The organism is Aeromonas sp. DNP9 (assembly GCF_001728955.1).
In the GTDB taxonomy this organism is placed as follows: domain Bacteria; phylum Pseudomonadota; class Gammaproteobacteria; order Enterobacterales; family Aeromonadaceae; genus Aeromonas; species Aeromonas veronii.
The window spans coordinates 1-115343 of the sequence record NZ_LYSQ01000010.1 but is presented as its reverse complement, the minus strand read 5'-3'; the positions used below and the strand labels follow the sequence as shown (position 1 = coordinate 115343).

Annotated in this window: 107 protein-coding genes and 2 pseudogenes (1 of these 109 running past the window's edge); 62 read left to right on the top strand and 47 right to left on the bottom strand. The window is 59.1% G+C overall.

Annotation, left to right across the window (positions count from 1 at the left end; genetic code table 11):
- A protein-coding gene (locus A9G06_RS08795) for a DUF535 family protein (protein ID WP_069554966.1) crosses the window boundary here: on the top strand, positions 1-324 show its 3' end. 570 nt of this gene lie to the left of the window's left edge; only the last 324 of its 894 coding nucleotides appear in the window; the start codon falls outside the window, past its left edge; the stop codon is at positions 322-324.
- 69 nt (positions 325-393) lie between these two features.
- On the opposite strand, the gene A9G06_RS08790 is transcribed toward A9G06_RS08795, so the two are convergent.
- From A9G06_RS08790 to A9G06_RS08755, 8 genes are all read right to left on the bottom strand, one after another.
- Positions 394-1320 carry a L,D-transpeptidase family protein gene (locus A9G06_RS08790; RefSeq protein ID WP_069554965.1) on the bottom strand — a complete coding sequence of 309 codons (927 nt, stop codon included), beginning with the start codon at positions 1318-1320 and terminating at the stop codon, positions 394-396.
- 187 nt (positions 1321-1507) lie between these two features.
- A complete protein-coding gene (locus A9G06_RS08785) occupies positions 1508-2749 on the bottom strand; it encodes a mechanosensitive ion channel domain-containing protein (RefSeq protein WP_069554964.1) in 1242 nt (413 codons plus the stop codon).
- Between the two features lie 143 nt (positions 2750-2892).
- Positions 2893-4092, bottom strand: a complete 1200-nt coding sequence (locus tag A9G06_RS08780) for an acetate kinase (RefSeq protein WP_069554963.1) — start codon at positions 4090-4092, stop codon at positions 2893-2895.
- Between the two features lie 221 nt (positions 4093-4313).
- Positions 4314-4784, bottom strand: coding sequence for a YhcH/YjgK/YiaL family protein (locus tag A9G06_RS08775; protein WP_069554962.1), 471 nt, complete (start codon positions 4782-4784; stop codon positions 4314-4316).
- Between the two features lie 314 nt (positions 4785-5098).
- Entirely contained in the window at positions 5099-6205 is a 1107-nt protein-coding gene (locus A9G06_RS08770) for a 1-acyl-sn-glycerol-3-phosphate acyltransferase (protein WP_069554961.1), read from the bottom strand.
- Between the two features lie 130 nt (positions 6206-6335).
- Positions 6336-7034 carry an aspartate/glutamate racemase family protein gene (locus A9G06_RS08765; RefSeq protein WP_069554960.1) on the bottom strand — a complete coding sequence of 233 codons (699 nt, stop codon included), beginning with the start codon at positions 7032-7034 and terminating at the stop codon, positions 6336-6338.
- Positions 7035-7160: 126 nt separating this feature from the next.
- Positions 7161-7751, bottom strand: coding sequence for a LysE family translocator (locus A9G06_RS08760; RefSeq protein ID WP_005335534.1), 591 nt, complete (start codon positions 7749-7751; stop codon positions 7161-7163).
- 124 nt (positions 7752-7875) lie between these two features.
- A complete protein-coding gene (locus tag A9G06_RS08755) occupies positions 7876-8472 on the bottom strand; it encodes a LysE family translocator (protein WP_069554959.1) in 597 nt (198 codons plus the stop codon).
- Positions 8473-8588: 116 nt separating this feature from the next.
- Here A9G06_RS08755 and A9G06_RS08750 point away from each other — a divergent pair, with 116 nt between their 5' ends.
- The 3 genes from A9G06_RS08750 (at position 8589) to A9G06_RS08740 (ending at position 12317) form a co-directional block, all read left to right on the top strand.
- Positions 8589-9965, top strand: coding sequence for a PLP-dependent aminotransferase family protein (locus A9G06_RS08750; protein WP_069554958.1), 1377 nt, complete (start codon positions 8589-8591; stop codon positions 9963-9965).
- Positions 9966-10019: 54 nt separating this feature from the next.
- Positions 10020-10487 (top strand): hypothetical protein, encoded by a 468-nt coding sequence (locus tag A9G06_RS08745; RefSeq protein ID WP_069554957.1) that lies wholly within the window; start codon positions 10020-10022, stop codon positions 10485-10487.
- A gap of 168 nt (positions 10488-10655) precedes the next feature.
- On the top strand, positions 10656-12317 hold the full coding sequence (locus tag A9G06_RS08740; protein WP_069554956.1) for a hypothetical protein: 1662 nt from the start codon (positions 10656-10658) through the stop codon (positions 12315-12317).
- Positions 12318-12434: 117 nt separating this feature from the next.
- Here the strand turns inward: A9G06_RS08740 and A9G06_RS08735 are convergent, their stop codons facing one another.
- Positions 12435-12848 carry a CBS domain-containing protein gene (locus A9G06_RS08735; RefSeq protein WP_058056643.1) on the bottom strand — a complete coding sequence of 138 codons (414 nt, stop codon included), beginning with the start codon at positions 12846-12848 and terminating at the stop codon, positions 12435-12437.
- Between the two features lie 154 nt (positions 12849-13002).
- Between A9G06_RS08735 and A9G06_RS08730 the strand changes: the two genes are divergently transcribed.
- The 6 genes and pseudogenes from A9G06_RS08730 to A9G06_RS22265 all read left to right on the top strand — a co-directional run.
- Complete coding sequence (locus tag A9G06_RS08730) at positions 13003-14913, top strand: ABC transporter ATP-binding protein (RefSeq protein WP_069554955.1); 1911 nt, start codon at positions 13003-13005, stop codon at positions 14911-14913.
- A complete protein-coding gene (locus A9G06_RS08725; RefSeq protein WP_069554954.1) occupies positions 14906-15367 on the top strand; it encodes a DUF2390 domain-containing protein in 462 nt (153 codons plus the stop codon). The genes A9G06_RS08730 and A9G06_RS08725 overlap by 8 nt, the downstream gene beginning before the upstream one ends.
- The gene (locus A9G06_RS08720; protein ID WP_069554953.1) at positions 15361-16215 is read left to right on the top strand and encodes a 23S rRNA (adenine(2030)-N(6))-methyltransferase RlmJ; all 855 of its coding nucleotides are present in this window, start codon (positions 15361-15363) and stop codon (positions 16213-16215) included. The genes A9G06_RS08725 and A9G06_RS08720 overlap by 7 nt, the downstream gene beginning before the upstream one ends.
- Before the next feature lie 734 nt (positions 16216-16949).
- Positions 16950-18053 carry an MBL fold metallo-hydrolase gene (locus tag A9G06_RS08715; RefSeq protein ID WP_069554952.1) on the top strand — a complete coding sequence of 368 codons (1104 nt, stop codon included), beginning with the start codon at positions 16950-16952 and terminating at the stop codon, positions 18051-18053.
- A 163-nt stretch (positions 18054-18216) separates the two neighbouring features.
- Positions 18217-18768 (top strand): hypothetical protein, encoded by a 552-nt coding sequence (locus A9G06_RS08710; RefSeq protein ID WP_069554951.1) that lies wholly within the window; start codon positions 18217-18219, stop codon positions 18766-18768.
- Between the two features lie 90 nt (positions 18769-18858).
- Positions 18859-18999, top strand: a pseudogene (locus A9G06_RS22265) (hypothetical protein); the annotation flags it as partial.
- Positions 19000-19102: 103 nt separating this feature from the next.
- Here A9G06_RS22265 and A9G06_RS08705 read toward each other — a convergent pair.
- Positions 19103-19309 (bottom strand): hypothetical protein, encoded by a 207-nt coding sequence (locus A9G06_RS08705; protein ID WP_042656489.1) that lies wholly within the window; start codon positions 19307-19309, stop codon positions 19103-19105.
- Positions 19310-19500: 191 nt separating this feature from the next.
- Here A9G06_RS08705 and A9G06_RS08700 point away from each other — a divergent pair, with 191 nt between their 5' ends.
- Positions 19501-19866: a DUF2061 domain-containing protein gene (locus A9G06_RS08700; RefSeq protein WP_069554950.1), complete on the top strand. Its 366-nt coding sequence runs from the start codon at positions 19501-19503 to the stop codon at positions 19864-19866.
- Between the two features lie 131 nt (positions 19867-19997).
- On the opposite strand, the gene A9G06_RS08695 is transcribed toward A9G06_RS08700, so the two are convergent.
- The gene (locus A9G06_RS08695) at positions 19998-20378 is read right to left on the bottom strand and encodes a hypothetical protein (protein WP_069554949.1); all 381 of its coding nucleotides are present in this window, start codon (positions 20376-20378) and stop codon (positions 19998-20000) included.
- 293 nt (positions 20379-20671) lie between these two features.
- Between A9G06_RS08695 and A9G06_RS08685 the strand changes: the two genes are divergently transcribed.
- The gene (locus A9G06_RS08685; protein ID WP_069554947.1) at positions 20672-21268 is read left to right on the top strand and encodes an MliC family protein; all 597 of its coding nucleotides are present in this window, start codon (positions 20672-20674) and stop codon (positions 21266-21268) included.
- 38 nt (positions 21269-21306) lie between these two features.
- On the opposite strand, the gene A9G06_RS08680 is transcribed toward A9G06_RS08685, so the two are convergent.
- Positions 21307-22482, bottom strand: coding sequence for an aspartyl protease family protein (locus A9G06_RS08680; RefSeq protein ID WP_069554946.1), 1176 nt, complete (start codon positions 22480-22482; stop codon positions 21307-21309).
- Between the two features lie 454 nt (positions 22483-22936).
- Between A9G06_RS08680 and A9G06_RS21445 the strand changes: the two genes are divergently transcribed.
- The 3 genes from A9G06_RS21445 to A9G06_RS08670 all read left to right on the top strand — a co-directional run bounded on the left by A9G06_RS21445 (position 22937) and on the right by A9G06_RS08670 (position 25961).
- Entirely contained in the window at positions 22937-23953 is a 1017-nt protein-coding gene (locus A9G06_RS21445; protein ID WP_216093216.1) for a hypothetical protein, read from the top strand.
- Positions 23954-24089: 136 nt separating this feature from the next.
- Positions 24090-24863: an HNH endonuclease signature motif containing protein gene (locus tag A9G06_RS21440; RefSeq protein WP_083243756.1), complete on the top strand. Its 774-nt coding sequence runs from the start codon at positions 24090-24092 to the stop codon at positions 24861-24863.
- 276 nt (positions 24864-25139) lie between these two features.
- The gene (locus A9G06_RS08670) at positions 25140-25961 is read left to right on the top strand and encodes an alpha/beta hydrolase (RefSeq protein ID WP_069554944.1); all 822 of its coding nucleotides are present in this window, start codon (positions 25140-25142) and stop codon (positions 25959-25961) included.
- A gap of 62 nt (positions 25962-26023) precedes the next feature.
- Here the strand turns inward: A9G06_RS08670 and eno are convergent, their stop codons facing one another.
- The 5 genes from eno to rlmD form a co-directional block, all read right to left on the bottom strand.
- Entirely contained in the window at positions 26024-27325 is a 1302-nt protein-coding gene (gene eno, locus A9G06_RS08665; RefSeq protein ID WP_005335583.1) for a phosphopyruvate hydratase, read from the bottom strand.
- An 89-nt stretch (positions 27326-27414) separates the two neighbouring features.
- Positions 27415-29052: a glutamine hydrolyzing CTP synthase gene (gene pyrG, locus A9G06_RS08660; protein ID WP_005335584.1), complete on the bottom strand. Its 1638-nt coding sequence runs from the start codon at positions 29050-29052 to the stop codon at positions 27415-27417.
- A gap of 141 nt (positions 29053-29193) precedes the next feature.
- Positions 29194-29991, bottom strand: a complete 798-nt coding sequence (gene mazG / locus A9G06_RS08655) for a nucleoside triphosphate pyrophosphohydrolase (RefSeq protein ID WP_069554943.1) — start codon at positions 29989-29991, stop codon at positions 29194-29196.
- Positions 29992-30065: 74 nt separating this feature from the next.
- Positions 30066-32279, bottom strand: coding sequence for a GTP diphosphokinase (relA, locus tag A9G06_RS08650; RefSeq protein WP_005335588.1), 2214 nt, complete (start codon positions 32277-32279; stop codon positions 30066-30068).
- Positions 32280-32510: 231 nt separating this feature from the next.
- A complete protein-coding gene (rlmD, locus tag A9G06_RS08645; RefSeq protein ID WP_069554942.1) occupies positions 32511-33833 on the bottom strand; it encodes a 23S rRNA (uracil(1939)-C(5))-methyltransferase RlmD in 1323 nt (440 codons plus the stop codon).
- Between the two features lie 153 nt (positions 33834-33986).
- Between rlmD and barA the strand changes: the two genes are divergently transcribed.
- From barA to galE, 7 genes are all read left to right on the top strand, one after another.
- Entirely contained in the window at positions 33987-36704 is a 2718-nt protein-coding gene (barA, locus tag A9G06_RS08640; protein WP_069554941.1) for a two-component sensor histidine kinase BarA, read from the top strand.
- 88 nt (positions 36705-36792) lie between these two features.
- Positions 36793-37272 carry a DUF1456 family protein gene (locus A9G06_RS08635; protein WP_005335594.1) on the top strand — a complete coding sequence of 160 codons (480 nt, stop codon included), beginning with the start codon at positions 36793-36795 and terminating at the stop codon, positions 37270-37272.
- A gap of 34 nt (positions 37273-37306) precedes the next feature.
- The gene (locus tag A9G06_RS08630) at positions 37307-38194 is read left to right on the top strand and encodes an N-acetylmuramoyl-L-alanine amidase (RefSeq protein WP_069554940.1); all 888 of its coding nucleotides are present in this window, start codon (positions 37307-37309) and stop codon (positions 38192-38194) included.
- Between the two features lie 155 nt (positions 38195-38349).
- Complete coding sequence (locus A9G06_RS08625; RefSeq protein WP_005362843.1) at positions 38350-38817, top strand: Dps family protein; 468 nt, start codon at positions 38350-38352, stop codon at positions 38815-38817.
- Between the two features lie 287 nt (positions 38818-39104).
- A complete protein-coding gene (gene hcp, locus A9G06_RS08620; protein ID WP_069554939.1) occupies positions 39105-40754 on the top strand; it encodes a hydroxylamine reductase in 1650 nt (549 codons plus the stop codon).
- 111 nt (positions 40755-40865) lie between these two features.
- Positions 40866-41855, top strand: a complete 990-nt coding sequence (locus A9G06_RS08615) for a hybrid-cluster NAD(P)-dependent oxidoreductase (protein ID WP_069554938.1) — start codon at positions 40866-40868, stop codon at positions 41853-41855.
- Between the two features lie 94 nt (positions 41856-41949).
- Complete coding sequence (gene galE / locus A9G06_RS08610; RefSeq protein ID WP_005335608.1) at positions 41950-42963, top strand: UDP-glucose 4-epimerase GalE; 1014 nt, start codon at positions 41950-41952, stop codon at positions 42961-42963.
- A gap of 70 nt (positions 42964-43033) precedes the next feature.
- Here the strand turns inward: galE and A9G06_RS08605 are convergent, their stop codons facing one another.
- On the bottom strand, positions 43034-43735 hold the full coding sequence (locus tag A9G06_RS08605; RefSeq protein WP_069554937.1) for a phosphatase PAP2 family protein: 702 nt from the start codon (positions 43733-43735) through the stop codon (positions 43034-43036).
- Between the two features lie 258 nt (positions 43736-43993).
- Between A9G06_RS08605 and mpl the strand changes: the two genes are divergently transcribed.
- Together mpl and A9G06_RS08595 are read left to right on the top strand one after the other, a co-directional pair.
- Complete coding sequence (gene mpl, locus A9G06_RS08600) at positions 43994-45364, top strand: UDP-N-acetylmuramate:L-alanyl-gamma-D-glutamyl-meso-diaminopimelate ligase (RefSeq protein WP_069554936.1); 1371 nt, start codon at positions 43994-43996, stop codon at positions 45362-45364.
- The gene (locus tag A9G06_RS08595; protein ID WP_069554935.1) at positions 45361-45972 is read left to right on the top strand and encodes a flavin prenyltransferase UbiX; all 612 of its coding nucleotides are present in this window, start codon (positions 45361-45363) and stop codon (positions 45970-45972) included. Before mpl ends, A9G06_RS08595 begins: the two co-directional genes overlap by 4 nt.
- Before the next feature lie 71 nt (positions 45973-46043).
- Here the strand turns inward: A9G06_RS08595 and A9G06_RS08590 are convergent, their stop codons facing one another.
- On the bottom strand, positions 46044-46658 hold the full coding sequence (locus A9G06_RS08590) for a TetR/AcrR family transcriptional regulator (RefSeq protein ID WP_069554934.1): 615 nt from the start codon (positions 46656-46658) through the stop codon (positions 46044-46046).
- 201 nt (positions 46659-46859) lie between these two features.
- Here A9G06_RS08590 and hpt point away from each other — a divergent pair, with 201 nt between their 5' ends.
- From hpt to A9G06_RS08575, 3 genes are all read left to right on the top strand, one after another.
- Positions 46860-47390: a hypoxanthine phosphoribosyltransferase gene (gene hpt / locus A9G06_RS08585; RefSeq protein ID WP_005335618.1), complete on the top strand. Its 531-nt coding sequence runs from the start codon at positions 46860-46862 to the stop codon at positions 47388-47390.
- A gap of 111 nt (positions 47391-47501) precedes the next feature.
- A complete protein-coding gene (locus tag A9G06_RS08580) occupies positions 47502-48419 on the top strand; it encodes an ABC transporter ATP-binding protein (protein WP_069554933.1) in 918 nt (305 codons plus the stop codon).
- Positions 48416-49189 carry an ABC transporter permease gene (locus A9G06_RS08575; RefSeq protein WP_069554932.1) on the top strand — a complete coding sequence of 258 codons (774 nt, stop codon included), beginning with the start codon at positions 48416-48418 and terminating at the stop codon, positions 49187-49189. Before A9G06_RS08580 ends, A9G06_RS08575 begins: the two co-directional genes overlap by 4 nt.
- A gap of 59 nt (positions 49190-49248) precedes the next feature.
- Here A9G06_RS08575 and A9G06_RS08570 read toward each other — a convergent pair whose 3' ends face one another.
- Both A9G06_RS08570 and A9G06_RS22410 read right to left on the bottom strand, forming a co-directional pair.
- Positions 49249-50637 (bottom strand): hypothetical protein, encoded by a 1389-nt coding sequence (locus tag A9G06_RS08570; RefSeq protein WP_253182319.1) that lies wholly within the window; start codon positions 50635-50637, stop codon positions 49249-49251.
- 33 nt (positions 50638-50670) lie between these two features.
- The gene (locus A9G06_RS22410) at positions 50671-51351 is read right to left on the bottom strand and encodes a hypothetical protein (protein ID WP_253182318.1); all 681 of its coding nucleotides are present in this window, start codon (positions 51349-51351) and stop codon (positions 50671-50673) included.
- A gap of 299 nt (positions 51352-51650) precedes the next feature.
- Between A9G06_RS22410 and A9G06_RS08565 the strand changes: the two genes are divergently transcribed.
- The 3 genes from A9G06_RS08565 to A9G06_RS08555 all read left to right on the top strand — a co-directional run bounded on the left by A9G06_RS08565 (position 51651) and on the right by A9G06_RS08555 (position 53075).
- Positions 51651-52004, top strand: a complete 354-nt coding sequence (locus A9G06_RS08565; protein ID WP_225315405.1) for a hypothetical protein — start codon at positions 51651-51653, stop codon at positions 52002-52004.
- Positions 52005-52123: 119 nt separating this feature from the next.
- Positions 52124-52543: a MauE/DoxX family redox-associated membrane protein gene (locus tag A9G06_RS08560; RefSeq protein ID WP_069554930.1), complete on the top strand. Its 420-nt coding sequence runs from the start codon at positions 52124-52126 to the stop codon at positions 52541-52543.
- Positions 52544-52547: 4 nt separating this feature from the next.
- Positions 52548-53075, top strand: a complete 528-nt coding sequence (locus tag A9G06_RS08555) for a rhodanese-like domain-containing protein (RefSeq protein ID WP_069554929.1) — start codon at positions 52548-52550, stop codon at positions 53073-53075.
- Between the two features lie 81 nt (positions 53076-53156).
- Here the strand turns inward: A9G06_RS08555 and A9G06_RS08550 are convergent, their stop codons facing one another.
- The 9 genes from A9G06_RS08550 to thpR form a co-directional block, all read right to left on the bottom strand.
- Positions 53157-54521: a cation:dicarboxylase symporter family transporter gene (locus A9G06_RS08550; protein WP_069554928.1), complete on the bottom strand. Its 1365-nt coding sequence runs from the start codon at positions 54519-54521 to the stop codon at positions 53157-53159.
- 144 nt (positions 54522-54665) lie between these two features.
- Positions 54666-55520, bottom strand: coding sequence for a pantoate--beta-alanine ligase (panC, locus tag A9G06_RS08545; RefSeq protein WP_069554927.1), 855 nt, complete (start codon positions 55518-55520; stop codon positions 54666-54668).
- Positions 55521-55721: 201 nt separating this feature from the next.
- Positions 55722-56516: a 3-methyl-2-oxobutanoate hydroxymethyltransferase gene (gene panB / locus A9G06_RS08540; RefSeq protein WP_005335640.1), complete on the bottom strand. Its 795-nt coding sequence runs from the start codon at positions 56514-56516 to the stop codon at positions 55722-55724.
- Positions 56513-57022 carry a 2-amino-4-hydroxy-6-hydroxymethyldihydropteridine diphosphokinase gene (gene folK / locus A9G06_RS08535; RefSeq protein ID WP_005354659.1) on the bottom strand — a complete coding sequence of 170 codons (510 nt, stop codon included), beginning with the start codon at positions 57020-57022 and terminating at the stop codon, positions 56513-56515. Before folK ends, panB begins: the two co-directional genes overlap by 4 nt.
- A gap of 11 nt (positions 57023-57033) precedes the next feature.
- Complete coding sequence (gene pcnB / locus A9G06_RS08530; RefSeq protein ID WP_069554926.1) at positions 57034-58500, bottom strand: polynucleotide adenylyltransferase PcnB; 1467 nt, start codon at positions 58498-58500, stop codon at positions 57034-57036.
- A 166-nt stretch (positions 58501-58666) separates the two neighbouring features.
- Positions 58667-59575 (bottom strand): tRNA glutamyl-Q(34) synthetase GluQRS, encoded by a 909-nt coding sequence (gene gluQRS / locus A9G06_RS08525; protein WP_069554925.1) that lies wholly within the window; start codon positions 59573-59575, stop codon positions 58667-58669.
- Between the two features lie 111 nt (positions 59576-59686).
- Positions 59687-60136, bottom strand: a complete 450-nt coding sequence (gene dksA / locus A9G06_RS08520) for an RNA polymerase-binding protein DksA (protein WP_005335644.1) — start codon at positions 60134-60136, stop codon at positions 59687-59689.
- 119 nt (positions 60137-60255) lie between these two features.
- Positions 60256-60999 (bottom strand): DNA/RNA nuclease SfsA, encoded by a 744-nt coding sequence (gene sfsA / locus A9G06_RS08515; RefSeq protein ID WP_069554924.1) that lies wholly within the window; start codon positions 60997-60999, stop codon positions 60256-60258.
- Positions 60996-61538 (bottom strand): RNA 2',3'-cyclic phosphodiesterase, encoded by a 543-nt coding sequence (gene thpR / locus A9G06_RS08510; RefSeq protein ID WP_069554923.1) that lies wholly within the window; start codon positions 61536-61538, stop codon positions 60996-60998. Before thpR ends, sfsA begins: the two co-directional genes overlap by 4 nt.
- Positions 61539-61716: 178 nt before the next feature.
- Here thpR and hrpB point away from each other — a divergent pair, with 178 nt between their 5' ends.
- The 3 genes from hrpB (at position 61717) to A9G06_RS08495 (ending at position 67016) form a co-directional block, all read left to right on the top strand.
- Positions 61717-64164, top strand: coding sequence for an ATP-dependent helicase HrpB (gene hrpB / locus A9G06_RS08505; protein WP_069554922.1), 2448 nt, complete (start codon positions 61717-61719; stop codon positions 64162-64164).
- Between the two features lie 73 nt (positions 64165-64237).
- A complete protein-coding gene (gene mrcB / locus A9G06_RS08500) occupies positions 64238-66556 on the top strand; it encodes a penicillin-binding protein 1B (RefSeq protein WP_069554921.1) in 2319 nt (772 codons plus the stop codon).
- A gap of 58 nt (positions 66557-66614) precedes the next feature.
- The gene (locus A9G06_RS08495; RefSeq protein WP_069554920.1) at positions 66615-67016 is read left to right on the top strand and encodes a VOC family protein; all 402 of its coding nucleotides are present in this window, start codon (positions 66615-66617) and stop codon (positions 67014-67016) included.
- Between the two features lie 78 nt (positions 67017-67094).
- On the opposite strand, the gene A9G06_RS08490 is transcribed toward A9G06_RS08495, so the two are convergent.
- Positions 67095-67415 (bottom strand): SMR family transporter, encoded by a 321-nt coding sequence (locus A9G06_RS08490; RefSeq protein WP_005335659.1) that lies wholly within the window; start codon positions 67413-67415, stop codon positions 67095-67097.
- Positions 67412-67798, bottom strand: coding sequence for an SMR family transporter (locus tag A9G06_RS08485; protein WP_005335660.1), 387 nt, complete (start codon positions 67796-67798; stop codon positions 67412-67414). Before A9G06_RS08485 ends, A9G06_RS08490 begins: the two co-directional genes overlap by 4 nt.
- Before the next feature lie 158 nt (positions 67799-67956).
- On the opposite strand from A9G06_RS08485, the gene A9G06_RS08480 reads away from it, so the two are divergent.
- The 3 genes from A9G06_RS08480 (at position 67957) to ppa (ending at position 71275) form a co-directional block, all read left to right on the top strand.
- Positions 67957-68838: a LysR family transcriptional regulator gene (locus A9G06_RS08480; RefSeq protein ID WP_069554919.1), complete on the top strand. Its 882-nt coding sequence runs from the start codon at positions 67957-67959 to the stop codon at positions 68836-68838.
- A gap of 109 nt (positions 68839-68947) precedes the next feature.
- The gene (locus A9G06_RS08475) at positions 68948-70528 is read left to right on the top strand and encodes a DUF3369 domain-containing protein (protein WP_069554918.1); all 1581 of its coding nucleotides are present in this window, start codon (positions 68948-68950) and stop codon (positions 70526-70528) included.
- A 216-nt stretch (positions 70529-70744) separates the two neighbouring features.
- On the top strand, positions 70745-71275 hold the full coding sequence (ppa, locus tag A9G06_RS08470) for an inorganic diphosphatase (protein WP_005335667.1): 531 nt from the start codon (positions 70745-70747) through the stop codon (positions 71273-71275).
- A gap of 26 nt (positions 71276-71301) precedes the next feature.
- On the opposite strand, the gene A9G06_RS08465 is transcribed toward ppa, so the two are convergent.
- Positions 71302-71649 carry a hypothetical protein gene (locus tag A9G06_RS08465; protein ID WP_069554917.1) on the bottom strand — a complete coding sequence of 116 codons (348 nt, stop codon included), beginning with the start codon at positions 71647-71649 and terminating at the stop codon, positions 71302-71304.
- A gap of 139 nt (positions 71650-71788) precedes the next feature.
- On the opposite strand from A9G06_RS08465, the gene A9G06_RS08460 reads away from it, so the two are divergent.
- From A9G06_RS08460 to A9G06_RS21905, 12 genes are all read left to right on the top strand, one after another.
- Positions 71789-72679, top strand: a complete 891-nt coding sequence (locus tag A9G06_RS08460; protein ID WP_069554916.1) for a hypothetical protein — start codon at positions 71789-71791, stop codon at positions 72677-72679.
- 220 nt (positions 72680-72899) lie between these two features.
- Complete coding sequence (locus tag A9G06_RS08455) at positions 72900-73442, top strand: YtfJ family protein (protein WP_069554915.1); 543 nt, start codon at positions 72900-72902, stop codon at positions 73440-73442.
- A gap of 44 nt (positions 73443-73486) precedes the next feature.
- A complete protein-coding gene (locus A9G06_RS08450) occupies positions 73487-73786 on the top strand; it encodes a DUF2607 family protein (protein ID WP_069554914.1) in 300 nt (99 codons plus the stop codon).
- A gap of 32 nt (positions 73787-73818) precedes the next feature.
- Positions 73819-74433, top strand: coding sequence for a DUF2796 domain-containing protein (locus A9G06_RS08445; protein WP_069554913.1), 615 nt, complete (start codon positions 73819-73821; stop codon positions 74431-74433).
- Positions 74434-74437: 4 nt separating this feature from the next.
- Positions 74438-75127 (top strand): ABC transporter ATP-binding protein, encoded by a 690-nt coding sequence (locus A9G06_RS08440; RefSeq protein ID WP_069554912.1) that lies wholly within the window; start codon positions 74438-74440, stop codon positions 75125-75127.
- Positions 75121-76368: an ABC transporter permease gene (locus A9G06_RS08435; RefSeq protein WP_042052401.1), complete on the top strand. Its 1248-nt coding sequence runs from the start codon at positions 75121-75123 to the stop codon at positions 76366-76368. The genes A9G06_RS08440 and A9G06_RS08435 overlap by 7 nt, the downstream gene beginning before the upstream one ends.
- Positions 76369-76399: 31 nt before the next feature.
- A complete protein-coding gene (locus A9G06_RS08430; protein ID WP_026034852.1) occupies positions 76400-76873 on the top strand; it encodes a DUF3299 domain-containing protein in 474 nt (157 codons plus the stop codon).
- Between the two features lie 104 nt (positions 76874-76977).
- Complete coding sequence (locus tag A9G06_RS08425; RefSeq protein WP_047439578.1) at positions 76978-77838, top strand: TIGR03899 family protein; 861 nt, start codon at positions 76978-76980, stop codon at positions 77836-77838.
- A 276-nt stretch (positions 77839-78114) separates the two neighbouring features.
- Positions 78115-79752 carry a PAS domain-containing methyl-accepting chemotaxis protein gene (locus tag A9G06_RS08420; RefSeq protein WP_069554911.1) on the top strand — a complete coding sequence of 546 codons (1638 nt, stop codon included), beginning with the start codon at positions 78115-78117 and terminating at the stop codon, positions 79750-79752.
- A 607-nt stretch (positions 79753-80359) separates the two neighbouring features.
- Positions 80360-80992 carry a hypothetical protein gene (locus A9G06_RS21915; RefSeq protein ID WP_139126195.1) on the top strand — a complete coding sequence of 211 codons (633 nt, stop codon included), beginning with the start codon at positions 80360-80362 and terminating at the stop codon, positions 80990-80992.
- Positions 80993-80995: 3 nt separating this feature from the next.
- A complete protein-coding gene (locus tag A9G06_RS21435; RefSeq protein ID WP_171903384.1) occupies positions 80996-81703 on the top strand; it encodes a PIN domain-containing protein in 708 nt (235 codons plus the stop codon).
- A 146-nt stretch (positions 81704-81849) separates the two neighbouring features.
- Positions 81850-82098, top strand: coding sequence for a hypothetical protein (locus A9G06_RS21905; protein WP_139126194.1), 249 nt, complete (start codon positions 81850-81852; stop codon positions 82096-82098).
- Between the two features lie 459 nt (positions 82099-82557).
- Here the strand turns inward: A9G06_RS21905 and cysC are convergent, their stop codons facing one another.
- The 5 genes from cysC to cysG all read right to left on the bottom strand — a co-directional run bounded on the left by cysC (position 82558) and on the right by cysG (position 89067).
- Complete coding sequence (gene cysC, locus A9G06_RS08415) at positions 82558-83148, bottom strand: adenylyl-sulfate kinase (RefSeq protein WP_069554910.1); 591 nt, start codon at positions 83146-83148, stop codon at positions 82558-82560.
- A 248-nt stretch (positions 83149-83396) separates the two neighbouring features.
- Positions 83397-85121, bottom strand: a complete 1725-nt coding sequence (locus tag A9G06_RS08410; protein ID WP_069554909.1) for an SLC13 family permease — start codon at positions 85119-85121, stop codon at positions 83397-83399.
- Between the two features lie 4 nt (positions 85122-85125).
- Positions 85126-86553, bottom strand: coding sequence for a sulfate adenylyltransferase subunit CysN (gene cysN, locus A9G06_RS08405; protein ID WP_069554908.1), 1428 nt, complete (start codon positions 86551-86553; stop codon positions 85126-85128).
- A gap of 12 nt (positions 86554-86565) precedes the next feature.
- A complete protein-coding gene (gene cysD, locus A9G06_RS08400) occupies positions 86566-87534 on the bottom strand; it encodes a sulfate adenylyltransferase subunit CysD (RefSeq protein WP_069554907.1) in 969 nt (322 codons plus the stop codon).
- Positions 87535-87630: 96 nt separating this feature from the next.
- The gene (gene cysG, locus A9G06_RS08395) at positions 87631-89067 is read right to left on the bottom strand and encodes a siroheme synthase CysG (RefSeq protein WP_069554906.1); all 1437 of its coding nucleotides are present in this window, start codon (positions 89065-89067) and stop codon (positions 87631-87633) included.
- 197 nt (positions 89068-89264) lie between these two features.
- Between cysG and A9G06_RS08390 the strand changes: the two genes are divergently transcribed.
- Positions 89265-90188 carry an SPFH domain-containing protein gene (locus A9G06_RS08390; protein ID WP_040068262.1) on the top strand — a complete coding sequence of 308 codons (924 nt, stop codon included), beginning with the start codon at positions 89265-89267 and terminating at the stop codon, positions 90186-90188.
- Positions 90185-90640 (top strand): NfeD family protein, encoded by a 456-nt coding sequence (locus tag A9G06_RS08385; RefSeq protein WP_064339428.1) that lies wholly within the window; start codon positions 90185-90187, stop codon positions 90638-90640. Before A9G06_RS08390 ends, A9G06_RS08385 begins: the two co-directional genes overlap by 4 nt.
- Before the next feature lie 69 nt (positions 90641-90709).
- Here A9G06_RS08385 and A9G06_RS08380 read toward each other — a convergent pair whose 3' ends face one another.
- Positions 90710-92815 carry a methyl-accepting chemotaxis protein gene (locus A9G06_RS08380; protein WP_069554905.1) on the bottom strand — a complete coding sequence of 702 codons (2106 nt, stop codon included), beginning with the start codon at positions 92813-92815 and terminating at the stop codon, positions 90710-90712.
- A 140-nt stretch (positions 92816-92955) separates the two neighbouring features.
- Here A9G06_RS08380 and nadA point away from each other — a divergent pair, with 140 nt between their 5' ends.
- Positions 92956-94029, top strand: a complete 1074-nt coding sequence (nadA, locus tag A9G06_RS08375) for a quinolinate synthase NadA (protein ID WP_005335706.1) — start codon at positions 92956-92958, stop codon at positions 94027-94029.
- A 70-nt stretch (positions 94030-94099) separates the two neighbouring features.
- Here nadA and A9G06_RS08370 read toward each other — a convergent pair whose 3' ends face one another.
- On the bottom strand, positions 94100-94966 hold the full coding sequence (locus A9G06_RS08370; RefSeq protein ID WP_069554904.1) for a D-hexose-6-phosphate mutarotase: 867 nt from the start codon (positions 94964-94966) through the stop codon (positions 94100-94102).
- Between the two features lie 86 nt (positions 94967-95052).
- Entirely contained in the window at positions 95053-96048 is a 996-nt protein-coding gene (gene gap, locus A9G06_RS08365; RefSeq protein WP_005335708.1) for a type I glyceraldehyde-3-phosphate dehydrogenase, read from the bottom strand.
- A gap of 347 nt (positions 96049-96395) precedes the next feature.
- Between gap and malQ the strand changes: the two genes are divergently transcribed.
- The 4 genes from malQ (at position 96396) to msrB (ending at position 103456) form a co-directional block, all read left to right on the top strand.
- Entirely contained in the window at positions 96396-98585 is a 2190-nt protein-coding gene (malQ, locus tag A9G06_RS08360) for a 4-alpha-glucanotransferase (protein WP_069554903.1), read from the top strand.
- A gap of 82 nt (positions 98586-98667) precedes the next feature.
- Positions 98668-100845 (top strand): 1,4-alpha-glucan branching protein GlgB, encoded by a 2178-nt coding sequence (glgB, locus tag A9G06_RS08355; RefSeq protein ID WP_069554902.1) that lies wholly within the window; start codon positions 98668-98670, stop codon positions 100843-100845.
- Positions 100845-103001: a glycogen debranching protein GlgX gene (gene glgX / locus A9G06_RS08350; protein ID WP_069554901.1), complete on the top strand. Its 2157-nt coding sequence runs from the start codon at positions 100845-100847 to the stop codon at positions 102999-103001. Before glgB ends, glgX begins: the two co-directional genes overlap by 1 nt.
- 68 nt (positions 103002-103069) lie before the next feature.
- Positions 103070-103456: a peptide-methionine (R)-S-oxide reductase MsrB gene (gene msrB, locus A9G06_RS08345; RefSeq protein WP_069554900.1), complete on the top strand. Its 387-nt coding sequence runs from the start codon at positions 103070-103072 to the stop codon at positions 103454-103456.
- Positions 103457-103529: 73 nt separating this feature from the next.
- On the opposite strand, the gene chrA is transcribed toward msrB, so the two are convergent.
- Positions 103530-104681 carry a chromate efflux transporter gene (gene chrA, locus A9G06_RS08340; RefSeq protein ID WP_139126197.1) on the bottom strand — a complete coding sequence of 384 codons (1152 nt, stop codon included), beginning with the start codon at positions 104679-104681 and terminating at the stop codon, positions 103530-103532.
- A gap of 73 nt (positions 104682-104754) precedes the next feature.
- Entirely contained in the window at positions 104755-105210 is a 456-nt protein-coding gene (locus A9G06_RS08335) for an NUDIX hydrolase (RefSeq protein ID WP_069554898.1), read from the bottom strand.
- A 206-nt stretch (positions 105211-105416) separates the two neighbouring features.
- On the opposite strand from A9G06_RS08335, the gene A9G06_RS08330 reads away from it, so the two are divergent.
- Together A9G06_RS08330 and A9G06_RS08325 are read left to right on the top strand one after the other, a co-directional pair.
- Positions 105417-105644 (top strand): hypothetical protein, encoded by a 228-nt coding sequence (locus A9G06_RS08330; protein ID WP_069554897.1) that lies wholly within the window; start codon positions 105417-105419, stop codon positions 105642-105644.
- A gap of 145 nt (positions 105645-105789) precedes the next feature.
- Entirely contained in the window at positions 105790-106107 is a 318-nt protein-coding gene (locus A9G06_RS08325; RefSeq protein WP_069554896.1) for a hypothetical protein, read from the top strand.
- 131 nt (positions 106108-106238) lie between these two features.
- Here the strand turns inward: A9G06_RS08325 and A9G06_RS08320 are convergent, their stop codons facing one another.
- Together A9G06_RS08320 and A9G06_RS08315 are read right to left on the bottom strand one after the other, a co-directional pair.
- Entirely contained in the window at positions 106239-106715 is a 477-nt protein-coding gene (locus A9G06_RS08320; protein WP_005304871.1) for an Lrp/AsnC family transcriptional regulator, read from the bottom strand.
- A gap of 311 nt (positions 106716-107026) precedes the next feature.
- Positions 107027-107650, bottom strand: a complete 624-nt coding sequence (locus tag A9G06_RS08315) for a metalloregulator ArsR/SmtB family transcription factor (RefSeq protein ID WP_069554895.1) — start codon at positions 107648-107650, stop codon at positions 107027-107029.
- A gap of 106 nt (positions 107651-107756) precedes the next feature.
- On the opposite strand from A9G06_RS08315, the pseudogene A9G06_RS08310 reads away from it, so the two are divergent.
- Together A9G06_RS08310 and A9G06_RS08305 are read left to right on the top strand one after the other, a co-directional pair.
- A pseudogene (locus tag A9G06_RS08310) lies at positions 107757-108410 on the top strand (MFS transporter); the annotation flags it as partial.
- A 125-nt stretch (positions 108411-108535) separates the two neighbouring features.
- A complete protein-coding gene (locus tag A9G06_RS08305; RefSeq protein WP_069554894.1) occupies positions 108536-109354 on the top strand; it encodes a Cof-type HAD-IIB family hydrolase in 819 nt (272 codons plus the stop codon).
- Positions 109355-109405: 51 nt separating this feature from the next.
- Here the strand turns inward: A9G06_RS08305 and A9G06_RS08300 are convergent, their stop codons facing one another.
- Entirely contained in the window at positions 109406-109969 is a 564-nt protein-coding gene (locus A9G06_RS08300; RefSeq protein ID WP_069554893.1) for a DUF2799 domain-containing protein, read from the bottom strand.
- 207 nt (positions 109970-110176) lie between these two features.
- Here A9G06_RS08300 and A9G06_RS08295 point away from each other — a divergent pair, with 207 nt between their 5' ends.
- Positions 110177-111016: a 2OG-Fe(II) oxygenase family protein gene (locus A9G06_RS08295; protein WP_069554892.1), complete on the top strand. Its 840-nt coding sequence runs from the start codon at positions 110177-110179 to the stop codon at positions 111014-111016.
- A 211-nt stretch (positions 111017-111227) separates the two neighbouring features.
- Positions 111228-112541 carry a sodium-dependent transporter gene (locus A9G06_RS08290; RefSeq protein ID WP_069554891.1) on the top strand — a complete coding sequence of 438 codons (1314 nt, stop codon included), beginning with the start codon at positions 111228-111230 and terminating at the stop codon, positions 112539-112541.
- Positions 112542-112544: 3 nt separating this feature from the next.
- On the opposite strand, the gene A9G06_RS08285 is transcribed toward A9G06_RS08290, so the two are convergent.
- Complete coding sequence (locus A9G06_RS08285; RefSeq protein WP_069554890.1) at positions 112545-113264, bottom strand: ABC transporter substrate-binding protein; 720 nt, start codon at positions 113262-113264, stop codon at positions 112545-112547.
- A gap of 431 nt (positions 113265-113695) precedes the next feature.
- Between A9G06_RS08285 and A9G06_RS08280 the strand changes: the two genes are divergently transcribed.
- The gene (locus tag A9G06_RS08280) at positions 113696-115009 is read left to right on the top strand and encodes a sodium-dependent transporter (protein WP_069554889.1); all 1314 of its coding nucleotides are present in this window, start codon (positions 113696-113698) and stop codon (positions 115007-115009) included.
- The last annotated feature ends 334 nt before the right edge of the window (positions 115010-115343 follow it).

The window sequence follows — 115343 nt, the reverse complement described above, 5'->3', positions numbered from 1 at the left end:
CTGCGCCCCATGTCCCTGCTGGTCTATATGGCCGCCGAGCTGGCCCGGGGGCTGGCGTGCAAGAGCCTGCTCGGGATCCGCACCCAAAGCCACGTCTATCAGAGCAGCAAGCGCACCGCCGATCGGGTCAAGTTCGACCTCGACGGCTTGTGGCGGGAGCATCAGGGTTGCGTGCAGGATGAACTCTGGATGAGCCTGCCGCTGGAGGTGCCCCGCAAGACGCTGGAGGAGATCCCCTCCCGCAAGCGGGCCAGCTACAAGGCGCGCTATCAGCTGCTCGATCAGCTTGGCAGCGAGCTGCAGGCAAATCTGCTGCAAAGCTGAGTCAGCCTAGCAGAAACAAAAAGGGCGAACAGCATGCTGTTCGCCCTTTGTCATGACGGGGATTTGCCGTTAGCGGTTGATCGCCATCGGCATGCCGTTGCGCTGCTCCAGCGCCTGCTTCACCAACTGGGAGTCGCTGTCGGCGTGGGCAATGAAGCGGGTCACCGCCGGGGTCATCGGCAGCGGTGCCGGCAGCTTGGAGTTGAACTCCTCTTCGCTGCGCGACAGCGGCTGATGCACTTCCAGATAGCGGACACCGTTGGGCTCGAGAAAGGCCTTGATCGGCTGGTTGACGAACTGGACGCGAGTACCGACCGGTACCTGCTTGAACAGGTAGGCGATGTCGTCGTTGCGCAGACGCACACAGCCGTGGCTCACCCGCAGGCCGATGCCGAAGTTGGCGTTGGTACCGTGGATGGCGTACATCTTTCCGATGTAGAGGGCAAACAGACCCATGGGGTTGTCTGGGCCGGCCGGCCATACCGCAGGCAGGCTCTCGCCACGGGCGGCATATTCGGCATGCATCTTGGCGGTCGGGGTCCAGGTCGGGCCCGCTTTCTTGCGCTGCACGCTGGTCACCCAGTTTTCCGGGGTGTCGGTGCCGAGCTGGCCGATGCCGATGGGCAGCACTTCCACCACTTTTTTACCCTTGGGGTAGTAGTAGAGCCGCATCTCGGCCACGTTCAGCACGATCCCTTCACGAGGGGCATCCGGCAGGATCAGTTGCTGGGGGATCACCAGCTTCTCGCCGGTCTGTACCAGCAGGGGATCCGCATCGGGGTTGGCTTCGGTCATGTTGGTCAGCCCCAGCTGGAATTTGGCCGCAATGGCCTCCAGCGGCTGGCCGTTCTCTTCGGCCGGAACCACGTATTCCAGATTTTCCCCTACCAGACGGCTGTTCGCCGCAGGCAGAGCATATTCAACAGCGAAAACCGGCGCAGCGGTCAGCAGCAGGCTGTAGCAGAGTGTTGCCACACTATTGCGAAGGAGCTTCATAACTTTCCCATGATGATGACTTGAAGTGACGTCTCTGGGCTGGCAGCTGATCAAGAGGGGATCAGGGGCGCGAAGAGAAGGCCGCCATTTTTCTCCTCTGCACGGTAAATTTCAACTGACAAGTGGCGACGGGTCGATGATTAATATGCGGTTTTTTCCGCGTCCTCGACCCGCCCCATTTCCCTGTTTATCCCCGTTGCCAGGCACGCATATCGTAACCTGTGGGAGATTGATGCAACCGCAGATGAAATTGCTCAATGATGGCGAATATATGGTCGAAAATATCGGCCTGGATCCCTTCGTAATCGGCCCATGCGGTAGTCGCGGTGAAGCAGTAAATTTCCAGCGGTAAACCGTCTGACGTGGGTGCCAGCTGGCGCACCATCAGGGTCATGTCTTTGCGAATGCCGGGGTGGGCACGCAGGTAAGCATCCAGATAGGCGCGCAGGGTGCCGAGGTTGGTGAGGTGACGACCGTTGATGGGACAGCTCAGGGCATCGCTCAGCTGCTGGTTGTAAGCGCTCAGCTCCTGCTCCTTGCGGCTCAGATAGGGAGCCAGCAGTTGGGCCTGCTTGAGCTGCAACTGCTCCTCGGCCCTCAGAAAACGCACGCTGGTCATGTCGATATTGACGCTGCGCTTGATGCGGCGGCCGCCCGACTCGGTCATCCCCTGCCAGTTCTTGAAAGAGTCGGAGATCAGGGCATAGGTGGGAATGGTGGTGATGGTCTTGTCCCAGTTCGACACCTTGACCGTGGTGAGACCGATGTCGGTCACCTCGCCATCGGCACCGTACTTGTCCATCTGCAGCCAGTCGCCGACGCTCAGCATACGGTTGGCGGAGAGCTGGATCCCCGCCACCAGTCCGAGGATGGGGTCCTTGAACACCAGCATCAGCACTGCGGTCATGGCGCCCAGACCACTGAACAGGAACAGCGGCGACTTGCCGAGCAGCAGGGCGATCATCAGGATGCCCACCAGAATGCTGCCTACCAGCTTGGCCCCCTGGAAGATGCCGCGCAGGGGCAAATCCCGGCCAAGGCGGGTGTAACGGCTCACCGACAACAGGCAGTCGAGCAGGGCGAAGAAGGCCAGCAACAGGAACAGCAAAATCCAGAGCTGGGCCACCATTTCGATAAGCTTGAGGCTATCCGATTGACGGGGCAGCCAGATCTCCGCCTGACCGAGCAGCACGGCCCCCTGCAAAACGAAGGCGAGCCGGTTGAAGAGGCGCTGTTGCAGCTGGGGCGGCAGCCACACCTGCTTGGCCTTGCCGAGGATCCCCACCAGCCGGACCAGCAACACCCGGTGCAGCGCCATGTGCAGCAGCAACGAGGTGATGACGATAAAGCCCAGCGCGATCACCAGCGCCATCATGCTGGTCACTTCCACCCCAAGGCCCGACAACCAGTTAAAAAACGCCTCTTTCATTGCTCTCTCCCGAACCGGGCAGCCCGCTGGCTGCAAAAACAGTGGTGGTCAGGGTACCGCTCCCCTCCCCCATGTCAAATCGGCGTACGCCAGAAATGACAACGCCCGGCACAGGCCGGGCGTTGTTTCAGAGCAAGGCTGACTTAGCAGACCAGGCTCAGGGCATCGCGAGCGATGACCAACTCTTCGTTGGTCGGGATCACCATGGCGCAACGGCTGTCGGCGGTGGTGATACGACCTTCGCCACCCAGTACCGCGACGTTGTTGGCCTCTTTGTCCACCTTGAAGCCGAACAGCGCCAGACGGTTCAGCACCATCTCGCGCACCATGGCGGCGTTCTCACCGATACCACCGGTGAAGACCACGGCGTCCAGACGACCGTCCATCGCAGCGGCATAGGCGCCGACATACTTGGCCACACGGTAGGTGAAGACATCCAGCGCACGCTTGGCACCGGCGTCGGTGGCGTAGTTGGTGGTGACGTAGCGGCAATCGCTGCTCGCTTCGGTCATCCCCAACAGACCGGACTCACGGGTCAGGGTGTGGTTGATCTGCTCAACGCTGTAACCGAGCTGGTCGTGCATAAAGAAGACCACGGCCGGATCGATATCACCGGAGCGGGTACCCATCGCCAGACCTTCCAGCGGAGTCAGACCCATGGAGGTGTCAACGGATTCGCCGTTCTTGATGGCGCAGACAGAGGCACCGTTACCCAGGTGGCAGTTGATGATGTTCAGCTCATTCAACGGCTTGCCCAGCTCTTTTGCCGCTTCTTCCGCGATGTAGCGGTGAGAAGTACCGTGGGCACCGTAACGACGGATGCCGTGTTCGCGGTAGAGCTTGTGCGGCAGCGCATAGAGGTAGGCCTCTTGCGGCAGGGTCTGGTGGAAGGCTGTGTCGAAGACGGCCACGTTCTTCTCGGACAGCTGCGGGAACACTTTCAGCGCGGCGCGAATACCGATGAGGTGCGCCGGGTTGTGCAGCGGGGCGAACGGAATGGCGGCTTCGATACCGGCGATCACGCCGTCATCGATACGCACGGAGCGGGAGAACTGCTCGCCACCGTGTACGATACGGTGACCGATGGCCACCAGTTGCTCGGCAAGAGTCGGATCCTGCGGCAGGATGTGACCCACGATATGGTCGAGGGCCTCCTGGTGAGCGGCACCCGCTCCCAGCATGGCTTCGCCCTTGACCCCGTGGAGTTTCCATTTGATACGTGCATCATCCAGATTGAAGCATTCGGCCAGGCCGGACAGCATGTCCTCACCTGTTTCGGCGTCCATTACGGCAAATTTCAGGGAAGAGCTACCGCAGTTAAGGATCAATACCAACTTGCTCATTTTCTACATCTTCCTGTGCTTCGGCTTTATGCCGACAGTGTCGTGTCATCCAAAAGAGGATGGGATTCCCCTGCCGGGGGCTTATGGTCGCAGGAGGGTGCGTCCAATTTTTCAATTCTTGCTCTTGAAAGAGTCATCGCAACTTGTGGTGCGTATCACTGGTTTCAATGCTTGCGAGTCTCAACGCATCAGCTGCGCAGGGCTCGCCTCAATGGGAGTGCTCAGGCAATAGCCAGCAGATCCTTGTGTACCTTGACCACCAGCTTCTTCACCTTGGCGGGCTGATTGAAGGTACAGAGCGGGCGGTGCAGCTCGCCCGGCCAGAAGATGGCGAAATCGCCAGGTTGCAGCGCCAGATAGCTGGTCTGCTCGTCATCGACAAACCAGAGGTCGGGATGGGGATGGTCGGCGCCGTCGCTCACGTAGTCGTGGGGGCCCACACCTATCCACTCGTCACCGCGCAGCAGCAACTGGATATCGAGATACTGCTGATGGAATTCGCCACGGCGATCCGCGGCTGGCTCGGTCAGATCCTCGCTCACCAGACAGAACAGGTTGAGGCCATCGATCTCGGTCTTGCCGAGCGGAGCGTCACCCCAGTGAGCCACGCTCTTCACCACCTCGGCCATGATGCTGGCCAGCGGGGCGGGCAGCGGCGTCCGCTGCAGGGTGTTCAGGCTACCGGTGATCATGGCGTCTGTTTCCTGTTAGGTATATCTGGGCGGCATCTTTGCCAGCCAATGAAAAAGGACCTGTGACAGGTCCTTCAATAATGCCGTCTGCAATCCGTGCAAACCGGTTTAGAGCTTTTGCTCATGTTCAGCTATATGGGCACTGTTACACACTCGTCAGTACCTTGCCAAGAGACATAATCCCATTTTCATAGTGATCGTACCAGCTGAAACCATATTATTCACCACCCTTTCCCCCTCGACTTTGACCAGACGCAAAAACGGGCGCATCAGCGCCCGTTTTTTTCGCAAAACCGTTTAGCTACCGGTTTCATTCAAGCCTTTTGGGCATTTTCCACCGGTTTGGCGTACATGGCCCGCCAGATCGCCTTGTGCTCTTCCGGCACCTCTGACTGACGGGTCAGGAAGGCTGCCTGCTCGATGGTATTGGCCTTGCCGGAAACATCGGCCGCCAGATAGTTACTGGGGAATAGGTGGTAACTGCTCCAGATCGCCTTGTCGATCAGCGCGGCCAGTTCGTCCGGATCGCTGAAGCCCTCGGTGATCGGCGCGCCGAAGGAGACGTGTACCCGCCCCTTCATGCCGACGATACCGGCGACGATACTCTCGATATCCTCGAACTCGCCCTTCTCGTAGCTGCCGTTGACCGATTTCTCGTAGAGCTCGCGCGCCTTCGCCTTGTCGGTAGGGTCCAGCTCGTAGCTGATGCTGACCGGCACGATATTGAGGCTGCGCATGTAGTCGACGAAGTCGATCTTCTGCTTCTTGCCGTCGACGTAGAACATCTTGAGGATGGCGGGATCTGTCTTGTCATCACCATTCTTGGCGCGCCCTTCCTTCTGGGCGATCCAGATGGAGTGACCTTCGTGGACCGAGCTGCCAATATAGGCAGACAGCTCGCCGAGCGCCTTCATCATCTCTCGCGGCCCCTTGGCGGAGCGTTTGACGATAAAGCTCTTGTTGAGCTTCATCAGCTCGGTGGCACAGGGTTTGCGCAGCAGGTTGTCACCGATGGCGATGCGCACGGTATCGAAACCGTGGGTGTGCAGCCCCCAGTTGACGAACGCCGGATCCATAGCGATGTCTCTGTGGTTGGAGACAAACAGATAGCCCTGCTCTTTCTTCAGATGCTCGATCCCGGAGAAGGTCACCCCCTTGGTGGAGGTGGCGATCATGCGGGACATGTACCGGGTGACCCCCATCTGGACCTGATGCACTGTGGTCACTTTTGACCATTTGCGGCGCAGGAACAGGCGGATCAGCGGGCGAATGGCCCAGCCCAGCCAGCTCATCAGGGAACCGAAACGATACTTGGCGATGGCGCCGATAAATTCATCATCCTGGATCAGCCGTTCGATGGCTGCCGGCACTTCTTCATCGCGGTAGGGGCGAATATCCGCGAATCTATCTACTTCAGTCACAATGTCAGCCTTGCATGCTAGGAAACCGCAGCCAACCCGCGTTGGCCGGGGAAAATTCAGGGCGCAATTTTACACGCTTTTATGGCAAGGGGTATGAGACAAGCATGAATAGTGAGATCTGACCAGTTTATTAATCGGATGCCAGTGCCAGCGCGACCGCCGCTTCGGCATGGATGGCAGTGGTGTCGTAGAGCGGCACCGCCGCCCGGGCATCCCCCACCAGCAGGGCAATCTCGGTGCAGCCAAGGATCACCGCCTCGGCACCCGCGGCCGCCAGCCCCTCGATAATGGCCAGATACTCGGCCCGCGATGATTCACGGATCTCCCCCAGACAGAGCTCGTCATAGATGATCCTGTGTGCCCGCTCCCGCCCGGCCTCATCGGGCACCAGTACATCCAGCCCGAACTTCTCCTGCAGGCGCCCCTTGTAAAAATCCTGCTCCATGGTGAAGCGGGTGCCGAGCAGGCCGACCCGGGTTATCCCGTCCGCCTGCAATTTGGCTGCGGTGGCATCGGCGATATGGAGCAGCGGGATATCGATGGCGGCCTCAATCTCGGGCGCCACCTTGTGCATGGTGTTGGTGCCGATCAGCAAGAAATCGGCGCCGCCATCCTGCAGTTTGCGCGCCTCGGCCGCCAACAGGCGGGCAGTGGCGGGCCAGTCACCGGCATGCTGCAGCCGCTCGATAACGGCAAAATCAACGCTATTGAGCAGCACCCGCGCCGAGTGCAAGCCGCCGAGCTTGGCCCGCACCCCGCGGTTGAGCGCCTGATAGTAACTGACGGTAGACTCCCAGCTCATGCCACCCAGCAGACCGATACATTTCATAGGAACTCCTTTCATCCCAAGGGAGGGCAGAACCACGCTACCTTGCAGGCAAGGTCACGCGGGCGAGATAAAAAAGGCCCCGCAGGGCCAACAAGACAGCCGGTAAAGGCCCGGGTCAACCCCGGGCTAAATCCAGATCATCCCGACACAGGCGGCCGTCGCCAGCCCCATGCCGAGGTTGAAACGCCGCCAGCCCCGGGCAGTGCGAATGATTTGCCGCACCTGGGCACCAAACAACACCCAGAACGCCCCGGTGTAAAGGCCGGTAATAAAGAAGATCACCAACACCCAGAGCGCAGAGGGCCAGTAAGCCTCCCCCGCCAGAGTGAAACCGCTGATGGCAGAGAGCGCCATCATCCATGCCTTGGGATTAAGCAGTTGCAGCATGGCCCCCTGATGAGCGGGAATGAGTGGACGGTTGCCCTCGGCCGGGCCGCTGGCGGTCGCCACCTTCCACGCCAGCCAGAGCAGATAGGCCGAACCGATAAGCTTGAGGCCATCGTGCAGCAGCGGCACCTTCTCGAACACCACGCCAAGCCCCAGCGCGGTGGCGAGGATCATCAGATTGATCCCCCCCACCACCCCCACCAGCAGGGGAATCGTGCGGCGAAACCCCTGTGCCGCCCCGGCGCTGGTGAGCAACATATTGTTGGGCCCCGGCGTGCCGCAGGTAACCAGAGCAAACCCCGCCAGGGGCAGTAACCAGTTCAGATCCATCTCAACCTCTTGTCGATGCAACGCGCCCGTTATGGGGAAAGCCTTCTAATATGCAGAGCCAACCCCGTGGCGACAAGTCAGAAATGTCTCTTTCTCGGCCCCTCGCCCATCAGCGCAGCACGACTCAATACCAGAGCATCACCACGCAGAGCGCCGTCAGCAGACCGAGGGATCCGTTGAGCCGCCGCCAGCCCCGATCCGAGCTGATCCAGTTGCTCAACTGATGACCGAACAGCACCCAGACAAAGCAGACCGGCAGCGCTACCAGCACAAACACTGTCATCACCGCCAGCTGACTCGGCCAGTAACTGGCTCCGGGCAGGCTGAACAGACTGATGGCAGAGATACCCATCATCCACGCCTTGGGATTGAGGAACTGAAAGCCCAGCCCCTCCAGCATGGTTAGCGGACGGGCGCTCCGGGCCGGATCCCCCGGCGCCCCGGCCACCGCGATACGCCAGGCGAGCCACAGCAGATACAGGCTGCCGAAGATCTGCAAACCGAGGCGCAACAAGGGCCAGCGCTCGAACAGCGGATAGAGCCCCAGCGCCAGCACCAGTTGCAACACCGGCTGCCCCAACCCTACCCCAAGCAGATGTGGCAGGGTGCGGCGCACCCCGAAGTTGGCGCCGGAGGCCGTCAGCATCAGGTTGTTGGGCCCCGGCGTACCGCAGGTGAGTACGGCAAAACCGAACAGGGTGACATACCACTCCATCGTCATATTGTGACTCCTTATCCGCCACATTGTATCGATACAATGTGTGCTATTTGATTGTTATCAGGTTGAAATTCACGCTATATTGACAACAAATTTGGATCAATGGATTTATTGTCACCATGACAATCTGGGCACCCGACCTTGCAGCCTTCGATGGCCCCCTCTACCTCAAGTTGGTCAAAGCGATCGAACAGGGGATCGCGAATGGCGAGCTGCCACCGCAGACCCGATTGCCCACCCACCGATCCCTGGCGGATCGTCTGGGTGTCACTGTAGGCACAGTCACCCGCGCCTACAGCGAGGCGGAGCGGCGCGGCCTGCTGGCCGCCCGGGTGGGTCACGGCACCTGGGTCAAGGGAGCGAACACGGATCCCGCCAATGAGTGGGTGATCCGCCAGGAGGAGGGGCACCGCATCGAGCTGTGGCAAAACCTGCCGGTGCAGCTGGATCGGGCGGCCATCATTCGCCCCATGTTGGGGGAAGTGGCGGACGGGGATCTCAACGCCCTGCTCGGCTACGACCAGGAGGCGGGACGACCGGATCAGCGCCAGCAGTTCGTCAACTGGTTGGCGGAGCAAGGGGTGGCCTGCAGTGAGGATCGCCTGCTGTTCAGCCACGGCGCCCAGCACGGCATCATGCTGGCGCTGCTGGCGACCGGCTGCGTGGGGGAAACCATCCTGTGCGAGGGGCTGAGCTACCCCGGTATGCTGGGCAATGCCCGCCAGCTGAAAAATCAGGTGGTGGGGCTCGCGATGGACGAGGAGGGGCTGCTGCCCGAGGCGCTGGACGCAGCCTGCCGCACCCGCCGGGCCAAGCTGCTCTACCTCACCCCGACCCTGCAAAACCCCACCACCGCCATCATGAGTCTGGCGCGGCGGGAGGCCATCGTCGCCATCGCCCATCGCCACGACCTGCTGATCATCGAGGATGACGTCAACGGCCTGCTGCCCCAGCAACCGGTGATCCCTCTGGTCAATCTGGCGCCGGAGCGGGTCATCTATCTGGGTAGTCTGGCCAAGATCGCCTGCGGCGGCCTGCGGGTGGGCTTCGTGCTGACGCCCCCCACCCTGCGCAGCGCCTTCGCCCAGAGCATGCGGCTGTCGAGCTGGATGGTGAGCCCGCTGCTGATCGAGCTCGCCTGCAAAATGGTCAGTCAGCGCCAGATCATGCCGCTGGTCGAGCAGCAGCGAGAGATCCTAAAGCGCCGTGGTGAACTGCTGCGCCACCTGCTGCCCGCCGCCCGCTGGCAGCCGGGCAGCATGCACGCCTGGCTACCGCTGCCTGAGCCCTGGCGCAGCCAGCAGTTTGCTGCCGCCGCCGACGCCCTTGACGTTGGCGTGGCGAGCGGGGAACACTTCGCCGCCGGTCAGTTTGCCGCTCCGCAAGGGGTGCGTCTGAGCCTGAGCCAACCCGCCACCGACGCCCGGGTCGGCGAAGGGCTGGCCCGTCTGGCCCAACTGCTGCAGGGGACGCCCCCCAGCAATCCCCTGCTATAGTCAGGGCCAGCCGACCTGACCTTCACGCTTCATCGTCATTGCCAAGGAGATGCCGTGCCCCCCATCAGAGCCGCCCTGCTGTTTGCCACCCTGTTGCTGGGCGGCTGCGCCTCGTCAACGACCCACCAGCAGCTGGGGGCCGCTATCAATGGACTGGAAGGGGAGTTGCAACGACTGGAAGAGGAGCTGGCGGCGATGAACGGCCTGCACTATCAAAAGGCGATCGATGCGCCGCTCAGTTTGCGCCGCGCACTCGGGGCACCGCAGCCCACCCCAGAGGGGCTGGTGCCGGTGGCCAGCAAGCTGGAGGATGGGCCAATCCTGCGCTATCAATATCGTCTGCCTGCAGGGATGGCGAGTCTGCCCCAGGACAACCTCTGCCAGCGCTACGAGTTCGAGCTGCGCCATCTGGGCCGCCTCGGCAAACTGGAATTAAGCTGGCAGGGGGAACCGGGCAAGGGGTCGCGGCTGATCCGCCAGAGCGACTGCCCCTTCGGGGCGCAGATCCGCCCTCGACAATAACAGGTTGCAGCCCTGATAGATGGCATAACCGATTGAAATAACAGCCCATAGTGCGCCCTCCAGCACCCTGCTGGCTACTGTCAGCTTTTCACTCAGCGAGTGCTGTGCCTATGTTCCTCTTGGGTCTACCATAATCAACCAAATGGTTTGCTCACAGGAAGTACCTGCATGACGATACTGCTGCTCGAAGAGGATCCCCTGCTCCGTAGCGCCATCACCCGGGAACTGACCGAACAGGGGGTGCCCGCCGACCGGATCCACTACCACAGCCATCCAAACCACGAGCGCAGCGGCCTGCTAGCCCTGCTGCAACAGCACGCCTTCGACGCCATCATCTGTCAGCAGGACAAGCAGCAGGATCTTGACGGAGCCCGGCTGCTGCACGAAGCGCACTATCTCGGCCTGCTGCAACCCGGTTGCGTATTGCTGCTGCTCGATGCCGATCAGAATGAGCAGGAGTTTCTCCCCTCGGATCTCTACTTCTCCCTCTATCTGGCTCTTCCCTTCATGACCCAACAGCTCACCGCGGTGCTCGGCCAGCTGGTGAAGTTAAGCAACCTGACCCGTACGCTGGCCGCCCCCATTCTGCTGCGGGAGTGGCAACTGGCTACCGCCCTCTGTGAAGACCTGCTGTTTCAACGGGAGAATCGCTCGCTGACCCCCTGGCTGGATCGACTCAAGGGCTACCTGCTGCTGCAATCGACCGAGCGGGTCACCGCCGCCCAGCACTATGCCCTCTGTGCCAACGAGTATCAGGCGAGCTGGCCAAGGGCCGGGCTCTTCTACGCCATGCTGGGGCTCGGCAAATTGCAGAGCGCCCGGACCGACTTGCAGCGCCATCAAGCCAGCGTCTCGATGGCCACCCGGCTGGAGCTGCAACTCGCCAGCCAGCTGCATCAGCATTACTGGCTGGCGGCCTGGGAGACCATGGGAGAGCTGCTGCAGATCCGCCCCCATCAGCCGCGCTGGCATCAGCTGGCGATGTTGCTCGGGCTGGTGCTGCAAGATGAGGAGAAGGTGCTGGAGCAGGCCAACAGCCTGACCCTGCGCCACTTCGGCGAGCAGCGCGTCCGGCTCGCCATCGACAGCTTCATGCTCAATGCCAGTCTGGCGGTGCTGTGGCACGCCCCCTCCAGCAACCGGATCCGCTCCCTGCAACAGGAGTGGGAGCATCTCAAGCGCACCGTCCACCTGCAGCCCCACGAATATGAGCTGCTGCAGGCGTTGATGCTGGGGCTGGATTACCGCTTCGACGAAGCGCTGATCCTGATTGCCCACCACCAGCCGGATGAGGGGAGCGACAACCACCTCACCCTGCTGCTCGGCTTTGCTGTCAGCCAGTTCTGCGGTTTGCCCCACCACGCCCAGCGCTACCTGACCCAGCTGACTCAATACCGCGTCAGGGTGGCGCCCCACCCGCTCACCCGCCAGCTGTTCCACCATCTGGTGGCCGAGCTGGGCCAGCGTCTGACGGCGAGAGAACAACGGCTGAGCGAACTGCGCCAGCTGCGCCACAAGGCGATGCAGGCCAGCCAATATCAGACAGCCCTGCAAGCGGGCTTGCAGCTGCTGGAGGAGTTCCCCGCCCTGCCCGGCGATGCCTGGCAACTGCTGGAGCTGCTGCAACACTGCTGGCCAGCGGGTATGGCGGCCCCCAAGGTGGCGCTGCTGGTCGATACCCTGGAGCGGCGCCTCAAGCACAGCCCCGCATTTCTCGATCAACATGCCCAGCAGTACCAGCGCACCCTGCAAGAGATCCGCACTCATCTTCAGCCGCACCTCTCCGGCAGCGGCCCCTCCTGTCTTGTCGCAGGGCAGCCCGAGCCATGATGATGCTAGCGGCGTGCAAACCGGCATTGTCGGCAAAGCCAACATAGAGAGAGGGGAGCCTTGGCTCCCCTCTCTCTATATTGGTTCTCTATCAGCTAGTGGCGATAAGCGTTGGGCTCAAACCAGCGCGTCACTCTCCAGCGCCGCCTTGAGAAAATCCTTCCAGCTGATGATGCCGACCAGGGCGCCATTCTCCAGCACCGGCAGGCAGGAGACCCCCTTCTCCAGCATCAGCTTGACGCCGTCGCGCACGGTGAGATGGGGGGCAATGGTAACGGGTTGGCGGCTCATGATCTGATGGGCCCGCTTGGTGAGGGTTTCGGTATCGCGGCTCATCTCGGCTTCGGAGTCGAGATAGGGGCTGATGGCACGGAACAGATCCCGATCCGAGATGACCCCGACCAGCTCACCCTCCTCCAGTACCAACAGGTGGCGAAAGTGTGCCTGCTCGAAGATATCCTTGATGACACTGAGTCGATCATCCATTGAAACGGTGGCGACCCGGGTCGTCATAATATCCCTGATATGCATGCTAACCTCCCGTAACCAAACTGGTTTCTCTGTTATGGCATGTTTTTGCAGCGCCAGCCAGTAGCCAGCCCTTCGCTACAGTGCAAATCAGCGTCATTTCACGTAAGATCCGCGCCAGTTTTTCTCCTCCATTTTGAGCAAGCAGATCCCACCCATGATAGTTGCCAGTCAAATCGAACTGATCCGCGGCGGCCGCAAGCTGCTGGACAACGCCTCCGCCACCATTCACCCCGGCCACAAAGTGGGTCTGGTGGGCAAAAACGGCTGTGGCAAGTCCACCTTTTTTGCACTGGTACGGGGCGAGCTGGCCATCGACAGCGGCACCTTCAGCCTGCCCGCTGGCTGGCAGATTGCAGGCGTCGCGCAGGAGACCCCAGCGCTGGACTGCTCCGCCCTCGACTACGTGATCGACGGCGACAAGGAGTTCCGCTCGCTGGAGGCCCAGCTGGTGCAAGCCGAGCAGGATGACAATGGTCTGCTGGTGGCCGAGCTGCACGGTCGCCTCGATACCATCGGCGCCTACAGCATCCGCGCCCGCGCCGCCGAGCTGCTGCACGGCCTCGGTTTCAGCGACGAGCAGCTGAGCTCACCGGTGCGCAGCTTCTCCGGTGGCTGGCGCATGCGCCTCAACCTCGCTCAGGCGCTGCTCTGCCGCTCCGATCTGCTGCTGCTCGATGAACCGACCAACCACCTGGATCTCGATGCGGTGATCTGGCTGGAGAAGTGGCTCAAGGGCTATCAGGGCACGCTGGTGCTCATCTCTCACGACCGCGATTTCCTCGATTCTGTCATCAGCCGCATCATCCATATCGAGAACGGCAAGCTCAACGAATACACCGGCGGCTACTCCGACTTCGAACTGCAGCGCGCCGAACATCTGGCCCAGCAGCAGTCGATGTACGAGAAGCAGCAGCGGGAGATGTCCCACATGCAGGCGTATGTGGATCGCTTCCGCTACAAGGCCTCCAAGGCCCGTCAGGCCCAGAGCCGCCTGAAAGCCATGGAGCGGATGGAGAAGATCCTGCCCGCCCACGCCGATTCCGAATTCAGCTTCGAGTTTCGCGAGCCGTCGGCCCTGCCGACCCCGCTGATCGCCATGGAGAACCTCTCTGCCGGTTACGGTGACAAGGTGATCCTGGAGAAGATCAAACTCAATCTGGTACCGGGCTCGCGCATCGGTCTGCTCGGTCGCAACGGCGCCGGTAAGTCCACCTTTATCAAGATGCTGTCGGGCTCCAACCCGCCGCTCTCCGGCAAGCTCGAAGTGAGCGCCGGGGTGAGCATCGGCTACTTCGCCCAGCATCAGCTGGAGACCCTGCGTCTCGACGATTCCCCGCTCGATCATCTGGCCCGCCTCGCGCCGGACAAGACCGAGCAGGAGCTGCGCAACTATCTGGGCAGCTTCGGTTTTCACGGAGACAAGGCGCTCGACAAGGTGGCCCCCTTCTCCGGCGGCGAAAAGGCGCGGCTGGTGCTGGCGCTGATCACCTGGCAAAAGCCGAACCTCCTGCTGCTGGATGAACCGACCAACCACCTGGATCTGGAGATGCGCCACGCCCTGACCATGGCGCTGCAAGGCTTCGAAGGGGCCATGGTAGTGGTCTCTCACGACCGTCACCTGCTGCGCACCACCACAGATGACTTCTATCTGGTGCACGGTGGCCGGGTCGAGCCGTTCGACGGCGATCTGGACGACTACCACAAGTGGCTCGGCGAGCAGGAGAAAGAGGCCAACGCCAAACCGGCCGATGGCCCCGTCTCTGCCAACTCGGCGGTGGCGCGCAAGGATCAGAAGCGGCGCGAGGCGGAATTCCGCCAGCAAACCCGTCCCCTGCGCCAGAAGCTGGAAAAGCTCGAAGCGAGCATGGAGAAGCTGCAGGGCAAGCTGGCCGACATCGAGAGCCAGCTGGCCGACCCCGCTATCTATGAAGAGAGTGCTAAAACCAAGCTCTCCGAACTGCTCAAATCCCAGGGCCCCCTCAAGGAGCAGCTGGAAGAGGTGGAGCTGGAGTGGATGAGCCTCTCCGAAGAGCTGGAAACCATGGAGCAAGCCTTCTTTGCGTGACGAACAGCTGATGGTCAGCGAGCGGGTCTCGATCCACGAATTGCCGACGCCGATCGGCTTCTGGCACTGGAGCGGCAAGGTCTATGGTGAGCGCAGCCAGGATTGGCTCACCGTGCAGGAGCAGGGGGGCAACGTCAATCTGGCGCTGCTGCTGCACCGGCTCGATCAACTCGGCATCGTGGTCGATCTCACCGACCTGCAACCGGCGCTGGTGCAGACCGAGGCGGTGCTGACCCCGTGGCGCGCCCTGCGCCAGAGCGCCAAGACGCGACTCGACGAGCAGCAGTATCAGTCGATGCTGGCCCACGAGCTGGAGCTGGAGCGGCTGCAACAGGGCGTCCTGTTGCAGACCCTGCGCAGCCTCTCCCTGTTTCGCGGCAACAGCCGCAATTTGTTGAACTATCTATCGTTACTGGGTGCCCAGCAGGGCCCCCTCAGAGATCTAATATGCTGAGCTACCGCCACGCCTTTCACGCCGGCAACCATGCCGACGTGCTGAAACACGCCGTTCAGGCCCTGATCATCGAGTCCCTCAAGAAGAAGGAGAAACCCTTCATCGTGCTGGACACCCATGCCGGTGGCGGTCTCTACGACCTGCGCGGCGACTGGTCCCAGAAGAAGGCCGAGTATGCCGATGGCATCGGCCGCCTGTGGGACGAGCGGGCCCAGTGGTCTGCCATGGCCCCCTATCTCGGCGTCATCGAAGAGATGAACCAGAACGGTGAGCTGCACTACTACCCCGGCTCGCCAGAGCTCTCCCGTCGCCTTACCCGCGAGCAGGACAAGCTGGCGCTGATGGAGCTGCACAACAACGAAGTGGACGATCTGCGCGCCAACATGGGTTACGACCCTCGCGTCGCCGTGCACCACCGTGACGGCTTCGAGGGGCTGATCGCCCTGCTGCCGCCCACCCCGCGCCGCGGGCTGGTGCTGATCGACCCGCCCTATGAGCTCAAAGAAGATTACTTCGCCGTGGTCGATACCCTGAAAAAAGCGCAGAAGCGCTGGGCCACCGGCATCTACGCCCTCTGGTATCCCATCCTCGGGCAGGAGGCGGACAAATCCCGCGACATGCTGCGCGCCATCAAGCGCGAAAACTTCGGCAACGTGCTGGTGGCCGAGCTGGAAGTGGCCGGCCAGACTACCGACTGGGGCATGAACGGCTCAGGCATGCTGATAGTGAGCCCCCCCTGGATGCTGGACGAGCAGATTGAAGCCTTCCTCAAACCTCTGTGTGCCAAGCTGGCACAGGGTGCAGGCGCCCAGTACAAGGTGGAGTGGCTCAACAAGGCCGAAGAGTAAACCTGCACCAGCCTGCTCTGGCGCCCGGTCAAGGCGCCAGCGAGTCGGCCAGCCCAGCAGTTCACAGTGGCGGCATGGCCAGCAAAGAGAAGCCCCGTTTAGGGGCTTCTTGTTTTTTACCCGCAACCGCTTTACCCACCAACCCTTTTCCCGACTAACTGTTTCCTCACCAATGGCGGCCACGCATCCCGCCTGCACACCAGAACAGTCGTTATTGACTAATTAGTCGATCCAGATCAGAAATCGGCCATCTGGCCCTTTCCCTCCATCTACCCGCCGCTAATATACCCGATTGGCAACACACACCTCGTTGGAGTCACCCCATGAGCCATGCCAGCTACACCCCGTTGATTAAAGGCAGCAGACTGGAGGCTGAAATTCAGGGGCGGTAGCCATGCAGGATTGGATGGGATGGATAAACGAGAGTTGCCCACCACTACCGACTCAACATGGTGACAGCCTTATGTTTATTTCTGACCTGTTCATGCAGGCGTGCTTTGGCGGCACTTTCCAAGACCACGCTAAGCTCTGTTTTTTCATACAGTAGTAACGGTGACGCAAAAAGAGGAAGTCAAGCGAATACATTAAGCCATCAGGAGTAGACAAGTAATATTTTAATGTTTTCATGGCAAAAATCAGGATAGAGCGGAGTTATATGGAAGGCTCTGCTATCGGATTAGTGCTGCCTGTTATCTAATCACTGTTATAGCGATTTTTTAGTTATGGTGGAATCAATGAAAGTAGAAGTGTTTGATGTTGGCCAAGGTGATTCGTTCCTGATTAAGAGGAAGCAGCCGAGTAGATTTAATTTAGTTCCGCTATTAGTAGACTTAGGTCCACAAAAAGCAAAAGTGTCTGATAGACTAAAATCGAATAACTACCATGTATTGTTGACTCATTCTCATAAAGATCATGTGGGTGGTTTTCCTAAGCTTTATAGAGAAAAGACAATAGAAAGTATAACAATTCCTTATTACTTACCAGAGATTATGGAGATCGCTAAGTTTATTAAGCAAAAGATACCACAAAGTATTGGGTCACTTGATTGGCGGAAAATAAAGAAAATTCAAAATGTGAAATTGGTCAGTCACGGTGATCAATTAGATTCAGATATGATTGTGCTTAACCCTCCGAAATCACCATATCATTACTGTTCTGAGCTCATCGATGATGAGAGAGATAGCTTGCAAGAAGCTTTAACTATTTTATCTGAGTATGGTTTTGACTTAGACATCGACAATATAGAAAATTACCGTACACCACTTAGTTTTGAAGGGTTTGATGATGAGGAGTATTCTTCGCAAGCCAGAATATTTGTCCATCGATTCTTCATTGGCTTAAGCAAACGTTTGCTTGGCAACCCAATTGAGTCAGTAAGTTACTACGCGACTTCACATTTAACATTGACTGCAAATCAAGCGAGCATTGTATTTAAATGCTTTGACGATAATGGAAATTGGTTATTTACTGGTGACGCTGATGAGTGTGTGTTTCATCGAATTCTTGATGAAGAACATAATTTTTGGCATCCGAGGCCGCCAATTGCATGGTTTGAGAATGCAATTGCTGCTAAATTTTTAAAAGTTCCGCACCATGGAAGTAGAGAAAATCTAACTAGATATATTCTTGAATGTATAAATCCTGATGTCGCAATTATTAGCCATAAGAATGGAAAATTTGGGAGAGCGAAAGATGCTCATCCCCACCAGGAAGTTGTCAATTTACTGGATGTGCTCAACATTAAGTCGTACTACACTAATCCAGTGATAAAAAGCGGAAAGACAATAAAGTATGAAACCAAAGGGCTTGTTGAAGATGGTGCCTTAGAGTTTAAATAGCTATAACAAAGCGTTTAAGGCCAAAATCTGGGACACCCACCTTTTTGAGCAAGGCGCAGCATAGCCAAAGCCCAAAAGATGGGTGTCCAAGGTCTTCACTCGGACGCAGCTAAGCTGCGCCGGTGTTTTAGGCGTTATATGCCATTCTAGTAATGAGGATTTTATGTCAGTTGAATTATCATCATCCTTTTCATCAGAGGATTGGCAACAATTAAAAGATAGCCAAGACAAGGCTCAAATTATCACGGTTCTACGCCATCGCTATTCAGAAAGATATTTTGAACCATTCAAGAAAAACGAATTCAAGCACCGATTTAGCATAATGGCAGTCTCGTACTTAGTTATTGAATCTCTAATTTCACTAAAACGTGGATGGAAGAAAACTAATGGGTGGGGGAGAGTGATTTTCGAAGAGTTCTTTTCCACGTCACATTATTTGACTGATTTTACCGGACTTGGAGCGGATTTTTATAAACACATTCGCTGCGGTATTCTGCATCAAGCGGAAACTACTGGAGGGTGGCGTATTCGCAGAGATTTCTCGTTACCGATTGTTTGCGCAGATACGAAGGTAATTCACGCAACAAAGTTTCTAAATCAGCTAGAAAAGGAGTTCGAAAAATTTCTAACTGAATTAGAAGAGCAAGAGTTTACATCATCTCAATGGAGTAAGGTTGTTAAAAAAATTGATCATATCGTAGCTAATTGCAGTTAGGCATATAACAAACGCTTCAAGAGGGACAGGCAAGGCAAATCTGGGACACCCACCTCTTTGAGCAAGGCGTAGCATAGCCAGAGCCCAAAAATGAGTGTCCAAGGTCTTCTCAGCCCCCCCTGGATGCTGGACGAGCAGATCGAAGCCTTCCTCAAACCGCTGTGCGCCAAGCTGGCGCAGGGTGCCGGCGCCCAGTACAAGGTGGAGTGGCTCAACAAGGCCGAGGATTAATCCCCGCCCCCGCTGCGCTCACCGAATTCAAAAGCAAAAGCCCCATCACGGGGCTTTTTCTTTTGGTGCAGCCGGTGTGTGCGGCAGCCTGAACCTGCGCGTCCTATGAGCGGGCGGGCAGATCCTGTTTCAGCGCAACCAGCAACAGGGCCAGCAGGCCAAAGGGCGGAAACAGGCAGAGCAGGGAGCAGATAAGGGTGACCAGCGCCGGATGCTCGCTCTTGCGGCGCGCCAGTCGCCAGGCGATGACGCCGACGATGACCATCAACAACGCAATGAACTGGCCAAGCAGGGTGGCATTGATATTCATGAAAGATCCTTTTTCATGGGCAAGTGTGAAGAACCTGTACTTTATCGCCTTGGCTGCGATTGGCAACCTCTGAACCGCACCAACAACTCGCCCGTTGATAGGTTCTCTCTATTTCGGCAATTGATGAGAATAGTTTTCATTTAATCTCATTTCGGCGGATACTCTCAGCATCAACAGAGGGAGCCGCCATCATGAAAAAGACCATCAGCTTTGCCATCCTGCACTTCGGTGTCGCCTTTACCGTGGCTTACCTGCTGACCGGTGAGCTGCTGACCGCCAGCCTGATCGCCCTGATCGAGCCCGCCGTCAACACAATCGCCTTCTACTTTCATGACCTTGGCTGGCACAAACTCAAACCAAATCACAGCCTGCAGGCCAAGACCAGCAGCTTCGCGGTGGTCCACTTCTCGGTGGCCTTCGGAGTGGCCTTCCTGCTGAGCGGCGAGCTGCTCACCGGCGGCGTGATGGCGATGATCGAACCGGCCATCAACACCGTGGTGTTCTTCTTCCACGAGCGGCTGTGGCGCGCCCGCAGTCAGCAACTGGCGCTGGCCTGATCAACCGGGCAACCCGCCTCCCCCTTTATCGCGGCCACAAAAAACCCGACATTCCGGCCAGGAGTGTCGGGTTTTTCACATCAGCAAAGATCTCTGTCTGGATGCATCATCCGATGCCCCATCAATACCGATCAGGCTTTCTTGCAGATGGGGTCAACGATAAAGGCATTCTGATCAAACTTCTGCCAGGCGCCGGTGCCGACCCCATCGACCACCAGAATGGAGACCACGCCGAAATCGACAAAGATCCCGAGCAGGGTGGTGGCATCGAACGACTTGGAGACCAGCACTGTCACCGAGTAGCAATCCGCACGCTTGACCGTGATGGTGTACTCCTCTTTCTTCTTGAACGAGGTAATCACATTGCCATGGCCCAGCAACATATCGTTGACGTAGATCTCCGCATCGGGATCCTGACTGCGAATGGAAACCTGCTGACTTGTGCCGTTAAACATGGCCGCACAACCGGACAGCATGATGGCCAGCAAGGCCCCCGTCATCAACCTGAACATAGCTAACCTTCTTGTTATTAAGAAAAGGCGGCAAATCTAGCACGCCTCTAGAACAGGAGTGAAAGTGCAATGCTCAAAGCCTGTCTGAATGCTCAAAATAGCGACCACTCCTGACCACTTTTCAAACAAGCCGGCCTCATCCAGCAACAGTTCCCTTCCCCACTGGAGTAGCGCGGCAAAACCGGTCGCCAACACATGCTGCAGAGCAAAATGCGCTCGGCTCCCCTGCTGCATTGCCCAGTAGAGTGTGCTGTAGTAGGCAGATATACCCTCCTCATTGCTGGAATCTATCGATGAACAAGACCTTGCTTGCCACCCTGCTGTTTGCCCCTCTGCTGGCCAGCGCCGCAACCCCCTCCTTTGACTGCACCAAAGCCTCCGGGTCGGTCGAAAACCTGATCTGCAAGGATGCCGGACTGGCCACCCTTGATAACGAACTGGCGGCCCTCTACCCCAAGGCGATTGCGGCGCTCTCTCCCGAACAGCTCAAGACTGAGCGCGCCATGCAGCGCGGCTGGATCAAGGGACGTAACGACTGCTGGAAGGGGCAGGATCTGCGCCAGTGTGTGGAGGACAACTACCTGCTGCGGATCACCGAACTGCAGATCAGCGGCGGCCAGCTGATGGTGCCGGCACCGGTCAACTACCAGTGCGGCAAGAGCGTCACTCTCTCTACCTACTTCTATAACGATGCCAAGCTGCCCGCCGCAGTAATCAACCTGAGCGAGGGCGACAAACAGCAACAAGTGCTCGCCTATGAAGCCCCCAGCGCCAGCGGCGCCCGTTATGAAGGGCAAAACCTCACCTTCTTCACCAAGGGGGACGAAGCCACGCTGGAGCGTTACGGCCAGCCAACCCTCACCTGCATGGAAAATCCAACCAAGGGCTGAGTCTCATGGGGGCGGCTCGTCTTGCCGCCCCACCTTGACTAGATGGCGATATCCAGCGGTTTTCCTTCCCGCACAATCCGCAACTTGAGCGACCCCGGCTTGCCGGTGTTGAGCAGTTCACGCACCTTGTCGATCTCGAGGGGACGATAAGCCACCCCGTTGATCTGCTCCAGAATGTCGCCGTTGGCCAGACCATAGGGGGCAAGATCCCGTTCGTCGCTGTAGTAGACCTGCAGATGCTCGCCATCAAAACGCACCCCGATATTGCGCAGGACTGGTGGCACTTTGCGCGCCAGGCTGTTGGCGTCGTAGCAGAGCATCATCCGCCCGGGGATGATCGCAAAGCGATTGAAGCGGTTAACAAAATCCAGCCCCAGACCATACTGCTCATTGCTGTTTTCCGACACGCGCAGCTCACCGAGCTGGCGCTCATCAAAGTGCAGGCCGGTGAGGATATGGTCACGCCCCTCCACCATACCGCTGGCATCCACCCCTTTGCGTGGCGTGGCATCTTCGCCAGAGATCGCCTTCTGACTGGCCATAAAGTCGATAAAGGCATGGTCGGCATAGCTCTGATCGGCCCCGGTATCCAGATACATGCGCACGCTGCTCTCGCCGTGGGTCAGATACACGGCCGGGGAGCGGTTGTAGCTATCTTCATAGCCGATGCAACGCTCGAACGTGGCTGCCGACGGTGCCGTCAGCAAAGCCGTGAGCTGATGCTTGTCGCGATCAAACACCCAGTTGAAACGGCGGATGGTGTCGATCCCGAGGATGCCATCGATACGGCTGCCAAGAGACTGGGAGAAAAGATCGAAATCAATAGTTGCCCATAGCTCGCTGTCATCAATGGTGACCGACCCCACCGAGAAGGGCTGCGGCTCAACAAAGCCAAGCTGCTCGCTGCCCAGTTGGCTCGAAACGCTGTTCACAGTGGCAAAATCAGCCTGATAGGCCCTGGGCAATTCACTTAAGGTCAGCGCCTTGAAGCGGCTGGCCAGACGACGATCGATAAAGGTGATACTGGCCCCGGTATCGAGCAAAAACTGGTACTGCTCACCGGCGATGGTGACGGGGATCAGGGGGGCACTTTCGTAATGCACTGTCAGCACCGGGCCGAGTGCATTGCGCTTGGTGGATGAATCCGGGGCTGTGCAGCCTTGGACGACGAACAGGGCCAACATGGCCAGCGCCACTTTGAACTGCGACTTCATAACTCTCCTTCCCGATAGCAGATGCCCCCGCGACGCCACCGCACAATGCTATCTTGTTGATTTATAGATAAATAAGCTATTTGCGCGGGGAATGCGGACAATAACAAAGAGTTTTATGCTGGTTCAAGCCGGATATGACCATGAATATTCTATGGGGTTAGCTCAAGAATGGTTGTTCACGCTATCTCGGCGCGTCATCAATCGTTGGCGACATTTGATTAATTTATTGATCTTGCACAGAAAATCTCAATATTGAGATTTCTCTCCACAGCGCCATGGTTAATATTGCCATTTGGCAACACTTGCCTCGTCGGAGTCTCCCATGAGCCATGCCAACCCCATCCCGTTGGTGAAACGCAGCAGACTGGAGGCTGTAATTCAGGGGCGGTAGCTTTGCCGATATTCAGATGGATTAAATAGAATTTGGCAATTTTAAATTTATTAAAGGATCAACATGATTACTGTAAAAATCCCTCAAAATTTGTCCTTAAAAAATGCGTTGAATTTTTGCAATCGCCTGTGGGATTTGGAGCATTCAGAAGAATACATGTTTGATTTCATAAATCTTGGTTTAGTTGAACCTTTTACTATGGCATATGTTGCCAACGAAATGAAACGATTTAGAGAGACAAAACCTGAAAGCAAATTCTCCGCATGCAATCACCAAAGCAAATCTTATGCTGCTCATATGGGGTTTTTCAGAGCTTTTGGTTTGAAATTTGGAAATGAACCTGGAGAGGCAAGTGGAAGCAGTACTTACCTCCCTCTAACTATCCTACAAGTAAAAGAACTACAAGAGGAAGCGAACATAGCCTACGATCATGTAGGCAATATAATTGAATCAAAGTCTGAAAGGATAGCAAGAATATTAACTAGGCAAGAAAGTGGAGATCTTGTTGATACCCTTACATTCTCCATTAGAGAAATACTTAGAAATGTTGTCGAACATTCTGGTTCTGAGATTATTGAGTATTGTGCTCAATACTGGCCATCAAAAAATCTAGTAGAGTTTGCTGTTCTCGACACAGGACATGGCATTATGCATGGTCTATCTGCTAACCCCTTCTTAAATATGAAAGATGAGAGAGATGCCTTACACCTAGCATTATTACCAGGTGTATCAGGAAAAATGTATAAGGGTGTAAAAAGAAGAAAAAATGATGAGTGGCAAAACTCGGGATTTGGGCTTTATATGACAAGCCGTATTTGTAGAAATGGTGGGGATTTCTTTATTGCCAGTAATGACAGAAGTGTTTTCCTTGATAGTAGGTCTAAGAAAGACTTGGAATGTCGCTATAAAGGTGTTGCATTAAGACTTAGAATTAATACCAGTAATATATCTACGTATAGTGATATGCTAGCGAGATATAGAGATGAAGGCTTTGCTGCAGCAAAAAAATTCTCAGGGCAAGATGCTATAGAACCATCAGTAGCTTCAACTATGTTGGCAAGAGACTTCCAAGGCACTTAGAATAGATTCGGCTTACATCGACCATAAAGGCGAAAACAAAAAGTAAATAAAACAATATCGTAGCATTGAGCATCTTGATTTAATTTTCGATAGCATTATATCGTGAAAAACCCATGCTATATCAAAAGGAGATTCTATGATTTGGTTAATCTCAGCCAACCCTAAGGTTTATGATCACTCTCGTTCATTTTCAGATCATGGTTTTGTTGATTGGAGGCAAGGTTCTACAAAATATTCTAAAGGTGATATAGTATACATTTATGTGACCAAGCCAGAGCAATCTATAAAATATCAGTGCATCGTTGAAAAGACCAATTTGACTGGTGATAAAATCAGAAATGACAAAGAATACTGGGTCCATAAAGATGATTTTGAAAACTCATTATCCGGATATTTTACACGACTCAAACTTATTAACAAAACGAATAACAAACTATTGGGGCTATATCATTTACGTAAAAATGGATTAAGTAATGCGCCACAAGGCCCAAAAAGAATACTAGATGAAAAGCTATTGGATTATATACAGAAAAACTTTAATTCATATCTTGCCGACCATCTGCATGAAGAGCACAGCGCCGTTACTAAATCACTCTCAATGGATACTGATTTACGTAAATCACGAATCAGAAAAGCGCCAAAAAAACCAAAAAAAATTGCTGTTATTACATATATATACGAACGTAGCCCTGATATTGTAGCTGAAGCACTAATTAGAGCTAATGGCCATTGTGAGAGATGCAAATCTCCCGCACCATTTAAACGTAAAAAAGATAAAACACCATATTTAGAGGTACATCATAAAATTAGACTTTCTGATGGTGGAGAAGACACAATGAAAAACGTAATTGCATTATGTCCAAATTGCCATCGCAGAGCACATTACGGCTTACAAACCACTGACAATTAACCAGAATTAAAATAATAAAGTATATTTTTATATTCACGGATAACCCCGCTACGGGATGAGCAAAGTTCGGAAGAGCCCCTTACGAGGTTGATATCGACCATTTGGGTTCACCCCAAGGCTCGTCGGTGCCACTATAAGCTGGGTTTATGGATTTTCCATGAATGACCCAAATTTTGCTTATAGTGGCTATCGCCAACCTGAAAGACCCTACTTACCGGCCACAGGGCGCTTGTCATATACTCTTGTGCTCTTATGACACGCCGGGGAGGCGTTGATATGCATTCACAGACTCACACCTTTATCGTCAATGACAGCCCGCTGCCTTGCCTGCAGGCCGGTTCGGGCGAGCCGTTGCTGCTGATCCATGGCGCACTGGCCAACCATACCCTCTGGCTCGAACATATCGAGCAGCTCTCACGTCACTACACCGTCTACGCTCCCACCCTGCGCCACTTTGGCGAGGCGGGCAAAAACGGGCCATTTGGTCTGGAGACCCACGCCAGCGATCTGCTTGCCCTGCTGGAACAATTGCCGTGCGGGCCAGTACATCTGGCGGGCTGGTCATACGGGGCGGATGTTGCCCTGACCGCTGCCCTGATGGCTCCGGAGCAATTCATAAGCCTCTATCTGGTTGAGCCAGGCTGCCCGGGAGCCCTCGACGAACAGGGGATCGCAGCCTTTATGGCCGATGCCGGTGCCATGTTTGGCCCCGTGTTTGGCCAGGTTGGGAAAGGCTTGCTGCAAGAGGCCGTGGCGACCCTGATCGATGGTTCGGGTGGTCATGCAGGCTATTTTGCTGCACAACCGCTCAAGTGGCAGCAGGCGCAGTTGGCAGAAGCCGATAGCCTGCCCAAGCAGTTGAGCCAGAGCGAGCGGCCAGATTGGTCACCCGGGCGCCTTGCCATGCTCAACATGCCCACCTGCATCGTGCAGGGTGCAGATACCAGAGCGCTGTTTGCGCTGGTCTGTGAGGCTATTGGCAACGCCATTCCCGCCTGCGAGCGCTTGCAGGTGCCACACGCCGGGCACCTCTACACCATCGAGCAGCCAGCGCTGTTTGTGCAGCATCTGCAACGCTGGCTCGAACAGCAGGCATAAAAAAACCGGAACCCAAGGGTTCCGGTTTTTTTCATTCCAGCCGAGGCTGGCAAACCAGCAAATTAAGCCTGGTTTTTAACTTCTTTCAGACCGCGGAAAGGAGCTTTGGCACCCAGAGCTTCTTCGATACGGATCAGCTGGTTGTACTTGGCAACACGGTCAGAACGGCTCATGGAACCGGTCTTGATCTGGCCAGCAGCGGTACCAACAGCCAGGTCGGCGATGGTAGCGTCTTCGGTCTCACCGGAGCGGTGGGAGATGACGGCAGTGTAGCCAGCGTCTTTGGCCATCTTGATGGCAGCCAGAGTTTCGGTCAGGGAACCGATCTGGTTGAACTTGATCAGGATGGAGTTGGCGATGCCGTTGTCGATACCGCGCTTCAGGATCTTGGTGTTGGTTACGAACAGGTCGTCACCCACGATCTGGATTTTCTTGCCCAGTTCAGCAGTCTGGTAGGCGAAGCCTTCCCAGTCAGATTCGTCCAGGCCATCTTCGATGGAGACGATCGGGAACTTGGTGGTCAGATCAGCCAGGAAGTCGGAGAAACCGTTGGAGGTGAAGACACGACCTTCGCCTTTCAGGTTGTACTCTTTCTTCTCTGCGTCGTAGAACTCGGAAGCAGCGCAGTCCATAGCCAGGGTGATGTCGGTGCCCAGTTTGTAACCGGCAGCGGCAACGGCTTCAGCGATAACTTCCAGCGCTTCGGCGTTGGATTTCAGGTTCGGAGCGAAACCACCTTCGTCACCAACTGCAGTGTTGTAGCCCTTGGACTTCAGCACTTTGGCCAGGTTGTGGAACACTTCTGCGCCCATGCGAACGGCTTCTTTCAGGGTCTTGGCGCCAACCGGCTGGATCATGAACTCCTGGATGTCGACGTTGTTGTCGGCGTGCTCACCACCGTTGATGATGTTCATCATCGGAAGCGGCATGGAGTAAACACCCGGGGTGCCGTTCAGCTCGGCGATGTGGGCGTACAGCGGCATGCCTTTGGCTGCAGCGGCAGCTTTGGCGTTAGCCAGGGAAACAGCCAGGATGGCGTTGGCGCCGAACTTGGATTTGTTCTCGGTACCGTCGAGGTCGATCATGATCTGGTCAACGGTGGCCTGGTCCTTGGCATCTTTACCCAGCAGAGCTTGAGCGATCGGGCCGTTTACAGCTTCGATGGCTTTCAGCACGCCTTTACCCAGGAAACGGCTCTTGTCGCCGTCACGCAGTTCCAGCGCTTCGCGGGAACCGGTGGACGCGCCAGACGGAGCGGCTGCCATACCAACAAAACCACCTTCCAGGTGAACTTCGGCCTCAACGGTCGGGTTACCACGGGAGTCGATGATTTCACGACCGATCACTTTAACGATCTTGGACATGTGTATTTCCTCAGGTTTCGTAAAAAAACAACAAAAATATGCCAAAAAAAGCGGCTGTGGCACAGTGCCCCAACCGCATTTATTTTCAATTACTTCAAATTACGCTTCTGATACTCGCCTGCCGCCTTCACAAAACCGGCGAACAGAGCGTGGCCATCACGAGGAGTAGAGGTGAACTCCGGGTGGAACTGCGCAGCCACGAACCAGGGGTGATCCGGGATCTCGATGATTTCCACCAACTTCTTGTCGGCGGAGAGACCGGTCACTTTCAGACCTGCCGCTTCAATCTGCGGCAGCAGCTTATTGTTTACTTCGTAACGGTGACGGTGACGCTCGTAAATGGTCGGGCTGCCGTACATCTGACGCACCTTGGAATCTTCGACCAAGTGGCAGAGCTGGGAACCCAGACGCATGGTACCGCCCAGATCGGACTTCTCGGTACGGGTCTCGACGTTGCCCTCTTCATCCACCCACTCGGTGATGAGGCCGACAACCGGATACGCGCAATCTTTCTTGAATTCGGAGGAGTGAGCCCCTTCCATGCCCGCCACGTTTCGAGCGAATTCGATCATGGCAACCTGCATGCCGAGGCAAATACCCAAGTAGGGGATCTTGTTCTCGCGGGCATACTGGGCAGCCAGAATTTTGCCTTCCACACCGCGCTCACCGAAGCCACCCGGCACCAGGATCGCGTCCAGACCTTCCAGCAGCTCGGCGCCACGGGTCTCGATATCCTGAGAGTCGATGTACTTGATGTTGACGGAGTGACGGGTCTTGAGACCACCGTGCTTGAGCGCCTCGTTGACGGACTTGTAAGCGTCCGGCAGGGAGACGTACTTGCCGACCATACCGATGGTCACTTCACCAGTCGGGTTGGCCTCTTCGTAAATAACCTGTTCCCACTCGGACAAGTCAGCCTCTTTGCACTCCAGACCGAAACGCTCGGTGAAGTAGGAGTCCAGATTCTGGGATTTCAGCAGTGCCGGGATCTTGTAGATGGAGTCGACGTCTTTCATGGAGATGACGGCGCGCTCGGGCACGTTGCAGAACAGGGCAATTTTGGCGCGCTCGTTGGCCGGAATGGCACGGTCAGAGCGGCAGATCAGCACATCCGGCTGGATACCGATGGAGAGCAGCTCTTTGACGGAGTGCTGGGTCGGCTTGGTCTTCACTTCACCGGCTGCAGCCAGGTAAGGAACCAACGTCAGGTGCATGAACATGGCGTTGTTGCGGCCCACTTCGGCAGCCAGCTGACGAATGGCTTCGAGGAACGGCAGGGACTCGATGTCACCTACGGTACCGCCCACTTCGACGATGGCAACCTGATGGCCTTCGGCACCGGCAATCACCCGCTCTTTGATGGCGTTGGTGATGTGCGGGATAACCTGAATGGTGGCGCCCAGATAGTCACCACGACGCTCTTTACGCAGTACGTCGGCGTAGATACGGCCGGTGGTAAAGTTGTTGCGACGGGTCATCTTGGTGCGGATGAAACGCTCGTAGTGGCCCAAATCCAGATCGGTTTCGGCCCCGTCCTCGGTTACGAACACTTCACCATGCTGGGTCGGGCTCATGGTGCCCGGATCCACGTTGATGTACGGGTCCAGTTTCATGATGGTCACATCCAGACCACGGGCTTCCAGAATGGCTGCCAGAGAAGCTGCGGCAATGCCTTTGCCGAGGGATGAAACAACGCCACCAGTAACAAAAATATATTTGGTCGTCATGCTGAACCTGAAAGAAGTTTAGGGAATTTTAAGGGGTGCTTCGGGGATGAAGCAGGACGGGGAAACAGTATACCAAAAACCCCTCTCCCAAACAATGAGCAAAAATCTATCAGGCTCACCGCCCCCCCATCTTGCGCCAAATCAACTTTGCTCGGTTTCCTTCGCCTTATCCCAGGCAGCATCGAGCTTTTCGAGGGTGCAATCGGTCATTTTCAAGCCTTCTGCGGCGATTATCTGCTCAACCTGACGAAAACGACGTTCGAACTTGGCGTTGGCGCCTCGCAGCACCTGCTCCGGATCCTTGCCCAGATGACGCACCAGATTGACGGTGGCAAACAGCAGGTCGCCGAGCTCGTCGCTCACCCGCGCCTCGTCCACATCGGCCATCAGCGCCTCTTCCATCACCTCGTCGATCTCTTCGTGGATCTTGTCCACCACAGGCCCCAGCGTCTTCCAGTCAAAACCGACGGTGGCGCAGCGTTTCTGAATTTTGGCGGCGCGGGTCAGGGCAGGCAGCGAGAGCGGAATGTCGTCCAGCACGCTCTCTTTGTCGAGGGCTGCGCGCTCTTTGGCCTTTTCCGCCTCCCAGTTCGCTTTTACCGCCTGCTCGTTGGAGAGATCTGCATCGGAAAAAACATGGGGATGACGGCGAATGAGTTTTTCGCTCACCGTATCGACGATATCGGCAAAGTCGAACAAGCCCCGCTCTTTACCCAGCTGGGCGTAAAACACCACCTGAAACAGCAGATCCCCCAGCTCCCCTTTCAGCCCTTGCCAATCCTCGGTCTCGATGGCATCGGCCACCTCGTAGGCCTCTTCCAGGGTGTGCGGCACTATGCTCTGGAAGTTCTGTTTCAGATCCCAGGGACAGCCGTTTTGCGGATCGCGCAGGCGAGCCATGATGTCGAGCAGTTGGGGCAGATCGTAACGTTGGGACATGGGATATTCGCTTGTTGATTCGTTCAAAAAGGGTCGTAAATGCAGACCGGCCACTGGGGCCGGTCGGTTCGCTATCAAAGCCGCTTGGCGCTGATCACATCGTTTAGCTGGCTGAGCTTGGCCAACGCCCGGTTAAAGGCGTTGATGTTGTAAATCTCCAGCTCCATGTCGATCTCCGCGGTCTGTTCGCGCACATTGGAGCGTGAGCGCACCCCCATCACATTGATCTTCTCGTTGGCCAGCACGGTAGTGATATCGCGCAGCAGGCCGGAGCGATCGTTGGAGATGATCCGGATGGTGAGGCCGTAGCCGCCGGAGTAGTTCTCCCCCCACACCGCATCGATCAGCCGCTCCGGATTGCGCCGTGACAGCTCCTTGAGCTGCTCGCAATCTTCCCGGTGGATGGATACCCCGCGCCCCATGGTGATAAAGCCCTGAATGGAGTCTCCAGGGATCGGCTGACAGCAGCGGGCAATATGGGTCATCAGGTTGCCAACCCCTTCCACCACGATATGGTCTTTGGGCTTGTGGCGCATCGGCGCATTGGCCTTCTGCTCCAGCTTCTCCAGCAGGCGGCGATCTTCCTCTTCCGCCGTCGGCTTGTTGTAGCAGGTGTCGAGATAGTTGAGCACCTGGTTGATGCGGATATCGCCGCTGCCGATACCGGCCAGCAGATCGTCGGTGCTCTCCAGATTGAAGCGGCGCAGCATGTTGCCCTTGTCGATCTTGGACATGCTGAGGTTGTGGCGATCCAGCTCCTTCTCGAACAGCTCGCGACCGGCCACGATATTCTTGTCCCGATCCAGTTTTCTGAACCAGGTCGCCACCTTGGCCCGCGCCCGGCTGGAGCGCAGGAAGCCGGCGTTGGGGTTCATCCAGTCGCGGCTCGGGTTGGGCTCTTTCTGGGTGATCACCTCCACCTGATCGCCGGTCTGCAGCGCGTAGGTGAACGGCACGATGCGGCCGTCAATCTTGGCGCCGATGCAACGGTGACCGATCATGCTGTGGACGTGATAGGCAAAATCGAGCGGGGTGGCGCCAGCTGGCAGGTCGATCACATCCCCTTTCGGGGTGAAGACGTAGACTCTGTCCTCGAACACCTGACTGCGCAGATCTTCCAGCAGGGAGCCGCTCTCGGAGAGATCCTCCTGCCAGGCGAGCAGTTTGCGCAGCCACTCGATCTTGTCTTCGAAGGTGTTGGCCTTGCCGCCAGCCTGTGCCCCTTCCTTGTAGCGCCAGTGCGCCGCGACGCCGAGTTCGGCATCCTGATGCATCTGGTCGGTACGGATCTGGATCTCGACGGTCTTGCCCTCAGGCCCCACCACTACGGTGTGGATCGACTGATAGCCGTTGGGTTTGGGGTTGGCGACATAGTCGTCAAACTCGCGAGGGATGTGGTGGAACTGGGTATGCACGATACCGAGCGCCGCATAGCAATCCTGCAACCGCTTGGTCACTACCCGCACGGCGCGCACGTCGAACAACTCGTTGAATTCGAGGTGCTTCTTCTGCATCTTGCGCCAGATGCTGTAGATATGTTTCGGGCGACCGTACACCTCAGCGTCAACTCCCGCCTCTTTCAGGCCATTACGCAGGGATTGCACAAACTCGCGGATGTAGCGCTCGCGGTCGAGCCGCTTCTCGTCGAGCTGCTTGGCGATCTGTTTGTAGGTATCCGGGTGCAGGTAACGGAAGGCGAGATCTTCCAGCTCCCACTTGAGCTGGCCGATGCCCAGACGGTTGGCGAGCGGTGCATAGATGTTGGTGATCTCCTGGGCCATCAGCACCCGGGTCTCTTCATCTGCCGTCTTCGCTTCCCGCAGGCAGGCGATCCGCTCCGCCAGCTTGATCACCACGGCACGCACATCCTCGACCATGGCAAGCAACATGCGACGCACGTTGTCGACCTGCTCCGGCGAGGTTTCGCTGCGATGGAGGGTCTGCAGGGAGCGGATGGCCTCCATCTCCAGCACCCCTTCCACCAGCTTGGCGATCTTGGAGCCGAAATCCTCGTCCATCCGCTCCTGGCTGATGAGACCGGCTTCGACGAAGGGGTAGATGATGGCGGCCTTGAGGGTACCGATATCCATGCTGAGCATCTGCAGGATGCCCACCATTTCTATGCCGCGTACCAGCAGCTTGCTGGTCAGCGCCTCGTCACCGAGCGTCAGACAATACTGGTAGACGGTTCGCAGCTGATCCTTTTCACTGTCACTCAAGGAGAGCGAGCTGACCCACTCTTCCAGGGTGAAGTTGTCTTTCAAATGAATATCGCGAACCGCAACCATGGTATCAATCCTTTAAATTATCGGGCCGAAAGCTGTCACTTTCTCCCCTCATGAGATTGCCTCAAATGGGGATATCCAGCGCACTTTTCAAGGCATATTGTCCAGAAAGACAATAGAGCGCGCCAACAGGCCCTGCCGAACGACGAGGGTCTAGATTACCCCAATCACATCAGCTCAAACAGCCGCAGACATGCCAGATTACACATCCGCATCGCCGAACTGATGAGTCATTTACTCCCGTTCAAACAGCGCCATGGACTCCAGATGACCGGTGTGAGGGAACATGTCGAGCATGCCGAGGCGCACCAGACGGTAACCCCCTTTCACCAGTACCTGACTGTCCCGCGCCAGGGTGACCGGGTTACAGGAGACGTAGACCACCCGCTTGGGTGAAAGTTTCACGACGTGTCCCATCACTTCCAGCGCGCCGGGGCGAGCCGGATCCAGCAGCACCAGATCAAACCCTTCCCGCGCCCAGGACATGCCGACGATGTCATCGCTCAGGTCGGCTTTGTAGAAACGGGCATTGCTGATGCCGTTGCGACGGGTGTTCTCTTCGGCCCGCTGCACCATGGCCAGTTCACCTTCCACACCCACCACTTCGCGAGCCTGACGGGCCAGCGGCAGGGTGAAGTTGCCGATACCGCAGAAGAGATCGAGCACCTTGTCATCCTTGCTCGCCCCGAGCCATGTCAGCGCCTGCTCAACCATGCTCTGGTTGATGGGGCCGTTGACCTGAATGAAGTCACCCGGGGCAAATGCAAGAGACAGGCCATCCAGCGAGTAGGATGGGGAAAATTGTTGCTGCAGCGCTTCGATGCGCTCATCGGCCGCCTGCAGATAGAGGTCGATCCCCTGCGCTTTTGCAAACTCAACCAGCAGGGCGCGATCCGCCTCATTGGGACGGCCGGTGTGGCGCAGCAGCATCATGATCCCCTGCTCGGCCTGGATAAGCTCCGCATGGCCCAGCTCGCGCTGGCTCTTGAGGCGATTGAGGCATTCACGCAGCGGGGCAATCAGCGCAGAGAGCGGTTCGGCCAGCACAGGGCAACTGTCGATCTCCACCAGATCGTTGCTGTTGCGACGGCGGAAACCGACCCGGGTGCAGCGACCGTTCTTGTCAAATTTGATGGCCAGACGACAGACCCGGCGATAGGCACGATCTTCACCGGTCAGTACCGGCTCCAGCGCCGGCGCCTTGATGTTGCCCAACCGCTCGAACAGGCTGACTAGTCCGGCCGCCTTGGCGACTTGCTGATCGGCAACCGACATGTGCTGGGCACTGCAACCGCCGCACTCGCGATAGTGGCTGCAGAAGGGGGCGATACGATTGGCCACCGGGGTCACAACCTGTTGCAAGGCGGCGTGACCGTACTGCTTTTTTTCTTCGGTGATGCGTGCCTTTACGGTCTCGCCGGGCAGCGCCCCTTCGACGAAGATCGCCTTGCCCTGATGGCGACCGATACCGACGCAGTGGTGATCGAGGGTGTCTATCGTAAATTCAATGCGTTGGAGCTGGGTGGACTTCTTTTGGGGCTTGAAAAACTGGGCCATAAAACTTGGTGCCTATAGGTGGCTATGTCATGATTGTGGAATCTGCTGCCGGGTATTGTCCCACAAGAATAATAGTATGACCAAATACGGCCACAGAGCCCGTGTATTGCCATCAACCCTATCGCCAACCCTGTTCACTGGTGGCCTGTTCGTATGACCAAATATGGCCTGAGAGCACGCGTTCTCGCCTTCACCATCCTGCCGACCCTGATCATTGGTGGCCTGATGGCCGGTTACTTCACCTTCCACCGCTACCAGCAGCTGGAAAACAACCTTATTGATCAGGGGATCAACATTATCGAACCGCTGGCGATCGCCAGTGAATACGGGATGACCCAGCACAGTCGCGAATCCCTCAAGCGGCTGATTGGTCTGACCCATCGCAAGAACTCCCCCTTCATCAAGTCCATCGCTGTTTTCACCCAGGACAACCAGCTGTTCGTCACCTCGAACTATCACCGGGATTTCACCCGGCTCAGGCTGCCCGATGGCGAGCCCATTCCGGACCTGACCAGCGTGACGTTTCAGGGGGACGACATCATTTTGCGCACCCCGATCCAGGCCGAAACCAGTCTGGATGGCTTCCCGCTGCCCAGCGATGTAGAGCCGCCGATGATCGGCTACATCTCGATGCAGATGGCGACCGATCGGGCCATGCTGCTGCAGTACCGCGATACCTTCTTTGCGGTGATCATGGTGCTCATCGGGGTCGCCTTCAGTACCCTGTTTGGTTTCCGGCTGGTCAAGAGCGTGACCCAGCCCATCACCAACATGGTGCAGGCGGTGCACAAGATCAGGGAGGGGCGGCTCGATACCCGGGTCAGCGGCCAGCTCACCGGCGAGCTGGATATGCTGAAAAACGGCATCAACGCCATGGCCAAGGCGCTCTCCGAATATCACGAAGAGATGCAGCAGAATATCGATCAGGCTACCTCTGACCTGCGCGAAACCCTGGAGCAGATCGAGATCCAGAACGTCGAGCTCGACATGGCCAAGAAACGGGCGCAAGAGGCGGCGCGGGTCAAGTCGGAGTTTCTGGCCAACATGTCCCACGAGCTGCGCACTCCGCTCAACGGGGTCATCGGCTTTACCCGCCAGCTGCTGAAAACCAGCCTGACCCCGAGCCAGACCGACTACATGCAGACCATCGAGAAATCGGCGCGCAACCTGCTTGGCATCATCAACGACATCCTCGACTTCTCGAAGCTGGAAGCGGGCAAGCTGCAGCTGGAGCATATCCCGTTCAGCCTGCGCGACACCCTCAACGAGACCATGCACCTGCTCGGCCCCAGCGCCCACGACAAGCAGCTGGAGCTCTCCCTGCGGGTGGATGCCGATGTGCCGGACTACCTCACCGGCGACCCCATGCGTCTGCAACAGGTGCTGACCAACCTCACCGGCAACGCCATCAAGTTCACCGAGCAGGGTAACGTGGATGTCCATATCGAGCAGACCGGCAGTGGCAACCACAAGGTGAGGCTCAACGTCCAGATCCGCGATACCGGCATCGGCATCTCCCAGGAGCAGCAACATCAGCTGTTCCAGGCCTTCAATCAGGCCGACTCCTCCATCTCCCGCCGTTATGGCGGCACGGGCCTGGGCCTCGTCATCACCCAGAAGCTGGTGCAGCAGATGGGCGGCCAGATCCGCTTTGAATCGGAGCTTGGCAAGGGCTCCATCTTCTCGTTCAGTCTGGATGTGGAGGTATCCCCCCTGCCCCAGACCGATCAATTGCCGCTGGATCGGATCCGTGGCAAGCGGCTCTGGCTGCTGGAACCGGATCCCTTCGCGCAAGCCTCCCTGCTCGCCCTGTTGGCGGAGTGGCACCTCGACGTGCACCCACTGACCAGCGATGATCCCTGGCCTGAGATGAGCGAGCAGGAGATGGTGATCATCGGCAGCAGCACCCTGCATACGCCGCAGCAGGTGCTCGGCCGTCTCGACAGACTGAACGGCCAGCAGCAGAACACCATAGTGCTGCTCAGCAGCCACGAGCCGGCGCTCTATGAAGCGATGCTGGCCCATGGCGCCCAGCACTGTCTCTCCAAACCGGTCAACCACCGCAAGCTGCTGCACGCCCTGCTCTCGCCGGAATCGAGCCGCCAGAAACTGCCCGCCCAGCCTGCTCCGCGCCAGTTGCAGCCAATCAAGGTGCTGGCAGTGGATGACAACGCCGCCAACCTCCAGCTGATCGCCGCCATGCTCAAGGAGATGGTGAGTCAGGTGGTGGTGTGCAAAAACGGCAAGGAGGCGGTCAAGCAGGCCCAGAGCCAGCCGTTCGACATCATCTTCATGGATATCCAGATGCCGATCATGGATGGCATCAGCGCCACCCAGGCGATCCGCAACCAGTCCCTCAACACCACCACCCCGATCGTGGCGGTAACCGCCCACGCCATCCCCGGAGAACGGGAGCGGCTGATCCGCCAGGGGATGGACGACTATCTGGCCAAGCCCATCGACGAGAGCATGCTGGCCCAGCTCATCACCGACTTTGCCCATCGTCGCCACCAGAATAATGGTGCCCAACAGATCGACTGGGCACTGGCGGTGCGGCAGGCGGCGGGGAAAGAGCATCTCGCCAGAGAGATGCTGACCATGCTGCTGGCCAGTTTCGACGAGGTCGAGCCAGTGCTGGATAGCGCGCTGGCTGGCGAAATTGAAGATAACGAGGTGCTGGCACAGCTCCATCGCCTCAACGGCGGCTGTGCCTATTCCGGGGTGCCGGGACTGCAACGGCTGCTCTCCCAGCTGGAGCAACAGCTGCGTGACGGCGTGCCGGTGAGCGAGCTGGAACCAGAGCTGCTGGAGCTGCAAGATGCGCTGGAACTGGTGCGCCAGGAGGCGCCCCGCTATCTCGGCAAAGCTTGATGAGCTTGACCTGAACTGTATCGGCCCCGCTTTTTCTGACGCGAGGGCCGCCAGATGGTAAAGTTGCGCCGTTTACACAGGAGTCAGCATGACCAACAACGATATTCTGCGCCGTCTGCGCTACGCCCTCACCATCAGCAACGACCAGATGGTCGAGATGTTTGCCAAGGGCAACCTGACGGTCACTCACGCCCAGCTGCACAGCTGGTTGATGAAAGAGGCGGCGGAAGGTGAAGAGCAAGAGGCAGGCTATGTCGCCTGTCCCGACTCGGCTCTGAGCCAGTTCCTCGACGGTTTCATCATCGCCCGCCGCGGCGTGCGGGAAGATGCACCGGCCCAGGTGATCCCGAACCGGATCAACAACAACATGATCTTGCGCAAGCTGCGCATCGGTCTCAACTTCAAGGAAGAGGATATGCTCGGCACCCTCAAGCTCGCCGACTTCAACCTCTCCAAGTCCGAGCTCAGTGCCCTGTTCCGCTCCAAGGATCACAAGCACTATCAGGATTGCGGGGATCAGATCCTGCGCAACTTCCTGATCGGTCTCACGGCCAAATACCGCGGCTAACCAGCCGCGCGACTGACCAGACAGGGCCTTCGACATGTGCCAGCGACTCACTCCTCCCACGCTCAGCAGCCTGGCTGTGGCAGGGGGATGGCGCTGGCGCTGTCTTCTTCCCCTCTTCTTGCTGCCACTGGTTCTGCTGCTGGGTGGTTGTACTCCGTCCGAATATCAGCTCTCAACCCGTTATCAGAGCGCCAACCAGAACGAGCGGATCGCCTTTCTGATCCTCCACTACACCGATGAAGATGATGCCAACTCCTTGCGCCTGCTGACCGAGCTGGAGCACAAGGTGAGCGCCCACTACCTGATCCCCCGCGACAGCCACGAGGCACCGCTCACCGTCTATCAGCTGGTACCGGACAGCGCGCGCGCCTGGCACGCGGGACGCAGCCGCTGGCACCAATATGCCGGGCTCAATGCCAGCTCCCTTGGCATCGAGATCGTCAACCTCGGCTATCCAGCGGAAGATGAGCCGCTGACCCCCCATGCCCGCCGCTGGCAACCCTATACCCCGCAGCAAATTGCCGCCGTCGGCGCCCTCAGCCGGGAGCTGGTCGCCCGCTACCAGATTCCACCGACCCAGGTGTTGGGCCACAGCGATGTCGCCCCCGAGCGCAAGCAGGATCCCGGCCCCCACTTCCCCTGGCGCCAGCTCTATCTGACGTACGGGGTCGGCGCCTGGCCCGATGAAGATCGGGTGGCCGAGTTGCTGGCTAGCCCCTTGCCCCACTGGGATGCGGCCATGTGGCAGCAGCAGCTGGCCCGCTATGGCTACGGCCTGTCCCAAACCGGCCAGTGGGATGAGCAGAGCCGCGCCGTAATGGGCGCCTTTCAGCTCCACTTTCGCGCCAGCAAGGTCGATAGCAAACCGGACCGCGAGTGTCAGGCCATCCTGATGGCGCTGCTGGAAAAATACTTCCCCTAATCCTCATCCATTGCCCCCGTTGCTGCGTACTGTTTGATAGCCTTTAGCTATCAAACAGTTAGGCACAAGCAATTGTCCCTGCATTTTGCAAGGCGTTACTCTGACTGCGTTCCGAAAGAGAATTTAAAACCGATTTCCAAATCTGGAGGTGAATGATGAAAAGCCCGATTGGTCTTGATACTGCTCAATCACAAGCCCTGGCAGCCGAGTTGAACAAATTGCTGGCCAGCTACCAGATCCTCTACATGAACGTGCGCGGCTTCCACTGGAATATCCGTGGTAACCAGTTCTTCGAACTGCACCTGAAATTTGAAGAGATTTACAACGACCTGCTGCTGAAAGTCGATGCACTGGCCGAGCGGATCCTGACCCTGGATGGCGTGCCAATGCACAGCTTCAGTGACTACCTGAAAGTCTCTGCCATCCCGGAGCAAAAAGGGCTGCACGATGGCCGCGCCTGTGTCGAATCCCTGCTGGATAGCTTCCGCGAACTGCTGGTCGCCCAGCGCCGTATTCTGGGTCAGGCCGCCGAAGCCGGTGATGAGGGCACTGCCTCCATTCTCTCCGACTATGTGCAGCAGCAGGAAAAACTGGTCTGGATGCTGCGCGCTTATCTGGCCTGATAGTGAACCAAGCCGGCTATACGCACGTATGAAGGCTTTAGGAAGTTGCGGGCCGGGAGCACCTGACCAGACTCGGCCCAACCCGCTTGATTGTTATGTTCTGTTGCAAACCTGAGTTGTCTCTCCTTTTATCCACCCGCTTGCCGCCCTGTTTGGGCGGTTTTTTTTGTTTTTGATCTGCATCAAGGGAATCTTAATTGGCAAATTGAATGCCTATTAAGTTATTCGCGAGAGGAATAGAATCACCACAAAACAGACAACTGAAATGTCCAATTAGGAGAGGCATGATGTTTTGTGTGCAATGTGAACAGACAATTCGTACCCCGGCTGGCAACGGCTGTGCCTACGCACAAGGTATGTGCGGCAAGACGGCTGAAACCTCGGATCTGCAGGATGTGCTGATCTACACCCTGCAGGGGCTCAGCGCCTGGGCGCTGGCCGCCCGCGAGCAGGGCATCATAGATCGCGAGATCGATGCCTTCGTGCCCAAGGCCTTCTTCGCTACCCTCACCAACGTCAACTTCGATTCCGCCCGTATCGTGGCATACGTCAATCAGGCCCTCGCTTATCGCCAGCAGTTGGCCGATCGTCTGACCGCCATGGCGGTGCAGGTCAACGACTTGCCACACTCCGCTTACTTCGAACCCGGTGCCGAACTGCTGGAACAACTTGCCCATGCCGCACCAGCCGCCCCCAATCGGGGCAAGAGCGAGGTGAACGAAGACATCATGGGGCTGCGTCTACTCTGCCTCTACGGCCTCAAGGGGGCCGCCGCCTATATGGAACACGCCCGGGTGCTGGATCAACAGAGTGACGAGGTGGCCACCGAATTCCATCGCATCATGAGCTGGCTCAGCACAGACCCGAGCGAAATGGGTCGGCTGTTCAGCTGCGCCATGGAGATCGGTCAGCTCAACTTCAAAATCATGGAGATGCTGGATCTGGGTGAAACCAGCACCTTCGGCCACCCGGAGCCGACCCGGGTACGCGTCACGCCGATCCCCGGCAAGTGCATTCTGGTCTCCGGCCACGACATGATGGATCTCAGACTCATTCTGGAGCAGACCAAGGGGACCGGCATTCATGTCTACACCCACGGCGAGATGCTGCCCGCGCTGGCCTACCCCTTCTTCAAGCAGTACCCCCATCTGGTGGGCAACTACGGATCCGCCTGGCAGAACCAGCAGAAAGAGTTTGCCAACTTCCCGGGCGCCGTGGTGATGACCTCCAACTGCATCATCGACCCGAATGTGGGCAACTACTCGGATCGCATCTTCACCCGATCCATCGTCGGCTGGCCGGGCGTAACCCATCTGGAGGGGGATGATTTCTCCGCCGTGATCGCCAAGGCGCAAGCGCTGGAAGGCTTCAAGCACACCGAGCTCGAGCACTTCATCACCATCGGCTTTGCCCGCAACGCTCTGATGCAGGCCGCCCCCGCGGTGATTGAGAAGGTCAAAGCCGGAGAGATCAGCCACTTCTTCCTGGTGGGTGGCTGTGACGGCGACAAGGCCGAGCGAGCCTACTTCACCGAGTTTGCCAAGGCGGCGCCGCGCGACAGCCTGCTGCTGACCCTGGGCTGCGGCAAGTACAAGTTCAACAAGCTCGATTTTGGCGACATCGGCGGCATTCCGCGCCTGCTGGACGTGGGCCAGTGCAACGATGCCTACTCCGCCATCCAGTTGGCGCTGGCACTCTCCGAGGCGTTCGAGTGCGGGGTCAACGATCTGCCGCTGACCCTGGTGCTCTCTTGGTTCGAGCAAAAAGCCATCGTCATTCTGCTTACCCTGCTCTCCCTCGGGGTGAGGGACATCCGTACCGGCCCGACCGCCCCCGCCTTCCTCACCCCGGCTCTGCTCAAGGTGCTGGAAGAGCAGTTCGGTCTGAAAGGGACCACCACGGTCGAAGCTGACTTGGCCGAGATCCTGGCGGCCTGATCGGCACCTCATGTTGTAAGCGTTTGGCGAGCCGCCCGGCTCGCCTTTTTTCTGGGCCCGGCTTTTTCACCAGACGTTTTTCAACCCGTTTCAAACCTAAGGAGCCTTATAATGACCTCTCTCACGCTCACCTGCATTGGCCGCCAACAGAACACCCACGACGTCGTGAGCTGGCAGCTGGTGCCGCTTTCCGGCAGCCTCCCTCCCGTGCTGGCAGGCCAGTGCATCACCCTGCACACCGAGATCGACGGCCAGCCCCACTGCCGTGCCTATACCCTCTCCTCCAGCCCGCAGGATGCCTGCTGGCAGGTCACCATCAAGGATGTGGGACAGGTCTCTCGCCATCTGCACCAGACCTTGCAGGTGGGAGACAAGATCCGGGCCGATGGTCCGTTCGGCGCTTTCAACCTGACCGCCTTGCCCTGCGAACGGCCACTGCTGCTCAGTGCCGGTTCCGGCATTACCCCCATGTGGGCCATGCTGCGGGACGAGCTCGCCAAACGACCGAATGCCGATATCCGTTTTATCCATAGCGCCCGCTCGCCAGCAGATGTGATCTTCGCAGACAAACTGGTGCAACTGGCCGAGGCCCATGCCGGTGTACGGCACGCCCTGATTCTGGAAGATGCCCCAGCAGATCACCCCTGGGTGGGCCGACTCACCCCCGCCATGCTGGCCGAATTGGACCCAGACCTGCGCGAACGCCATGTCTATCTCTGCGGCCCGGCCCCCTATATGGCGGCGGTCAGTTCCATGCTGGCGGAACTGGGATTGCCGCCGGAGCAACTGCATCAGGAGTCCTTCGGTCTTCCTCCCGCAGAGCCCATCAAGACCACCAGCGACCACTTCTGGCTGACCCTGAAAAAGAGCGGCAAAAAGGTGAAGATCCTGCCGGGTCAGACCCTGCTGGCGGCGCTGGAAGCGGCGGGCGAAACCATAATGGCCGCTTGCCGCGCCGGGGTATGTGGCAGCTGTCGTTGCACCACCACAGGTGACATCGAGCGCCAGAGCGTGATGACCTTGAGTGCGCAGGATCTGGAGAGCGGCGTTGCTCTGGCCTGTTCCTGCACTGCGAAAGGGGATATCAGTCTCGATTATTGAGATACCCAAAGGGCTTCATTGGTATCTCAACCTTTTCCCGAGCGGGCAGGACGGGTAGACTCTGCCCCAGTTTCACCAGAACACGGGATAAAAAATGACAATACTGGTCACAGGGGGCGCTGGCTATATCGGCTCCCACACCCTGGTTGAGCTGCTCGGCGCGGGGCAACAGGTCGTGGTACTCGACAACCTCTCCAACTCCTCACCGGAGTCACTCAAGCGGGTCGAGCAGATCACCGGCAAGCCCGTCACCTTCGTCGAAGGGGATGTGCTGGACAGAGCCTGCCTGCAGCAGCTGTTCGCCAACCACCAGATCGAATCTGTCATCCACTTCGCCGGCCTCAAGGCGGTCGGGGAGTCGAGCCAGATCCCGCTCACCTACTACCAGAACAACATCAGCGGCACTCTGGTGCTGTGCGAAGAGATGGCCAAGGCCGGCGTGTTCCGGCTGGTATTCAGCTCCTCGGCCACCGTCTATGGCGATCCCGCCTCGGTGCCGCTGCGGGAAGATTTCCCCACCAGCGCCACCAACCCTTATGGTCGCTCCAAGCTGATGGTGGAGGAGATCCTGCGTGATCTCGCCAAATCCGATCCCCGCTGGGCCATCGTACTGCTGCGTTACTTCAACCCGGTCGGCGCCCACGAGAGCGGCCTGATTGGTGAAGATCCCAACGGCATCCCCAACAACCTGCTGCCCTATATCAGCCAGGTGGGTGTCGGCAAGCTCAAGGAGCTGGGGGTATTTGGCAACGACTACCCGACCCCGGATGGCACCGGCGTGCGTGACTACATCCATGTGGTGGATCTGGCCATCGGCCACCTGAAAGCGCTGGCGCGCATCAAGAGCGACACCGGCGTCTTCACCTACAACCTGGGCACAGGTCAGGGCTACTCGGTACTGGAGATGGTCAAGGCGTTTGAAGCGGCCAGCGGCCGACCCATTCCCTACCAGATCAAACCCCGTCGCCCGGGCGACATCGCCGAGTGCTGGGCAGAGCCGACGCTGGCCCGTGCCGAGCTGGGCTGGCAGGCAGAGCGCGGTCTGGAGCAGATGATGGTCGATACCTGGCGCTGGCAAAGCAACAACCCGAACGGCTATCAAGGCTGATGATCTAGCGGGCTGATAACAAAACGCCCCGACCTTTTCATGTCGGGGCGTTTTATTTTGCGACGTTCAATCAGTGGGTCTGACTGCGTAGCAGAGGCACACGGGCCAATCGGGGAGCAATGCGGTCTATCAGCCGATCCGCCAGCGGGGTCAGCAGCAACCAGGGCAGACAGAGGGTCGCCAGCCCCAGAGCGCCGACATAGACATCAGTAAACCAGTGAGCCCCAGCCAGAATGCGCGGCGCGGAAAAGATCGGCACCATCAGCAATGCGGTGACTCCCGCCCAGCGCGGTAGATAGCGCAAGGCGTAGCCGGCGAAGATCATCAGGAACAGGGCGTGATCCCCGGGGAAGCTGTCACCGGAAGAGTCCTTGGTCGGAATACCGCTGATCTGGGTCACCCGCAGCGCATCGGCCACCATCAGGGTCGGGCTGGGTCGCTCCACCGGCAATCGGTGACCAAGCTGGTTGATCACCAGTGCACTTAGCAGCATCACTATGCCCATCGCCACCAGCTGGCGACGACCCACCAAATCCCGAGCAAAGAAACATCGGACCAGAATCAGCCCCATACAGGCCAACACCGCCAGATCGAACAGCCGGTTATTGGTGATGGCCACCAGATCGGCCCACAGAGCCGACTGTCCGAGCCAACCGTTAACGGTGTGAAAAATCGCGAGGTCCCACTGATCCCAGGGACCATGAGCGGGCAGCGCAGCCCAACTGATGGCCACCAGACCACCGACCAGATAGCAAAGCAGGAACTTGCCCATGGGGACTCTCCTTTGGAAAAGGGCGATATCGTAAAACTGTAGAGTGCGTCACAAAACCGAAGAATTGTAAGAAAGTGCGACACAATATCAAGCCTCAAACAAAACCCTTCAGCTCATTCCAATCTCGCATATCCCAACAGCGCCAAGATTTCTGCCTCCGGTGCTGCATCTGTGGGCCTCTCACCATGAGTGCGGCTTGTGCCGCCACCGCAACACCCCCTAGAATGCGCACTTCCCTTTACTGCGAAAGGAAGCGGTATGCATATTCACATTCTCGGGATCTGCGGCACCTTTATGGGTGGTCTGGCGGTGTTGGCAAAACAGCTTGGTTACCGGGTGACCGGCTCAGACGCCAACGTCTATCCCCCCATGAGTACCCAGCTCGAGCAACAGGGCATCGAACTGACCGAAGGCTATGACCCCTCCCAACTCGATCCGGCCCCAGATCTGGTGGTAATAGGCAACGCCATGAGCCGCGGCAACCCCTGTGTTGAATATGTGCTGGATCGCAATCTGCCCTACATCTCCGGCCCCCAGTGGCTGCTGGAGCACGTGCTGCAAGATCGCTGGGTGCTGGCCGTTGCTGGCACCCACGGCAAGACTACCACCGCCAGCATGTTGGCCTGGGTGCTGGAGTACGCCAAACTGGAGCCCGGTTTCCTTATTGGCGGCGTGCCGGGCAACTTCCCGGTCTCCGCCCGCTTGGGCTCTGCCCCCTTCTTCGTCATCGAAGCGGACGAGTATGACTGCGCCTTCTTCGACAAACGCTCCAAGTTCGTCCACTACCATCCGCGCACCCTGGTGATGAACAATCTGGAGTTTGACCACGCGGACATCTTCCCGGATCTCGCCGCTATCCAGCGCCAGTTCCACCACCTGATGCGCACCGTGCCGAGCAACGGCCGGGTGCTGTTCCCGCAAGCCGATGACAACCTCACCGCCGTGCGCAAGATGGGCTGCTGGAGCGAAGTGGAGCTGGTGGGTCAGGATTACGCCAAGTGGAAAGCGGTCAAGCTGGCCGATGACGGCTCCGCCTTCGAGGTGTGGCTGGATGGAGAAAAGCAGGGTGAGGTGCACTGGGTGTGTATCGGCGAGCACAACGTCAACAACGGTCTGATGGCCATCGCTGCCGCCCGCCACGCTGGTGTCATGGTAGAGCATGGCATCGCCGCCCTCTGCCAGTTCAAATCCCCCAAACGGCGGATGGAGCTCAAGGGTGAGGTAGCGGGCATCAGCGTCTATGACGACTTCGCCCACCACCCTACTGCCATCGAGACCACCCTCGGCGGCCTGCGCGCCAAAGTGGGCGAGGCCCGCATTCTGGCGGTGCTGGAGCCACGCTCCAACACCATGAAGCTGGGGGTTCACAAGGAGGAGCTGGCTGGCTGCTTCGATGGCGCCGACGAGGTGTTCTTCTTCCAGCCGCCCAACATCGGCTGGGATCTCGGCGAGGTGACGGCCCATATGACCCGTCCGGCCAAGGTATTCAACGATCTGGAGACCCTGATCAACCGGCTGGTGGCCGAGAGCCGCGATGGCGACCATATTCTGATCATGAGCAACGGCGGCTTCGGTGGCATTCATGACAAGCTGATCGCCCGCCTCAAGGATTACCACGGCGAACTATGAACAAAGCGATCACCCTGGCGCTGACCGGCGCCTCCGGCGCCCCCTACGCCCTGCGCCTGCTCCAGTGTCTGGTGCAGGCGGACTATCGGGTCTACCTGCTCGCCTCATCGGCGGCTCGTGTGGTACTCAAGACCGAGCAGCAACAGGATTGGCCAGGCTCGCCGAAAGAGCTCTCTGCCTATCTTTGTCGCCAATATGGCGCCAAGGAGGGGCAGATTGTCGCCTGCGGCAAGGAGGAGTGGTTCTCGCCGGTGGCCTCCGGTTCGGCCGCCCCCAAACAGATGGTGGTCTGCCCCTGCTCAATGGGCACCGTCTCGGCCATTGCCAACGGCACCTCGGACAACCTGCTGGAGCGGGCAGCGGATGTGGTGATCAAGGAGCGCGGCCAGCTGATCCTGGTGCCCCGCGAAACCCCCTTCTCGACGATCCATCTGGAGAACATGCTGAAACTGGCACGGATCGGGGTGACCATCATGCCTGCCGCCCCCGGTTTCTATCATGAGCCGAAAAGCATCGAGGATCTGGTGGACTTCATGGTGGCGCGGATCCTGGATCATCTGGGTGTCGAGCATGAGCTGACCCACCGCTGGGGCTATGGCCACCATTGAGGTGACCGCCACATTCGGCCATAAAAAGCGGCGCCACTCAATGAGTGACGCCGTTTTTTCGTTAAGTCGTGTTAGCGAGCCTGAATTGGCGCCGTCACGTACTTGAACAGGAAATCAGTCACCTCTTGGCGCGCCGGGCGCTGAGGTTGATTGATCATCTGCATCATCACATAGCCAAAACCGGTCAAAGAGCGGGCCAGATCCTGTGCTGACAGCACGCTGGTGATCTCCCCTGCATCCATGGCGGTTTGCAGCTCGCTGGCGATCAGCTCAAGGCAGTGATCGAGCAGCCGGGTATAGCGGGGCCATACCTCTTCCCGAACCGATGAGCTCCACTCCAGCCAGATACCGGCATAATCCGGTTGATCGTAGGCGGTATCGACAGAGAGGCGTACATGACGCTGGATCTTGTCGAAAATGGAGCCCTGGTCACCGTATGCCTGCGACAGCATCTGGTTCACAAAGCGTTCGATCTCGGCCAGCACCTCATCTACCAACTCCTCGCGGGTGTTGAAATAGTTGAAGACGGTAGCCACAGAGACCTTGGCCTGTTCGGCTATCTCGGCGTGACCTGCACGGCCAATGCCGCGACGGGAGAACACCTCGATGGCACATTCCATCAATTGGGAGCGACGAGCTTCCGGCGACAGCCGGGTACGACGTCTTATTTCTGCGCGTGGTTCCATAGTTTTTATCATCTAATAGTTATTGATTATGGTGTTTATAGTATTTTAACTAATCATGCCTGAGTGCCTGCTAACTCTATCAATTAAAATAAGCCGATAAAAGCACCACGTATCTCTAGCACCCTTCAACATGAGTGGTAGAATCATCGGTTTTGATATTCATGAACGGCCAAATCCCCTTTGGCCTTATGGGAGTAAGTGATGAAACACACCGTCGAGGTGATGATCTCCGAGGCTGAAGTAGCCGCCCGGATCGCCAAATTGGGTGAAGAGATCACCGCCCGCTATCAGGGTTCTGACGAAGTCGTGATGATTGCGCTACTGCGCGGTTCCTGCATCTTCCTGGCCGACCTCTGCCGCCAGTGCCAGCTGCCCATCACCCTGGACTTCATGACCGCCTCCAGCTACGGCTCCGGCATGCACAGCACCCGTGACGTCCGCATCCTCAAAGACCTGGACGATGACATCAAGGGCAAGGATGTGGTGATCGTGGAAGACATCATCGACACCGGTTACACCCTCAACAAGGTGCGCGAGATCCTCTCCCTGCGCGAGCCGAAATCCCTGGCCATCTGCACCCTGCTGGACAAACCCTCCCGCCGCGAAGTGCAGGTGCCAGTTGACTGGATTGGCTTCGCCATCCCGGACGAATTCGTGGTCGGCTGCGGCATCGACTACGCCCAGAAGTACCGCAACCTGCCCTTCATCGGCAAAGTGGTACCCCAGGAGTAAGCCAGGTTCAGGAATATCACGGGTGAAGCGGCCTTGCGCCCTTTACTCTGTGCAGGCGGCCTTGGCCGCCTTTTCTGTATCGAGCCGGATTCAACCATCACAGAGGTTGCAATGAACGCACTGGAAATCAGCGGCCTGAAAAAGACCTATCAGGGGGGCGTCGAAGCCCTTAAAGGCATCGATCTGACCGTCAGGCAGGGGGATTTCTTCGCCCTGCTCGGCCCGAACGGCGCGGGCAAATCCACCACCATCGGCGTCATCAGCTCGCTGGTGAACAAGAGCGCCGGCAAGGTGAAGGTATTTGGCTACGACATCGACAGCGATCTGGAACAGGCCAAGGCTCAGCTCGGACTGGTGCCGCAGGAGTTCAACTTCAGCCAGTTCGAGAAGGTGATCCAGATTGTCACCCATCAGGCCGGTTTCTACGGCGTGCCCAAGGCGGAAGCCAAGATCCGCGCCGAGAAGTACCTGCGCCAGCTCGATCTGTGGGAGAAGCGCGACATGCCTGCCCGTACTCTCTCAGGCGGTATGAAGCGCCGGTTGATGATCGCCCGCGCCCTGATGCACGAACCCAAGCTGCTGATCCTCGATGAACCGACCGCCGGGGTCGATATCGAGATCCGCCGCTCCATGTGGTCCTTCCTCAAGGAGCTCAACGAGCAGGGCGTCACCATCATCCTCACCACCCACTATCTGGAAGAGGCCGAGATGCTCTGCCGCAACATCGGCATCATCGACAAGGGTCGTCTGATCGAGAACACCAGCATGAAAAACCTGCTGGGCAAGCTGGGTCGCGAGACCTTCCTGCTCGACCTTGCGCCAGGTTCTGCCGTACCCGAGGTGCCAGAGTTCAACGGCCGCATGCCGGATGAACGCACCCTCGAGGTGGATCTCGACAAGAGCCAGTCACTCAACAGCCTGTTCGAGCAGCTGTCGAACCAGCAGGTGCAGGTCGTGAGCATGCGCAACAAGGCCAACCGGCTGGAAGAGCTGTTCGTCAATCTGGTCGAAGAGGGGAGAAAAGCATGAATCTGGCCATCTATTACATCGCCTTCAAGAGCATTCTGGCCAAAGAGGTGAGTCGCTTTACCCGGATCTGGATCCAGACCCTGGTGCCGCCCGCCATCACCATGAGCCTCTACTTCGTCATCTTCGGCAACCTGATCGGTTCGCGCATCGGTGACATGGGCGGCTTCAGCTACATGGAGTTCATCGTGCCCGGCCTCATCATGATGTCGGTGATCACCAACTCCTACTCCAACGTCGCCTCCTCCTTCTTCAGCGCCAAGTTCCAGCGCAACGTCGAGGAGCTGCTGGTAGCGCCGGTGCCCAACTACGTCATCATCGCCGGTTACGTGGGCGGTGGCGTGGCGCGCGGCCTCTGTGTCGGCCTCATCGTCACCCTGGTGTCGCTGTTCTTCGTGCCGCTGCAGATCCACCATCTGTTCAGCGTCTGCGTGACCGTGCTGCTCACCGCCATCCTCTTCTCGCTGGGTGGCCTCATCAACGCGGTGTTTGCCAAGACCTTCGACGACATCAGCATCATCCCCACCTTCGTACTGACTCCCCTCACCTATCTGGGCGGGGTGTTCTACTCCATCAGCCTGCTGCCCCCCTTCTGGCAGGGTGTCTCCCAGGTGAACCCCATCATCTACATGGTGAACGCGTTCCGTTACGGCTTCCTCGGTATCTCCGACGTACCGCTCGGCACCGCCTACCTCATCATCATCGGCTTTATCGTGGCCCTCTACGGTATCGCCTGGTGGCTTATCTCCCGCGGCACCGGGTTGCGCCACTGATTGCCAAAACGGGCACCTCGCGGTGCCCGTTTTCATTGTCCTGCCAGCCTCGGGATGACTTAGACCCGGATGGCGTGATCCTTTAGCAGCCGGGCGGTGAGCTCAAGCTTCTCGTTGCGCTCGGCAGCCCGCTCGGGAACCGTGACGCCCCCCTTCTCATCGACCCGCTCCTGACCGAAGGCATCGTCAATAGCCTGCGCCATGGCGGTGCGACCAGCCGCGAGATCGGGATCGATCAGGCTCTCCTGCATCCGGATCCGGTTCTCTCTGGCCACCAGCTGCAATTCCTCCAACTGGGTGGCGAGAGTGACAATCCGGCTATCGACCCGCTGGGCCAGTTCGAAGAGACGGTTTTCATTCCCTGTCGCCATCGCCAGTCCATCTAGCAGCTCCCCTTTGCGCTGATCAAAGTTGCTTACCGCACGAGCGGCCAGCTCCAGTGCATAAGCCTTGGTAGCCATGGCGTTGACTCCGCCCTCCCAACCGACATCTGACCCCACCCCCAGTGTCACGCCAAGGGTAGTATGAAACTTGGCTCCCTGTGGCCCGAAAGCCGCAGTGGCACCGGCCGATGCACCGACACCCAGATTGGCGGAGGCGCGTACCTTGGCCGAAAGGCTATAGGCATCCGCATACTGGCTCTTGAGCAGATTGAGCTGGGCACTCCCCTCAGCTTTCATACCAGCAAAGGCCGAGGCGTTGGCCGTTACACTGACCACAGGCCCATGGGGGGTCATGATAGCCGCAGCACCGACCTCCAGCTTGGCATTGGCGACCACCTCGGCAGAGCCTGCCAGCTTGGCGTTAAGCAGGTTGCCGATAGTCCAGCTCCCCTCAACCGACAGCCCCAGCCTGCTCACCAGCTCGGCACTGGCCCCGATGCGAAGCAGACTAAGGTCATGGGGCCCCGGGGTGTAACGCGATCCGTCGGTATCATTGACGATCTTGTTCACCGGATTGAACACCAATGAGCCCTCCGCCTTGCCAATCACCAGCTCGGCCTTGGCACTCGCCTTGTTCTCCTGGGTCAGAGCCACCTTGCCGGCAAACTCTCCTACCGGTGTGTCGCGACGCCCCTCCCACTTGCCAATCTCGATCTTGGCGAAAGCCTCCAGCAGCGCACTGGCACTGACCAGCCCAAGCCCGCCAAAAGCCTTCTGGCTCACGGGTTCACCCGGTTTCAGCTCCTTGCTGGCCGCAGAAAGAGGGCTCTTGAGCTCGGCCCGTACACCACTCTGATAGTGCTTGCCTGATGCGGCCTCTCCCTGCCAGAGCGCCTTCTCCTGCGCCTCGCGCTCAAGCCAGGGTTCATCCAGTCCATCCACCAGCGCGGTCAGCAGCTCGGTCCTGAGCAAGCCAATCTCCCCCTGCTTGCTCACCTGCTGCTGAATGCTGAGATCCAGAACCTCCTTGAGGTGACCCAGCTCCAGCAACTGACTGTGGGTCAACAGGATATCGCGACCATTCTCCTCGGCAGTGGCTTACGGCTTGAGCTCATCCAGTGCGGGCAGAGCCTGACGCAAGGTCCCGCAAAACAGCTGCCACGCGTGGCTTGCTGCAACCTCTTCACGGGTCGGCGCCCGCTCCAGCCGTCGCGCCATCATTCCCTCACTCACCCCGAACATCAGGTCTAGCCCCCCTTGCAGCTCCCGCTTGAACAGGTCGTTGGCCCCCTCCTGTTGCAGGCGAGCCAACTCGCTGCACCACTGGCGGATCTGCTGGTTACTCTCGATAGGCTGATTGACCCTCCCCTGTTCGTTGCAGACCCACGCCAGCTGAAATGAGGGAGGCTTGCCACCCTGCGCCAACGCCTGACGGCGAACAGCGATGTCATCGACCAGTTTTTGCAACACGGGATCCTGCTGACGAGAGCGGTTCTTGCCCGAGTCGATCCAGAACTGCAGCGCCTGTTCGATCTTCGCCAGCCCGGCCAGTGAAGGCGTTGGCTGGGCCTGATAGTGCCGCACGGCCTGCTTGACCGCCTTGAGTTCCGGGCTCTGCCGATGGCCAATACCGCGGCGGATCCCCCTCTCGAACTCCCGGTTACCGGCATCCAGCAGCCGTAGTCTGGCGTTGCCAAGGCGAGCAGTAGCAGGAGGTGTAGCATCAGGGGTTGTCTGCTGATGACGGCTTACATCGATATCCGGGGAGGCAATTTTCATGACAAGAAACCTGCGTTGATGAGAGAGAGGATCCTCAGCGTACGCCGCCCCCCCTTGTCACCCTGTCAGCGAAGGTCCCGCTTTTTTAGGATTCGGACTGACCCGTAAAAGATGTCTGTCAGCTCACAATTTCGGCACAATCACCCGCCCCGCCGACCAAAAACGCTAAAAAAATGACGACAAGTGATAAGCAGCCACCGACCAGCCGCATAGGGTGTCACTCTCCCCCAGCCCGAGGTTTGGCCATGTATCACGCTCTCATCACCGCCCTGTACACACAACTTGAACTTCCGCTCCCGGTGTCCGGACAGACAGCCACCACCCTCGCCATCAACGACGAACTGGTGCTGACGCTGGCAGAGGATGAAGGCCATCTGGTGATCTATCTGCTGCTACCGGGCCACGCCATGCCCAACACGCCCCTGCTCAACCACCTTGGCGACGAGCCGGTGTTTCTGCTGGATCAGACCGAACAGGGAGAGACCCTGATCTGGGCCCGCGAGTGGCTCGATCATCTGACGGTCGACAGCCTGCTGCTACTGCTCGAACGGGCCATCGAGCTGGCTGCCGAACTGCTGACCCACCAGCACGACAGGGAGCAATCGACACAGCCACAGCATCCCGCCTCCACAACCGCCACCATCAGGGTCTAGCGCCCCCATTCTGGTCACTGCCCCGCAAAATCGAGATTTATCTTGTCCGGCATGGGTTTAGTCATTGCGGCTCAATCGGGAATTGTTAGAATTTACCACTCTCTATAAAGAGGTAGAACATGCCTGCGTTGTTGCGCATGCTGGCCAATCTGGCGCTGGGGGGATTCTTCCTCGCCTCCGCCGGGTTCAAGCTGGCCTCCCCCGCCCTGTTCATCGAGCAGATCGGCGCCTTTGGCCTGATCTGGCCGCCGCTAATCCCGTTCGCCGCCTGGGGGCTGATTGCCCTTGAGCTCTGCGCAGGGCTTGCGGTCATCGCCAACCGGCGCTGGGGACTCTGGCTGGTGATCGGGCTGCTCGCCCTGTTTATTCCGGGGTTGGGCTATGGCGTTGCCATCGGGCTCGACATCTCTTGCGGCTGTCTGGGCAGGGCTGATCTCAGCTCGCTGCCGGAGGCCATTGTGCGGGATCTGCTGCTACTGACGCTTGCGGGCGCCCTGCTGCGAACTTCCCGCCCCGTTTTTCCCGTTCCAAAGGAGTAGTGACATGATGACATTGCGATCCCGCACTCTGGTAGCCTCGCTGATCGCCGCCAGCTTTGCCCTCGCGGGCTGTGGCGACAACCAGTTCGAGCAGGAGGTGAAGCTTGAGCAATCGGCTGTACAGCTGGCACAGGAGGCGCAGCAGGGGGGCTATCAGCTGCTGACCGTGGCCGAGCTGAAGACCCGGATGGACAAGGGCGAGGAGCTGGTGATCATCGACACCATGCCCTATGAGGACTCCTACAAGAAAGAGCACATTCCGGGGGCCAAAAACTTTGTCTTTGTGAAAGAGGCCAAAGCTGGCGACAACTGGAGCGAGATCGTCGAGGGAAGCGGTACACCGGAGCAGTTCCAGGCGCTGCTGGGTGAAGACAAAGCCCGTCCTGTGGTGATCTACTGCGGCTTCGTCAAGTGCGGCCGCAGCCACAATGCTGCCGCCTGGGCGGTGACTCAGGGCTATCAGCAAGTCTATCGGGTGCCGGGCGGCATCTTCGCCTGGAAAGGAGCCGGTTACCCCGTCTCTGCCGAGTAAGCGCGCCTGCCCACAAGGCAATACAGCCGACATAAAGAAGCCCGCAACTGCGGGCTTCTTTCATATTGGGTAACGCTGGGGTTAGCTGGCGGCCTGCTGCTCCAACACCTGCGTCTCGGCCAGCTGCTGCTTGCCCAGCAACCGCTTGGTGATCATCGCCGCCATGATGGAGCCGTTGACGTTGAGAGCAGTGCGACCCATATCCACCAGCGGCTCGATGGCGATCATCACCCCCACCAGCGCGATGGGGAAATTGAGGGTGGAGAGCACGATCAGCGCGGCGAAGGTACCGCCACCGCCGACGCCAGCCACCCCGATGGAGCCCAGCGCAATGACCGGCAGCAGAGTCAGCAGGAACAGGGGATCAAACGGGTTGATGCCGAGCATGGGGGCGATCATCGCCACCATCATGGCCGGATAGATGCCGGCGCAGCCGTTCTGGCCGAGGTTGGCACCGAACGAGGCGGCAAAGTTGGCGATGCTGGCGGGCACCCCAAGGCGCTGCTGGGTCTCGATGCTGAGGGGGATGGAGGCGGCGCTGCTGCGGGAGATAAAGGCGAAGGTGAGCACGCCCCACACCTCGCGCAGGTAGTGCAGCGGGTTCTGGCCGATCAGCAGCAGGATCACCATGTGTACCGCAAACATTGCCAGAATGGCGACGTAGCAGACCAGAATAAAACCGAGCAAGCTGAGGATCTCGCTCAGGGGATAGTGGGCCACCACCCGGGCGATCAGCGCCATCACGCCATAGGGGGTGAGCGCAATCACCACCCGCACCATCTTCATCACCCACAGTTGCAGGGTATCGATGGCCACTGCGGCGCGAGCACCCGCCTCTGGATGCTCCGCCTTCAACTGCAGCAGGGCAACCCCCGCCAGCACGGTAAAGATCACTACGCCGATCACCGAGAGGCCGCGGCTACCCGCCATATCGGCGGCAAAGTTGGTGGGCACCAGCGAGAGCAGCAGGGCCGGCAGGGTCTGGGCACTGTCGATGGTGCTCATGCTCTGTTGCAGCGCAGCGCTATCGCTGCCGTGGCTCAGCAGCCCCTCGGCAGTGAGACCACTCAGATGGGTTACCGTCATCCCCACCACACCGGCGATCATCACCAGGGCCAGCATGGAGCCGATCAACACGGCGCTGATCTTGCCGAGGGACTGGGCCTGCTCCAGCTTGTTGATGGCGGAGAGGATTGAGGTGAACACCAGCGGCATCATCACTACCTTGAGCAGGCTGACATAGCCGCCGCCGATAATATTGACCCACTCCAGGGTCTGCTGGACGCCGGCATCATCGGCGCCCCAGCCCAGCTGCAGACCGAGACCAAACAGCCCCCCCAGCAGCAGACCGGCGAGCACCTTGCGCGAGAGCGGCACCGAAGCGGGTAGCCGGGTCAGGGCAAAACAGAGCAGACAGAAGAGCAACGAAGCAAACAAGGTAAACATAAATAAACACCTGTAGCGGCCATCAGGGCCGATTGTGGAGAGAGAAAACAGCGGGTGCGAGCAGAGTCGCGAGGGAAAACGCCAAATGGCAGGCGTGAAAAAGCAGCGGACGCCCGGGAAGGCGTCCGCTGGCAATCGGGGGAATTACTTCTTTACGGTGACGACGCGGTTGTCGATAAGACGGGCCTTGCCGAGATAAGCAGCCATCAGGATCACCAGCTGCTCGCTCTCGTCAGTGGCAGATTCGAGGGTGGCGGCATCGACGATGTCGATGGCATCGGTGCGAAAACCGGCATTGTCGAGACGCTGACTGGCCTGCGCCACCAAGGAGGGCAGGTGGTGGTCACCCGCTTCAATCTGCTCGGCGATCCAGTTCATGGTGCGCGCCAGCTCGGGAGCAATAGCACGCTCGGCGGCCGTCAGATAGCCGTTGCGCGAAGAGAGTGCCAGCCCGTCTTCGGCCCGCACGGTCGGCACGCCGACGATCTCGATGGGCATCGCCATGTCGGCCACCATCTTGCGAATGAGCGCCAACTGCTGGTAATCCTTCTGGCCAAAGAAGGCCACATCCGGCTGTACCAGATTGAACAGCTTGGTGACGACAGTGCTGACCCCGCGGAAGTGACCCGGACGCAGCGCCCCCTCCAGCAGATTGGAGAGACCCGGTACCTCGACGAAGGTCTGGCTGGCCAGCCCCTGCGGATACATGATCTCCGGGGTCGGGGTGAACACCATGTCGACGCCGGCCGCTTCCAGCGCGGCGCAATCCTGCTCCAGAGTGCGCGGGTAGTTGGCAAGATCCTCGGCCTTGTCGAACTGCATCGGGTTGACGAAGATGCTGACCACCACTTTCTCGGCGTGGCTGTGCGCCTCCTTCACCAGCGTCAGGTGGCCCTGATGCAGATTGCCCATGGTGGGCACGAATGCGATGGCACGCCCTTCACGGCGCCATTGGCTTATCTGCTCACGCAGAATGACAGGATTATTTACGACCAACATCAGCAGTTCACCTTCCGATAAATCAAAAACAGAGACGGGTTGCATCCACAGATAGCGCTCGGGCGGGATGGGGCACGAACATGGCTATCAGCAGTTCACCTTTAGATGAATCAATAAGATACGGATTAGCTATACGGATTAACTGTGCAAGGCTGACAAGCAGAGACGGGGGCCGCAGCCCCCATCATGCAACTGCCAGGATCAGTTGAAGCAGTGCTCCGGGCCGGGGAAGCTCCCCTCGCTCACCTGCTGGACATAGAGGCGGATGGCAGCACGCACATCGCCGGTCTCGGCCAGGAAGTTCTTGGTGAACTTGGGCACATAGCCGGAGGTGACGCCAAAGGCATCGTGCATCACCAAAATCTGACCATCGGTCGCGGGGCCGGCACCAATGCCGATCACCGGGATGCGAAGCGCCTTGGTGATGCGCTCGGCCAGCGCAGTGGGCACACACTCGAGCACCAGCAGCTGGATACCGGCCGCTTGCAGTTCGAGGGCCTGACGATAGATCTCCTGCGCCTGAAACTCGTCACGCCCCTGCACCTTGAAGCCACCAAAGACATGAACGGATTGCGGGGTGAGACCGAGGTGACCACACACCGGCACCCCGTTGCGGGTAAGGTGGCGGATGGAGTCACACAGCCAGTCGCCCCCTTCCATCTTCACCATGCGGGCACCGGCCGCCATCAGGCGGGCAGCGTTCTGGTAAGTCTGCTCGGGGGTGGCGTAGCTCATGAACGGCATGTCGGCGACCACCAGTGCCTTGCTGGCACCGCGCGCCACACAGCGGGTGTGATAGACCATCTCATCCATGTTGACCGCCAGGGTATCCTGACCCCCTTGCAGCACCATGCCCAGTGAATCGCCGATGAGCAGCACGTGGGCCCCCTCGTCGTCGAACAGCTTGGCAAAGGTGGCATCATAGGCGGTGATGGCAGTGAACTTTTGACCTTCCTGCTTCATCTTCAGCAGGCTGGCGGTGGTGATCTTGCTCATAGAGGCTCCTGTACGTCTGCACGCGGGGCAATGATGGCCAAATCATTGTGCGGGCAGCGGGCAACCAGTCGGGCGAGCGGGGTGCCGCAGGGCAGCACCAGAGCAGGCGCAATTTCGGCAAGGGGCAGCAGCACGAACTCCCGCTCCTTCATGCCGTAGTGGGGTACGATCAGACGCTCATGGTTGATCACCTGATCCCCATAGAGCAGCAGATCGAGATCCAGAGTTCTCGGCCCCCACCGCTCATCTTTGCGCACACGTCCCTGTTCCAGCTCGATTTTTTGTAATTGATCCAGCAGCGCAAGGGGCGCGAGCCGGGTATTGAGCCGGGCCACGGCATTGACGTAGTCCGGCTGGTCAGCAGGGCCCATGGGGCGGCTGCTGTAAAACGACGAGGCCTCCACCAGCACAGATTCCGGCAACCTTGCCAGGGCGGCAACGGCGCGACGAGCCTGACCCAGCGGGTCAGACAGGTTGGAACCAATGGCGATGAAGACCTCGGTCATCACGTCTGTTGTCACTCGGCCACTTTCGGTTTGCGGCGACGGGGGCGACGACGGTTGCGGCTGTTGCTGCTGCGCTTCTCGCCATCGTGGCTACGGGGCTCACCGCGCTCACCGCTTGCCGGACGACGGGTCGCTTCACGCTGCAGTTGCGGGCGCACATCCGGATTGGAGGCAACATAACGCTCCCACCAGCTGGCCAGCTCACCGAGACCGCGCTCGACCCGGTTACGCAGCAACAGGAAGTCGAACGCCGCGCGGAACTTGGGATGCTCCATGGCGCGCTCGGGGTGCTTGCCCTGACGACGGGTCAGACGCTGTTGCAGTGCCCAGATGTCGCGGACATCTGTGGTGAAACGGCGGGGAACGGCGATGATCCGCACCTGATTGTCTAGTACCTCGTTGATCGCCAGCATGAAGGCGTCATACCAGGGCAGGCCGCTCTCGTTCTCCAGCACCCGACCACGGGCCTCGACGCAGCCCCACAGCAGGGTGGCGTAGAGGAAGGCGGGGGTGACGCGCTTATCTTCGCGGACGCGGGTGTCGGTATCGATCAGCGCCTGCTCGATAAACTGCTCGTAGGGCGAGTTGCCGTGCGGAGTAAACAGCGCAGCCACTTGCGGGAAGAGCTGCTGGAACAGGCCGTACTCGCGCAGCAATTTGTAGGTCGCCAGACCGTCGCCAGCCAGGAACAGCTTGAGGGTCTCCTCAAACAGGCGGGCAGCCGGGATGTCTTGCAGCAGTGGCGCCAGCTCCTTGATGGGGGCGGCAGTACGCGGGCTGATGGTCATATCCAGCTTGGCGGCAAAGCGCACGGCGCGCAGCATGCGCACCGGATCTTCACGATAACGGGTCTCGGGATCGCCGATCAGCTCAAGCTTGCGCTCGGCCAGATCTTCCAGACCCCCTTCGAAATCGTGCAGGGTGAAATCTTTGGCGCTGTAGTAGAGGGCGTTGACGGTAAAGTCGCGGCGCTCGGCATCCTCTTCGATGGTGCCGTAGACGTTGTCGCGCAGCAGCATGCCTTCATCAGACTGGGCCGACACATGTTTGCTGGTATTGACCTGATGGTGGTGACCCCGGAAGGTGGCCACTTCGATCACGTCACGACCAAAGACAATGTGGGCCAGGCGGAAACGACGGCCAATCAGGCGGCAGTTGCTGAACAGCGCCTTGATCTGCTCCGGCGTCGCATCGGTTGCGATGTCGAAATCCTTGGGCGTCTTCCCGAGCAGCAGATCCCGGACTCCGCCGCCGACCAGGTAGGCCTCATAGCCCCCTTTGTTCAGGCGATAGAGCACCTTGAGTGCATTCTCGCTGATCTCTTTGCGCGAAATAGGGTGCTGATCACGGCTTAAGGTACGACGTTGACCGGCGACACGGGCTGGAATGGGGGATTCCACCGACTGCTCGCCGTCTTCCTTGCCGAGCACCTTGCGGCAAAAGTTTGCGATCTGGGAAAAAATGGTACACCTCTTCATGACTTCTAAATTGACGGGAGGCCAAAAAATAGCGGCCTATCATAGCTCACGCCTGCACAAATGAAAAACCATGTGGCTACTTCAGCTCATTTGAATCAAACCGAGCCAAAAAATAGCGGTCTATCTGCACATAGCTCACGTACTGTTACACGAAAACCGGCTCTTTTTACTCAAGATCCAGCGGGATCTTCTCGCTGGCTGGCACCCGTTCGAGCTGCCAGTTGGCGATGCCCCATTCGATGATCTCGTCGATCCGGCTCGCCATCAGCTCGGGCGGCGGGCACTGGCTGAGGAAGTGCAGCGCCTGCCACAGGGCCGGTCGCACCTCATCGAGCGCCAGCGCCGGCGCATGGTTCTGCTTGGAGAGCTTGTTGCCATCTGCTAGCACCGCCAGCGGTAGATGCACCCAGTCGGGCACCGGTGCACCCAGGGTCTGGTAGAGGGCAATCTGGCGCACCGTGGGTTCGAGCAGATCGGCGCCGCGCACTATCTCGGTGATACCGCTGTCCATATCATCCACCACTACTGCCAGGTTGTAGGCGTAGAGCCCGTCGCGGCGACGGATAATAAAATCCTCCTCGGCGAGCGCCGCCGGGACCGCGATATGGCCCTGCAACCGATCGTCGAAGTGGTAGACCGGATGGTGCTGGCGCAGCCGGGCGGCGCAACCTTCGGCCGCAAGCCCGAGGGTGCGGCAGTGGCCGCTGTAGAGACCGCCCGCGGCCATGATTTCTCGCCGGGTGCAGCGGCACCAGTAGAGATCCCCCGCCCGATAGAGCTGGTCAATGATCTCGTCATAGCGGCCGTGGCGCGCGCTCTGGAACATCACCTCCCCATCCCACTCGAGACCATATGCTTCAAGGGTCTTGAGGATCAGGGCCGCAGCCCCCGCCATCTCTCGCGGCGGATCGATATCCTCGATGCGTACCAACCAACGTCCCTGCTGCGCTCTGGCCTGCAAAAAGCTGCCGAGGGCGGCGATCAGCGAACCGAAATGAAGCGGGCCTGAGGGTGAAGGAGCAAAGCGGCCGACATAGAGGCGCGCAAGGGGTGAGGATGGGGAATTCACTGGCATGACTATTCGGGTAAGCGATTCATTGAGGCTGCATTCTGGAGCGCGACCGCCAAAAGCTCAATAAAAAAGGGAGCCCGCGAGCTCCCTTTTTCATATACCAGAGGGTCGGGATCAACCGGCCATCTGTTTTTCCTTGATCTCGGCCAGCGTCTTGCAATCGACACAGAGGTCGGCAGTCGGACGGGCTTCCAGACGACGGATACCGATCTCGATACCGCAGTGTTCGCAGTAACCGAAATCATCGTCTTCAAGCAGCTGCAAGGTCTTCTCGATCTTCTTGATCAGCTTCCGTTCACGGTCGCGGGTACGCAGTTCAAGAGCGAACTCTTCTTCTTGCGCGGCACGATCCACGGGATCCGGGAAGTTGGCAGCCTCGTCTTTCATATGGTCGACGGTACGATCAACTTCCTGCATCAGTTGGTTGCGCCAGGCACCCAGGATCTTGCGAAAATGCGCCTTTTGTTGGTCATTCATGTACTCCTCACCCGGCTTTTCCTGGTAAGGCGCGACACCCGCAATGGCCAGGGGGCCCAGAGATTTCCTGTTTTCGCCTGTTGGCATGCCCTGTCTCCTAATTCAGCACGCTACCCGTGCCATCCATAAATTGAGGGCGACATCTATAGCAGAAGGGTAACGGGTAAGCAAACAAGCCGTACCAATAATGTTACCCACTCCAATATTTATGCACTCCCCTCGGGTAACAGGTGACCAGATTCAAACGGGATAAACCCTTGAGCCACCATGCCTTGCACCCCAACATGGGGCCGATAGCATAAAATTTCAACCCCCACCGCGATTGCCTGCTCAATTAGCAGACTATAGTGCGGATCTATATGGGTTGCAGGGCGTATCCGGCTTATTCCGGAGTGCAACACCATAAAGAGCAGCACGGCCCTGTGGCCCGCCGCTTTCATCGCCATCAACTCGCGTAAATGCTTGGCACCACGGGCGGTGACTGCATCGGGGAAGTAGCCCATGCCAGCCTCCTCCCGCTCGTCGAGCAGGGTGACCGATTTTACCTCGATGTAACAATTGCCCTTCTCGTCATCTTCCAGCAACAGATCGATGCGACTGTTCTCTTCGCCATACTTCACCTCGGTGCGCAACCGGCTGTAACCCGCCAGCGGAGCGATGGCCTCCTGCTCGATCAACTCCCGGGCGATCTGGTTGGCGCGCGCCGTGTTGACGCAGATAAAGTGGCCCGCCGGGCTCTCGGCGATCTCCCAGCTGTTGGGCAGCTTGCGCTTGGGGTTGTCGGAGGTGGAGTACCAGACCCGGGTGCCCGGATCGGCACAGCCGGTCATGGCACCGGTATTGGCGCAGTGGATAGTGATGACCTCGCCGTTATCGAGTTGCACATCGGTCAGAAAGCGCTTGTAGCGGGCCACCAGCTGGCCCGATTGCAGGGGGGGATCAAAAATCACGGGTTAGCCCTCCGCGCGTCTTCTTTTACCCGGGCGCGCAGCGGCCAGCAGGCAAGCGGCTCGTAGCGCACCCCGTCCGGGGTCGAGACGGATTGATAGAGGCAGAACTCGTCAGCCTGCAGCAGAAAATTTGGGGCAGGCAGGGTGGCTGGCGCCTCACCCGCCTTGCGCGACAGGGTGACATGGGGGCGATAACCCTGCTCGCCATTGCCAAGACGCAGCTTCTCGCCGTGGCGGCGCAGCGCCTTTGCCAGCACGGTCAGCTCGTTGGGCCACTCCTTCGGGCCAATCCAGGCGGCCTTGGCCCGGCTGAACCAGCCGGTCTCATCCAGCCTGATGGAGAGCGGCGGACAGTGTTGACGCTCCACGGCGGCGATCAGGCGGCGGGTGGTCAACTCGTCCGCCTCCCCCAGAAAGGCCAGGGTCAGATGGAGGTTGGCTTGCGGCACCGGCTGACCGGGCCAGGGCAGCTGATCGCGCCAGGCGATGAGCTCGGGGGCGAGCTCCTTGACGGGCAGGGCAAAGAAGAGTTTGGCCATGTGGTGATAATGCCTTTTTCACGCTCATTGGATGGGCCCATTCTATGGCAGCCATCCGGCCATGTCTCGCCAGCCTCCCGTCCGAGTAGCCATCTGCGCACATCCACTCACGGTGGCGCGAGTGGCTGTGGCAGAATAGGCGCCGTTTTACCGGTTGCCACAGAAGGTGCTCATCGCTTTGTCCCAGCTCCCCATCGTTTCGGTATTGCCCGAACTCTTTGCCGCCCTCGACAGCCACAGCAGCGTGATCCTGCAGGCGCCCCCCGGTGCCGGCAAATCGACCCTGCTGCCGCTGGAGCTGGTGCGTCAGAACCGGCTGCCTGGCCGCATCATCATGCTGGAGCCAAGGCGCCTCGCGGCGCGCAATATCGCCACTTTTCTGGCGCGCCAGCTGGGGGAGAAGGTGGGCGAGCGCATCGGCCTGCGGGTGCGTGGCGAGAGCCGCACCAGCGCAGCAACCCGGCTCGAGATCGTCACCGAAGGGGTGCTGACCCGGATGTTGCAGCAGGATCCCGAGCTCACCGGCGTCTCGCTGGTGATCTTCGATGAGTTCCACGAACGCAGTCTGCACGCCGATACCGCGCTGGCCTTCGCTATCGAGAGCCAGCAGGGATTGCGCGATGACCTCAAGCTCCTGGTGATGTCAGCTACCCTGGATGGCATGGCACTCGAGACCTTGCTGCCGGATGCCCCTGTGGTTCGCTCCGAGGGGCGTGGTTTCCCGATCGATTACCACTACCGCCCCGCCAATCGCCAGCAGTGGCTGGAGCCGCAGGTCGGCGCCGTGGTGCTCGAAGCGCTGGCCGAGCAAGATGGCAGCCTGCTGGTCTTTCTGCCGGGACAGGGGGAGATCGAGCGGCTGGCACAATGGTTGGCAGACAAACTGCCGGACGACGTGACCCTCGCCCCCCTCTACGGTCGCCTCGACATGGCGGCCCAGCAGGCAGCCATCGAACCGGCACCTGCCGGCCGCCGTAAGCTGGTGCTCACCACCAATGTGGCGGAGACCTCCCTCACCATTGAGGGGATTTCGGTGGTGATCGACAGCGGGCTGGAACGACGGGCCTCCTTTGATCTGAAAAGCGGTGTCACCCGACTGGAAACCCGCCAGATAGCCAAATCCTCCGCCACCCAGCGGGCAGGCCGCGCCGGTCGCCTCGGCCCCGGTATCTGCTACCGGCTCTGGAGCAGCGAGGTGCAGGAGCGGCTCGCCGAGCAGAGCCCGCCAGACATCCTCACTCAGGAGCTGACCGGCCTGCTGCTGGACGCCGCCCAGTGGGGGGCAAAGGTGGAAGATCTGCCGCTGCTGGACATGCCCCCCGCCGCTGCGGTGGCCAGTGCCCAGCGGCTGCTGGTGGCCCTTGGTGCCATGAAGCCGGAGGGTGAGCAACAACTCACTCCCGCTGGCCGCGCCATGGCCGCCTTCGGTACCCACCCTCGCCTCGCCCGCATGCTGCTGCGCGCCCGCGAGCTGGAATCCGAGGGTCTGACAGGGATTGTCGCCGATGCTGCTTATCTGGTGGCGTTGCAGGAAGAAGATCTGCGAGGATCGGAGCGCCTCTCTGTGCTGTTCCACCGCCGTCAAAACGCCCTGCGCCAGAACGCTGCCCGCTGGTTTGAACGGCTTGGCGCCCGCCCTGCCAATGCACAGGGCCAGTGGCTGGGGCTGCTCTGCGCCCTCGCCTGGCCGGATCGCATCGGCAAACTGCGTAGCGGCTGTCGCTATCAACTCAGTGGTGGGGTGAGCTGCGATCTGGTAGAAGGTCATCCCTGTCAGGGACAAGCCGCCCTCATCGCCATCGAGATGGGGCAGAACGATCGCGGCAGCCGCATCTTTATCGCCGAACCGGTCGATCTGGACGAGCTGGCACGCCTGCTGCCGGAACTGGTGAGCGAACGGCAGTGGTTCGACTGGGATGAACGGGAAGAGCGGGTGCGCGCCGAACGCCAGCAGGTGATCGGCGAACTGGTGCTGAGCCAGCGACCGCAGACCGAACTCTCTGACGAGCAGAAAGGGCGCTGCCTGCTGCAAGGCATTCGCCGCAAGGGGCTGCATGTGCTGCCTTGGGACGAGAGCAGCGAAGGGCTGCTGGCCCGTCTGCGCTGTGCCCGCGACTGGCTGCCCGATGAGGGGTGGCCCGCGATGGATGACGAGAGCCTGCTGGCCACGTTGGAACAGTGGCTGCTGCCAGCGGTGAGCGGTATGACCCGGCTGGAGCAGCTGAAGAAGCTCAATATGAGCGACATCCTGCGTCAATCCCTGCCCTGGCCGTTGCCCAAACGGCTGGACGAGGCACTGCCGAGCCACTTTGCAGCGCCCACCGGCAGCCGGGTGCGGATCCGCTATCAACCGGGGCAGGCACCGGTGATCCCGGTGCGCATTCAGGAGATGTTCGGGCAAGGTTCGACCCCCTGCGTGGCCGATGGCCGGGTACCGCTGGTGGTGGAGCTGCTCTCCCCCGCCCAGCGACCGCTGCAGATCACCGCCGATCTGGCCGCCTTTTGGGCTGGCTCTTACGAGCAGGTGAAGAAAGAGATGAAGGGGCGCTATCCCCGCCACTACTGGCCGGATAACCCGCTGGAAGCGATGCCGACCAAGGTCACCAAGAAGAAGATGGGCATCTAGGTTCGACGGGTTAATCCCGCTCGGACGTTCGCGAATGCGATATAACAAGTAGAAAGGAAAGCAAAGAGGATTTATGGCAACCCAACGACGCAAGCGAGCCCCCAAGAAGGCAGCGCCCAAACGCACCATCTGGCGCAGGCTGTTCTGGCTTGGCTTCAAGCTCTCCCTGGTGGTGGCGGCCTTTATGGTGGTGTTTGGCATCTACCTCGATACCAAGGTGCGCGAGCGCTTCGATGGCGAGAAGTGGCAGCTGCCGGTGATGGTCTACAGCCGTCCGCTGGAGCTCTATCCCAGCCAGCGCCTGTCGCGGGACCAGATGCTGCGCGAGCTCAACATGCTGAGCTACAAGCAGGTGCGCCAGCCTCACACGCCGGGTGAATACACCATCAACGGCAACCGCATCGAGCTTATTCGCCGCCCATTCGAGTTCTATGATGGCGCCGACGGGGCCCGCGGCCTGCGCCTCACCTTCAACGGCCCGCGCCTTGAGGGGATCCAGTCACTGGAGAACCAGCGCCAGCTCGGTTACGCCCAGATGGACCCTGTGCTGCTCGATCGCCTCAATACCGAAGATCGGGAAGATCGCCTGCTGGTACGCATCGCCGAGGTGCCCGACAGCCTGCTGGTGACCCTGCTCACCACCGAAGATCGCGACTTCTACCAGCATGGCGGCGTCTCGCCGGTGGCCATCATGCGGGCCATGTTCGCCAACCTGATCGCGGGTCGTACCGTGCAGGGGGGCAGTACCCTGACCCAGCAGTTGGCCAAGAACTTCTTCCTGACCCGTGAGCGCAGCCTGTGGCGAAAACTGCAGGAAGCCTACATGGCGGTGCTGATCGACTATCGCTACAGCAAGGACGAGATCCTGGAGTCCTACCTCAACGAGGTCTATCTGGGGCAAAACTTCTCGCAAGGGGTCTACGGCTTCGGGCTTGCCTCCTACTTCTACTTCGGCATTCCGGTCAACGAGCTGGATATCGATCAGGTGGCCCTGCTGGTCGGTCTGGTGAAAGGCCCCTCCTATTACGACCCATGGCGCTTCCCGGAGCGGGCCAAAACCCGCCGTGATCTGGTGTTGAAGCTGCTGATGGATCACGGCAGCCTGACCCAGGCCGAATATGAGCTGGCCAGCCGCCAGCCCCTCGGCATCATCGCCCGCGGCCAGATGAGTTATGGCCGTACCCCGGCCTTTATGGGACTGCTCAAGCGAGAGATCCAGAGCCGCTTCGGCGCCGATCTGCTCAAGCAGTCTGGCCTCAAGATCTTCACCAGCCTCGACCCCATCGCCCAGCACGCGGCCGAGCGGGCGGTCGAATCGGGCCTCGCCGATATCGAGAAACTGCGCGGCAAGAAGAAGCTGGAGGCGGCCATGGTGGTCTCCGACTGGCACAAGGGCGAAGTGGTGGCACTGGTGGGTGGCCGCGATCCCCGCTACGCCGGGTTCAACCGGGCGCTGGATGCCCGCCGCCAGATCGGCTCGCTGGTGAAACCGGCGGTCTACCTCACCGGTCTCTCCAACGGCCTGACCCTGGCGACCCCGCTCAAAGATCAGCCAATCCGCATTCGCGGTCAGGATGGTCAGGTCTGGACGCCGCAAAACTACGATCGCAAGTTCCGCCAGAGCGTGCCGCTGATGGATGCACTGGCCAGCTCACTCAACGTGCCGACCGTCAATCTGGGTCTGCAGGTGGGGCTGGAGAAGGTTGTCGATACCCTGCACAAGCTGGGAGTCCAGCAGGAGATCCAGCCCTATCCGTCGCTGGTGCTGGGGGCGGTCGCCCTCTCCCCGCTGGAGGTGAACCAGATGTATCTGCCCATCGCCAATCAGGGGCTAACCCAGCCGCTGTCGGCCATTCGCGCCGTGGTGAACGGAGATGGCAGCCTGCTCTATCAGCATGATCAGACCGCCAAGCGGGTCACCGACCAGCAGGCAAGCTGGCTGACCCTGTTCGCCATGACCAAGACGGTGAGTCAGGGTACGGCCCGCGCGCTCAGTGCCAAGTTCCCCGGCGCCACCATGGCGGCCAAGACTGGCACCACCAACGAGCTGCGCGACTCCTGGTTTGCCGGGATGGACAACAACGAGCTGGTCAGTATCTGGGTCGGTCGCGACGACAACACCCCGGCGGGCTTGACCGGTGCCAGCGGTGCCCTGCAGCTCTTTAGCGGCTACATGAGCCAGCGCGGCGTCAACAGTCTGGGACTGAAGATGCCGGAAGGGGTCACCTGGGCCAACTTCTCCCGCACCAGCGGCACCCGCGTCGCCAGCGACTGCCCGGGCAGCCTGCAGGTGCCGGCCAAAGCCTCCACCATGGGCTCCCCGGCCGGTTGCGCCAGCAGTGCGACGCCACGCAGTGCGCTGGATGACTGGTTCGGCGGTTTCTTCAACTAGATCAACGACACGGGCAGCGCAGGCTGCCCGTTCACTATGCTGCTGACAAGGAAACACCATGACCTTTCCGCTGTTTGACGCCATCCACCATGTGGCCATCATCGCCAGCGATTACCCACGCTCGCGCCACTTCTACCACGAGGTGCTGGGGCTGCCCATTATCGCCGAGACCCTGCGCGAAGCACGTCAATCGTGGAAACTGGATCTGGCCCTGCCGGACGGCAGCCAGCTGGAGCTGTTCAGCTTCCCCTCGCCTCCCGAGCGCCCCTCCCGCCCCGAGGCGTGCGGCCTGCGCCATCTCGCCTTTCGGGTCAGCGATCTTGACCGGGTCATCGCCCATCTGCTGACCCATCGGGTCGAGGTAGAGCCGGTACGGGTGGACGAGCTGACCGGCAAGCGCTTTACCTTCTTCGCCGACCCCGACGGCCTGCCGCTGGAGCTCTACGAAGCGCCGCGCTGAGCCTGCATCGACCAAGCAATCAGCCAAACAAAAGCCGCCTGGTTGCTACCGGGCGGCTTTTCTTATTGCTTCAGGTTATCAGGCGGTAGTCAGCATAACGACAGCCAGCGCCATCACCATCATGCCAGCCCAGCCGATGGGCTTGAGCCGCTCACCGAAGAAGAGCAAACCGCCCAGCGCCGTACCGACGATGCCGATAGCCCCCCAGGTGGCGTAGGCAACAGCCAGGTCAATCTGGCCGCCACTTACCGCTTCCGAGAGCAGGGTAAAGGCGCCGAGTACCAGCATGATCCCCAGGAAGCCCCACCCCTTGTAACGAAAACCCTTGGAGCGGTTGATAGCCATGTTGGCGCCGATATCGATCAGTGCGGCACCCAGTACAATCACAAACGGACTCATGCTGTGGCCTCCGCTTCTACTGACTTGTCTGCGGGCTCATCATGGGTCTCCCCCATGGTCACCATAACAATCCCCACTATCGCGAGAGCCAGGCCAATCAGCTCCTGAACGGTCACATCGTAACCAAGGAACATGACCGACACTATGGTGATCAGGGTGATCCCGAGCCCCTCCCAGAGCGCAAACGCAATACCAATGGAGATTGTTTTGGCGGCTTTCGCCAGCAACCAGTACGAGAAACCGATCAACAGCCACATCGGGATGTAGTTCATCCAGCCAGCCCCCTGCTCGGGGATCATGGCCATGCTGGAGGTACCGGCGACCTCGGTCACGATGGCGCCGGTCAAAAACAGCCGGGCCAGAAACATACGACTTAATAACATATAAGATGCCTTTGTTGCTTCGACGGGAGAGATGGTAAACGGGGAGAAGCAACTCGCGACAATCGCTCAGCGTCGATTATTCCGACGCCACAGGTTTGCCTTGCCTTGGTTTGGCACGCTAAGGTGATGGTGAAAAACTCCGCCACAGCCTGTAAAACATGAAGCTATATCAGATAGAACTCTTTGTAGAGTCAGCCAATAGCGGCTCTATTGCCAATACCGCCCGTCGCCTCGGCAAAAGCCGCAGCGCAGTCAGCACCTCCATCGCGGCGCTGGAAGTTGAGCTTGGCATCGAACTTTTTGAACGAGGTGCCAATCAGAGTCGGCTGACCGAGATCGGTGAGCTGGTGCTGGATGATTGCACTCGCCTGCTACAGGCAGCCAACAGCCTGCAGCAGAAGTGCAAACATTACGCCTCGGGGGCCGAAGTGGCGCTGCGGGTCGCCCGCGATGACGCGATTCCCGAGCCGGTATGGCGCGAGATGCTGGCTAGCCTGCACAATCAGTTTCCCGGCACCAGTATCTCGCTGGTGCTTGCCTCTCCGCCCGAACTGCCGGCGCTGGTGGAAGAGGGATTCGTCGATGCCGCTTTTGGCCTTATCACCGAAGATCAGGAGCGCAGCGGCCTCAATATCGACGTGCTCAACCCGATCCGCACCCTGATGGTGGTGGCACCCAGCCATCCGCTAGCCGGACTGAAGCGGGTCAAACAGCAGGATCTGACCGATCACACCCAGGTCACCCTCTCGTATGTAGATGAATTTTCGGTAAAAAGCCTGCTACCTGTGGGAGGTCAGCATATCGGTCTCTCCAGCTTCGAGTTGATGCGCAATGCGGTGCTGGACGGACTGGGCTGGGCGGTGCTCCCCTCGCCACTGATCCAGAGCCAGCTGCGACAAGGCTCCCTGCTGACTCTGAAACACAAGTTCAGCCTGCAGTGGCGGGATTACGGGGTCTATCTGGCGGAAAACGCCTATCACGGCAAGGTGTTGGCCTGGTTGAAGAAGTCGATCCAGGGGTATCTGGAACCTTTCGAGTAGCGATAAAGAGGCGGAGCCAGCTCACGATATCTACTTATCCTGATGATCCGAGCGGATGTGATCGTGCATACTGTTCACATACTCATTGAGCGCCGGAGGCGTAACCGATATGAGCAGTGCCCAAGACAAGGACGATATCTTGCTGGACGACGACATCATCGAACTCGATGATGAGGAGGTCGTGGTCCCCAAGGCACTCAACCCATGGCAAGTGCTGATCGTGGATGATGAGCCGGATATCCATCATGCCACCCGCCTGGCCCTCTCCAACATTCACTACAAATCCCGTCCGCTGGAGCTGCTCAATGCCTACAGCGGCGCCGAAGCTGGCCACATGCTGGAGGCCAATCCTAGGATTGCGCTGATCCTGCTCGATGTGGTGATGGAGACTGAAGACGCAGGTCTGCGGCTGGTGCACCGGATCCGCAACGAAATGCACAACTCGCTGGTGCGGATCGTACTGCGTACCGGCCAACCCGGCCAAGCCCCCGAGCAGCGGGTCATCCTCGATTACGACATCAATGACTACAAGACCAAGACCGAACTTACGGTACAAAAGCTCTACACCACCGTCATCGCATCCCTGCGTTCATACGAAACCCTCAGTGCCATCGACAAGAGCCGGCAGGGGCTCGGCAAAATTCTGGAAGGGGCGGGCGATCTCTACCATCTTCATTCACTCAAGGAGTTTGCCTCCGGCGTGCTGAAACAGATCAGCGCCATTCTCGATGTGGGCACCGAAGGGGCTATCTGCGCCGAGCGCCGTCCCGGCGAACAGGGGCTGGAGATCCTCGCCGCCACCGGCGACTACGAGACTCTGCTGGATGATGGCAAGATCACCGACTTTCCCCCCCTCAATGACTCGGTCCTGAAGGCACTGGCGGCGCGCTGCAACCGCTTTGAACACCCGCAGGACTCCCTCTATATCGCCGCCCAGAATGGTCGCGAGTTCGTGCTGAGTTTTACCCCGACCCAGCCCCTCGATCCCCTCGAGTGCGATCTGCTGGATGTCTTCTGTCAGCGCATCTCGGCGGCCTACGACAACCTCTATCTCTACAACCAGTTGCTGCGCGCCCAAGAGGCCACCGTGGTGGCGCTGGCGGCGCTGGCGGAGTTTCGCGACTCCGATACCGGCGAGCATGTCTTGCGGGTGCAGAAGCTATCGGATGCCATCGTGGCCGAATTGAAGCAGATAGCGGCCTATCCCGAGCAGCTGACCCCGGAGTTTGTCGAGATGATCGGCATGGCCTCCATCCTGCACGATGTGGGCAAGGTGGGCACCCCGGATCATATCCTACATAAGCCCGGACGTTTCGACCCGGAAGAGCGGGCCATCATGGAGCAGCACGCCGGTATCGGCGCCAATATCCTGCACAAGGCGGGCGAAATGGTGGAGGGAACCAGCTACCTCTCTCTCGGCGCCGAAATCGCCCGGGGCCACCACGAGCACTTCGATGGCAAGGGCTACCCGCAGCAGCTGGCTGGTCAGCAGATCCCGCTGTCGGCGCGGATTGTGGCGGTGGTCGATGTATTCGATGCCCTGCTCAGCAAGCGCCCCTACAAGGAGCCCTGGACGCTGGCGCAGACCATGGAGTATATCCAGTCCCGCTCCGGTACCCAGTTTGACCCCCATGTAGTGACAGCCCTGTCGCGACTGGTCAACGAATCGAGACTCCCCTACTCGCTCTGACCCCCTTTGCTCGCAACTCCACATGCTCTGCCGGTGACTTTGCTCACCGGCAGGGCATCAAAACAGCCGTTTTGTTGCATCCCGCACACATCTAAGCGCCGCAAAGCGGAAACATCCCCCTTCTTTGTTAGCGATAGCCGCTGAAATATGGTCATTTAACATCACATCGCTATAATATCGGCCTGCAAACCTGATACTAACAACGAAGGAATTATCATGAGCCTGAACCTGGTACCGGCCGGCAAGAGCCTGCCCGACGATATCTATGTCATCATCGAAATCCCGCAGAATGCCGACCCGATCAAATACGAAGTCGACAAGGACAGCGGTGCTATTTTCGTCGATCGCTTCATGTCTACCCCGATGTTCTATCCGTGCAACTACGGCTACGTGAACGCGACCCTCTCTCTGGATGGTGACCCCGTCGACGTACTGGTTCCGACCCCCTACCCGCTGCTGGCCGGTTCTGTCATTCGCTGCCGCCCGGTTGGCGTGCTGAAGATGACCGACGAATCAGGCGAAGATGCCAAGATCGTTGCCGTACCGCACTCCAAGCTGACCAAGCAGTACGACCACATCCAGGATGTGAACGATCTGCCGGAACTGCTGAAAGCCCAGATCCAGCACTTCTTCGAGCGCTACAAAGAGCTGGAAGCGGGCAAATGGGTCAAGGTGGAAGGTTGGGGCGACAAGGCCGCTGCCGAAGCCGAGATCAAGACCTCTGCCGAGCGTTACGCTGCCAAGTAAGCGTCACCCGGAATGAGAAAGGCGCCTTATGGCGCCTTTTTTGTCGGTATTTGCGGCAGCTGACCGGCCGCTTCTTCGGCAGGATTGCCCTGAATGTATATTTCACGGCCATCTTTCTGGTAAGGCCGATAGAAATCACCGCCACAGCGATAGCCGCCGCCCGGCTGGCTCATCAGCTCGCAGTTGACCGGCAACATCTCCAGCCACTTGATGGCCTGCTGGTAGCGCAGCCAATCCTGCCATTCGTGCTCGCGTGCCAACTGATCACGCAGGGCAAAGGTATCCGCAATGGACATCCCCTTGTTGACGATCACTTGACCCGCCATGGCTGGCAGGCTGAGCAGCCCAAACAGCACTATGATCCAAGGCTTCATAACCCCTCCAGAGTGACTTAATTTCACAATTAAATTAAAAGTCACATCAATCTGTTATCCAGATCACAAAACGAAACATCACCAAAGTGGTGCCGGCTCACCTAGTTGTTAATTATCGTCCACGGCAGGAAGCACCACCATGAAGCTGACCCCCGCGCTGTTGCTCAGCCTCACTCTCAGCACCACCCTTGCTGCCACAAGCAACGCCAGCGAGATCAACATGAGCTGGCAGTGGCAATCCACCGATGGCCAGCGCAAGCACTTCCAGCTGACCACCGACGATCAGGTGATGGCCGCCAGTCGCCACGAGATGAGCCTGCTGAAAGCTTCCCTCACCAATCCGCTGGAGACGCTCTACGCCTATATCAGCCCGCGGCTCTACAACAGCATCAACCTGATCAATCAGAGCAGCCCCGAGACCGCTACCAAATTTCGCAATCTGGAGCAGGCCTTCACCCTGCGGGACGACAGCATGGAGTCGCTGCTGTTCTGGCAAGCCTACCAGCAGTATCAGGAGGATGCCTTCTACCAGATGAGGGTGATCCCCTGCGTCCATCCTGCCAATCGCAAACTGCCTTGCGTGCGACCCGATTACTCCCAGCTCTTCTACCACTTCAAGGGGCATCTCAAGCCGCTGGCGCAGCAGTTTGCCGCCAAGGATCTCGCCACCAGCGTCAGCCTGCTGCAGGAGTGGCTGAACGCCATCCCCACTCAGCCGGAGCAGCTGGATCACTTCGCGCCGCCGCTGCAAGCGTTGCAGGATAACAAGGCCGACAGCGACGAGAAGGCGCTGCTGATGGCCAGTCTGCTGGCGGAGCTGGCGCCGCAATATGTGCTCAGCATCATCTATCCGGATATCAGCATCGGCAGCGTCTCCCCTGCCTGGCTGGCCATTACGGCAGACAGTGGCGTACCCGGTGATGTGGTGGTGATCAACAATCAGCGCCATGTGCTGTTGACCGGCTCGTCCCTGCTGGCCCAGCAGATGACCATGGCCAAGATCCCCCTCATCAGCGAGTCGCTCTACTGACGCAAACAGCTCAGACCAGCTGCCAATTCATTGATTTTTATCGATGTCATGCCATCCTAGCCGCCCTTGCCAGCCAACCACCTGACTGGCGGGGCGCCGACGCTTCTGAATTGCGATCTTATTTAACACTTTTTAAACAGATCCGATCAGTTTAGGATGAAGCTCGCCCATTCCCTCAATCCGAAACTCGTTATAACATAACAAATGGAGTGTCATCAGGATGAAACATCTCGTACTTACTTTGGCGCTGCTGCCATCTCTGGTCTTTGCTCACAACTTCAAGGATGGCAACCCGGTGCCGCTGGTCAATGTCAGTGACAAGGGTGAGCTGGTACTGAATGGCAAGGAGATCGGCTACCAGCCGTGGCAGAGCACCTCGCTCACCGGCAAGGTGTTCCTGATCCAGCATATTGCCGGTCGCTCCAGTGCCAAGGAGCTGAACGCCCCGATGATCGAGGCGATCAAGGCCGCCAAGTTGCCGCAAGACAAGTACCAGACCGTTACCATCATCAACAGCAATGACGCCATCTGGGGTACCTCCGGCTTCGTGAAGAGCAGTGCCGAGGACAGCAAGAAAGAGTTCCCCTGGTCCGCCATGGTGCTGGATGCCAAGGGGATGGCGCGCAACGCCTGGGATCTGACGCCGGAAAGCTCGGCGATCATCCTGCTGGATAAAGAGGGCAAGGTGCTGTTTGCCAAAGATGGCCAGCTCGATGCCAACAACATTGCTACCGTGATGGGGCTCATCAAGTCCCATCTCTAAGTCAGAGAGAAAGGGCGCTGATGGCGCCCTTTCCATAAGGGTCTATGGGTCGTATCAAGCTGAAAATCTGGATCTTGCTGCTGGGCTGGTTATGGCTGCAGCCTGCCCTTGCCCGGCACCAGTTTGAATCCGCCCTGCCCGGCCACGACGACCATCACTGTCTGGTCTGCGCCCTCCATCTGGATGGCAAGCAGGTCATCACCGCCACCCCCTATCGTTTCCCCGGTTCTACCTCTGTTTTGCCCGCTGTTGCAACCATGCAACGCTCGGCGGATACCGCCGCGTTTCACAGCTATGCAATCCGTGCGCCGCCCGCCTCTGTTTTTATCTATCCCTTTGTTTAATTTCGCTATTTGTTTTGAAAAAAGGATTAAAGATGAAAGCAGTTACTCTGTTGCTGGCCGCAGCGGCCTTTGGCGCACACGCCAATCACGACGAACACGAGAGCCACAGCCACGGCGCCCACGAGCATGGCCACGGCCACCTCAATCTGGTGGTCGATGGCAACCAGCTGATGATCGAACTGCAGGCCCCCGCAGCCGATCTGGTGGGCTTCGAGCACGCCGCCAAGAGCGATGAAGAGAAGGCGCAATATGCCAAAGCGGTCGCCCGCCTCCAGCAACCTGACGCCCTGTTCCGCTTCGACCCGGCGGCTGGCTGCAAACTGACCCAGCAGGAGCTGCAAGCAGCCAAAGAAGAGCACGATCACGGCCATGACCATGACCATGACCATGACCATGACCATGACCATGACCATGACAAGGCTGCCAGCGACAAACATGAAGACCAGCATGATCATGACGAAGCGGGTCACGCCGATATGGGCGCCATGTATACCTACACCTGCGCCACGCCAGCCAAACTGACCGGCCTTGAGGCAACCCTGTTCAGCGTCTATCCGAGCCTTGAGAAGCTGAGCGTGCAGGGCATCCTGCCCACCGGCCAGACCGCTGGCAAGCTGACCCCGTCCGCCAACAAGCTGAGCTGGTAACGCCATGAAAAAAGCCGTGGTTGAGATCCGCGATCTGGCCTTTGCCTGGCCAAGTGGCGACGCCGTACTCGATCTGCCCGCCCTCACCATCCGCGAGGGTGAGCGGGTCTTTATCAAGGGGCCATCGGGCTCCGGCAAATCGACCCTGCTCGGGTTGCTGGCCGGGATCCAGACAGCCAACCACGGCACCCTGGAGGTGCTGGGCCAACCATTGGCCCGGCTCTCTGGCCGTGCCCGTGACCACTTCAGGGCGGCCAATCTGGGTTATATCTTCCAGCAGTTCAATCTGCTGCCCTTTCTCTCGGTGCAGGACAACGTGACCGCTGCCCTCACCTTCTCGCCCGCCAAACGGGCCCGCCTGCAAGGGAGTCCGGAGCAGGAGGCGCGCCGTCTGCTGGCAGAGCTGCAACTACCGGACGAGGCGCTGCATCGCCCCGTCCATGCCCTCAGCATCGGCCAGCAGCAGCGGGTTGCCGCCGCGCGGGCGCTGATCGGCTCGCCACCGCTGGTGATTGCCGACGAGCCCACCTCGGCCCTCGACACCGACAACCGGGCGGCCTTTATCAAGCTGTTGTTCGAGGAGTGCGACAAGCAGGGCTCGACCCTCATCTTCGTCAGCCACGACCCTTATCTCGAACCCCTGTTCCCGCGGGTAGAAAACCTGCAACAGCTCAACCGGAGGGCATCATGCTAAAGCTCGCCCTGCAAAGTCTCTGGGCCCGCCGCCTTACCGCCGGTCTCACCCTGCTGGCCGTCGCCATCAGCGTCACCCTGCTGCTCGGGGTGGAGCGGGTGCGCACCCAGGCCCGTGAAAGCTTCTCCAACACCGTTTCGGGAACCGATCTCATCGTCGGCGCCCGCTCCGGCCAGGTTAACCTGCTGCTCTACTCGGTGTTTCGCATCGGCAACCCCACCAACAACGTGGGGTGGGACTCCTATCAAGCCATCAAGCAGAAACCCGGCGTCGCCTGGACCATCCCGCTTTCCCTTGGCGACTCCCACAAGGGATTTCGGGTGCTCGGCACCAATGGCGACTACTTCACCCACCTGAAGTACGGTCAGCAGCAGTCGCTGCAGCTGCGCGAGGGGCGACCGTTCGACACGCCGTTTGAAGCTGTGCTGGGCGCCCAGGTGGCCGAGAAGCTCGGCTATCACCTCGACCAATCCATCGTTATTGCCCACGGCGCTGGCAACACCTCGTTCAGCCAGCACGACAATCTGCCGTTCAAGGTGGTGGGCATTCTGGCACCGACCGGCACGCCCATCGATCGCACCATCCATGTGCCGCTGGCGGGGATTGAGGCGATCCATCTCGGTTGGGATACCGGCCGCCACAGCAAGAACGTGACACCGGAGCAGGCGCTGGCGCAGGATCTCACCCCGAAAACCATCACCGCCTTTATGGTGGGGCTGAGCAACCGCATTCTGGCGTTCCAGCTGCAGCGCAGCGTCAACACCTATCCCAAAGAGCCGCTGATGGCGATCCTGCCGGGGGCCGCCCTGCAGGAGCTGTGGAGCCTGATGAGCGTGGCGGAAACCGCGCTGTCGGTGATCGCCGGTTTTGTGGTGGTCGCGGGCCTGATCGGCATGCTGACTACCCTGCTGGCTGGGCTTAACGAGCGGCGCCGGGAGCTCGCTATTTTGCGATCCCTCGGCGCGGGCCCTGCCCACCTGTTCCTGCTGCTGGCGCTGGAGGCCATGGCGTTGACCACTGTCGGTATCGCTCTCGGGGTCGCCGTGCTCTATCTGGGGCAGGGGCTTGCCTCGCCCTGGCTGCTCAGCCACTATGGCCTGCAACTGAGTCTGGGGCTGCCGAGCGCCTATGAGTGGCAGTTGCTGGGGGTAGTGTGGCTGGCAGGCATGGTGATTGGCCTGCTTCCTGCTGCCCGCGCTTACCGCTACAGCCTGAGCGATGGCATGAGCATTCGCGTCTAGCGAGACGCCCAAAATAGAAACAGAAGGACAGATGATGAAGTGGAAAATTGTGGCGCTGCTCGCCAGCCTGCTGGTGCTGCCCGCCCTGGCCGCCGATTACAAGACCATCGACTGGGATGTGCTGATCCCGGAAGGGGAGAAACTGCTGCCACCGCCCCAGGTCAATCACGAAGATCCCATGTCGGTGCCACAACCGGTGGGCGGGGTGAACAAGAAGCTGGACAACCAGGATGTGCGCATTCCGGGCTTCGTGGTGCCATTGGAGGGGGATGCCAAGAAGATAACCGCCTTCCTGCTGGTGCCCTACTTCGGCGCCTGCATCCATGTGCCGCCCCCCCCCACCAATCAGGTGATCTATGTGAGCTACCCCAAGGGTGCGCCGGTGGATGATCTGTGGGATGCCATCTGGGTGAAGGGCAAGATGCGCACTGTCAGCTCCAGCCACGAGATGGCCACCGCCTCCTATTCGATGGAGGCGGTCGAGGTGAGCGTCTACGAGGAGTAATCCTCCCGTTGCAAAAAAAGCGGCCTCCACGGAGGCCGCTTTGTTATCTTGGCATCCCGGTTGGAGTAACATTCAGCTCCAGAACCTGTGCGAATGGAGTCAGCATGGCAGACCTCCCCCCCCCGAAAAAAGAGAGTTCGATCCTGAGCAGCCAGGAGCAGACCCTGCGTCTGGCCCGCAGTCGCGGCATCGACGGCATGCTCACCCGCAACACCGACAGCACCTTCGAACAGCGCGCCACCTTTCGCCATCTGGCGGATCAGGCCGCCCGCCAGCGCAATCTGGAAGCCATCATGGTGATGGCCTCCCGCCACTGCGAAGAGACCGCGGCCGGCGGCGAGATGGACAGTGACTGGCTGACCCGCTTCCTGCAACTGGCGGAAGATATCAGCATGGTGCCGATGCAGCAGCTGTGGGGGCGGATCTTCGCGCTGGAAGTCGCCACGCCGGGCCGCTTCTCCATCCGGGCACTCGCCACCCTCAAAGAGATGACCCAGCGCGAGGCCCAGCTGTTTCAGCGCATCTGTTCACTGACCTGCCACTACACCGGCAGCGACGAGCAGCGACTGCTGCTGGGGCTGCACAAGGGGGCCACCCTGCTGAGTCGTGCCAAGGCAACGCGCCTCGGCCTTGGCAAATATCGACTGCCCTACAACGCCCTGCTGCAACTGTTCGAGCTCGGGCTGCTGCATCGTGCGGAGCTGGAGTCAGGCCCGCTGCCCGCCGATGGGGTCGAGCTGGAGTTTGGCAACCAGCGCTGGCGGCTGCAGTGCAAGCAGAACAACATCACCCTGCTCTACTACCGGCTCACCCCGGTGGGCAACGAGCTCGCCCAACTGCTGCAAGAGTCGCCGCTGGAGGAGTACCTGCAGGATCTGAAAACCGTGCTGGTGCAGGGGATCCAGATTGAAGTGATGCAGCTCGTCAGCGCCCCCTCCTCACCCGCTCCCGACCCTCTCCCCTGATCTCTGGCGGGGCAGCGGATGCCCCGTCGGTTCGTGGTTCCTTCGCATCAAGCTGCTGGCTCCCAGCTCATGGGCTTGTCCAGAATAGGTTGCAAATTGCAGATGCCGCAGAGGCACATCCAGTCAGATCCGTTGCATATTGCAAACAGCAACGATCTTTTCCTGCCAAAACGGCACTAATAACACATAAATCATTAGCTTTTGCCAGCTGGCCCGCCCCTTGCAGATGTCTTGATGCAGATCAAAACTTAACCACCACAGCTCGGGAGCAAGGCCATGAGAATCAATCAACCGGTTACCCAAAGAGAACGCCTCTATCCAGACCACCAGAGCCTGATCTCCACTACGGATCTGGAGAGCCGCATCACCTACGCCAACGATGAGTTCTGCGAGATAGCAGGCTTCTCGCTCGACGAGCTGAAGGGGGAACACCACAATCTGGTGCGCCATCCTGACATGCCGAAACAGGCCTTTGCCGATCTGTGGGGTCACATCAGGGATGGCAAGAGCTGGATGGGGCCGGTGAAAAATCGCTGCAAGAATGGCGATCACTACTGGGTCAGCGCCTTTGTCACCCCCATCAAGGATGCCAGCGGCCGGGTGGTGGAGTATCAGTCTGTGCGCACCGCCCCGAGCGAGGAGATCAAACAGCGGGCCGAGAAGGTCTATGCCGACCTTCGCAACAACAAGCTGCCGCTGGCGCTCAAGTTGCCCACCTTCTCCCATACCCTGGCCATCAACCTCTGTCTGCTGCTGAGCCTGCTCGCCATGTTTGCCCTGGGCTACAGCCACGACATGAACTGGCAACTGGCGCTGGCCGCCCTGCCGCTGGCGATAGCGGCCATCACCCTGAATGCCCTCTCCCGCCGTCTCGGCAAGCTCAACAAGATGGCCCGCAGCCGCTTTGACAACCCGCTGATGCAGTTGCTCTACACCAACAAGGTGGACAATATCGCCGCCATCGAACTCTCGATGGTAATGAATCAGGCCGAGTTCAACGCCGTGCTGGCCCGCACCCAACAGACCTGCAGCAAGATCCTGCAAGCCGCCGAGGGGGATCTGCGCAACGCCGAATCCATCACCGACAACCTGCAACAGCAGCAGGCCGAAACCAATCAGGTAGCCACTGCCGTGACCGAGATGTCGGAATCCATTCGCGAGGTGTCACAAAGCTCGACTGACTCCTCCAGCCTGCTGGATGAAACGGCCGTGCTGTTCAAGAGCGGCAACAGTAGCGTGGCCGAAACCGTGGCTGCCGTGGCGGGTATGAACAGCGAACTTATCACCTCCAAGAGCGTGATCAGTGCGCTGGTCGGCCACTGCCGCGATATCGACGGCATCCTCGATGTGATCAACAACATCGCCAACCAGACCAACCTGCTGGCCCTCAACGCCGCCATCGAAGCGGCCCGGGCTGGCGAAGCGGGTCGCGGCTTCTCGGTAGTAGCTGACGAGATCCGCACCCTCGCCATCAAGACCCAATCCTCGACCAGCGAGATCCAGAAGATGATCACCGAGCTGCAAAACAGTTCTGGCGAGGCTGAGCAAGCGATGGAGAAGGGCTGCCAACTTGCCGACAGTTGCCAGCAGAAGGCCACCGCGACCGGCACCATACTCCAGCAAATCAACAATATGCTGCAGCAGGTCGCCTCCGGCAGCAGCCAGATTGCCCAGGCGGTGCAGGAGCAGTCCCACGTTACCGCCGAGATCAACCGCAACGTGCTCAGCATCAAGACCCTGGCTGATGACTCCAGCGTCGGCAGCCAGCACGCCGTGCACGGCATCACCCAGCTGGTAAACCAGTTAAGCGATCTCGACCGGCTGGTACGCCAGTTCCAGAAAGGGGCTCCGGCAAGCCAGAGCCGCTACGAAGTGGCCGCTACCCGCGCCGTGCCGGTTCGCCAAGCCAGATAACCACTACACCAACAATCACCGCAGACAAACCCTATGGGCCTTTGGGCCCATAGGGTTTTTTAATGCCCGCCAACAAGATAGCGACACTCCCGCTTCACTGTCCGATTTCCCTCTGCGCTGATGGGCCCAAGCGGTTGAGCGGCCACATTTAAACCCATTAATGATTAATTTGTTGATCTTGCTCAGGAAACGGCCCGCTTGCGCTTTTCACCCCAGCCCCGTTCGGTAACATAGCCGCTTGGCAACCTCTCGCAGGAGTCAGCCATGAACCAAACCAGTGCCAAAATGCCGGTAAAAAGCAGCAGACTGGAGGCTGAAATTCAGGGGCGGTAGCGTAATTTTTGCTGGTTGGCGAAGAGCGTAGCGAAGCCCAACAGACGAGATGTTTTTTCATATAGTAGTAACAGTGGCATAAAAAGAGGAAGTCAAGCGAATACGCCAGGCACGAGAAGAAAGCTGATAACATAATGATTTAATTATTTTTTTACTTGGCGGCAGTGAAAATGTTACGGAGTTATATGGAATGCTCTGCTAACGGATTAGTACCAATTTCCATCTAATCACTTTTATGCCTTTTTCATAGTTTAATATTATTATAGGAATTAAAATGAAAGCATTTAAGGATGTATATATTAATACAGGGGATGTCTCAATCACAGACTTTATCAATAAAGTTACTGATCAGGTTAGATCTTCTTGGAGTCGCTCTTATGAAAATGAAGAAAATTCAAAATATTTAGGCGAGATTGCTTTTAGTTTTAAAAGAGCCAATGATGGTAGGTTGCCAAGTGCTGGGATTAGCATTTTTCAAAAAGATAAAAACACATGGTATATTCCTAATGTTGTACCACTTGAAGTAGGACAGCTTGACTATGATGAGTATAATAGTCTTATTACTGACTTTTATAACACATGTTTAATTCCAGCAGCTTCAGATTGTGATGTTAACGTTGAAATAACAACTGGTATCATTAGTGATGAGGATGTGGTTGGTTATGAGAGTGCAAAGTTACTAAAATCCTTCTCTTCTTTAGCAAATAAATCAACTGGAAGTTCTCACCCTTGTGATCAAAACAGATGGTTTGCATTTATTGTTCAAACTTGTAGAGAGCATACTTATGTGGATACATCCGATCTTATTAGGGTTTTATGTGACCAAGGTTGGGATGAAAACTCTGCACATAAGTTGGCAATTGAATTTGAATTTGCCAGAGATCTAATTATGTACATGGAGAGTTAATTCATGTATTTAAGTGTTAATGATATAAAGAATACGATAATAAATAACCAGCTTCCTGTTTTCTTTTTTGATACCTGTTCAATTCTTGATGTTCTAAACTCTCTACATCTTAATGGGTTATCAGAGTCTTACGCAAAAAATATGATTGCTTTAATAAAAGCAAATGGAAAAACATGTTGGTTAGTTTCGTGTCAAAATGTAAACGAAGAGTGGTCTGATAACATAGAGACAGTTTTATATACAATGAACAGGGAGATTGCTAAAACAGATAGAAATATTAGTTCCATGTTTGGTGTAACAAATCTTGTTCTTAACACGAGCTACCCTATTCCACAAAGAATATCAAATTTAAATATATCAGATAAGGTTAAAGCTCTTTCTGAAAATTTTCTAAAATCATGCTTATCTTTAGAGAGAAAAGATGATCATACTTTAAAAGCAATGCAACGAGTACGTAAATTAGAAGCACCTGCAAGAAAAGGTAAACTAGAACCAAAAGACTGTGAGATTGTTGAGTGTTTTCTTGAACTTTGTCAGGAGCTAAGAGATAGTGGATTTGATGAAAGAGTTATATTCGTTTCGGCAAATAAAGATGATTTCGGAACACCATCAAATTTGAAACCTCCCCTTGACTCGCAATTTAGCCGCCATAATGCTCAATTAATTAGCAGCATTGATTGTATTCTAGCTATATCAAAAGGGCTGGCATAACAAACTGTTCAAGAGGGATTCGCAACTCGTGTCACTTTTGCCATACGTTGGTTTAAGTTATTAAGGTGGTATGCGGTGGCTTTGGTATTGCGTTGCTCACCCCTTAACAGGGCGTTATGTGTAATTAATTTTACAAGGGAATAGACATGATCTACGAAAAGTCAAAATTTGAAAAGGCATCTAGTTCAAGTGCAGCCAAGGTTGCGGCACTTCCACAAGATAACGAAACGTGGTGCTTAGCCATAAAAGTTGGTGCCTCGACAGCTTATCTTGGTGATTCAACTGGTCAAGATGCTAGAGAGTTTTCATCCCTCGACGAACTAATTAACTACGCTCATCAAAATTTAATTGGTGAGGTATTGGTTATCACAGGGGCTAAGTCTTGGCGTTTTTAAGTTGATTTGTGACAACACATAAAGGGAAAGTGAAGCGTTCAAACACGTACATAACAAACGCTTCAAGAGGGACTGTCAACGCATGGCGTTTCCAGTCCCATTGAACCGCGGTGGTTATGGTTGTTGTGTTTGAGTTTAGTGTTATGCGTTGTTAGCCCCTTAGGCGGGTGTCATGCTTAACCCATAAAAATCAGCCCGTAGGTTCGAATAGCGCAGCGTATTCTGACAATCGCGAATAACCCAGCCGAAATATAAGCAAGGATCGGAAGCTCCTCTTGCGGGGTTGCTATCGACCGCTTTGAGACGGCTTAAGGCTCGTCGGCGCCACTATAAGCTAGATTTATTGGCTTTCCGATAATGACCCAACTTTTGCTTATAGTGGTGGTCGCCAGCCCATAAGCGCCCGTGGTAGCCAACTAGCCGGCCGCCGGGCGCTTGTGATAGGTTCTTCCGATCCAGCTACAGGTAGTTCCCCTGCCGCAAGGCGGTCAGCAACTCCTCCACCAGCACTTCCACCGGTTTACCGGCATTCAGCATATGGATTTCCGGCTGCTCCGGCGCCTCGTAGGCGGAGTCGATACCGGTAAAATTCGTAATTTCCCCTGCCCGCGCCTTTTTATAGAGCCCCTTGGGGTCGCGCTCTTCGCAGATGGCGAGCGGCGCATCGACAAACACCTCGACAAACTCCCCTTCGCCCAAGAGATTGCGTACCAGCGCCCGCTCGGCACGAAATGGCGAGATAAAGGCGGTGAGCACGATAAGGCCCGCATCCACCATCAGTTTTGCCACCTCGCCGACCCGGCGGATATTCTCCTGCCGCGCGGCATCATCGAAACCGAGATCGCCACAGAGGCCGTGGCGCACATTGTCCCCATCCAGCAGATAGGTGTGCTTGCCTTGTGCCGCCAGCGCCTGCTCCAGCGCCCCCGCCAGGGTCGATTTGCCCGCCCCGGAGAGCCCGGTAAACCAGATCACCAGCGGTTTTTGCCCTTTAAGCTCGGCCCGGCTCTGTTTGTCCACGGCATGCTTGTGCCACACGATATTACTCATCCCACACTCCTTGATTGGCGCTCGCGCCTCAAAACTTAAACTGTCCGGCACCACGGGGAGCCGCCTCGGACTATCAGCCGACAACGTGCTGGTGCCATGGTATTGCTCATCCAACACTCCTTGCTTGGCGTTCACGCCTCAAAACTTAAACGGTCCGGCACCACGGGGAGCCGCCTCGGACTATCAGCCGACAACGTGCTGATGCCATGGCATTACTCATCCAACACCCCTTGATTAGTATTTACGCCTTAAAACGGAAACAGCAGGGGCACCATCACAATCACCCCGATGCTATAGGCCAGCGAGACCGGCAGAGCCAGCTTGAGGTAGTCCGGCATCTTGTAGTTGCCCGCGGCATAGACCATCAGGTTGGTCTGGTAGCCGTAGGGCAGGATAAAGCTGGAGCTCGCCCCGAACAGCACCGCCAGAATAAACGGCATGGTCGAGACATCCATGCTGAGCGCCAGCTGGTAACCCATGGGGAAGGCCAGCGCGGCCGCCGCGTTGTTGCTCATCAGCTCGGTTAGCACCAGCGTAAACACATAAATACCGATAAAGGCGATGATGGGGCTGGCACCGTTAAACTCCCCCATCAGCCAGTCGGCGATAAGCTTGGCCAGTCCGCTCTTTTCCAGCTGATCGGCAATGGCGAGCGCCCCGCCCACCACCAGCCAGATATCCAGCGGAAAGCGGCGGCGGATCTCGTCCAGAGTCAGAATGCGGGTAAGCAGCAGCGCCACCAGCATCAGCAGCAAGCCCTTGAACAGCGGCACCAGCTCGAATACCGAGAGCGCCAGCACCCCGAGAAAGCCCAGAACCACGGCGGCGCTGCGCTTGCCATCGAGGCGGGTGGAGGCTTCCAGCCCGCTCACCACCACAAACTCCCGCCCCAGCGATTTGTTGCGGGCAAACTGGGGGCCAGGAGCCAGCAGCAGGGTATCACCGGCGTGCAGTTCAATCTGGCCGAGGCCACCGGTAAGCTGGGTTTCGCCGCGGCGCACCGCCAGCACCACCGCATCGAAGTGGGTGCGAAATTCCGCATCCTTGATGGTCTGACCCACCAGCCGCGAGCTGTGGCTGACGATCACCTCCACCAGATGCTGGCCGTTGAGGCGGTGCTGGCCGTAGAGATCCAGCCCCTTCATCTCCTGCAATACGCCGACGCTTTCCACGTCGCCGCAGAACAGCAGCACGTCCCCTTCGTGCAGCTCGTGTTCCGGCTGCACCGGGCAGATCACCTGCTCGCCGCGAATGATTTCCGCCAGATAGAGGCTTTTCAGGCTGCGCAGGCCGTTCTCCTTGACGCTGCGCCCCGCCAGCGGTGAACCGGCGCCCACCTTGGCTTCGAGAAAGTAGCCGGATTCGCGGCTCATCTCGGTATCCTGCACCGGCAGGTGACGGGCAAACAGCAGCACGGCCACCAGACCGGTCAGCAGAGTACCCGCCCCCACCATAAAGAAGTCGAACATGCCGAGCGGCGGCGCCCCCATCTTGATGAGGAAGCTGTTGACGATCAGGTTAGTGGAGGTGCCGATCAGGGTCAGCACCCCGCCAAAGGTGGCCGCGAAGCACATGGGCAACAGCAGCCGCGATGGCGCGTGGTTGGGGTTGCGTTTGACCGCTCCCAGCATGGAGGCCACCACGGCAGTGTTATTGACGAAAGCCGAGAGGAAGGCGGTGGAGAACCACACCTTCACCAGCACCTTGTTGAATGAACCCGTGCCCACCAGATTGGCGAACCAGCTCATGATGCGGGTCTTCTCCACCGCCAGCGACACCAGCAGCAACAGCACCAGGGTCAGCAGGGCACTGTTGGTGTAGCCCGCCGCCACGGCGTTGATATCCGCCAGCCCGCTCAGGTAGGTGATGAGCACGGCGCCCGAGAAGAGCAGCGCCGGGCGGAGTTTGCCCTGGATCAGCAGGGCCACGAGAGCAGCCAGCAGACCCAGCACCAGGAATTGTTGCCAGGTCATGGGCTTACTCCTTGCTTGTGTCGTTACCGATGGCAAGGGCTTGCCAGTGCGGGAAGTGCTTGCGCACCAGCGCATTGAGCTCGATCTCGAACTCGCTGTAGTGCCCTTTTACCGCTTTGGCGGCCAAGCCTTCCACTATCATGCCAGCGCCGACGGTGACGTTGGTCAGCCGGTCGATCAGGATAAAGCTGCCGGTATCGCGGATCTCCTGATACGGGTCGAACGCCACCGGGTCGGTGAGGCTCAGCTCGCACAGGCCGATCTCGTTGAGCTTGAGCTCGCTGGCGGGCAGCTCGTCGAGCTTGTTGATCTCGATACGGTGGCGGATGGCCTCCACCTGACCGCGACTCTTCTTGGTGGCCAGTTTGACGTCGTAGACCCGGCCCGGTTGCAGGGACTCCTCCCCCATCCAGACGATATGGGCCAGCACATTCTGGGTCACTTGCGGACGATTGGCGGCATCCACCAGCAGGTCGCCGCGGCTGATGTCGATCTCATCGGCAAAGGTGACCGTGATGGCCTGACCCGGCAGGGCGTACTCCAGATCCCCGTCGAAGGTGACGATGCGGGTCACAGTGCTCTCTTTGCCCGACGGCAGCACCGCCAGCTTGTCGCCCACCCGCAGGATGCCGGAGGCGAGCGTGCCCGCGAAGCCGCGAAAATCGAGGTTGGGGCGGTTCACATACTGCACCGGCAGGCGCACCGGATGGCGCTCCAGCTCGCGCTCCACCTCGGCAGACTCCAGCAGCGCCAGCAGGGTTTCGCCTTCGTACCAGGCCAGCTTGTCGCTCTGGTTGACCACGTTGTCACCGTCTAGCGCCGAGACCGGCACGATATGGATGGTATCGACGCTGAGCTTCTTGGCGAACTCGCGGTAGTCGGCACTGATGCGCTCGAACACCTCCTGACTGAACTCCACCAAATCCATCTTGTTGACTGCCACCACGAACTGCTTGATGCCAAGCAGGCTCGCGATAAAGCTGTGGCGGCGGGTCTGGTCCAGCACCCCTTTGCGGGCATCGATCAGAATGATGGCGAGATCGCAGGTGGAGGCGCCGGTGGCCATGTTGCGGGTGTACTGCTCATGCCCCGGGGTATCCGAGATGATAAATTTGCGCTTGGCGGTGGAGAAATAGCGGTAGGCCACGTCGATGGTGATGCCCTGCTCACGCTCCGCTTGCAGGCCGTCTACCAGCAGTGCCAGGTCCAGCTTCTCGCCGGTGGTGCCGAGCTTCTGGCTGTCGGACTCCAGCGCTTTGAGCTGATCTTCATAAATCTGCTGGGAGTCGTGCAGCAGGCGACCGATAAGGGTGCTCTTGCCGTCATCCACGCTGCCGCAGGTGAGAAAACGCAGCAGACTCTTGTGCTGCTGGGCGTGCAGATAGGCTTCGATGCCCTGTTCGGTGATGGCGGTCTGAATATGGCTGTTCATGCTGACGACTCCTTAGAAATAACCCTGACGCTTCTTCTGCTCCATGGAGCCGGCCTGATCGTGGTCAATCAGCCGCCCTTGCCGCTCGCTCGAGGTGGTGAGCAGCATCTCTTCAATAATTTCCGGCAAGGTGGTGGCATCGGATTCGATGGCCCCGGTCAGCGGGTAGCAGCCGAGGGTGCGGAAGCGCACCAGCTCCTGCTTCACTTCGTCTTCCGGGCCGATGGGCATACGATCGTCATCCACCATGATCTTGATGCCGTTGCGCTCCACCACCGGACGGTAAGCGGCGAAGTAGAGCGGCACTATGTCGATCTTTTCCAGATAGATGTATTGCCAGATATCCAGCTCGGTCCAGTTGGAGAGCGGGAACACCCGGATACTCTCCCCCTTGTTGACCTGGCTGTTGTAAACCCGCCACAGCTCCGGGCGCTGGTTCTTCGGATCCCAGCGGTGGGACTTGTCACGGAAGGAGTAGACCCGCTCCTTGGCGCGGGACTTCTCCTCATCGCGACGGGCACCGCCGAAGGCGGCATCGAAGCCATATTTGTTGAGCGCCTGCTTGAGCCCCTCGGTCTTCATGATGTCGGTGTGCTTGCCACTACCGTGCACGAAGGGGTTGATGCCCATGGCGAGCCCTTCCGGGTTTTTGTGGACGATCAGATCCAGCCCGTACTTTTTGGCGGTCTCGTCGCGGAATTTGATCATCTCCTTGAACTTCCAGTCGGTGTCGACGTGGAGCAAGGGGAAGGGGATCTTGCCCGGATAGAAGGCCTTGCGGGCCAGATGCAGCATGACGGAGGAGTCCTTGCCGATGGAGTACATCATCACCGGGTTTTCAAATTCGGCAGCCACCTCGCGGATGATATGGATGCTCTCGGCTTCCAGCTGCTGCAGATGTGTCAATCTTTCACGAGAGACACCTGCATGACTGCTCTCCGCGTTCGGCTGCTGCAAGTGGGTCAATCTTTCACGGTCCATGTTGGTCCTCGGGTCATTGCTTATGCGCCTGCTCGGGGCGCTGGGTGGTTCAGTGCGCGGCCGCGCTGGCAGCCGCATCAAATATCTCTTTCTCGGTCAGGCCAGCTGCACCAGCTTGAGGTCGCAGCCATCGAGATCCGGGTTAGCGCGCTGCTGCTCGCCGCCCTGCTCTCCAAACCAGGCCAGCCGATCGCGCAGGGCGACCACTTCGCCGATGACGATAAGCGACGGGCTCACCGCCTGTTTGGCAAGCTCGGCCAGATCAGCCAAGGTGCCGGTCAGCACCCGCTGGCGGGATGTGGTGCCGCGCTCGATGATGGCGATGGGGGTGGCTTGGCTTCGGCCGTGATCCACCAGCTGCTGCTGGATATGCTCGGAGCGCATCAGCCCCATGTAGATGACCAGGGTCTGACTGGTGGCGGCGAGCTGCTGCCAGTCGGGCTCCTTGCCCTCTTTCTGGCAGTGGCCGGTAATAAAGACTGCGCTCTGGGCGTAATCACGGTGAGTCAGCGGAATACCGGCATAGGCGGTAGCACCGGCGGCGGCCGTGATGCCGGGCACTACCGAGAAGGGGATGCCTTCATCGGCCAGCACTTCCAGCTCCTCGCCACCCCGGCCAAACATAAAGGGATCGCCCCCTTTCAGCCGCACCACCCGATTGCCCGCCTTGGCGTATTCCACCAGCAGGCGATTGGTCTCCTCCTGCGGCACGCTGTGGGCGCCCGCCTTCTTGCCAACCGACACCAGGGTGGCATCGCGGCGCACCAGATCGAGGATCTCAGGCGAGACCAGCTGGTCGTAGAGCACCACTTCAGCCTGTTGAATCTGTTGCAGCGCCTTGAGGGTCAACAGGCCCGGATCACCGGGGCCCGCGCCGACCAGCACCACTTCTCCTACTTCGCTTTTCGCCTGATCGAGGCCATCGCTCAGCCACTGCTCGGCACCTTGCCAATCCTCTTTCTCAATCAGGCTGGCGAGGGTGTTGGAGGCAAAGGCGCGCTCCCAGAAGCGACGGCGATCGGAAATCGAGGAGAGCACCCGCTTGGCCTTGTCACGGACCCGGCCAGAGAGCTCGGTCAGCCCGCCGAGATGGCGCGGCAGCAGGCTCTCCAACCGCTCACGCAACAGGCGCACCAGCACCGGCGCCTTGCCGCCACTGGAGACCGCCACCATCAGCGGCGAGCGATCGATGATCGAGGGGAAGATAAAGCTGGAGCGTTTGGGGTCATCCACCACGTTGACGAACAGACCCAGCTGGTTGGCACTCTGATAAACGAGGGCGTTGACTTCGAGGTTGTCGGTCGCCGCCACCACCAAAATCTGGCCAGCCAGATGGGCCGGGGTGAAGCGCTCCGCCAGATGGGTGAAACGACCGGTGAATTCCGCAAATTCCGGTTCAAGCTTCGGGGAGACCAGGGTCAGCCGGGCACCGGCCGCCAGCAGCAGGCGCGCCTTGCGCAGGGCAACCTCGCCCCCGCCCACCAGCAGTACCGGGCGGCCTTCCAACTTGGCAAACATAGGTAAATAATCCATTTCGGCCCATCCCTCGGAACACGACTAATATGGGGCGACTATAGGCAGGGCAGCTTATCCCTCAAAATAATAAAAAATGCTTTTTAATGCGTTTATGTAATTAGCGAAGCCGATTCATGACAAAGGCGTACAAAGTCACTTGTGGTACCTGACGCCAGACCATAGGCTAGGGACTGTGTTTCATAAGGAGCTAAATGATGAATGAATCATTGATTGTGCTAGGGATTTTCGTGTTCCTGGTGCTCGCCACCCTGAGCGCGGGCATCAAGATCGTGCCCCAGGGCTACAACTGGACGGTGGAGCGCTTCGGCCGCTACACCCGCACCCTGACCCCGGGTCTCAACCTGTTGATCCCCTACGTGGATAGGGTCGGCCACAAGATCATCATGATGGAGCAGGTGCTGGATATCCCGGCACAAGAGGTGATCTCCCGCGATAACGCCAACGTCACCATCGACGCCATCAGCTTTGTGCAGGTGGTGGATGCCCGCAAAGCGGGTTACGAGGTCAACGATCTCACCAGCGCCATCCGCAATCTCACCATGACCAACATGCGCACCGTGCTCGGCGCCATGGAGCTGGACGAGATGCTCTCCCAGCGCGACACCATCAACGAGAAGCTGCTGCGCACCATGGATGCCGCCACAGCCCCCTGGGGCATCAAGGTGACCCGCATCGAGATTAAAGATGTGCGCCCGCCGCTGGCACTGGTCGAGGCGATGAACGCCCAGATGAAGGCCGAGCGCCAGAAACGGGCCGAGGTACTGGAGGCCGAAGGGGTGCGCCAGTCCAAAATCCTGAAAGCGGAGGGTGAGAAGCAGTCCCAGATCCTCAAGGCCGAAGGTGAGCGCCAGGCCGCCTTCCTCGCCGCCGAAGCGCGGGAGCGGGCTGCCGAGGCAGAAGCCAAGGCGACTCATATGGTCTCCCAGGCAATTGCGGAAGGAGACCTGCAGGCCATCAACTACTTCGTGGCTCAGAAATATACCGAGGCACTGGCCCGTATCGGTGAAGGCCCCAACAGCAAGATCATCATGATGCCGCTGGAAGCGGGCAGCCTGATTGGCGCTGTGGCTGGTATGGCCGAGCTGTTCAACAAAGATGGCAAGGGCAGCAAGTCATGACAGCCCTGTTCGAGGGGCTGACCCACTGGCACTGGCTGGGGCTCGGCTTCATTCTGCTGGCCATTGAGGTGCTCGGCTCGGTGGGCTTCTTGCTCTGGACCGGCATCGCCGCGCTGGAAGTGGGCCTGCTGCTGCTGATCTGGCCCTTTGGCTGGCAGGCGCAGCTGTTGCTGTTTGCGGTGCAATCCCTGCTCACCACCTGGGCCTGGTGGCGCTGGCAGCACCAGCGCGACAACTCGGGTCAGGATGCCGCCAGCACCATCAACGAGCGGATGCAGAGCTATATGGGCCGCGAGCTGACCCTGCTGGATGATGTCACCCAGGGCACCAGCCGGGTACATCTGGACGACACGGTCTGGACGGTGCGCTGTGACGAATCGCTGCCTGCGGGCAGCAAGGTCAGGGTGGTCGGGGCCGACTCCCATATCCTGCTGGTTGAACCCCGCAACTGACGCAATTCTACCATCGAGTCATAAAAAAGCCCGCGCTCGCTCGAGGGCTTTTGTCTCTCTGGCTGCCACTCAGGTACGCAGCCGATCGAGCTGACTGGCCAGCGCAGTGGCCGCTTGCTCCAGCGCTTCGCTCAGCTGATGGCTGGAGCTGGCCTCCTGCCCGATCACGTTGGCGGTATCACCGATCCGCATCAGGTTCTGGTTGATGGTATCGCTCACCGCACTCTGCTGCTCGGCGGCGGTGGCTACCTGACTGATGTGGTCGTGGATCTGCTGGATCTGGGCCACCACCCGATTGAGCGCCTCAAACGCCTGCTCGGTGCCCTGCACCGTGGTGGTGGAGCGCTCGATGCCGGTATTCATCAGACGCTGGCTGCTGCTCACCTCTGTTTGCAAACTACCAATCAGCTGGCCAATCTCGTCGGTCGATTCACGGGTCTTGGTCGCCAACGCCCGCACCTCGTCCGCCACCACCGCAAAGCCACGCCCCATGTCCCCTGCCCGCGCGGCCTCGATGGCGGCATTGAGGGCCAGCAGATTAGTCTGCTCGGCAATGGCGCGGATCACATCGAGGATCCGGCTGATATTGGTGCTGCGCTGGGCCACCAGCGCCACCGCCTTGTCCGCCTCATGCATATCGCCGACCAGAGTATGGATCTCGTTGCGAGCATTGCTGAGGGTCTGCTGGGCGGTATTGATGTGGTGGGTCGCCGCTTCCGACTCCTGCGCCGCCTGCTCGGCATAACCTGCCACGCTGACTGCCGTGGTGCTCATCTGGTGCATGGCGCTCACCACGCTCTCCAGCTCCAGATTCTGCTCATCCAGACTGTTGCGCATGGTGTCGGCGGTATGTTTCATCTCCCGCGCCTGCTGGTAGACCTGCTGGCCAATCCCCTTGCTCATTTGCACCATGCCCCGCAGCTTGCCGAGGAAGGCATTGAGCTGGGAGCCAAGATCGATCAGCTCCTGATGGGTGTCGATCTCCATCTGCTGGGTCAGGTCCCCCTCGTTGCTGGAGAGATGGCCCACATGGCGGCTGATAAGGGAAAGCGGCGCTGTGATGGTCTGGATAAACCAGACCAGCAGCCCCAGCACCAACAGGGTGATACCGCCCATGGCGATGATCTGCTGCCGCTGGCCATCCACCAGCAGGGTGCCCAGTTCATTGCTGATGGCGTGCGCCTTGCTCAGCGCCAGCGCCTTGGGCACCTTGATCATCAACCACCACTGGGTATTGGCAGCCTCAACACGAATGGGCTGATGAAGAATAAAGTCACTGTCGCTGCTGACCGGCTGACCGTCAGGCAGGGTCAGGCCCACCTCCTTGAGTGGACGGCCCAGCTTGTCGGCATAGCGGTTGCTGCCCACAATCAGCCCCATCTTGCTGACCAGGGTCACATCCGCCTTGTTGTCATAGAGGCTCTTGCCAAGGTTTTCAGCCAGTTGCTGGAAGATGGGCAGGTTCATATCCACCCCGGCCAGCCCGACAAACTTGCCGTCACGCAGCACGGGCACTGTCAGACTGGTCATCAGCATCTTGTTGCCCGGGCTGATTTCGTAGAGGTAGGGCTCCATCAGGCAGGGCTGGCGGGTATCGCGACCACAGAGATACCACTCGCTGTTGCGAATGCCAAACTCGTTGAGAGAGGTATCAAACTTGGCCTCGCTGGCAGCGGCGTCCACCGCCTGCTGAGCGACGGCCCCTCCCTGATCCTTGGTGAAATAGACCTCCAGACTCCCCTTGCCTGCCACCGAGTGGCTGGCCCCGCCCAGCCAGTTGCCATCCTCGCCATCATAGCCGTCCGGTTCAAACTGGGCGTAGATGGAACTGATCCCGCTCGCTTGCTGCAGGCTACTGCCGAGCAGAGACTCCACTTGGGGCCGCGACAAGCGCAGTTCCGGTTTGGCCATCCCGGCTTCAATCTGGGCGGTCACGGTCAGGGGGATCTGATAGGAGTTCTGCATCAGCGAGGCAATCTGGATGGCATAGCGCTCTGCCTGATACTGCAGGCTGCGGGAGACCTCCTCTTCCAATGCATCGCTGGTCTGGGTCATCACCATGTTGCGAAGGGAGCTGAAAGAGGCCGATTGCAACAGGGTCATGGCCAGCCCGGTCAGCAGAAAGAGCCCCATGGTAAGGCACAACAGCTTGAACTTGAGGGAACGTTGCTTCATGCGACAACTCCTTATGGCAGAATAACAACGAATTACTTGAGTATATTCGCCCACTTGCGCTTCACCCGATTTGTTGATGGGTTTGTGGCAGGCTTCTGGTTATAATTTTTGCCTTCCCGAGCGTTGATGGAACAGTCGCAATGAGCAATGCACTGAGCAGTGTCCCGCCGGTAGTCGCAATGGACTACCCCTTTCCGGCCAAACCTCTTCCCCTGAGTGCCGAGCAGAGAACGACCTTGACCACAGAAATCAAGGCGCTTCTCAAGGAGCGCAAGGCGGTACTGGTTGCCCACTACTACACGGATCCCGAGATCCAGGCGCTGGCCGAAGCCACCGGCGGTTTCGTCGGTGACTCGCTGGAGATGGCCCGCTTTGGCCGCGATCACGAGGCGCAAACCCTGATCGTCGCCGGGGTACGTTTCATGGGGGAAACCTCCAAGATCCTGAGCCCCCACAAGCGGGTGCTGATGCCGACTCTGGAGGCCGAATGCTCCCTCGATCTGGGCTGCCCCATCGAGCAGTTTTCAGCGTTTTGCGATGCTAACCCGGATCATACCGTGGTGGTCTACGCCAATACCTCGGCTGCGGTCAAAGCGCGGGCTGACTGGGTGGTGACCTCCAGCATTGCACTCGAGATCGTCGAACACCTCGACAGTCTGGGTCACAAGATCATCTGGGGCCCGGATCGCCATCTGGGCGCCTATATCGAGAAGAAGACCGGGGCACAGATGCTGCGCTGGCAGGGCCACTGCATCGTCCACGACGAGTTCAAGGCCCGTGCCCTGCGCGAGCTGAAAGAGCAGAATCCGGACGCCGCCGTGCTGGTTCATCCGGAATCCCCCGCCTCGGTGATCGAGCTGGCCGATGCGGTGGGCTCCACCAGCCAGCTGATCAAGGCGGCCAAAGAGCTGCCCCAGCAGAAGCTGATCGTGGCGACCGATCGGGGCATCTTCTACAAGATGCAGCAGGCCTGTCCGGAGAAAGAGATGGTGGAAGCACCGACCGGTGGCGATGGCGCTACCTGCCGCAGCTGCGCCCATTGCCCCTGGATGGCGATGAACGGTCTGGTGGCGATCAAGGAGGCGCTCACCGACGGTGCCGAGCGCCACGAGATCCATGTCGATGAAGATCTGCGGGTCAAAGCCTTGATCCCCCTCGATCGCATGCTCAATTTCGCAGCCGAACTCAAGCTCAAGACCCAGGGCAACGCCTGATTGCCGCCGTCATGAGATGCAAAGAGGGCTCCCGCGGGAGCCCTCTTTATTTATCTGAACCTCATCCTGCTCAGATGATCACGGTGGAGAGACTGTGCTCTTCATCCGGCGCAACGGTCACTCCCGCATCACCGGCGATAGCCGCTTCGACGCAGAGCATGGTGCGATAGCCATCGTCGCTCATGTCGGCCATGGCGGTGGCCCCTTCCAGCCAAGGGGTCCAGACCACCACGCTGTCGTGGTTGCCACTGACAACCCGGATCTCGCGCTCACCATCCTGCACCCTCACCAGCGCCTCTGGCTGCCAGTAGACCCGATCCAGCGGCCCGTTCAGGGTCAATGCACCCTGCTGCTTGGCATCCTGCCCGGTCAGCTTGTCGGCATAGGGCTCACCCAGACCGCTCACGCTCACCGCCTCCGGTGCGCTGATCTGCAAATAGGTGTGCAGCGCACCGCTATAGGTCAGCGGCTGAGCACCTGTGTTGCGAGTGGTCAGCACCAGTGAGAGCTCCTTGCCAACCAGTACATCCAGCTCCAGCTCGAAGGCGTGATCCCACAGGGCGCGGGTTGCGTCGCTGTCGCGCAGGGAGAGATGAACGAGTGTGCCATCGGCGTGATCGGAGACCCCGTCCAGCATCCAGAGGGTGGTACGGGCAAAACCGTGGGAGGGCTTGCCGCTACCGACGCGGGCGGGCGCCGGGCCAAACCAGGGCCAGCAGATCGGGATACCACCACGAACAGGCTTGCTGCCATCCAGCACTGCCTTGTCACTCAGCCAGATGGAGGCCGGCTCGCCATGACGCTGATAGCTCAGCACATGGGCGCCAAACAGGCTGATTTCTGCCTTGGCATAGTCGTTGTTGATGGTGAGAACCGGCAGACCGGCCGCATTGTTGGCAAGCTTGCAATTGGCTGTCAGGGGACGAATGGATTGCATGTGGACTCCTGTCATCAGGGGAAACCGAAAAACAAAAAGGCGGCCAATGGCCGCCTTTTTCAAGCTACGCGATTGCGCATCCCAAATTACTTGGAGATGTGAGCGATCAGGTCCAGAACTTTGCTGGAGTAGCCCATTTCGTTGTCGTACCAGGATACAACTTTAACGAATTTGTCGTTCAGCTGGATACCAGCCTTGGCGTCGAATACGGAGGTCTGACGCTCACCCAGGAAGTCGGTAGATACAACTTCGTCTTCGGTGTAGCCCAGAACGCCTTTCATAGCGCCTTCGGAAGCAGCTTTCATCGCTTCGCAGATTTCTGCGTAGGTGGCAGCTTTCTTCAGGTTAACGGTCAGGTCAACAACAGAAACGTCCGGAGTCGGAACACGGAAAGCCATACCGGTCAGCAGGCCTTTCAGTTCCGGGATAACTACGCCAACAGCTTTGGCTGCACCGGTAGAGGACGGGATGATGTTCTGAGCCGCACCGCGGCCACCGCGCCAGTCTTTGGCAGACGGACCATCAACGGTCTTCTGGGTAGCAGTGGTAGCGTGAACGGTGGTCATCAGGCCAGACTCGATACCGAAGGTATCGTTCAGAACCTTGGCGATCGGTGCCAGGCAGTTGGTGGTGCAGGAAGCGTTGGAAACGATGTCCTGGCCAGCGTAGGTAGAGTCGTTAACACCCATTACGAACATCGGGGTAGCGTCTTTGGACGGGCCAGTCAGAACAACTTTCTTGGCACCAGCAGCGATGTGCTTACGAGCAGTCTCGTCGGTCAGGAACAGACCGGTAGCTTCAGCAACAACGTCAACACCGATTTCGCCCCACTTCAGGTTGGCCGGGTCACGCTCAGCGGTAACACGTACGGTTTTGCCGTTTACAACCAGGTTGCCGTCTTTAACTTCAACGGTACCGTTGAAACGACCGTGAGTTGAATCGTACTTCAGCATGTAAGCCATGTAGTCAACATCGATCAGGTCGTTGATACCAACAACTTCGATGTCTGCACGCTCGCAAGCCAGACGGAATACGAAACGACCGATACGGCCAAAACCGTTAATACCTACTTTGATAGTCATATTTAGTTACCTAACTGTTCAGTAGTCAAAGAAAATTCCGCTTGTAAATTTACTAGAACTCTCCGGTGAGTCAACCAACATTCTGTCTGAAATTGCGCTATATCATGAAAAACTGTGAAATTAATTTTCTGTTTATGTAACTGATTACCACGTTTTGACGAAAAAAGTGCCAGGTCGTGGCATCGCGCAGATATCAACAATAGTGCCTACTCGGTCACACAACCATTCACAGAGATATGTAAAAATGTGCGCGGTTTAGCATGGCCAAAGAGCCACTGTTCAAGTACCACCCCATAAAAATCAAACAAAATAGTATAGATAGAATCCACAGCGGGAATTCTCAAACTATGACCACCCTGATTGAACAGCTGGCTGCCGCAAAAGGTATCGCCAGCGAGTATGTCGATGCCTGGGGCCACCCGGCCCAGGTATCAGAAGAGAGCAAGGCCGCCATGCTGGGCGCCATGGGCTACCGCGTCGATGACGAGGCCGCACTGGTGCAGCAGCTGGAAGAGGAGCATCGCCAGCACTGGCTGCGGGCGCTGGATCCTGTGATGGTGGTTCGCACCGGCGACGCCGTTACCCTTGAGGTTCGCCTCCCCATCGAATTCGTCAACGATGCCCTCACCTGGCAGCTCCAGCAGGAGCAGGGTGCAGTGCTGTCCGGTCAATTCACCCCCATCGAGGGTGAGCTGGTCGGCGTGGCCGAATTTGAAGAGATGGAGTGCCAGGCCTATCGCGTCACTCTGGAAATGGCCCCGGAGCTGGGTTATCACCAGCTGGTGCTGCTGGAAGAGGGCAATGACGAGCCGCTGGCCACCATGCGCCTCATCGTTGCCCCCAAGGCCTGCTACAAGCAGGCGCCGATTGCCGATGGCCGCAAGGTATGGGGTCCGAGCGTGCAGCTCTACTGCCTGCGCAGCCGCCATAACTGGGGTATCGGTGACTTCAGCGATCTGGGCCAGCTGGTTGAGAAAGCGGCCGCCTGGGGTGCCCACTTCGTCGGTCTCAACCCTATCCACGCCCTCTATCCGGCCAATCCGGAGAGCGCCAGTCCCTACAGCCCCTCTTCCCGTCGCTGGCTCAACGTGGCCTATATCAATGTGGAAGCGGTGCCCGAATTCCAGCAGAGCGCTCGCCTGAAGGCGGAAGTGGCGAGCCCTGCCTTCCAGCAACATCTGGCCGATCTGCGCGCCAAAGAGAATGTCGATTATACCGGCGTGATCCAGACCAAACTCGGCATGCTGCGTCAGGTGTTCGATGAAGCCACCCTGAGCGCCGAGCGTCAGGCCGCCTTTGATGCCTTCGTGGCCGCCGGTGGCGACAGCCTGCAACAGCAGGCAGTATTTGATGCACTGCAGGCCCACTTCTATGCCAAAGGCGAAAATGCCTGGGGCTGGCCGGTATGGCCGCAGGAGCTGCGCGATTACCACAACCCTGCCGTTGCCGTCTGGATGGCCGAGCACCCGCAAGATGTCAACTTCTACCTCTATCTGCAGTTCCTGGCCGACGAGCAGCTGGCGCAAGCCGATGCCCGTGCCAAGGCAGCCGGCATGGTGATGGGGATTTATCGGGATCTGGCGGTGGGCGTCTCCGAAGGCTCCACCGAGATCTGGGCAAACCAGGATCTCTACTGCCCGAAAGCCTCGGTCGGTGCGCCGCCCGATATCCTCGGCCCGCTCGGTCAGAACTGGGGCCTGCCCCCGATGAACCCGAACAAGCTGTTCGAAGCGGCCTACCAGCCGATGGTGGACTTGTTCCGTGCCAACATGCGCTCCTGCGGCGCACTGCGCATCGACCACGTGATGGCCTTGCTGCGCCTGTGGTGGGTACCGCCCGGAGCGTCCGCCGCCAAGGGCGCCTACATCTATTATCCGGTCAACGATCTGCTGGGCATTCTGGCCCTCGAATCCCACCGCAATCAGTGCCTGCTGATCGGCGAGGATCTGGGCACCGTGCCGGAGGGGATCGACGTGACCCTGAAAGAGAACGGCGTCCACTCCTACAAGGTGTTCTTCTTCGAGCGCTCCAAGGAAGATGGCGGCTTTATCTCTCCTGCGCACTACACCGAGCAGGCGATGTCGGCCCTGACCACCCACGACATGCCGACCCTCAAGGGCTTCTGGCACTGCGACGATCTGGCGCTCGGCCGTCAACTGGGTCTGTATCCGGATGAAGATGTATTGAAGACTCTGTATGCTGATCGTCACCAGGCCAAACAGCGGATCCTCGACAGCTTGCATGCCCACAAGGTCATCTCTGACAACATCAGTCATGACGTGAACTGGGTCGGCATGAACACCGAACTCAACCACGGTCTGCAGATCCACATGTCCCGCGGCAGCTGCGCCCTGTTCAGTACCCAGCTGGAAGACTGGCTGGAGATGGACAAGCCGGTCAACGTACCGGGCACCAGTTACGAATACCCCAACTGGCGCCGCAAGCTTTCCGCTGATCTGGAAGATATTTTTGCCAATGAGGCACTCAAGGCACTGGCTGGCAAGATGAGCCAAGCCCGTGATGAGGCCAGTCGTTGAGACGCTGTCTCCCACAGCGCTCTCACCTAAATCCACTCCGGCTTCGGCCGGAGTGGATGCTCTGTCATGAAAGGAAATCTCGATGCTCGTTGAACGTTTGGTTGCTGCCCGCTGTTCCGATCCCTTCTCTCACTTAGGCCTGCAGGCCAATCCGGATGGGCCCGGCCTCAAACTGACCGCCTGGTTGCCTGATGCCCTCGAAGTCCGCGTCAAGGATCTCAAGTCGGGCAAAGTCGTTGCCACCCTGGCGCCCACCGATGAATCGGGTCTTTTTGAAACTGTTTTCACCCGCCGCAAAAACTCCTTCCCCTATCAGCTGATCGCCAGCTACCAAGATGCCACCACCGAGGTCATCGACCCCTATCAGTTTCAGGATGCCGCCTGGGCAGGCCTGGCCGAACTGACCGCCCAGCCGGAAAACCTCTACCACACCCTTGGCGCCCAGCTGCGCACCGTGGAACATCTTGGCCAGCAGGTGGAAGGGGTGCGTTTTGCGGTCTATGCGCCGAGCGCCACCGCCGTGAGCCTCATCGGCGATTTCAACTTCTGGGATGGCCGCCGCCATCCGATGCAGCGCAGCCTCTGCGGTCACTGGGTGCTGTTTGTGCCGGACCTCAAGGCCGGGGATCGCTACAAGTTCGAGCTCAAGGACCCCATGGGCAACCGGCTGCCCCACAAGAGCGATCCGGTCGGCTTTTACTGCGAGCAGTATCCGTCGTTCGCCTCCGTGGTCTATGACCACGCCCAGTACCAGTGGCAGGATGCCGAGTGGATTGCCAGCCAGCACAACGACAAACGCGAGCAGCCGCTCTCCATCTATGAGCTGCACGTCGGCTCCTGGAAGCGCCACCCCAACGGCGACAGCCTGAGCTGGCGCGAGCTGGCAGTGGAGCTGGTCGCCTACGTCAAGGAGATGGAGTACACCCACATCGAGCTGCTGCCGGTCTCCGAGCACCCCTTCAGCGGCTCCTGGGGCTACCAACCGGTGGGCATGTTCTCCCCTACCAGCCGCTACGGCACCGCAGATGATTTCAAATACTTCGTCGACCAGTGCCACCAGGCCGGGATCGGCATCATTCTGGACTGGGTACCCGCCCACTTCCCGTCCGATGCCCACGGCCTGGCCCGTTTCGACGGTACCCCGCTCTATGAATATGAAGATCCGCGCCGTGGCTGGCACCCGGACTGGAACTCCTACATCTACGACTTCGGCCGCGACACAGTGCGCCAGTTCCTGGTAGCGAGCGCCCTGTTCTGGCTCGACAAGTTCCACATCGACGGCCTGCGGGTGGATGCGGTCGCCTCCATGCTCTATCTGGACTATTCCCGCAACGCCGGTGAGTGGGTACCGAACGTAGATGGCGGCAACCACAACTACGAGGCGATCAGCCTGCTCAAGTGGACCAACGAGGAGGTCTACGGCAAGTACCCCCACGCCATGACCATAGCCGAAGAGTCCACCGCCTTTGCCGGTGTCTCCCGCCCCACCTTCCTCGGCGGCCTCGGCTTTGGCTTCAAGTGGAATATGGGCTGGATGCACGACACCCTCACCTACATGCAGAAAGAGCCGATCCACCGTCGCTACCACCACAACGACATGACCTTCTCCATGGTTTACCACTATGACGAGAACTTCATCCTGTCGCTCTCCCACGACGAGGTGGTGCACGGCAAGCACTCCATGCTCTACAAGATGCCGGGCGACGAGTGGCAGCAAGCCGCCAACCTGCGGGCCTACATGGGCTTCATGTACGCCCACCCGGGCAAGAAGCTCAACTTCATGGGCACCGAAATCGCCCAGAGCAACGAGTGGAACCACGATGCCCAGCTGCCATGGCATCTGCTGCAATATCCCAAGCATGCCGGTCAGCAGCGGCTGATCCACGATCTCAACCACCTCTACCGTCATGAGCCTGCCTTGTATCAGGCCGATTATGAGCAGACCGGCTTCCGCTGGCTGGATCACAACGATGCCGACAACAGCATCTTTGCCTGGCTGCGGGCGGACAAAGAGGGCAAGCAGGCTATTGTGGTCGCTTGCAACTTCACCCCGGTGCCCCGTCTCGAATATCGGATCGGCGTCCCTGCGGCGGGCCACTATCGGGTGGTGCTCAACACCGACAGCGAGTATTACTGGGGTAGTAACTATGATGTAGGTCTGGTGTTCGCTGCCGAGCCGACCCCCTGGCAGGGGATGGCACACAGCATAGTGCTGGATCTGCCGCCGCTGGCGACCTTGTTTATCAAACAGGAGTCTTGATGCTTGTAATGGAAAAAGGGGTGGGCCACCCGCTGGGGGCCCGCCTTGACGAGAACGGTTGCCACTTCTGCGTCTGGGCCCCCCAGTCGGACAAGGTGGAGATCTGCCTGTACGACGAGCAGGAGCAGGAGCTGATGCGGCTGGAGTTGCCCGGCCGCCGTGGCCAGTATCGCTTTGGCTACGTGCGCGGTGTAAAGGCCGGTCAGCGCTACGGCTATCGGGTCTATGGCACCCCACAGGAGGGGATGCTGTTCGATCCGCAAAAACTGCTCATCGACCCCTACGCCAAGGCGCTCAGTCGTCCCACCTACTGGGATGAAGCTCTCTATCAGGGGGACAGTGCCGGGATGATTGCCAAGTCAGTGGTGGTGGATGACAGTTTTGACTGGCAAGGGGTTGGCAAACCGGGGATCAGCCCAGCCCGCACCATTATCTACGAGACCCACGTCAAGGGCTTTACCAAGCAGCACCCGGGGATCCCCAAAGCGCTGCAGGGCACCTACCTTGGCATCAGTCATCCGCTGGTTATCGAGCATATGAAGAGCCTCGGCATCACCTCGGTGCAGCTGATGCCGGTGGCTGCCTTCATGTCGGAACCGCGACTGGAGCAGCTGGGACTGACCAACTACTGGGGCTACAACCCCATCGCCTTCTTCGCCCCGGAGCCGCGTTACAGCACCCGAGCAGACGAGGCGGTGACCGAGTTCAAGACCATGGTGCGCGAGCTGCACCGGGCCGGGCTCGAGGTGATTCTGGATGTGGTCTACAACCACACTGCCGCTTCGGGCTTCGACGGCCCCACCCTCTCGTTCAAGGGCTTTGACAACGCCGGTTACTACGCGTTCGAAGCGGGTCCTCACGGCCCAGACTACACCCGTCACGCCAACGTGACCGGCTGTGGCAACAGCGTCAATCTGGATCACCCCAACACCCTGCGGCTGGTGCTCGATGCCCTGCGTTACTGGGTCACCGAGATGCAGGTGGACGGCTTCCGTTTCGATCTGGCGGTGACGCTGGCGCGGGAAGCGGGAGAGTTCGAGCCCATGGGCGCCTTCTTCAAGGCCGTGATGGCCGACCCTGTGCTGTCACAGGTCAAGCTCATCGCCGAACCCTGGGATATCGGCCCCTTCGGCTACCGGCTGGGTCAATTCCCGAGCCAGTGGCAGGAGATCAACGACCGCTACCGCGACACGGTGCGCGCCTTCTGGCGTGGTGATGCGGGCAAGATGGGAGACTTTGCCACCCGTCTGGTGGGCTCGCGGGATATCTTCCCGAAGAACTGGCGCTCCCCCCACACCAGCGTCAACTACCTCTGCTATCACGACGGTTTCACCCTGGAGGATCTGGTCTCCTACAACCAGCGCCACAATCAGGCCAACGGTGAAGACAATCGGGATGGCCACGGCAACAACCTCTCCTATAACCACGGGGTAGAGGGGCCGACCCTGGATCCGCGGGTCAACAGCCTGCGCCAGCAGCAGAAGCGCAATCTGATTGCCACCCTGCTGCTCTCCCAAGGCACTCCCCACTTCCTCGCCGGCGACGAGATGGGACGCAGCCAGCTTGGCAACAACAACGCCTACTGTCAGGACAACCAGATCAGCTGGGTCAACTGGCAGTGGCGACCGGAGGATGAGCGGCTGTTCGCCTTCACCCAGCAGATGATGGCGCTGCGGGCGGAGTCCTGCGTCTTCTCCAACCTGCAGCTGAGCGACGACAGCTGGAATGGCACCCCGTCCAGCTGCCATCAGGTCAACTGGTATCACCCGGACGGCCACCAGCTCACCGATCAGGATTGGCACGCCCCCATGGGGCAGGCGTTCGCCATGGATATCGGCATGATCAACTGTGTCGGCGAGCGCTGGTACGTGCTGTTCAACGCCAGCGACTACGATATCCAGTTCCGCCTGCCGCCGCCGGGGGAAGGGCTGGAGTGGATCCAGACCATCGACACCGCCACCAACGATGGCCTCCCCTTCCTGCCCGATGACATCAAACGGCAGGTGGCAGTCGGCCGGGCCCACTCCCTCAAACTGCTGGAGCGGGTGGCGCTGGCCAGCACGGCGGAGGATGCCCAGCCACGGCAGCAGGAAATTCTCCCTGTATCCGGTGAGGAGATGGTTGCCACCTCGATCACAGATACAGGCAAAGCATAAGAGGCATGCTGGAGTCAGCTTTACGGAGCCGCTATGCTGGGCTCCGGTATGGATGGCAAGGAGTCGGTATGAGCAGTAACAATCCGGAACAGTGGCGCAGCAAACTGACCCCCGAGCAGTTTCACGTCTGTTGGGAGAAGGGCACCGAGCGCCCCTACAGCGGCGCCCTGCTCCACAATCGCAAGAGCGGCGACTACCTCTGTGTCTGCTGCAAGAGCGTGCTGTTTCACTCAGGAGCCAAGTTTGATTCCGGCTGCGGCTGGCCCTCGTTCGACAAGGCCATCGAGGGGACGGTGGAATACACCGAGGACAACAGCCACGGCATGAAGCGGGTGGAGATCACCTGCCGCCAGTGCGGCTCTCACCTCGGTCACGTCTTCCCCGACGGACCGACCGAGACTGGCCAGCGCTACTGCGTCAACAGCCTGAGTCTGGATTTCGAACCTGAGGTCTGAACGGCTTACCCATTGCAATAAAAACGGTGCCTCCATCACGGAGGCGCCGTTTTTTATCGGGATTTCACCGCGTTCACGCCAGCAGGATGGCGGCCATCACTAACAGGGCCGCAATGGCTGGCACCGGCAGCTTCACCACCCGCAGCAGATAAAAGCCGATGGCCGCCAGCGCCAGATCGGTCGGCGCCAGCACCGCGCTCTGCCACACCGGCTGATAGAGGGCCGCCAGCAACAAGCCCACCACGGCGGCGTTGATTCCGGTGACGGCCCCCGCCAGACGGGGGCGGGCCAGCCACTGTTGCCAGCAGGGGCCCACCGCCCAGAGCAGCAGAAAGCCGGGTGCAAAGAGCGCCAGGGTCGCCAACAGGGCCCCGATCAGCGGCATCTCGGGCTGCAACTGGGCACCAAGATAGGTGGCGAGGGTAAACATGGGGCCCGGCACCAACTGAGCCAGGCTGTAACCGGTCAGAAACTGCTGCTCGTTGAGAGTGTTGCCCACGCTCTCTTGCAGCAGCGGCAACACCACATGGCCACCGCCAAACACCAGACTGCCGGCGCGATAGAAGTCGGCAACCAGCTGGCCAATCGGGCTAGCGAGCAGCGGCAGACCGATAAAAAGGATGCCAAACAGCAGCAGGGTCGGCCAATGGGGCTGACTGCTGGCGGCAGAAGGCAGCTCGGCGGTGGCTGGCCCACTACCCGCCCCGCGCTGGCTGCGGGCGCAGATCAGCGCCGCTCCCGCCAGCATCAACAGTTGAGTCAGCAGACCGGGCTGCCACCAGAGTGCAGCAGCGGTCACCACCATAATCCCTTGGGTCATTCCCGTGGCACAGAACTGACGACTCATGGTGAGCACCGCATCGGCCACCACGATAAGCGCCAGCAGCTTGAGGCCGTGCAAAGCCGCATCGAGCCACAGATTGCTGCCCAGCTGGCCGATGCCGATCGCGGCCGCCAGTAGCAGCAGAAATGAGGGCAGCGTGAAGCCAACAAAAGCAGAGAGCGCCCCGCCCAGACCGGCGCGATGACGACCGATGGCGAAACCAAGCTGGCTGGAGGCGGGCCCCGGCAGCAGTTGGCACAGCGCCAGCAAGCGGGCAAATTCGGCCTGTGTCAGCCAGCCGAGCCGCTGGACAAAGGTGCGCTGGAAATAGCCGATATGAGCGGCCGGGCCGCCAAAACTGATGCATCCCAGCCATAAAAACTGAATAAATACCTGTCCCACGCTCTTCCCCCTCATCCCTCTTCTCCCGATGGAGAGGGGATAATATGACAGCGTGATGATCGTTTTATGACAATCAGACTGATTCGGCCGACACCATGGGCACATCACCCGGCAGATAGCAGCGCCCCGCCAGCCAGCAGGCGATGGACTGACGGCTGGCGTCGAAATGGGGCTCGGGCAACGCGCGCGGATCGCACCAGACCCAGCCTTCGCACTTCTCAGGCTCCAGCAGTTGCGGCTCACCATCGGCCTTAGCGTGCAGCGTCACCGAGATATAGTGCAACCCGCTCTCGCGCCATGTCTCCAGATTGTTGGTAACCGCCACCACCTCGGCCCCCAGGATCTCAAGTCCGGTCTCCTCGGCCACTTCGCGGATCGCCGCCGACTCGAAGCTCTCCCCCAACTCCAGATGACCACCCGGGATCGACCAGTAGGGGGCATGGCTCCCTTTGCGTTTGCCAAGCAGCACCTGGCCTTGGGCGTTGGTCAGGATGACGCCGACCCCGACGCGGGGATAGAGAGTGGACATGAAAACGCTCCTTCAATCAGGCAGTAAAACGGCCCCACCTTAGGCCCAAGGAGGGCACAGGGCAAGCCCCGGCTGCACGGCATCTGCGCCTGTCGGTGACCCCTCCCCTTGCCCCTGAACCGGTTATCACTGATGCTGGGGAGTAAAGCCCGGATGGAGAGGCCATTCCAATCCTCTCAGTCCCCCATCACCCCGAGGAGTCCGCCATGAAAAAATTGCTCCCCCTGTGCGCTCTGCTGCTCACGGCTTGCCAAACCATGCCGCCCCCCAACTCGCTCGCCATCGATGATGCCGACGCCTGGCAGGCCATTTGCAAAGATGGCACCCGGGTTCGCGCCGTAGTGGCAGAGGGGATCTGTGGGGATCATCGCGGGGTAGCCATGTGGACGAATAAGCCAAGAGCTGAACGGGTGGCAGAAGAAGCCGCCAAATAGTGTGATCCAGGCACCATAAAATGACACTACCGGCCAATTGGCCGGATTTTTTCGCGATCTCGCCAGCACTTTGCCACCTTGTTCATGGTGCGCTCAGTTTTCTGTTCCCATACTGGCCCCACAGTTCCAAAAGAGGAGAGACAAGATGGAGTCATCATTGGTCGGGCTCTCCATTCTGTGGGGGCTAGCCAGTTTTGGTGTTCAGGGGGATTTCATCGAGAGCCGTGATTCCGTTGCGCCATCTTGGCAAGCCGAGTCCAGAGTGGAGATGGAAGGTTATCTGATTGAATCGCTTGGCGAAGATCGCTGGTTGTTCGACAACGGCAGCGAAAGCCTGCTGGTCTCCCTGCCCGAGGGGCAGTGGGTGCCGACCGGCGAGCGGCTGCGGGTCAGCGGCGAACCGCAGCAGGAGCAGAGCGGCTGGCTGCTGCAGGTGGAAGACATCAGCCAGGTCAGCGTCTGACAGCGGCAGTCGCCCCGTCACCGCGACAACTAATCCAGACCCGATAACCACTACCGAATAACCAAGAGCGAATAGCAAAAGAGGAGGCCACTGGCCTCCTCTTTCTGTTTCTATGAGCGGTTTGCGCAGCCTTAACCCAGATGGTTGAGCGGCAGCGCCGTCTTGTGCTTGATGCGGCGCAGCACGAAGCTGGAGCGCACCCCGGTCACCCCCGGAATATGGGTCAGCTTGTCCAGCAGGAAGTGCTGGTAGTGCTCCATGTCGCGCACCACCACCTTGAGCTGGTAGTCGGCATCATTACCGGTGATGAGATCACACTCCAGCACTTCGGGCAGTTCGCTGATGGCGCGATCGAAGTTTTCGAACCGCTCGGGCGTGTGTCTGTCCATGGAGATGTGAATGTAGGCGGTGAGGGTGAGGCCAAGCTGGCGGGCGTTGAGCAGAGTAACGTGGGTGTCGATGAGGCCGGCATCCTCCAGCGCCTTGACCCGGCGGGAGCAGGGGGACGGGGAGAGCCCGACCAGCTCGGCCAGTTCCAGATTGCTGATGCGGCCATTCTCCTGCATCAGCTCGAGAATATGTCTGTCTATGCGATCAAGTTTCAGCATTTACCCTTCCTCGTTGCAATGACTAATCCACTTTTCCTAGATTAAGGGTGAACTATTGCAAAAACAACCGAAATAAGTGGTTACTTTGCAACCACTCACCGGCACGGGAGGGATACTATGGTTACATCTTCCGGTGGCAAAGCAGATACCTGACCGGGTCTCTGCGGTGAAGGACCTTACCGGGTCAAGAGCCCCATCAGCCGTCTTACCTTATCGGGAAACGACGGGCTGGAACGAGAGAACCCCCTCCCCGAAGGCAACAAAGCAGGCATCCCGGCGCCTGCTTTGTTGTTTTTGGGCGTTTGACGAAATCAGAGCGCGGGCGGCATGATGCGATAGAGGCAGCGATGCGCCCCCTCCAGCAGATATTGCTCCCGCTCCACCGTCGCCGGCGCCAGCAGCTGGCGAAACAGCGCCAGTTCGCTGCGACAGAAACCGCGGCAGGTGCGCGCCGCCGCACAGATGGGACAGTGGCTCTCCCAAAGCAGCCAGCTGCCATCCTCTTCGCGGCGGATCTCCGCCATATAGCCCTCGCGAGTACGCAGCTCCCTGAGCACCGCCAACCGGCCAGATAAGCCATGGGACCCCAGCGCTTCCTGATAGCGAGCAAGCATCTGCTGCTCTCGCTGCAGGATCAGCCGCTCCATCCCCTCCTCGCCAAACAGCTCGCGCACGTTGTCGATCAACTGCACGGTCAGGTCGCTATGGGTATCGGGAAAGCGCTGCCAGGCCTGCTCGGTCAGCTGCCACAGCCGCACGGGACGACCGCGTCCGCGCGCCTCGTCGCTGAATGTGACCCACCCCTCCTGCTCCAGTGCGAGCAGGTGCTGGCGGGCGCCCATGGAGGTCATCTGCAACTGCTCCCCCAGCGCGGCGGCGCTCTGCGGGCCATGGCTCTTGAGCAGAAACAGGATCTTGTCGGTGCTTGCGTTCATGACCCCATTATGGGGAGCCCCCTTTATTAAATCAACAATTCACTTTACTTAATACCAGTTATCACCCAGTATAAATAAACCTATTACTTTACTTAATGAGTGCAACATGGCGAAACAACAGCACAAAAACCCCCTCTGGGTGCAGGTGATGACGGTCACGCTGGCGGTCGCCGGCTTCAGCCTCCCCTCCCCGGTATTGGCCCCCTTGCTGCTGGATCCGGCGCAGGGGATGCTGACGCCGGAAGCCTCCGACTGGAGCCGCAAGGTGTGGCTGGGGGTCATCATGGGGCTCTATCCCCTGTTCCAGCTGGTGGGCAGCCCCTGGCTCGGGCGGCTCTCCGACCGCTACGGCCGCAAGCCACTGCTGCTGCTCTCGCTGGCTGGCGCGCTCACCGGCTATGCCCTGATGGCACTCGGCATCGCCTAGCGCTCCCTCCCCCTGCTGCTGTTCAGCCGGGTGGTGGAGGGGCTGTGCAACGGCAACATCGCCATCGTGCAGGCGATGGCGGCGGATCTCGCCGGCAAGGAGCACAAGGCGCGCAGCTTCGCCTGGATCAATATCGGCATGAATCTGGGCTGGGTGGTGGGGCCGGTGATCGGGGGCTACGCCGCGGTGATCTCGGGGGATTACAGTCTGGCGGCCTGGCTGGCCGTCGCGATGACCCTGCTCAACCTGCTGCTGGTGCTCTGGCTGGTGCCCCATCGCCCGCCGGTGGCGGCCGCCCGGCAGGCACCGACCCTCTCCAGCCGCCAGCAGTTGGCCAGCTGCGCATGAGCCGGCAAAAGATCACAGTTCGGCGCTCCGCCATGCGGCAAGACTTGCATCGGGGCGCCGGGTCTGGGACGGTAAGGCTCTTTGCGGATTTGTTCGATGCTGGAGGAGCTATGAATGAGTACAAGGCCATCGCGCTCGATATGGATGGCACCCTGCTGACCCGAGATAACAAGATCTCGTCGGCCACCCGGGCAGCCCTGGCGCAGGCCCGCGCCCACGGTATCAAGGTGCTGCTGGTCACGGGGCGCCACTACATGACGGCGCGTCCCTTCCACCACGAGCTGGCCCTCGATACCCCCCTCATCTGCAGCAACGGCGCCTATCTCTATGATCCGGTGCAGAACCGGATCCTCAGCGGCGACCCGCTGGCGGCCGCCCCGCTTACCGAGCTGCTGGCCGCGGTCGAGGCGCAGCAGATGGGCGCCCTGTTCCACCTGAGCGAGGGGATCGGCTACATCGGCTGCGAAGAGCATGTCACCCGCATCCGCCACTGGTCGGCCAATCAGCCGGATCACCTCAAGATCGCCCTCCACCCGGTCGAGGATCTGGCAGGCTGGCTCGACAACCCGGTCTGGAAGCTGGAGCTGTTCAATCAGGATCCGGCATGCCTGCACACCTTTATGGGCGAGGTGGTCGAGCAGATGCCCTTTACCCGTGACTGGGCGGCCCCCTATGCGGTGGAGCTGGTACAGCCCGGTTGCAGCAAGGGCAACCGGCTGGCCCAGTGGGCAGCCAGCGAAGGGATTGCGATGGAGCAGGTGGTGGCGTTTGGGGACAACAACAACGACATCAGCATGTTCGAGCAGGTGGGGCTGGCAGTGGCCATGGGCAATGCGGCCCCGCAGATCCAGAGCCATGCCCATCGGGTCACGGCCGACCACAACGAAGATGGCATCGCACTGGCGCTACAGCGCTGGGTACTGCCCTGAGCTGACAGGATGCAACATGGCCAGCACGCGGGCTGGCCATGAAGAGAGGGATTAACCGCCGAAGGAGAACTGGATCACCCGATCCGGATAGCGCAGACGGTTGTACTCCCGGCGCAGGGATTCATAGTGGCGAATGGCCCGATCGCGCTTGGCGCGGTAGTAGTCACGCTGTTCCGTGTTGGTTTCGTTGCGGATGCTGCGCTCCAGCGTATCGATATCCCGCTCGGTACGCTCCAGCTCGTCGCTGATCTCCCGCATGCGGGCGGCCAGTTTGTACTCTTCGTAGCCGCGTTGATACTGCTTGAGGAAGCTGGCGTCATTGGGGCATACCCCCAGATAAGCCTGCCCCTCCTTGCCCTTGCTGTAAGCCAGCTCGGGAATGCAGTAGAGCTCCAGCCCCTTGTCGTAGCCCCGTTTCCACTCGGCCTCATCCACTTTGAGGCCATATTCGCTGCAAGACGAAACGTAATCGCGGGTCGCCTGACGGGTTTTGCCTTCCGACCCATCCTGATAACCCAGGTTGTACCAACTCATGGTGCGGCACTCATCTTCTGACAGGGCACTGCATCCCGCCAGCAATACCGGCAGGGTCAGCAACAGGATTTTGGGGGACATGAACAGACTCCGGAAAAGATAGTGAGCGGCATTCTAGAGAGGATAAAAGGCCTTAACAAGGGATGCGCCCCCATGCGGTCTGGCGCGGTTTATTTGATGTTTTTGTCACTATTCAACGCCGTGCCAGACGGGGCGGCCAACCCGCTTTCCTTGTTATCAGGTGCAAGGTAAACTGCGCCATCTTTTAACTGGCGCGCAACAAAAACAATGAAAGTCCTGACCGTCGATTACCGCTCACCCGATGCGGCCCAACGCTTCACCGAATCCCTGCGTACCACCGGCTTTGGCGTGCTGACCAACCACCCCATTCCAAAAGAGCTGGTGCAATCCATCTACGACAACTGGTATCGCTTCTTCATGAGCGAGCAGAAGCAGGATTTCCTGTTCAACCGCGAAACCCAGGATGGCTACTTCCCGCCCTCGGTCTCCGAGGTGGCCAAGGGCCATAGCCAGAAAGACATCAAGGAGTACTTCCACATCTACCCCTGGGGCCAGATGCCACAAGAGCTGAAGGAGCAGGCGATGGAGTACTATCGTCTGGCCAACGGTCTGGCCGCCGAGTTGCTGGGCTGGGTCGAGCAGCACACCCCGGCCGATATCGCCGCTCACTACAGCTGCCCCCTCTCCTCGATGATCGAAGAGAGCCAGAAGACCCTGCTGCGGGTGCTGCACTACCCGCCGTTCAACGGCACCGAGGAGCCGGGTGCCATCCGCGCCGCCGCCCACGAGGATATCAACCTGCTCACCATTCTGCCCGCCGCCAACGAGCCGGGGCTGCAGGTGAAGGGTTCCGATGGCGAGTGGATGGATGTGCCGTGCGACTTTGGTACCCTCATCATCAATATCGGCGATATGCTGCAGGAAGCCTCTCGCGGCTACTACCCCTCCACCACTCACCGCGTCATCAACCCGACCGGTGGCAGTGCCAGCAAGTCACGCATCTCGCTGCCGCTGTTCCTCCACCCGCGCCCGGATGTGGTGCTCTCCGAGCGCCATACTGCCCACAGCTACCTGATGGAGCGGCTGCGGGAGCTGGGGGTGATCTAGTCCGCAGACGAGCTGTTGTCAGAGACCAAACCGGAGCAATCTCGCTCCGGTTTTTATTTGGTGGCAGGATTGGGCAAAAAACAGAATTAAATTAGCCAATTATGCCAATAAATCGCATTTACACCTGATAACCGTCGTAGTGATTGCGCCGTGACCTCCGTAACATGAGCGCCATTCTGCCCCTGCCCAGGGGCGCTCGATTGGAGTTCTTATGAAGCAGTCCCAATGGTCATCCCGACTCGGCTACATCCTCGCCGCAGCGGGTTCCGCGGTCGGTATCGGCGCAATCTGGAAATTCCCCTATGTCACCGCAGTCAACGGCGGCGGCGCCTTCCTGCTGGTCTTTCTGCTGTTCAGCTTCACCCTGGGGGTGGCGGTACTGATGGGGGAGACCCTGCTCGGCAGCATGAGTCGCCGCGGGGTAGTCGGTGCCTTCTCCGATCTGCTCGGCAAACAGTGGCGCTGGGTTGGGGTAATGGGGGTAATCTCTACCCTGCTCATCTACTGCTTCTACAGCGTGGTGGGCGGCTGGACCTTGGGTTATACCGGCATGGCCATCTCCGGCGATCTCAACCATGGGGATGCGGCGGCCCTCACCGCCCGCTTCAATGACTATGTCAGCGGCGACGTCTGGCCAATCCTCACTCACCTGCTGTTTGCCGCCCTCACCTGGATGGTGGTGCAAGGAGGCATTCAGAAAGGGGTGGAGCGCACCTTGCGATGGATGATGCCGGCCCTGTTCCTGATGATCCTGATGCTGGTCGCCTTTGGCCTCACCCTGCCCAATGCGATGGCGGGAGTACGTCACTTCCTGATGCCCGACTTCAGCAAGCTGGGGATGTCCGGCGTGCTCGATGCCATGGGGCTGGCCTTCTTCTCCCTCTCCATCGGTCTGGGCATTCACACCACCTACGGTGCCTATCTGCCGACCAGCGAAGGGGTTGGTCGCTCCAGCCTCTGGGTGGTGCTGCTGGCCAGCATGGTGGCAGTACTGGCGGGGCTGATGATCTTCCCGGTGCTGGCCTCGACCGGTATCGACCCGGCCTCCGGCCCCGGTCTCACCTTTATGACCATGCCGGCGGTGTTTCAGCTGCTGCCCTTCGGTCAGGTGCTTGAGGTGATCTTCTTCGCCCTGCTGGTCTTTGCGGCGCTCTCCTCGGCCATCTCCCTGCTGGAGCATTTGCAGTGCTTCCTGTGCGAGACCTGGGGCTGGTCACGCCGCACGGCCTGCAGTGCCATCACTGGATTCGTCATGGTTAGCGGTGTTCCGGTCAGCCTGTCGTTTGGCCCGCTGCAACACGCCACCCTGTTTGGCAAAACCATTTTCGAGTTGCTGGACTTTGTCACCTCCAACCTGATGATGCCGCTGTTCGGCCTGATGCTGACGCTGCTGCTGGGCTGGAAGCTGGGACGCAAGGCACTGCCGCAGGGGATTGCCAGCCACTGGCATCACCTGCTGATGAACTGCTGGCGCTGGATTGCCCCCTTGCTGATCGGCGGGATCTTGATTCGCGGTCTGGTGTGACGGTTACTCTTCGCGGGTGGGCTCATCGGCCCGCCCCTGTGCGGCTCTGACGGCCTCCAGGGCATGCTGCCAGCGGGTGATCTCGGCATCATCCGTTCCCTTGGAGAAGACGATATAGAGACCGGCCTGATGGAGCAGTACACCACTGCTGACAATGCTGCGCCGGGATAACCCCATCTTGTCGAGGGTGGCCTCCATCACCAGCTCCGCCATCGGCAAAGCATCGATCTTGCCCAGCTTCAGCCGCTCTATCGCCTCCCCGACCGTCTTGTAGCGCACCAGATTGGTGTAGCCCTCATGGGTCAGCCGCACATCATCGGCATTGCCCAGCACGACCCCCACTCTGGGCAGATCTCGCAGCTGCGCCAGCGAGGTCAGCGGGTGGCGACTATCGGGCGCCTGATAGATAAAGACCCGATTGATAAAGAGCGGGCCAACCCATTTGAAATGGGACTCCCGCTCCGGGAGCCGCTGTACCACGAACAATCCATAGCCGGGCTCGACCCGTGCCAGCGCCAGCGCCCGCTTGAGCGGGTAAATCCGCACCGGATAACGGGTGCCAAGCTCCTCCTGCACCTCATCGATCAGGCGAATGGCAAATCCGTCGAGCTTGCCGTCGCGGTATTCGGTAAAGGGGGGTAAGTCGTGACTCAGCAGGGTTAATCCGGACTGCGCCGACACACTCAGGCTGATCAGTAACCAGAGCAGCACCATCCATCTCATACGACATCCTGTCTCATCGTTATTCCCGTCAGTGCCATGTAGCGGTCACTAGTTCCAGAAGAAGCTACGTCGATTATCGCCCAGTAAATAGCCACAAGGTAGAAAAGATGCGGCCCGGCAACGCGCTCGCTGATTGAGTTGTACGTACAGTCAGAGTGATGACAGCGGCACACATAAAAAATTTTGATTTTATGTGTCAATTATTCTTTCCATGGTTTAGGCTGTTTCCTCATTCATAAGTCAGGTTGTCACCTCATGTCTGCCATCCTAGTGCTGTTTGGTCGATTTTTTAGCTCGCAAGAGAGGTGACCTTGCACGCACAGTTTTTCTGAATGTTCATTGCAAAGGTCGCCTCAAGCGGCCTTTTTTATGGTCTGTCGTTTATTGCTACTCAGGAGTATTGCTTCGATGTCGTGTTACCCGGAGGTTGTATGAGCCAGGTTCAGTGGTCTTCCCGTCTCGGTCATGTGCTGGCCGCAGCAGGCACAGCGATTGGCCTTGGTGCCATCTGGAAGTTTCCCTATGTGACCTCCACCAATGGCGGTGGCGCCTTTCTGCTGGTGTTTCTGCTGTTCAGCTTCACCCTGGGGGTAGCGGTACAGGTCGGCGAAACTCTGCTCGGCAGCCATAGTCAGCGCGGGGTGCTCGGCGCTTTCCGCAAACTGGTGGGGCCGAACTGGCGCTGGATGGGGTATATGGGGATAGCCTGCGGCTTCTTTATCTACAGCTTCTATAGCGTGGTGGGCGGCTGGACCGTGGGTTACGCCGCGCTGGCGATGGCTGGCAAGCTCAATCTGAGCGAAGGAAGCGCCCTCACCGCCCTGTTCAACGGCTATGTCAGCAACCCCTGGTGGCCGGTGCTGACCCATCTGATCTTCGCAGGCCTGACCTGGTGGTTCGTGCAGGGGGGTATTCAGAAAGGGGTGGAGCGGGCACTGCGCTGGATGATGCCGGCGCTGTTCATCATGATGTTGTTGCTGGTGGGGGTCGGTCTCTCCATGCCGGGCTCCATGGCGGGTGTGCGCCAGCTGCTGCTGCCGGACTTCTCCATGCTGACCGGCCAGAGCGTGCTGGACGCGCTGGGGCTGGCCTTCTTCTCCCTCTCCATCGGGCTCGGGGTACACACCACCTATGGCGCCTATCTGCCCAATAGCGAAGGGGTGCTGCGCTCCGGGGTCTGGGTGGTCACCCTGGCCAGCCTTATCTCGGTGCTGGCGGGCTTGATGATCTTCCCGGCGCTGGCCTCCACCGGCATCGACCCGACTGCCGGGCCCGGACTCACCTTTATGACCATGCCGGCCGTGTTCAGTCATCTGCCGTTCGGTCAGGGGCTCGGCGTCGTCTTCTTCCTGCTGCTGCTGGTCGCCGCGCTCTCCTCCTCCATCTCCATGCTGGAGCATCTGGTACGCTTCACCACCGAGGAGTGGGGCTGGTCACGTCGCGGCGCCTGCCGGGTATTGACCCTGCTCATCATGGCCTCCGGCATTCCGGTGAGCCTGTCGTTCGGCCCATGGAACGATCTGACCCTGTTTGGCAAGACCATCTTCGAGCTGCTCGACTATCTGACCTCCAACCTGATGATGCCGCTGTTTGGTCTGGTACTGACCCTGCTGCTGGGCTGGCGCTTGGGTGATGCAATATTGCCTGCGGGCCTGTCACCCGCCCTGCGTCTGGCGCTGCTCTGGTGCTGGCGCGTGGTGGCGCCGCTGCTGATCAGCGGGATCCTGATCCGCGGGATCATGTAACACCTTGTGCATCTTTGCGGGCAGGCCTTGGCCTGCCCTTTTTATTGCTGGCATTTGCTTTAACAGGCGTTCATATAAGCAGTATCACGATGGACAGGGGTGCAGTCGGGCAATCTCGGCAGAGCAGAGTAGAGGATGTGCGAAATGACAGAGTGGCAGAGTGGCAGAGTGGCAGAGTGGCAGAGTGGCAGAGTGGCACTATAAGAGGTGGTGCTTGGCTCGCCACAACGGCAACAGAAGAAGCTGGAGTACTGAATTGCGGGCAAAAAAATCCCCATCTGAGTGGGGACTTTCTCTGCAACCGCAGCTGATATCTCAGCCTCGCTTGCGAATA

Bases quoted from the DNA above. Each gene is read 5' to 3' on its own strand.
- A9G06_RS08790 (WP_069554965.1), bottom strand. From the start codon at position 1,320: ATGAAGCTCCTTCGCAATAGTGTGGCAACACTCTGCTACAGCCTGCTG.
- A9G06_RS08785 (WP_069554964.1), bottom strand. From the start codon at position 2,749: ATGAAAGAGGCGTTTTTTAACTGGTTGTCGGGCCTTGGGGTGGAAGTG.
- A9G06_RS08780 (WP_069554963.1), bottom strand. From the start codon at position 4,092: ATGAGCAAGTTGGTATTGATCCTTAACTGCGGTAGCTCTTCCCTGAAA.
- A9G06_RS08775 (WP_069554962.1), bottom strand. From the start codon at position 4,784: ATGATCACCGGTAGCCTGAACACCCTGCAGCGGACGCCGCTGCCCGCC.
- A9G06_RS08765 (WP_069554960.1), bottom strand. From the start codon at position 7,034: ATGAAATGTATCGGTCTGCTGGGTGGCATGAGCTGGGAGTCTACCGTC.
- A9G06_RS08760 (WP_005335534.1), bottom strand. From the start codon at position 7,751: ATGGATCTGAACTGGTTACTGCCCCTGGCGGGGTTTGCTCTGGTTACC.
- A9G06_RS08755 (WP_069554959.1), bottom strand. From the start codon at position 8,472: ATGACGATGGAGTGGTATGTCACCCTGTTCGGTTTTGCCGTACTCACC.
- A9G06_RS08750 (WP_069554958.1), top strand. From the start codon at position 8,589: ATGACAATCTGGGCACCCGACCTTGCAGCCTTCGATGGCCCCCTCTAC.
- A9G06_RS08740 (WP_069554956.1), top strand. From the start codon at position 10,656: ATGACGATACTGCTGCTCGAAGAGGATCCCCTGCTCCGTAGCGCCATC.
- A9G06_RS08735 (WP_058056643.1), bottom strand. From the start codon at position 12,848: ATGCATATCAGGGATATTATGACGACCCGGGTCGCCACCGTTTCAATG.
- A9G06_RS08730 (WP_069554955.1), top strand. From the start codon at position 13,003: ATGATAGTTGCCAGTCAAATCGAACTGATCCGCGGCGGCCGCAAGCTG.
- A9G06_RS08720 (WP_069554953.1), top strand. From the start codon at position 15,361: ATGCTGAGCTACCGCCACGCCTTTCACGCCGGCAACCATGCCGACGTG.
- A9G06_RS08715 (WP_069554952.1), top strand. From the start codon at position 16,950: ATGAAAGTAGAAGTGTTTGATGTTGGCCAAGGTGATTCGTTCCTGATT.
- A9G06_RS08710 (WP_069554951.1), top strand. From the start codon at position 18,217: ATGTCAGTTGAATTATCATCATCCTTTTCATCAGAGGATTGGCAACAA.
- A9G06_RS08705 (WP_042656489.1), bottom strand. From the start codon at position 19,309: ATGAATATCAATGCCACCCTGCTTGGCCAGTTCATTGCGTTGTTGATG.
- A9G06_RS08700 (WP_069554950.1), top strand. From the start codon at position 19,501: ATGAAAAAGACCATCAGCTTTGCCATCCTGCACTTCGGTGTCGCCTTT.
- A9G06_RS08695 (WP_069554949.1), bottom strand. From the start codon at position 20,378: ATGTTCAGGTTGATGACGGGGGCCTTGCTGGCCATCATGCTGTCCGGT.
- A9G06_RS08685 (WP_069554947.1), top strand. From the start codon at position 20,672: ATGAACAAGACCTTGCTTGCCACCCTGCTGTTTGCCCCTCTGCTGGCC.
- A9G06_RS08680 (WP_069554946.1), bottom strand. From the start codon at position 22,482: ATGAAGTCGCAGTTCAAAGTGGCGCTGGCCATGTTGGCCCTGTTCGTC.
- A9G06_RS21445 (WP_216093216.1), top strand. From the start codon at position 22,937: ATGATTACTGTAAAAATCCCTCAAAATTTGTCCTTAAAAAATGCGTTG.
- A9G06_RS21440 (WP_083243756.1), top strand. From the start codon at position 24,090: ATGATTTGGTTAATCTCAGCCAACCCTAAGGTTTATGATCACTCTCGT.
- A9G06_RS08670 (WP_069554944.1), top strand. From the start codon at position 25,140: ATGCATTCACAGACTCACACCTTTATCGTCAATGACAGCCCGCTGCCT.
- eno (WP_005335583.1), bottom strand. From the start codon at position 27,325: ATGTCCAAGATCGTTAAAGTGATCGGTCGTGAAATCATCGACTCCCGT.
- pyrG (WP_005335584.1), bottom strand. From the start codon at position 29,052: ATGACGACCAAATATATTTTTGTTACTGGTGGCGTTGTTTCATCCCTC.
- mazG (WP_069554943.1), bottom strand. From the start codon at position 29,991: ATGTCCCAACGTTACGATCTGCCCCAACTGCTCGACATCATGGCTCGC.
- relA (WP_005335588.1), bottom strand. From the start codon at position 32,279: ATGGTTGCGGTTCGCGATATTCATTTGAAAGACAACTTCACCCTGGAA.
- rlmD (WP_069554942.1), bottom strand. From the start codon at position 33,833: ATGGCCCAGTTTTTCAAGCCCCAAAAGAAGTCCACCCAGCTCCAACGC.
- barA (WP_069554941.1), top strand. From the start codon at position 33,987: ATGACCAAATATGGCCTGAGAGCACGCGTTCTCGCCTTCACCATCCTG.
- A9G06_RS08635 (WP_005335594.1), top strand. From the start codon at position 36,793: ATGACCAACAACGATATTCTGCGCCGTCTGCGCTACGCCCTCACCATC.
- A9G06_RS08630 (WP_069554940.1), top strand. From the start codon at position 37,307: ATGTGCCAGCGACTCACTCCTCCCACGCTCAGCAGCCTGGCTGTGGCA.
- A9G06_RS08625 (WP_005362843.1), top strand. From the start codon at position 38,350: ATGAAAAGCCCGATTGGTCTTGATACTGCTCAATCACAAGCCCTGGCA.
- hcp (WP_069554939.1), top strand. From the start codon at position 39,105: ATGTTTTGTGTGCAATGTGAACAGACAATTCGTACCCCGGCTGGCAAC.
- A9G06_RS08615 (WP_069554938.1), top strand. From the start codon at position 40,866: ATGACCTCTCTCACGCTCACCTGCATTGGCCGCCAACAGAACACCCAC.
- galE (WP_005335608.1), top strand. From the start codon at position 41,950: ATGACAATACTGGTCACAGGGGGCGCTGGCTATATCGGCTCCCACACC.
- A9G06_RS08605 (WP_069554937.1), bottom strand. From the start codon at position 43,735: ATGGGCAAGTTCCTGCTTTGCTATCTGGTCGGTGGTCTGGTGGCCATC.
- mpl (WP_069554936.1), top strand. From the start codon at position 43,994: ATGCATATTCACATTCTCGGGATCTGCGGCACCTTTATGGGTGGTCTG.
- A9G06_RS08595 (WP_069554935.1), top strand. From the start codon at position 45,361: ATGAACAAAGCGATCACCCTGGCGCTGACCGGCGCCTCCGGCGCCCCC.
- A9G06_RS08590 (WP_069554934.1), bottom strand. From the start codon at position 46,658: ATGGAACCACGCGCAGAAATAAGACGTCGTACCCGGCTGTCGCCGGAA.
- hpt (WP_005335618.1), top strand. From the start codon at position 46,860: ATGAAACACACCGTCGAGGTGATGATCTCCGAGGCTGAAGTAGCCGCC.
- A9G06_RS08580 (WP_069554933.1), top strand. From the start codon at position 47,502: ATGAACGCACTGGAAATCAGCGGCCTGAAAAAGACCTATCAGGGGGGC.
- A9G06_RS08575 (WP_069554932.1), top strand. From the start codon at position 48,416: ATGAATCTGGCCATCTATTACATCGCCTTCAAGAGCATTCTGGCCAAA.
- A9G06_RS22410 (WP_253182318.1), bottom strand. From the start codon at position 51,351: ATGAAAATTGCCTCCCCGGATATCGATGTAAGCCGTCATCAGCAGACA.
- A9G06_RS08560 (WP_069554930.1), top strand. From the start codon at position 52,124: ATGCCTGCGTTGTTGCGCATGCTGGCCAATCTGGCGCTGGGGGGATTC.
- A9G06_RS08555 (WP_069554929.1), top strand. From the start codon at position 52,548: ATGATGACATTGCGATCCCGCACTCTGGTAGCCTCGCTGATCGCCGCC.
- A9G06_RS08550 (WP_069554928.1), bottom strand. From the start codon at position 54,521: ATGTTTACCTTGTTTGCTTCGTTGCTCTTCTGTCTGCTCTGTTTTGCC.
- panC (WP_069554927.1), bottom strand. From the start codon at position 55,520: ATGTTGGTCGTAAATAATCCTGTCATTCTGCGTGAGCAGATAAGCCAA.
- panB (WP_005335640.1), bottom strand. From the start codon at position 56,516: ATGAGCAAGATCACCACCGCCAGCCTGCTGAAGATGAAGCAGGAAGGT.
- folK (WP_005354659.1), bottom strand. From the start codon at position 57,022: ATGACCGAGGTCTTCATCGCCATTGGTTCCAACCTGTCTGACCCGCTG.
- pcnB (WP_069554926.1), bottom strand. From the start codon at position 58,500: ATGAAGAGGTGTACCATTTTTTCCCAGATCGCAAACTTTTGCCGCAAG.
- gluQRS (WP_069554925.1), bottom strand. From the start codon at position 59,575: ATGCCAGTGAATTCCCCATCCTCACCCCTTGCGCGCCTCTATGTCGGC.
- dksA (WP_005335644.1), bottom strand. From the start codon at position 60,136: ATGCCAACAGGCGAAAACAGGAAATCTCTGGGCCCCCTGGCCATTGCG.
- thpR (WP_069554923.1), bottom strand. From the start codon at position 61,538: ATGGCCAAACTCTTCTTTGCCCTGCCCGTCAAGGAGCTCGCCCCCGAG.
- mrcB (WP_069554921.1), top strand. From the start codon at position 64,238: ATGGCAACCCAACGACGCAAGCGAGCCCCCAAGAAGGCAGCGCCCAAA.
- A9G06_RS08495 (WP_069554920.1), top strand. From the start codon at position 66,615: ATGACCTTTCCGCTGTTTGACGCCATCCACCATGTGGCCATCATCGCC.
- A9G06_RS08490 (WP_005335659.1), bottom strand. From the start codon at position 67,415: ATGAGTCCGTTTGTGATTGTACTGGGTGCCGCACTGATCGATATCGGC.
- A9G06_RS08485 (WP_005335660.1), bottom strand. From the start codon at position 67,798: ATGTTATTAAGTCGTATGTTTCTGGCCCGGCTGTTTTTGACCGGCGCC.
- A9G06_RS08480 (WP_069554919.1), top strand. From the start codon at position 67,957: ATGAAGCTATATCAGATAGAACTCTTTGTAGAGTCAGCCAATAGCGGC.
- A9G06_RS08475 (WP_069554918.1), top strand. From the start codon at position 68,948: ATGAGCAGTGCCCAAGACAAGGACGATATCTTGCTGGACGACGACATC.
- ppa (WP_005335667.1), top strand. From the start codon at position 70,745: ATGAGCCTGAACCTGGTACCGGCCGGCAAGAGCCTGCCCGACGATATC.
- A9G06_RS08465 (WP_069554917.1), bottom strand. From the start codon at position 71,649: ATGAAGCCTTGGATCATAGTGCTGTTTGGGCTGCTCAGCCTGCCAGCC.
- A9G06_RS08460 (WP_069554916.1), top strand. From the start codon at position 71,789: ATGAAGCTGACCCCCGCGCTGTTGCTCAGCCTCACTCTCAGCACCACC.
- A9G06_RS08455 (WP_069554915.1), top strand. From the start codon at position 72,900: ATGAAACATCTCGTACTTACTTTGGCGCTGCTGCCATCTCTGGTCTTT.
- A9G06_RS08450 (WP_069554914.1), top strand. From the start codon at position 73,487: ATGGGTCGTATCAAGCTGAAAATCTGGATCTTGCTGCTGGGCTGGTTA.
- A9G06_RS08445 (WP_069554913.1), top strand. From the start codon at position 73,819: ATGAAAGCAGTTACTCTGTTGCTGGCCGCAGCGGCCTTTGGCGCACAC.
- A9G06_RS08440 (WP_069554912.1), top strand. From the start codon at position 74,438: ATGAAAAAAGCCGTGGTTGAGATCCGCGATCTGGCCTTTGCCTGGCCA.
- A9G06_RS08435 (WP_042052401.1), top strand. From the start codon at position 75,121: ATGCTAAAGCTCGCCCTGCAAAGTCTCTGGGCCCGCCGCCTTACCGCC.
- A9G06_RS08430 (WP_026034852.1), top strand. From the start codon at position 76,400: ATGATGAAGTGGAAAATTGTGGCGCTGCTCGCCAGCCTGCTGGTGCTG.
- A9G06_RS08425 (WP_047439578.1), top strand. From the start codon at position 76,978: ATGGCAGACCTCCCCCCCCCGAAAAAAGAGAGTTCGATCCTGAGCAGC.
- A9G06_RS08420 (WP_069554911.1), top strand. From the start codon at position 78,115: ATGAGAATCAATCAACCGGTTACCCAAAGAGAACGCCTCTATCCAGAC.
- A9G06_RS21915 (WP_139126195.1), top strand. From the start codon at position 80,360: ATGAAAGCATTTAAGGATGTATATATTAATACAGGGGATGTCTCAATC.
- A9G06_RS21435 (WP_171903384.1), top strand. From the start codon at position 80,996: ATGTATTTAAGTGTTAATGATATAAAGAATACGATAATAAATAACCAG.
- A9G06_RS21905 (WP_139126194.1), top strand. From the start codon at position 81,850: ATGATCTACGAAAAGTCAAAATTTGAAAAGGCATCTAGTTCAAGTGCA.
- cysC (WP_069554910.1), bottom strand. From the start codon at position 83,148: ATGAGTAATATCGTGTGGCACAAGCATGCCGTGGACAAACAGAGCCGG.
- A9G06_RS08410 (WP_069554909.1), bottom strand. From the start codon at position 85,121: ATGACCTGGCAACAATTCCTGGTGCTGGGTCTGCTGGCTGCTCTCGTG.
- cysN (WP_069554908.1), bottom strand. From the start codon at position 86,553: ATGAACAGCCATATTCAGACCGCCATCACCGAACAGGGCATCGAAGCC.
- cysD (WP_069554907.1), bottom strand. From the start codon at position 87,534: ATGGACCGTGAAAGATTGACCCACTTGCAGCAGCCGAACGCGGAGAGC.
- cysG (WP_069554906.1), bottom strand. From the start codon at position 89,067: ATGGATTATTTACCTATGTTTGCCAAGTTGGAAGGCCGCCCGGTACTG.
- A9G06_RS08390 (WP_040068262.1), top strand. From the start codon at position 89,265: ATGAATGAATCATTGATTGTGCTAGGGATTTTCGTGTTCCTGGTGCTC.
- A9G06_RS08385 (WP_064339428.1), top strand. From the start codon at position 90,185: ATGACAGCCCTGTTCGAGGGGCTGACCCACTGGCACTGGCTGGGGCTC.
- A9G06_RS08380 (WP_069554905.1), bottom strand. From the start codon at position 92,815: ATGAAGCAACGTTCCCTCAAGTTCAAGCTGTTGTGCCTTACCATGGGG.
- nadA (WP_005335706.1), top strand. From the start codon at position 92,956: ATGAGCAATGCACTGAGCAGTGTCCCGCCGGTAGTCGCAATGGACTAC.
- A9G06_RS08370 (WP_069554904.1), bottom strand. From the start codon at position 94,966: ATGCAATCCATTCGTCCCCTGACAGCCAATTGCAAGCTTGCCAACAAT.
- gap (WP_005335708.1), bottom strand. From the start codon at position 96,048: ATGACTATCAAAGTAGGTATTAACGGTTTTGGCCGTATCGGTCGTTTC.
- malQ (WP_069554903.1), top strand. From the start codon at position 96,396: ATGACCACCCTGATTGAACAGCTGGCTGCCGCAAAAGGTATCGCCAGC.
- glgB (WP_069554902.1), top strand. From the start codon at position 98,668: ATGCTCGTTGAACGTTTGGTTGCTGCCCGCTGTTCCGATCCCTTCTCT.
- glgX (WP_069554901.1), top strand. From the start codon at position 100,845: ATGCTTGTAATGGAAAAAGGGGTGGGCCACCCGCTGGGGGCCCGCCTT.
- msrB (WP_069554900.1), top strand. From the start codon at position 103,070: ATGAGCAGTAACAATCCGGAACAGTGGCGCAGCAAACTGACCCCCGAG.
- A9G06_RS08335 (WP_069554898.1), bottom strand. From the start codon at position 105,210: ATGTCCACTCTCTATCCCCGCGTCGGGGTCGGCGTCATCCTGACCAAC.
- A9G06_RS08330 (WP_069554897.1), top strand. From the start codon at position 105,417: ATGAAAAAATTGCTCCCCCTGTGCGCTCTGCTGCTCACGGCTTGCCAA.
- A9G06_RS08325 (WP_069554896.1), top strand. From the start codon at position 105,790: ATGGAGTCATCATTGGTCGGGCTCTCCATTCTGTGGGGGCTAGCCAGT.
- A9G06_RS08320 (WP_005304871.1), bottom strand. From the start codon at position 106,715: ATGCTGAAACTTGATCGCATAGACAGACATATTCTCGAGCTGATGCAG.
- A9G06_RS08315 (WP_069554895.1), bottom strand. From the start codon at position 107,650: ATGAACGCAAGCACCGACAAGATCCTGTTTCTGCTCAAGAGCCATGGC.
- A9G06_RS08305 (WP_069554894.1), top strand. From the start codon at position 108,536: ATGAATGAGTACAAGGCCATCGCGCTCGATATGGATGGCACCCTGCTG.
- A9G06_RS08300 (WP_069554893.1), bottom strand. From the start codon at position 109,969: ATGTCCCCCAAAATCCTGTTGCTGACCCTGCCGGTATTGCTGGCGGGA.
- A9G06_RS08295 (WP_069554892.1), top strand. From the start codon at position 110,177: ATGAAAGTCCTGACCGTCGATTACCGCTCACCCGATGCGGCCCAACGC.
- A9G06_RS08290 (WP_069554891.1), top strand. From the start codon at position 111,228: ATGAAGCAGTCCCAATGGTCATCCCGACTCGGCTACATCCTCGCCGCA.
- A9G06_RS08285 (WP_069554890.1), bottom strand. From the start codon at position 113,264: ATGAGATGGATGGTGCTGCTCTGGTTACTGATCAGCCTGAGTGTGTCG.
- A9G06_RS08280 (WP_069554889.1), top strand. From the start codon at position 113,696: ATGAGCCAGGTTCAGTGGTCTTCCCGTCTCGGTCATGTGCTGGCCGCA.